Consider the following 115,343-nt stretch of genomic DNA (forward strand, 5'->3'; position numbering starts at 1 on the left):
AGCGCCAATGCGTTGCAAGCCAGCGTCGGGAGCGCGCCGCAACCCGACAGCGCGCCTCACCCCGCGGCCGCCATGCGCGAGGAGTGTCTGCGCACCGGCGCGGTGGTGGATTGCGTAGACACGGCTTCTGATGCGCGCGGCATCATCGATGCCGAAGCCTGCGGGCGGATGGAAATCGCTGCCGTGGTGGCCGCTCCGGTGTGCGTGGAAGGCAGGACGGTGGGCGTTCTGGAAATACACTCCGCCCTGGCCTACAACTTCATGGAAGACGATGTCGAAGTGCTAAAGCGAGTGGCCGATGTAATCGGCGCCCTGATTTGCAGGAAGTGAATCCCCCAGGGGCTAACAGGCTGCTGAAAAACTCAGAACAGCAGGTTCCTCGCGGGCTTCGGCGCTTCGCGCCTCGGTCACGGCTGAAGCCGTGACCTACCGAGCCCGCTCGGAATGACACAATTCAAGGGCTTGTTCGGCGCGGCTCCCTCGGCTCCGCTCGGGACAGGTTCCGCCGCGCCCCTTCCAAGCAAATGGCTCCTTCGCCCTTCGACTTCGCTCAGGGTCGGGACAGGTTCCGCCGTGCCCTACCCCAAGGAAAACGACTTGTGAAACCAGTAAGTGGTCCGGGAGTGCCTGTGCACACGCGAGGGCGCGTGTGCCACATCGGCCTCTACTGCAATTCCGGCGGCAGGACGCAGATGTCGGGCAGGTTGCGGTAGCGCTCGGCGTAGTCCATGCCGTATCCCACCACGAACTCATCGGGAATGACGAAACCGACGTAGTCGGCCTTGACCGGCTCGATGCGGCGGCACGCCTTGTCGAGCAGCACAGCTACCTTCAGCGCGCGCGGCTGGTGCGCGAGGAAGAGCTTGCGCAGGTAACCCATGGTGAGGCCGGTGTCGAGAATGTCTTCGACGATGATGACGTTCTTGTCGGCCATGGATGAGTCCACGTCCTTGTTCATCTTCACTTCACCGCTGGTCTTGGTGCCGTTGCCGTAGCTGGCAACGCTGATGAAGTCGAAGGTCGCGTCCAGCTTGACCTGCCGCGCCAGATCGCCGAGAAAAATGGACGCGCCCTTCAGCACGCCCACGAAGATGATGGATTGGCCGGCGAAGTCGCGGGTGATCTGGTCCGCCATCTCGCGGACGCGGCGCGCGATCTGCTCCCGGGTGAACAGGACTCGGACTTGAGAACCCACGGCAGTGGTGGAGTGCATGGACGGCTATGGTAGCCGAAGTTTTGGGTTTTGACACTTCGCATGTTTAGCCACAGAGGGCACAGAGGAAGAAAGAGAAAAGCATTGGCGATTGTCGATTGCCGATTTCGGGAAAAACCGTGTCGCGCAATCAGCAATCGACAATCCAAAATCGCATTTCCTTAAGTCCCTCCTCCTCTGCTTCCTCTGTGTCCTCTGCGTCAATTTCCGGGTGGGCTGATAAAATCCTTCCGACTCATTGGCAGCAGACATGGCAGAAAGGCGGCCATTATGGATCTGAAAGGCGCAAAACTCACCTGGCTGGGGCACTCCACATTCCGGCTGGAGACCGGCGGCAAGACCATCCTGATTGATCCCTGGGTGATGGGGAACCCGTCGTGCCCGGACAGCGAAAAGAAATTGAAGAAAGTGGATGCGATGCTGTGCACGCACGGCCACTTCGACCACATCGGCGACGCGGTGGCGATCGCCAAGCAGCACAACCCGGTGGTGGTGGGGATCTTCGAACTGGCGATGTGGCTGCAGAAAAAGGGCGCGAAGCAGGTTGCGCCGATGAACAAGGGCGGCTCGCAGGAGGTCGCCGGCATCAAGGTCACCATGGTGCACGCCGACCACTCCTGCGGAATCCAGGAGGACGATGGGTCCATCATCTACGGCGGCGAGGCGTGTGGTTACGTCATCGAACTGGACAGCGGCGTGAAGCTGTACCACGCCGGCGACACCAACGTGTTCGGCGACATGCATATCATCCACGAGCTGTATCACCCGGAGATCGTGATGTTACCGATCGGCGATTTGTTTACCATGTCGCCGCGCGAGGCGACCTACGCGTGCCAGTTGCTGCGGCCTCAAACGGTGATCCCCATGCACTGGGGCACGTTTCCGGCGCTGACCGGCACACCGGCGGAACTGAAGCGGTTGGTCGCGGACGTGGGATGCGATGTGCTGGCCATGAAGCCCGGGCAAACGATGGGATGAATGGGATCGGGTGATCAGGTGATCGGATGATCGGGTGATCTGCTAGCGAACACGAGAGGGCGAAGCATCGAGAGTGCACGGGTCAGAGACCGTGGCACACAAGATCGTAGCTAAGGAACACTATGGCGAAGGCAGAGCGGCCCTCGTGGGCGATGGGCGGTATCACCGGCGAAGCGGTGGACAACTATCTCTACTCGTTGCTGCCGGAGAGCGACCCGGTGCTGCGCGAGATGGAAGAAGAGGCGGCGCGGCGCAAGATCCCGATCGTGGGGCCGGCGGTGGGGAGGCTGTTCTACCTGCTGGCGCGGCTGAGCGGAGCGCGGCGCGTGTTCGAGATGGGCTCGGCGATCGGATATTCGACCATCTGGTGGGCGCGCGGCGTCGGCGAAGACGGGCACGTGATCTATACCGACGGCGATTCCAAGAAAGCCATGGAGGCGTACAAGAATTTCGAGCGCGCCGGAGTGGAGAAGCGGATCGAGATCAAGGTGGGCGACGCACTGGAGCTGCTGTCGGAGCAGAACCTGGAGCCGTTCGACATTATCTTCAACGACGTGGACAAGGAAGATTATCCCAAGGTGTTCCGTCTGGCGGTGCCGCGCATACGCCGAGGCGGGCTGTTTGTCACCGACAACGTGCTGTGGAGCGGGCGGGTAGCGGAAGCCGCTGCGGGCGGAAAAAACACGGGGGATTCAACGCGCGCGATTGTCGAGTTCAACCGGATGCTGTACGGCGCGAAGGAACTGTTTCCCACGATTTTGCCGTTGCGGGATGGAGTAGCGGTGGCGCTGAAGCAGTAATTAGCAATTAGCAATTAGCGCCCTCACCTCAAGAGTTGCGTAACTGCGGCGGCGACGGGATCGTCGGCGATCGCGTCCACCAGGCCGATGCGCAGCGCCTCGCGGGCGTGGACTTTCTCTGCTTCGATCATCATCTGCAAGGCGCGCGTTTTGCCGACCAGGCGCGGCAGGCGCTGCGTTCCGCCCCATCCGGTAATCAAGCCCAGAGCGGCGCCGCGATGCCCGAAAACGGCGTGCGGCGAAGCGATGCGGCGATGACAGGCGAGCGCCAGGTCGAGTCCGCCGCCCATGCAGTATCCGCCGACGGCGGCGACGACGGGAGCGGGGAAGCAGCCAATTTCATTCATCAGCGCCTGGCCCATGTGCGAAAAGTCATACGCCGTGGGGCCGGTGAGGGCGACGATTTCCGACAACTCAGCCCCGGCGGAAAAGAATCTGTGGTTGCCGGTGATGATCAGCGGCCGTGGAGCGCGCGCGAGTTCGCGCACGGCGTCGGTGAGGGCGAGCACGCAGGCGCGGGTCAGGCGATTGGTGCCGTCGGGCGAAGTGAGGCGGAGGACGGCGCAGGCGTCGCGCTCCTCGAGGTTGTAGTAGGCGTCCGGCATAAGAAAAGCGAACCACGGATTTACACGGATGAACACGGATCAGACAAGAAGAAAATTCATCCGTGTTGATCGGTGGCGATCCGTGGTCAAGTTTTTCGCTAGGTGCCGGCGGGGATGCCGCGCGGTTTCACGTTGTGGCGGATGAACTGGATGATCTCGTCCATGGCGGTGCCCGGCTGGAAAATTCCCGCAACACCTTGCTGCTTAAGCTGCGCCACATCCTGGTCGGGAATGATGCCGCCCACCAGCACCAGCACGTCGTCCATCTTGTTCTGGTTCAGCAGATCCATGACGCGCGGCACGATGGCGTTGTGCGCGCCGGAGAGAATGGAAAGGCCGATCACGTCCACGTCTTCCTGCAGCGAGGCGTTGACGATCATCTCCGGGGTCTGGCGCAGGCCGGTGTAGATGACCTCCATGCCGGCGTCGCGCAGGGCACGCGCGATAACTTTGGCGCCGCGGTCATGCCCGTCCAGACCGGGTTTGGCGACAAGCACACGGATTTTGCGTTCGTCTGGCATCGCAGGCCACTATTTAACCACAGAGGACACGGAGAAAAACAGTCAACCGCGGATTTACGCGGAGGAACGCGGATCGGAACAACAAAATGGGAAGCGCAAGCAAGAATTTAGCCACAGAGGACACGGAGAAAAATAGCTAGCCGCGGATTTACGCGGAGGAACGCGGATCGGAACGACAAAACAGGAAGCGCAACCAAGAATTTAGCCACAGAGGACACGGAGGAAAACGAAGCTTTTGCTGTAATTGGCCTTCGCGTTCCTCTGTGCCCTCTGTGGCTGACTTTTCTCATGGGAATCGCAAGAAAGAATTTAGCCACAGAGGACACAGAGGATCACCCAGCTCTTGCTTTCTTAGCCTTCACGTTCCTCTGTGCCCTCTGTGGCTGAGTTTTCTTCGGGCACGGAGGATCACGAAGCTTTTGCTTTCTTAGCCTTCACGTTCCTCTGTGCCCTCTGTGGCTGAGTCTTCTTCGCGTGTGTCCTCTGTGGCTGAGTCTTCTTCGCGGGCTTGTCCACCGAGCGCCACAGGTACCAGCAGGCCAGGGAGCGGTAAGGCTTCCACTTTTCCGAAAACTTCAAAATCTGCTTCGGCTTGGGGATTTTGCGCTTGCCGTAGGCTTGGCAGATCGCCATGTTGATGCCGAGGTCGGCGGTGGGCATCACGTCGAGGCGGCCGAGCGCGAAGATGAGGAACATCTGCGCCGACCACACCCCGACGCCTTTCACGCGCGTGAGGTGCTCGATGACTTCGTCGTCGGACATGCTGGGCAGGCTGGCAAAGTCCACGTCGCGGGCGATGGTTTTGTGCGCCAGGTCGCGAATGTAGCTGAGCTTCTGGCGGGAGAGGCCGCAGGCGCGCATCTGGACTTCAGAGAGGGCGAGCACGGATTCGGGCGTGATCATGAAACCGCCGTAGAGAGAGCGCTCGGTCGCCTGCCCGCCGACCGCCTGTTCGCAGGCGTTTTGCAGGCGCTGGTAGATGGTGCGGGCGGCGGCGCCGGCGAGTTGCTGGAAGACAATGGCGCGGACCATGGCTTCAAAGGTTGCCGGGCGGCGGTCGAGGCGGAAAGGGCCGACGCGGGCGATGATCGAGGCCATGACGGGATCGGATTTTTTCAGGTGAGTGATGGCGCGGCGCATGGGAGTTTCAGTTTCGAGTTTCAGTTTCCGGTTGTCAATGTGCAGGGATGAAATCGGCTCACCACGGAGGCACGGAGACACGGAGTATTGAAGATTGCAGATTGAAGATTGAAGAATGGGTGCCGCGCGGCTGGGGTAAACGGCGGTCCCGGCGTGGGCGCCGGGACCCACCCAAAGTGAAACGGCACCGCCGGAGCAGCGGGCAAAAAGCAGGTTCCTCGCTGCGCTCGGAATGACACCTTTTGGAAGTTAGGTAATGCTTGCTTCTTCGTAGGTGCCGTACACCTGCTTCAGCGCCTCGCAAATTTCGCCGACGGTGGCGTAAGCGCGGACGGCTTCGATGATGTAGGGCATGGTGTTGGCGTCGGAGACCGAGCCATCGGCCTTGACTTGCGGCTCCTGCGCCGCGGCTTTCTTCAGGGCGTCGAGGCGGCGGCGGACTTCGTCGTTGCTGCGGCGAGCGCGCAGTTTCTTCAGTTTCTCGGTCTGCTGGCGCGCGACGGAATCGCCGATGTGCAAAATCTCAGGCGATTTTTCCTCGATGGTGAACTCGTTGACACCGACAACGACTTTCTCGCGTTTCTCCACCGCGCGCTGGTACTGGTAGCTGGCTTCGGCGATTTCTTTTTGCGGATACCCGCGCTCGATGGCCTTGACCATGCCGCCCATCGCGTCCAGCTTGTCGAAGTAATCGATGGCGCCGTTTTCCATGTCGAGCGTCAGGCGCTCCAGGAAGTACGAGCCGCCGAGCGGGTCAATGGTCTGGGTGACGCCGGATTCGTAAGCGATGATCTGCTGCGTGCGCAGGGCGATGCGGGCCGCCTCGGCGGTAGGCAGCGCGAGGGCTTCATCATGAGCGTCGGTATGCAGCGACTGCGTGCCGCCCAAGACAGCCGCCAGCGCCTGGATGGCAACGCGGGCGATATTGTTCAACGGCTGCTGCGCGGTGAGCGAAACGCCCGCCGTCTGGGAATGGAAGCGCATCAGGCGGGTGCGTTCGTTTTTGGCGCCGAAGCGGTCCTGCATCAGCCGGTGCCAGATTTTGCGGGCGGCGCGGTACTTGGCGATCTCCTCGAAGAAATCACTGTGCGCGTTGAAGAAGAAGCTGAGGCGCGGACCGAACTCGTCCACGTCGAGGCCGCGACGGCGCGCCCACTCGACGTACTCGACGCCGTCGTAAACGGTGAATGCCAACTCCTGCAGTGCGGTGGAGCCGGCCTCGCGGATGTGGTAACCGCTGATCGAAATCGTGTTAAAACGCGGCGTGAACCTGGAACCGAACTCGAAGGTGTCAATCACCAACCGCATGCTGGGCGCCGGCGGGTAGATGTATTCCTTCTGCGCGATGTATTCCTTGAGGATGTCGTTCTGGATGGTGCCGGAAATCTTGTTCCAGTCGGCCTTCTGCTTCTCGGCGACGACCAGGTACATCGCCCACAGCACGGAGGCGGGCGAGTTGATGGTCATGGAAGTGGTGACGTTTTCCAGGTCGATGCCGTTGAAGAGGATTTCCATGTCCTCCAGCGAATCGATGGCGACCCCGCACTTGCCGACCTCGCCCTCGCTGCACGGGTGGTCGCTGTCGTAGCCCATCAGCGTAGGCAGGTCGAAGGCAACCGACAATCCAGTGCCGCCGGAGCTGAGCAGGTACTTGTAGCGCTCGTTGGTTTCTTCCGGCGAAGCGAAGCCGGAGAACTGGCGCATGGTAAAAAGCTTGCCGCGATAACCGCTGGCGTGAATGCCGCGCGTGTAAGGAGGCTGGCCGGGGTAGCCGAGGTAATCGTCGTACTTCCAGTCCTCGGGCAGGTCGGCTTGGGTATAGAGGCGGCGGACGGGGTAGGCCGAAATGGTGGTGTAGCGGGCGCGGCCGTGCTCGTCGAGATTGGTGCCGGTGGGTGCGCCGATGGGCTTCTCCGGCGCCTTCTCCAGAGACTTGGCCAACATTCCCTCGGTCCACTGCTTTTCCGACTCGGAGGGAAGGCGTCCTTCAAAGACGTCGGCTACCGGGGAATCGGCTACTGGATGGTTCGGGCGCTTTTGGTCGGCCATGATGGTTGTCGAAGCAAACCCCTCATCATAAGAGATGCGTGGAGTGGGAGCAAGAATGTCACCAGTTAGGGTAGTGGGTCCCTTTCTGAGAAGGGCGGTTGACGGGCCCAATCCGAGATTGTGGAGTCACAAGATTTCGCTGTCCTCCTCCAATTTCTCCAATTCGATCTTTTGTGTGATTGTCAATACGTGGAGGCCCATGCACCAAGCAGCATAAATACATTCACCAAAACGCTGACAGCTATCGTGGTCCACGCAAACAGCTTAGCGATCGGAGAAATGAGGAGTAGTCGTCTTCGTTTCCTGAACACGACAAGAGCAATCGTTGTCGTGATTGGTGTGACAAAGAAAAACCAAAGGAAGAAAAGCTCCGCGATACTTAGATGTGGCCAGAATGGAACGGGACGGTCAATCGGGAACGAAAAAAGGAAAAGCGCGAAGCCCAGCAAGGAAGGGGAGCACCAGGCAAATACAGACCCAACATTCTTTTGGTGGAGGATTGATTCTTCGGAAGATGACATTTCGAAAACCTATCGCGATATTCTAGGAACCGTCGGTTAACTGCTTCTGCATGATAAATCGGTTTCCCGGAAAGTGGCCCACTACCCCAGTTCGCGAAGGTCAAAACGTTTCCTGAAATCTGCAAAGAGTTGCGGTAACCAGAACCGGAGTACCGGCGTAACGGGGGCATAGGTGGCGAGATGTCAATCACTTGCGAAACCGCGCTGTGGCGCTCCGGTTGCGATGTAGCAATGTGCTTGCAATCGGAGCGAGGCCAAACCATGGACAGTTTCCTGCAACGTGAACGGGAAGAGCTGAAAACGCGGTGGAGCGGCGTGCTGGTGTTGTTGACTTGCCTTGCCATGATCCTGGTGGTGGCACAACAGGGTGGCACCATTGATAAACAGCGGAACCTCATCCAACTGCTGTGGGACGATAGCAAGCAACTGAACAAAATCCGCATCCAAGATCTCGTCAAACAGCGCGAGAAAATGTACCTCTCGGATCCACACTACGCCGCGCCGCAAGAGAAAGACAAAGCCCCGGCTGAAAAGGCTGCGCCGGCGCCGCAACGTCCGCCGGCGGTGCCAGCCAAGCCGATGCGGGTGCTGCACCAGATTTGATTAGCCGTCGCGTGATTTAGCTCAACCGCCGCCACGGTTCTGGCGTGAGAGTTCCCACGCCTTGGCGTATTTCCAGCTCACATACGCGGAGTGATAGAGGTGCAGCAACAAGCCCTCGCGTCCATCGAGGAAGCCGAGGCGCACAACATAGTTGTAGAAAAACGTCGCCACCGGGTTGACGACGATGTTGACCAGATCGAAGCCGCGACGGCGCGCCGCGTCCAGGTGCTCGGCTTGCATGGAGGAATAGTTGTTCATGTGGGCGATGTAGGCGCGCAGCGTGGGATAGGCGTAGTGCAAGATGGCGTGGCGCAGGTTGGCGGTGTCGCCGGTGATTGTCATGGTGGGATGAGCGCCGTGCTCCACCCAACGCGCGGTGCCGCGGCGGACCAGGCGCAGCTTGCGGTCGGGATAGAAACCGCCGTGGCGAATCCAGCGGCCCAGAAAAAAATTCTTGCGCGGAATCCAGTAGCCGTTCACCGGCGGATTGCTCGCCAGCAGAGTGCGGATTTCGCCGGCCGCCGCCGGTTCCAGGGGCTCGTCGGCATCGAGCGAGAGCACCCAATCACACGCCGCCTTGTCGAGCGCCGAATTTTTCTGCGCGGCAAAGCCCTTCCACGGTTCGTGAAAAACTCGTGCGCCGGCGGCCGCCGCGATCTCCAGCGTGCGGTCGGTGGAGCCGGAATCGACCACGATGATTTCGCCGCCGAGCGAGCGCAGCAGCCCCTCCACGCTGCCGAGCGTCCGCGGAAGGTTTTCTTCTTCGTCCTTGGTGATGATGGCGACCGAGAGGGTCACGGGGGAATTGTAGATTGATGATTGAAGATTGACGATTGCAAGACGAGTACCGAGTACTGAGTACTGAGTACCGAGCGCGGAAGCAAAGGGCCGGGATATTACCCGGCCTCGCTAACTCCTAGCTACTAACTCCCGACTACTGACTACTTCAGCTCCGGCGGGACCGAGGTCTGGGGCGGTGTTGATGGGGCCGGAGGCTGGCCGACCGGGCCGGTGGGCGAGGGCGGCAGCGGTTGGCCGGTTGGGCCCGGCGGCTGCGGCGTGATCGGCGGCGCCTGCGGGTTCTGGCTGCGCGGAATGACGCCCGGCACGGTCGGAGGCTTCTTCACCTGCGCGGTCTCCGCGTCGGCGATATCAATGCCGAGACGGGTGAGCGTCAAGCCGGTGGCGCGGTCCACTTCCACGCGCGATTTCTCATAGGCGGCGCGCGCCGCCACCAGGTTCGATTCCGCCTGCGTCAGGTCGCGCTGAGACTGCAGCACGTTGTAATTGGTGGACGCACCCAGCAGGTACTTCTTCTGCTCGGCATCCAGGCTTTCGGCGGCCAGCTTGGCGCCGGCTTGGGCGGCGTCGACCCGGGCCCGGTTCTGCTCCAGCGCGTATTGCGCGTTGCGCACCTCGATGCGAATCTGGTTCTGAAGCTGCTGCAAACGCATCTGCGCCTGGCTGTATTCCAGCTCGGAGCGGACCTGGTCGGCCTGGGCGCTGCGGTTGCGAATCGGGATGGTCAGCGACAGCCCCACACCTTTGTCCGGCGCGGTGCTATCGAACAAACCCCCGAAGGTGGAGCCGTAGCCCACCGTCGGGATGCTTCCCGCGGGGAGACCGAGGAGCGGATTCTGCAACCCACCCAGGGCCGAGGCGCCGTAGAACCCAAACAGATCGAGGGTGGGCAGCAGCGCGCTGCGTGCCGCTTTCTTGTTGATGTCGCGGTTGGTCAGGTCAATGCGCGACTGCGCCAGCTCCCAGCGGTGGGAGAGCGCGTCGCTCTCCATATCCTGGATCGGTGTGACCGGCTCGGCGGACGGCATCGACATGGTGTCGGTCGGTATCACCACGGCGGCCGCGAGCACCGGGTCCTGCAGGTTGCGCGCCAGCGCATTCTTGGTGAGCAATTGCTGCAACTGGAGCGCCGTCTGGCTGATAATCAGGTCCTGGCGGGCGGAAGCGACCGCGCTTTGCGAGCGCACCACCTCGATCGGCGCCAGGGTGCCGATCTGCACCTGCTTCTGGGTGTCGGTGAGCAACTGGTTGGCCAGCCCCAGCGAGCGCTCTTTCACCCGCACGTCCTCGTAGGCATTCACCAGGTCCCAATAGATGTTCTGAATCTGGGTGACGGTGGAGATCACCTGGCCGCGGAAGGCGACATCGGCGATCTCGCGGCTGTTCTTTGCCATGCGGATGAAGCGCAGGTTGGGCGCGATGCCGAAGCCTTGCAGCAGGTGCTGACTGACGGTCAGCCGGAAGCTGCTATTGAGCACCGGATTCAGGTTGGTGCGGATGCTGTTGGTGGTGAGGCGGGAATTATTGAAGCCCACACTCATGTTGGTTCCCGTAGCGAAGCCCTGGTTATAGGCAAAATTCGCCGTCCCGGTGTTCTGCAACAGGTTGGCGACGCCGGCGGTTACCGTATTGGACAGCGGGGTGACCGAGTGCTCGATCTGAAGGGTGCCGCTGAGGAAGGGATCGAAGGAAGGTACGGTTGGTCCGACACCGGTAGTGGAAGTGACCAGTCCGCCGGTGCCGGTGCCGGCGCCGCCTGCCGCACTGCTGGTGCCGCCGGCGCTGGCGCCCGAAGCGCCAGTGCCGAACCCGTTGACACCGCCGCCGGGGGTGCCGCTGACGATGCCGGTGGCCACGCCGCGCGCCGCCGCGCCCGACTTGGTGCGCAGGATGTCGGTGTCGGCGATGTCGAGGTTATAGCGGGCAATCGCCAGGTCGAGGTTGTTCTCCAACGCCAGCGTAATGGCGTCGTCCAGCGAGAGCATCAGCTTGCCGTTCTTGATCAACTGGTCGATGCGGGGGCTGTTCGAAAAGTTCGGCGGAGGCACGGTCCGCGCCTGGTAGGGCGCGATGGGATTGGGAAACTGCGATTTGCCTTTGGAATAATCCGTGCGCTGAGCCCAGGCGGACGAAGCCAGGCAAGCCACCAGAGCCAGGGTGATCAGACTGCCGCGAAACACAAAAAAAGACCTCGAAGACATGCGCTTCTCTCCCCTACGTCGTACAACGTGCAATGCGATAGACTGCCGCGGGCCACGATCGTCACCAGATACTACGCAAATGCCCTCCGGCAGGTTCAAAAAACCGGCAGGCGGGATAGGGCCACCGCTGCCTGGATGCGGAAACCCACTAGTATAGCCGAGCCGGCAGGACTCATCGAGTTTCGCCGAGTAAAGATTCTGTAAACACCGGCGCGGCAGCTTGGTTGCGTGCGCCATCGGTTCGATGCGAAATTTCAAATTCACGCTCGCCTACGACGGCACCGACTTTCATGGCTGGCAGGTGCAGCCCGGCCGGGGGACGATCCAGGCCGCGCTGGGCGACGCGCTGCGCCGGATTACCGGTGAAACCGTCCTGCCGCAGGGCTCCGGCCGGACCGATGCCGGCGTACACGCGCTGGCGCAGGTGGCGTCGTGCGCGCTGGCCTCTTCCATCCCGGCGGCCAACCTGGTGGTGGCGCTCAACGACATTCTGCCGCCTTCGATCCGCGTCATGCAGGTGGAGGAAGCGCCGCCGGAGTTCCATGCCCGCAAGTCGGCACGGGCGAAGACCTACCGATACCGCATCTACCGCGGCGATATCTGCCCGCCGTGGCTGGCGCGCTACGTTTATCATCACCCGTATCCGCTGGATGAAAACGCAATTTGCGCCGCCGCCGAACAGGTGACCGGCGAGCACGATTTCACCTCGTTTGCGGCGGTGGATGAGGAGAAGCGCGAGGAGGAGGGCGGACGTTCTAACCTGCGCACGATTTTCGTTTCGCAATGGCAGCGCGCAGACGATGAGTTGATCTATACCGTCCGCGGCAGCGGATTCCTGCACCACATGGTTCGCAACCTGGTGGGGACGTTTCTGCTGGTGGGGAAGGGAAGCCTGCAACCGGCCGATCTGGCGCGCATTTTGCAGGCGCGCAATCGCTCGACGAATCCGGGGGCGACCGCGCCGGCGAGCGGGCTGTATCTTGTCGGGGTTGAATATTAACCGCGGATTTACGCGGATTCACGCGGATCAAAACGGAACAAAACTCCGATCCGTGTTCATGAAGTGGCGATCTGTGGTTCGTTTTTCTTCTGAGTCCATCTAAGCTAGTCTGCCAGCAAATGGCTACTGAGCCCCAAGTCGTTGCCCGCCGCATTGCCGCCGTGAATCCGGCGACCGGGGAGACGCTCGGCGAGTTTGACTGCGCCAGCGACGCTGAGGTTATAGCTGCAGTGGAACGAGCCCACGCCGCACAGCCGGCCTGGGAGGCGGTCGGGGTCCAGCAGCGGATCGAGGTCCTGCGCCGCTTTCAGCGGCTCCTGCACGCCAAGAAGGAGGAAGTGGCGCGGCTGATCACGCGCGAAGCCGGCAAGCCTTACGTCGAGGCGCTGGTGAATGAGGTGGTGGTCGCGCTGGACGCAACACGATTTTGTGCCGAGCAGGCGCCGGGATTGCTGCTCCCCGAGCCGGTACCGCACGGCAATCCGATCATGAAGGCCAAGGTCGGACGCCTGCTGCGCCGGGCGCACGGGGTGCTCGGCATCATCTCGCCGTGGAATTTTCCGTTCTCGACACCCACGGGCGAGGTAGTGGCGGCGTTGGTGATGGGCAACGCGGTGGTGCTGAAGCCCTCGGAATTCACCCCGCTGAGCGCGCTGGAATTGAAATCGCTGTTCACATCGGCGGGCCTGCCGGAGGACATTTTCCAGGTCGTGCTCGGCGACGGCGCAACCGGCGCGGCGCTGATTGCTTCGCCCATAGAAAAGCTGGTCTTCACCGGAAGCGTGGCCACCGGGCGCCGCGTTGCGCAAGCCTGCGGCGCGCGCTTGCTGCCGGTGGTGCTGGAACTGGGCGGCAAGGATCCGATGCTGGTGCTCGACGACGCCGATGTGGACGTCGCCTCCAGCGCCGCGGTGTGGGGTGCATTCGTCAACGCCGGGCAGGCGTGCCTCTCCGTGGAACGCTGTTACGTGCATCGCAGCCTGCATGACCGGTTTGTCGAGCTGTGCGTGGAGAAGACGCGCAAGCTGAAGGTCGGCAACGGCGCCGATCCGCAAACCGACATCGGCCCCATGATCCACGAGCGGCAGTTGCGCGTCGTCGAAGAGCAGGTGAATGACGCCGTCAGCAGCGGCGCACGCGTGCTGGCCGGCGGACGGCGCATGGCCGAACTCGGCCCGAACTTCTACGCGCCGACGGTCATCACCGGCGTGGACCACTCGATGCGCATCATGCGCGAGGAGACTTTCGGACCGGTGCTGGCGATCATGGCCTTCGACGACGACGAGGAAGCTATCAGCCTCGCCAACGACTCCGAGTTCGGGCTCGCGGCCAGCGTGTGGACGCGCAATCGATACCGCGGCGAGCAACTGGCGACGCTGATTGCGGCGGGAACGGTGCTGGTGAACGATGCGGTGATCGGCTATGGCATCAGCGAGGCCCCGCACGGCGGCGTCAAGTGCAGCGGCATCGGGCGCACCCATGGGAAACTGGGCCTGGAAGAGATGGCATGGGTGCAATACCTCGACTCCGACCGCCTGCCACGGTTGAAGAAAACCTGGTGGTACGGCTACGGTCCCGACTTCGCGCGCCAGATGGAAGCCTTTGCCGACTGGCTGTTCGCGCCGGGGTTGTTTGCGCGAGTGCGCGGCGCAGTGCGCTCGTCAAGATCGCTGTGGCGGCGGCGGCTGTGAAGAGTCCCGAGTCGCGAGTCCCGAGCGTTGTCGAGTGGCGACTCAATCGGAAATCGCAACTCTGTTACGCGACCACACCCAAGTCAGGCATCCAATCAATAACGTGACTGCCAGCACCAGAGCTGCGCTGCGCTGCATTCTCGTCGCCAGCACGCCCATGAAGACCAACGACAGGGCCGCGAAGACATTGCCCGCGGGCAGACGAAAGGCGTCGGCGTGCGGCTGTTTTCTGCGCAGTGCCGGAAGGGCGGCAGCGACCGCGCCGTAAACGAAAATCCGCGCCAGCACCGACAGGATCGCGTTCCAGCGAAAACTTCCGGCAACGGAAAAACCGATCACCAGCAACGCGAAGAGCAGGATGGAGATGTAAGGGGTGCGGAAGCGTGGATGCACGGCGGCAAACCATCCCGGGAAGTCGCCTTGTTCTCCCATGGCAAAGGTGAGACGCGGCGCATGCAGCAGATTGGCGCTGAGGTATCCGTAAATCGAGACCAGCGCCCCGCCGGCCACCAGCGAGGCACCGAGCGGCCCGAGAAAGCGCCGCGCCGCATCGGCGGCAGGCTTGGCGCTGGCGGCAGCGTCCGGCAAAATGTGGATCACCACGTATTGCAGGCTGACAAACACCAGGGTTGCCGTCGCAATGGAAACCAGCAGCGCGAAGGGCGCATCCTTGCGCGGATCGCGAGTCTCTCCCGAAACCAGGAACGCCGCCTCGAATCCGGCGTAGGCGTACACCATCAAAGTCAGGCTGTCGAACCAGTCGCTGGCGCCGGGCATGACTCTTGCCGGCGTCACGCGGAGCAGCGGGTGCAGCAGGAGCGCCATCAGACCGCCGGCAATCAGAAACGTCAGCAGGCCGAGTTTCGCGACGGTGAATATGTTGCTCACCGCCGTGCCGCCGCTGACCCCGCGGTAGTTCACGGCGGCCAGCAATGCGATCAGCACCGCCAGAACGAGCGCGCGCGCCAGCGGAGCCTCGACCTGGGGGAAAAACTGCGCGCCGTAGGAGATGAACAGGTTGGCAACCGCGGAGGTCGCGGTGATACGCGACAGCCACATCATCCAGCCGATCTGGATGGCAACGAACGGCCCAAAGGCGGTGCGGGCGTAAAGATAAGGCCCGCCGGCTTCGCGGAATTGCGAAGCGACCTCCGCCAGACACGCGGCGATGACGGCCACGCCCGCGGCGGCGATCAGGTACCCCGGCACACTCAGCGCTCCCAGGCGCGCCGCCAGCAGGGATGGGATGCCAAATACGCTGGCGCCGATGATGGTGTTGAACATCAGCGCCGCCAGGCTCCAGCGCCCGATGGCGCGCACCAGGCGTTTGTCATGTCTCGAGGGCACGTGCATGCTTTTTTCGGTAGTCTGTAGTCCGTAATCGGCAGTTCGGACGGGAATACCGGATTTCGGACTACCGGGCACCGACGACGATGAACCGCTGGTGTGACCGCAGTAACTACAACAATCTTCCTTCTCCGCTGAGTTATCCAGTAAAATAGCGTGTTTTCATCGATAATCTGCGGCAGGCCACGAGGTCATCGTCCTTGGCGACTACGGGTATGAAACCAGAACCGGTGCAAGCGGGAAACCTTCCCCAGCTTGCCAAACACAAAATCAAAGTGAAGAAGCCCGGGCAGCGTGCCTGCAACCAGAAGGACGAGAAAAACAAGCTGTGCGGCGGACACCTGAAGCGCTGGTTCTACGCCAGCGACGTGCTGGAAAAAGCCTGCGGCGATGTGGAGCAGGCTCTGGGCCCCGATGCCGAGATTTACCGCTGCGAACATTGCCGCACGCTCTACCTGCCCAATCCGCAGGACCCGAGCGGCCTCAATGTCGCCGGCCGCGGCCAGATTTCGACGTTCGGGTTAACCCTGCCGCCGAAGGATACCAAGTAGGGAGAGCTCTTAGCTCTTAGCTTTTAGCGAATAGCTGTGGGGATTTGGCACGTCGTTGCTTGTGGGGTGGCACCGCGCATCCAAGCTCATGAGCGTGAACTGTTCTGACCTGATTTACGACTGGAACAACATGCCCGGGCCGGACTCCAAGCCCGGCGGCCCGGTGCTGCTCAACGATGAGTCGCTGCGCGACGGCCTGCAATCGCCCTCGGTGCGCGATCCCTCGGTTCCGGAAAAAATCGAAATCCTCCACCTGATGGAGACGCTCGGCATCAACTCGCTCGACATCGGGCTGCCCGGCGCCGGACCGCGCGCGGTGGAGCACGCCACGGCGCTGGCGCGCGAGATCATCCACCACAAGATGAAGATCAAGGCGAACTGCGCGGCGCGCACGCACGAGAACGACATCCGCCCCATCGCCGAGATTACGCAGAAGACCGGCCTGGAGATCGAGGCCGCCACCTTTATCGGCTCCAGCCCCATCCGCCGCTACACCGAGGGCTGGACGGACGACTTCCTGCTCAAGACCACGGAAAAAGCGGTGAAATACGCGGTGTCGCTGGGCTTGCCCGTCATGTACGTGACCGAGGACACCACCCGGTGTGACCCCGAGACGGTGAAGAAGCTGTACACGGCGGCCATCAACTGCGGAGCGCGCGCCATCGTCATCTGCGACACCTGCGGGCACGCCACGCCCATGGGCGCGCTCCACCTGGTGCGCTACATCATCAAGGAAGTGGTGGTCCCGTCGGGGATGATGATCCGCGTGGATTGGCACGGGCACTGCGATCGCGGCATGGCGCTGGCCAATTCGCTGGCCGCGCTGATGGGCGGCGTGCACTGCGTGCATGCCTGCGGGCTGGGCATCGGCGAGCGCGTCGGCAATACCCAGATGGACCAGATGCTGGTCAACCTCAAGCTGATGGGCATCACGCCGTGGAAGGACCAGGACCTCTCGAAGTTGAAAGACTATTGCGTCGCCATCGCGCGCGCCACCGGATTGCCCATCCCGCGCAACTACCCGGTGGTGGGCGACGACGCCTACCGCACCGGCACCGGGGTGCACGCCGCGGCGGTGATCAAGGCGTACAAGAAAAACGACATCGAGCTGGCCAACAACGTCTATTCCGGCGTGCCCGCGCATTACTTCGGGCTGGAGCAGATCATCGAGATCGGGCCCATGAGCGGCAAATCCAATATCGTTTTCTGGCTGGAGCGCCACGGCCTGGAGCCCACCGACGGCGTGGTCGAGCGCATCCTACAGCGTGCCAAGACGTCGGAGCGCATGCTGACCGAGAACGAAATCCTGGAGTGCTGCCAATCGTCGGCGCCAACGACGCGTTAGGGCCATGTGAACAGACAGGGTTTCACGTTTCAAGTTTCACGTTGCGGTGATCTTTGTTGGAAGGAGAGGTCTTGACAACGTGAAACGTGAAACTCGAAACGCAAAACCAAGTGCAAATCTGATTCCGCGCGTTTAAGGTAATATCCAGTTTTTGCCCATGCCTAACATCCCTTCAGCCGCGGAGTCCCGGCCGCCGGCGCAAAACGCCGCCGCGCAACAAGTCGCGCGCATCGCGGCGCTGGCTCCGGTGGAAGCCGCCGCGGCCTGGTTCCTGGCGCACGAGCAGCACCTGCTGGAGCGTCAGATGGAGGTGACGCGCATCGCCGCGCCCCCGTTTGGGGAGACGGCGCGCGCCGAGTGGCTGGCAGCGCGTTTCCGCGAGCTCGGCCTCAGCGACGTGCACATTGACGGCATTGGCAACGTCATCGGCATCCGCCCCGGCTTGGCCGCGGAGAGTGAGCCCAAGTACCTGGCGATCAGCGCGCACATTGATACCGTGTTTCCCGCCGGAACCGGGGTCAACGTCCGGCGCGAAGGCAATCGCCTCTACGGGCCTGGGATTTCCGACAACGGCGCCGGCATCACGGCGCTGCTGGCGCTGGCCGGGGCGATGGGCCACGCCGACATCCATACGGAGTGGTCGCTGGTGTTCGTCGGCAATGTCGGCGAAGAGGGCGAAGGCGACGTGCGCGGCATGCGCTACATCTTCGCCGAGCCGCGCTGGCGCGATGCCATCGAGGCCACCATCGTGCTCGACGGCGCCGGCACCGATACCATTGTCACCGAAGCGCTGGGCAGCAAGCGGTTCCTGGTGACGATCTTCGGCCCCGGCGGCCATTCCTGGAGCGATTTCGGGACTGCCAATCCGATTGTCGTGCTGGCGCGCGCCATTGACCTGTTCGCGCGCACGCCAGTTCCCGCTTCCCCGAAGACCACCTTCAATGTCGGCGTGATTACCGGCGGCACTTCGGTGAATTCGATTCCGGAGTCGGCGGCCATCAAGGTGGACATCCGCTCCGCCGCGGGCGAGCAGGTGGAGCGGATGGAGCGCGCGCTGCGCGACGCGATCGAGCGCGCTGTGGCACAGGATGGGCGCACCTCGTTTGGCGGGCGCTCGCAGAGCGGACTGGCCGCCGACATCAAGTTGATCGGCAGCCGTCCTGCCGCACGCCTGAGCGCCGACAGCCGCATGCTCGCTATCATCCAGGCCGTGGACTTGCTGCTCGACAACAACGCCCGCCTGCAACGCGCCTCCACCGACGCCAACATCCCGCTCTCGCAGGGACGCGATGCCCTGGCTATCGGCACCGGCGGCGCAGGCGGCGGCGCGCACACGCTGCACGAGTGGTACGACCCCACCGGGCGCGACCTCGGATTGCGGCGGATCCTGCTCACCGTGCTCGCCGTGGCCGGAGTCCAGGAATGAAAATTGTCGCCGCGCTATTGCTTCTTTCCGCCATGAACCTGCACGCGCAACTCACCAAGCTCGAACGCCCCGACCAGATTTTCATCCATGGCGACATTTACACCGGCGCGGAGGAGGGTTTCGGCGGCGCGCCCGCCAAGGTCTATCCGCGCGCGCAGGCAATGGCGGTGCGCAACGGGCGCATCATGGCGGTCGGCGCCAGCGATGAAATTCGCAAAATCACAGGCCCGCACACGCTGGTGGTGGACCTGGGCGGGCGCTTCGTCATGCCCGGCTTCAACGACGCGCACCTGCACCTGGCCAACGGCGGCTTCGAGATGCTGAATGTCGAGCTGTCGAACACGAAATCGTTTGATGAGATGAAGGCGCGCATTGCCGAGCGCGCGAAGACTGCCGCGCCCGGCGAATGGATCCTGGGACGCGGCTGGGACGACACCAAGTGGCCGGTGCAGAAAATTCCCACGCGGCAGGATTTGGACGCGATCACCGGCGATCATCCCGCGCTCTTTATCCGGACCGACGGGCACATGCTGGTGGCGAACACGGCGGCGCTGCGCGTTGCCGGTGTCACGAAGCAAACTCCCGATCCGCCGGGAGGCCGCATTGATCGCGAAGCGGATGGCGAGCCGGCGGGCGGTCTGCGCGAGACCGCACAGGATCTGGTGCGCAAGAAAGTTCCGCCGCCCACGAAGGCGCAACGCCGGCGAGGCGCCGAACTTGCGATGCGGGAGGCGGCGCGGTACGGGCTCACCTCGGCGCAGGACAATTCGCAGTGGGATGACTTCTTGGCCTATGCCGAACTGGAAAAAGAGGGCAAGCTGACGCTGCGCATCACCGAGTGGCTGCCGTTTCCGCAGCCGGTAAACGTGCTGGAGAAGCGCCGCGTGTTCCATGCGCCGCAGGACCCGATGCTGCACAGCGGGATGCTCAAGGGCTTCATGGATGGCTCGATCGGCTCGCACACGGCGGCCATGCTCGCGCCTTACACCGACGAGCCGAAAAATTCCGGCCTGCCGCAGTCCGAGCAGGCGAAGCTCGACCAGATGGCCGCGGAGCGCGCCGCTGCCGGCTTTCAGATGGGCTTCCACGCGATCGGTGACCGCGGCGTCGCCATGGCGCTGGAGGCATTCGCGACGGCCGAACGTTACGTCGAGGGAAAAAATCCCAGAGCGCCGCAACTGCGCCAGCCAGGAAAGTTCCGCTTCCGCATCGAGCACGCGCAGGTGGTCGCGCCCGCCGACTTCGCGCGCTTCCGCCAGTTGCAGGTCATCGCCTCCATGCAGCCCAACCATTTGTTGACGGACATGAATTGGGCGATCACGCGCATCGGAGAGGAGCGCGCGAAATATTCCTATGCCTGGAATGAATTTCTGAAGAACAGCGTGGTGCTGGCGTTCGGCACCGACTATCCGGTGGAGCCGATCACACCCTTCCGCGGGTTGTACGCGGCGGTCACGCGCAAAAACGAAGCGGGCACGAAAGAGTACGTGCCGGAGCAGAAGATTTCGATCGACCAGGCCATCGCCGCCTACACCACCGGCGCCGCCTACGCCGAATTCGCCGAGAAGGAGAAGGGAAGGCTCGCGCCGGGCTTTCTGGCCGACTTCGTCGTGCTCGACCGCGACATCACCAAGGTTGCGCCCGCGGAAATACTGCAGACCAAGGTGCTGCGCACGGTGGTGGGCGGGAAGACGGTGTATCAGGCGAAGTAGGCGGCCTCACGCCTACGCCGGAACCTGAACTGGAGCGAGATCGGCGCTACTGATGCACACCTCAGGTGCGTGCAGCAGGCGGTGTTGGCCGGTTCATGCGGATCGCGCCGCACCGAATACTCCGTGCAACTATCAGATGGATTGCCTGAGGCGTGTCACGCACAACCTCCGTCTTGACAAGGCACTCAAGTGGGCCTTGTGCCTTCGCCTCTCGTAGCGCAAGGAACGCCGGTGAGATAACGTACCGTGTGGCAGCCCATGTTCCGTGGCCGAACGAACCGGCGATGATCATCATTTCCTTTTCGGGGGCATAGGGGTTGGGCGCACGCAGGATTAGGCCAAAGTCGGTTCCCGCGCCGTCGCGGTCAAGTGGGTCGGGATTATAAAGGCGAGGGGGGTCGCTTGTTGTGTCTCGAATAACAATTGCATTTTTATCTACCTCGGGATCCCCAAATCGCAATTTCGAATCGATCTGCTTTACCGCGCCACGGGTCACTTCGTTCGCATCAGGTCCCCCAAGCGCTATTATCGTGTGCTTCAAGTCATCACCCTCAAGTCGATTATCGTAGACGACCTTTGGGTCGCGGGCTCCGATCTGAGCTAGGTAACGCTGGAGTTCGCCGAGAGCGATCGCGTCTCCGACTCCGATAACGCCGGAACGTTCGAAGAGTCGGAACTGTTCAAAATGCCCGACCACAAGACGAAGGTCGTCGGAAATGAAGGGGTGCCAGAATGCGCGCGCGGGGCGAGTGCCCCACCATCTTTTCCCCGAGTTTAAAACCCACCCCGCTGCGGCCACAACCAAGTACTTAGCGGCTTCCTTCGCCAGGTCCCATCCAAATGGGGGCAATGATAGCTGCATAACATCACGCTCCTCTAAGACGAAATCAGCGAGATGTCGGTCGGGAAAATAGAGTTTATAAGTATAAACTGACTCCGCTCAAGTCAGGCTGAAAATGCAAAGAATTGGTCCGTTCCAACAAGTTGCACCGTTCCTGTCAGCCCTCTTTCGTCACTGGCTGTCGAAGTCCTTATTTCTGCTGGGCCTTGGCTCGACGGCTGCCACATACGTTTCGAGCTACCTAGCCGGTTTTGCAGTTCCACGCTGGCTCCCAGTTGTGTTCTTCGCTGCCGCATTCATGTGGGGCTTGTTTGATGTGTTTCGTGGGCAAGCGGATGAAATCGAGCGCCTGAAGAGGGAAAACGCTGAGCACGAGAGCGCTGAGGTGATTCGCCTAAAGAATGAGAACTCAAGTCTGACCAGCCGAATCGCAGCCCTTGGAGGTGATGCGCGTACCAAGAAGGCGAAGCTGCTTGCAGATCTCATCTCCGAGCTTGAGGGGAACCTCCGAACCGCTCAGAGCTTCTACAGCGGCCCTCCGGGAAACAGGGTCTACTTGCCGCCTTCAATCGACTGCTGGAAACAAGAGCGCAATGAACTGTCCTTCTTGGATCTCGGGATCAGGAATGAGCTTAAAGAAATCTATGGGCAGATCGAACGTTGGCGTGGGATTGTTGCGTCCGGCCTGAGTCCAAGCATCGGTAGCCCGGAGATCTCCGAAATAACCCAAGCTGTGAAAAGGGAGTTGCCTTACTTAGTGCCAAAGTTAAAGGCAGTTCAAGGGGAGGTTCTACGGTGACTCACGACGGTTGCGGATCTTACCGGCAACCTGTGTTGTTCCCTCATTGCTGGCTCCCTACGTTCAGATTCCGGACTCGGTTCCGCCTGTAGCGGCCTATGTGCCTGCCATGCCCCAACCACCGGCTTTGCCTGCCACAACGCCAGGTCGGGTCGCACCTCGCAGCCCACCACGCTCCCGCCCGCTCCCACCACTTCCGCCATAATCGCAGTGTAGTAGCCGACACCGCAGCCGAGGTGATAGGCGCGGTCGCCGGGCTGCAGTTGGAGGGCGTCAATCCAGCGGCCCAGAGCGCTGGGCTGGCCGTTATTGATGTCGCGGTCTTTGTCGAGCACGACTACCACGTTGTGATAAAGGTGGCGCGGGTCATCAATGGGCGTATACGACATCTGGATGCCGGTCGCGGCCGACATTCCGCGCACGTCGGCGGACGCGATCTGCCACGGTCCCGGGCCGAGGAACTGCTCGCGGCGCACACGGGCAAAGGCGTCGGCAAGGCCGGGAGTGGAGAGGTTGGCGGCGAAACGGACCTCGTCGGCGTAGAACTGACGGCACTCCTCAAGAGTCATGCGGGGAGTATCCCACGCAGGCATGATGCGAGCAAAGCAGGGACACGAAATCAAATATGAAACCGCTCCTCCCCTGAACGCCATCTACTTAAGTCGGACAGACAGCTTGCCTCGCACTCAACAGTCCGCCGCCTCCGACAGCGCGCTGCGCCTCTACATCCTTCGCCACTTCATTGACCGCGGACGCGCGCCCACAGTCGCCGAAATGGCTGCCGCGCTATGCGCATCAACCCGCACCATCCGCGCCGGACTGCGACGCCTGGTCCAAACCCATGCATTCTGTCTCCAGGAAAATGGCGAACTCTGGCGCGCCGCTCCCTTTTCCGCCGTGCCCACCGCTTTTCCAGTGCAGGCCGGCAATCGCCGATGGTGGGGCAACTGCATCTGGGACGCACTCGGCATTCCCGCCATGCTGGGGCGCAACGCCCGCATCGAAGCCGCCTGCGGATGCTGCAATCACCGCATGTTGCTGGAGATCAGCAACGGGAAGCTGCGCGCGCCGGCGGGCATGATCCACATCGCCGTTCCCGCCTGCCACTGGTACGACGACATCGTTTTCACCTGAAAGACCATGCTTCTGTTCCGGTCGGAACAGCATGTGGAGCGCTGGTGCGCGCAGTGGAAGCAGCCGCGCGGCGGGACGCTCACGCTGCCGCAGGGATGGAGGCTCGCCCAGGAATGGTACGGCAACCGGCTCAGCCCCGACTGGCGTCCGAAAACCGTGCCGGAAGCGCAGGCCGCGTTTGCGAGCATCGGCCTGGCCGGCGAATTCTGGAGATTGGCAGAGGCAAAAGAGAAAGTTCTGAGGTGACCGATGGCGCCAGAACCTGCTTATCGCAAAGCCACCGCCTTCGAAGCCTTCTTCAATCGCATGTTCGGCGTGCTGGTCGGACTCGGCTTGGGCATGCGGCACAACTATCTGGTGCAGGTGCGCGGGCGCAAGAGCGGGAAGGTTTATTCCACGCCCATTGATCTTCTCGAACTGCGCGGCAAGCGATTCCTGGTGGCGCCGCGCGGGCGCACGCAGTGGGTGCGCAACGCCGAAGCCGCGGGCGAGGTCACGCTGAAGAGAGGCAGCTTCCGGCGGACATTTCAAATTCGTCCGCTGACCGACGCCGAGAAACCGGAAATTCTGAAAGCCTACCTGGATTCCTTCAGAACGACGGTGCAGCGCTATTTTCCTGTCGCAGCAGGGTCGGCGGCGGAAGCGTTCGGCGCGATCGCGCAGGAGTATCCGGTGTTCGAGTTGATCGATTCTGTCGCCCGCTGAAGCGGGCTTGTGACCGAAATGGAAGCTGACCCCCGGCTTGCGCCGGGGGCTACGTTCTGTCGCTCGCTGCGCGAGCTCGCCGCTCGAGGGCGAGCGCGCCCCAACAACAGCCGCGGGCGAGGGCGCCCGCGGCAGTTGAAATTCTCGTGTATGAAACGGCAGCCCCGGCGAGGGCGCCGGGGCCTACCAGACTTTGAATCTCAAACCACAATCAGGGCTTCGGTTGGTAGTACTTGCCGTTGACTTCGGTGCCCATCACCGCAAAATCGCACGTCGAGGTTTCCAGCGGATCAGTCTTGAACGTGAACCCGGTCGAAGGCACCCGCATGGTGGCTTCCAACTGCGCGATCGCCTTGTGTCCGTCGAAGCGGAACTGGCGCAGCGGGTCGTGGTAGCTGACTGGTTCATCCATCGCTTTAAACACCAGCTTGAAGTCCATGAAAGCAGGCGTGGTTTCGGCGTCCATGGCCGGCCAGCGCGGCTGATCGATAATAGCGACGTTGGTCATCTGTAGGGTGGCGGTTTTGCCGTCCGGGCTGAAAACGAGCCCGCTGGCGGGAACCGGTGTTACCCAGTAGAGTCCTTCCGGGGAAATGGGCGGATGAAAATCGTGGAACTGGTTGGCAGGGACCGCCGGTCCCTTGAAGACGGTGAGTCAGGTGTGAGTGAAGATGCCCGGCTGGGCTTTGCGCGCCGCCCAGTACTCGCCGGCCATGTAGCTGTAATCGGTGGTGGGATTGCCCCAGGCGAGGCGGTTGCCCTGATTGTCGGTGCCCATGCCGTGAAAGCCGTTGCAACGCGCCAGCTTGCCACTGAAGTGGAAGATGTTCGACAGCTCGACATTTGGCATCGGGATCTGGTTGTGATTACCGTTTTTGTCGAGCCACGGAATCGGGTAGGGACACGAGCCGCCGTTCGACACCCCATGGTTCTGAGGGATTGGCGGCGCGCAACTTTCAGGTGTGGACTGTGCCTGCAGCAGGACGCCGGATACGGAAGCGGCTGCCGCTGAGGCGATGCCGAGCTTAAGCAAGCTCCGCCGATTGAGTCCCGACGAGTGACGGTGATCCATGCGAACTCCTTTCCGGGATACTTAAAACTGTTGTATTCAGAATGGCGCGGCGCTCCCGGAGTTGCCTGGGACCTCCGCGGGAGTATAACAAGTAGCGTGGTAATTCGTCTGAGCCGGCCTAGCGCGCTCCCTCGGCGAAGTCGCGCACGAACTCCACCAGCGAGCGCACCGCGATTCCCGAAGGGCCCTTGGCGATCCAGGCCTTGTTCTCCTCTTCCCACGCAGTGCCGGCGATGTCGAGGTGCATCCACGGCGTGTCGTCCACGAATTCCTTGAGGAACATGGCTGCCGAAATCGCGCCGCCCCAGCGCCCGCCGGTGTTCTTGATGTCGGCGATGTTCGATTTGATGAGTTCCTGATATTCAGCGTCCACCGGCAGCCGCCACATTTTTTCGCCGGAACGCTGCAGTGCGCCGCGAAAGCGCTCCCACATGGCTTCGTCGTTGGTGAAGACGCCGGCGTTGATGTAGCCGAGCGCGACCACGCAGGCGCCGGTGAGGGTGGCGGCGTCCACCAGGTGGGTGGCGCCGAGCTGGCGCGCGTAGTAGAGGCCGTCGGCGAGCACCAGGCGGCCTTCGGCATCGGTGTTGATGATCTCGATGGACTTGCCGGACATGGCGATCTGCACGTCGCCGGGTTTTTGCGCTTTGCCGGAAGGCATGTTTTCCGAGGCGCAGACGACGGCGATGACGCGCACCTTTGGCTTCAGCAGCGCGATAGCGCGCATCGCGCCCAGCATGGCAGCGCCGCCGGCCATGTCGTACTTCATTTTTTCCATGCCATCGGCGGGCTTGATGGAGATGCCGCCGGTGTCGAAGGTAATGCCCTTGCCGACCAGCCCGATGACGGGGGTGGCGGGCGCGTCCTGGGGTTCATATCGCACTACGATAAGTGCAGGCGGTTCGTCGGAGCCTTGCGCGACGCTCCAGAAGGCGCCCATCTTCAGCTCTTTGATTTTGTCGGCGCCGTAGGTTTCGATCTTGAGCGCGGCCACGTTGAGGGATTCGACCATGCGGCGCGCATGCTCGGCCATCATGGTGGGCGTCATGCGATTGCCGGGCTCGTTGACCAGTTCGCGGGTGAAGTTCTGGGACTCGCCCATGACCCGGCCTTGCTCCAGGGCGGCGCGCAAGTTCACCTCGTCTTGTCCGGAGACAACCACGGTGAGGTCGTCAATGCGCTGGTCCTTGCGGTCGCTGCGGTATTTGTCAGGATCAAAGTCGCCGACGAAGGCGCCTTCGACCACCGCCTTGACGGCATCGGCCTGATCCCACCCTCCGCCTTCGGCGGAAGGGCGGGCCCGAAGCTCCGGCAGGACGAAGGCGAAGCTGCGGATGGACTTCGGCTTGAGAAAGCGGGCGGCGGCGCCGGCGAGCTTGCGCAATTCGAACGCGGAAAAAGTTTTCGCTTTGCCGCCGCCGACGAGCAGCAGGCGCTTGGCCTTCAGGCCGCTGGGACGGTGGAGCATCACGGTTTCGAAGATCTTGCCGGTGGCCTCGCCGGTGGAGATGAACTCGGCAGCGGCATCCTGGAGCGCCTTGTCAGCCGAGGCGACGCGGGCGTCGGGCTTGTCCTTGTCGCCGTGGTCGAGGACGGGCAGGACAAGACATTCGGTTTCAAGCTGCGCGGGAGAGGAGAAAGAGAGGTTCGTATTCATTCTTGATCCTTGTTACTTGAAAATCATTGTTGATTGTCGATTGTCGATTGGCGATTGGCGCGGAAGCCCGATGAAATCGGCAATCGAAAATCGGCAATGCGGTTAGGTCTTTCTAGAGCGGGCGATGGCCTCGCGGGCTTCACGGTCGGCGGTGCGGCGGCGCTCGGTTTCGCGCTTGTCCCAGAGCTGTTTGCCCTTGGCGAGCGCCACTTCCACCTTGATGCGGCCGCTCTTGAAGTACATGCGCGTCGGAATCAGGGTCATGCCCTTTTGCTGGGTTTTCCCGATCAGCTTGCGCAACTCCGCGGCATGGACCAGCAACTTACGGGTGCGCAAGGGCTCGTGATTAAAGATATTACCGTGTTCGTAGTGGCCGATATGAGCATTCAACAACCACAGCTCGCCATCCTTCACCAGGCCATAGGCATCCTTCAGATTGGCCCGCCCGGCGCGGACGGATTTGACTTCGGTCCCGGTGAGGACGATGCCAGCCTCGAACTTATCGGAAAGGAAGTAGTTATGAGCGGCGGCGCGGTTGACGGTGGCGTCGCGCTGGCCGGCGGCCACGGGCTCGCGGCGCGGACTTTTTTCCGGATTGGGCCGGGTCTGATGGGTCGCCTGCCGCGCCATGAGAATCGCACAACCTCCAGCACGAAACTTTTATGCTAGCACGGCGTTAGCATCCCAGGTGCCCCGCCATTCCAGCGCGGCGCGACGCAAGGCGGATGCTATAATTTGCGTTCTCATGCATCTGCTTCAGCCACAAAGCCTCCGGCTGGCATGGAGGGTGGGCGCACGCTTCCGGCGCATCGCCGCCGCAGGATTGCTGGTGCTGACCCTCGCGCTCCCCGCCGCTGCCGATAAAGCCAAGAGTTTCTATGACAAAGGACGCGATGCTGAGGCGCGCCAGCATTGGGAACAGGCCTACGAGTTCTTCAGGCAGGCCTACGACCTGAAGCCCAAGGAGTTGCGCTATCGGACGGCGTTCGAGCGCGCGCGCTTCGAAGCCGGGGCGGCGCACGTGCACCGCGGGCAGCAACTCCGGGACAGCGGGGATTTACAGCAGGCGCTGGCCGAGTTCCTGCGGGCGGCGCAGATCGATCCCTCCTCGGCTATTGCGCAGCAGGAGATCCGGCGCACGCGCGAGATGCTCGAGCACGCGCCGCCGCCGCCGGGACCGCCGTCGCGGGTGACGGACCTGGGCCGCATGGCGGCGGAGGCGGAGGGACCGGCGGAACTGAAGACGATCTCCAACGTCCCCATCACCATGCGCATGACCGACGACACCAAGATCGTATATACCGCCATCGGAAAACTGGCCGGGATCAACGTGCTGTTCGATCCGGATTATGTCTCGCGGAAAATTACCATCGACCTGAATAACGTTTCGCTGAACCAGGCGCTGGAGATCGTGGCGCTGCAGTCCAAGACATTTTGGCGGGCGGTGACGCCGAACACGGTTTTCGTGGCCGCCGACACCAAGGCGAAGCGGACCGAGATCGAGCAGAACGTGGTGAAGACGTTCTACCTGTCCAACCTGGCGCAGACCACGGAAATGCAGGACATCGTGAATACGCTGCGCACGGTGGTGGAGATCACGCGCGTGATCTCGCTGGCATCGCAGAACGCGATCGTGATCCGCGGCACGCCCGACCAGGTGGCGCTGGCGGAAAAGCTGGTGAACGATCTGGACAAGGCGCGGCCCGAGGTGCTGATCGACATCGCGGTCATGCAGGTGAGCCGCGACAAGCTACGCAACCTGGGGGTGTCGCCGCCGACGACGGCGTCAATCCAACTGCAGCCGAATGCGTCGACAAGCACGACCACGACAACGGGTACAACAACGGGTACGACGACGCCGACGACGTCGAATAATGCGCTTACGCTGAACAAGCTGGCCAACCTGACGTCCAATGATTTCCTGGTCACCATCCCGGGCGCGACGGCGAATTTCTTGTTTACCGACAGCGATACTAAAATCATCCAGAATCCGCAGATTCGCGCGCTCGACGGGCAGAAGGCCTCCCTGAAGATCGGCGACCGCGTGCCGGTGGCGACCGGTTCGTTCCAGCCGGGCATCGGCGGCGTGGGCATCAACCCGCTGGTCAACACGCAATTCCAGTACATTGACGTGGGCGTGAACATTGACGTGCAGCCGACGGTGCACGCGGGACGCGAGGTCACGCTGAAGCTCACCATGGAAGTTTCATCGGTGAGTTCCCACGTCAGCATCGGCGGCATCGACCAGCCGGTGATCGGGCAGCGGCGGGTGGAGCACACCATCCGGCTCAAAGACGGCGAGCCCAGCCTGATGGGCGGAATGCTGGAAGAAGACGTGCTGAAGAGCGTCAGCGGCTACCCGTTTCTCTCGCAGGTGCCGCTGCTGAAATACCTGTTCTCCGCGCAGAACACGGAGACCCGGACGAACGAAATCGTGTTCGTGCTGGTGCCGCACATCGTCCGCGCGCAGGACGTCACCGACGTGAACCTGAGGCCGATTGACGTGGGCACGGCGAACGCAATTGAACTGCGGCGCAAGTCGCCCGCGCCTTCTCCGAGCGGAAATGGCGGCTCGGCGGCCGCACCGCGGCCGGCGCCGGCACCGGCGCCACCTCCGGCACAGGCGCCCGGAGCAGCCACGACTCCGCCACCAGCGCAAGCTCCGCAAGGTCCTCCGGCGCAGCCGTCCCAGGGCACAACCGGAGCGGCGATCATGAGCTTCGATCCGCCGCAGTTGAACCAGGCGGTGGGTACCACGTTCGCGGTGAATGTGACCGTGAGCGGCGCGCAAAACCTCTATTCGGTCCCGGTGCAGGTCAGCTACGATCCGCGGTCGTTGCAATTGATTAATGTGTCGAACGGGAATTTCCTGTCGCGCGACGGGCAGCCGGTGGTGATTGTGCACCGCGAGGACGCACCCGGCCTGGAGCAGATTTCGGCAACCCGGCCGCCGGGATCGGGAGGGGTGTCGGGACAGGGCGCGGTGTTTACCTTGACCTTCATGGCCAAGGCGCCGGGACAATCCACGCTGAGCATCACCAAGGCCGGCGCGCGCGATCCTGCCATGCAGCCGGTGCCGGTGACGCCCGGCCAGGCGATGGTGACGGTGAAGTAGATCGGGTGATCCGGCGATCGGGTGATCGGGTGATCTGCGCAGGTCGCGGGCCGCCGCTCTCCTTTAAAATATCCGGACCAGAAAACATTCCCCGAGAGTTGTACCTTTTGCATATTCCCGAACAGAACGTAACGCCGCGTGCCGGGCGGTGGGGTGGCCAGCGCGGGCTGACCCTGGTGGAACTGATTGTCGCGATCACCATCCTGGCGATCCTGACGGGCGCGGCAATCCCGATTGCGCGGGTGCGAATCCGGCGCGACAAGGAGCGCGATTTGCGCCGGGCGCTGTGGGAGATGCGGGACGCCATCGACCGCTACAAAGATGCGGCCGATCGGGGCGCGTTTCAGATCAAGCTGGGAACCGAAGGCTATCCGCCGGATTTGGACACCCTGGTGAAAGGCGTGGACGTGGCTGGGAAAAAGGTCCGGTTCCTGCGCAAGATTCCGATCGATCCCATGACCGGCAAGGACGAATGGGGCAAGCGCTGCATGAAGGACGATCCGGATTCGACGTCGTGGTGCGGCGACAATGTGTTTGACGTGTTTACGCAGTCAACCGGCACGGGGCTGGATGGGACCAAGTATGCCGATTGGTAATTTGCAATTGGTAATCTGCAATTGATGAAGTCCCGGCAGAAATCACGCGGCTTTACCATCATCGAGCTGATGGTGGTGATCAGCATCATCCTGATCCTGATCTCGATAGCCGTCCCGATCTATAACCAGTCCATCCTGCGCGCCAAGGAAGCGGTGCTGCGGCAAGACCTGTTCGCCATGCGCTCGGCGATTGACCAGTACACGATGGACAAGTCGAAAGCGCCGCAATCCCTGGAAGACCTGCTGCATGAAGGCTATTTGCGCGAGATCCCGAAGGACCCGTTCACCGATTCGCGCACCACTTGGCAGGTGGCGCAGGAAGATATGCTGCTCAGCGTCGACCAGAACCAGCCCGGAATCACCGACGTGCACAGCGGATCGAACCGGATGGGCACCGACGGGACGGCGTATAACACGTGGTGAGCTGCTGATTTTCGGGTTCAGGTTTTCCATTTGGTGATTTGTGATTTAGTGATTGGAAGAGGATTGCTGCTGGACGAGAAATCACTCAATCACTCAATCACAAATCTTTGAATGACACGCGCTGTCACACGCTACCCGACCCGTCCCAGTTGAACCTCCTAACGCGCAGGACTACCATTCTCCCGTTATGCCGGTGGAAACAGAAATCACGCAGAGCACGTATGTTCCGGTGAAGGCGCCGCGCGGAACGCAAATTTCCTGCAAGGGCTGGCAGCAGGAAGCCGCGATGCGCATGCTGATGAACAACCTCGATGAGGAGGTCGGCGAGCGCCCGCGCGACCTGGTGGTGTACGGCGGCACGGGGCGGGCGGCGCGGAGTTGGGAGTGCTTTCATGCGATCGTGCGCGCGCTGAAGTCGCTGGAGAACGACGAGACGCTGCTGGTGCAGTCGGGCAAGCCGGTGGGCGTGTTCAAGACGCACGAGTACGCGCCGCGGGTGCTGATCGCGAATTCCAACCTGGTGGGACACTGGTCGAACTGGGAAAAATTTCGCGAGTTGGAGCGCGCCGGCCTGATGATGTACGGCCAGATGACGGCGGGTTCATGGATTTATATCGGATCGCAGGGCATTATCCAGGGCACCTTCGAGACGTTTGCGGCGGCGGGTGAGAAGAGTTTCGGCGGCGAGTTGGAAGGGAAGCTGATCGTTTCCGGGGGCATGGGCGGCATGGGCGGTGCGCAGCCACTAGCCGCCACCATGACCGGTGCGGCGTTCCTGGGGATTGATGTCGATCCGGAGCGGATCAAGAAGCGGCTGAAGACCGGGTACTGCGACTTCATGGTCACCTCGCTCGACGAGGCGCTCAGAATCCTGAAAAATGCGGTGCGGAAGAAAGAGAACGTGTCGGTCGGGCTGGTGGGGAACTGCGCCGACATCATTCCCGAGCTGGCGGCGCGCGGCGTGGTGCCCGACATCCTGACCGACCAGACAAGCGCGCACGATCCGCTGAACGGATATATTCCGCAGGGGCTGACGGTGGCGCAGGCGGCGGAGTTGCGCGCGCGCGATCCGAAGGGCTACCAGGAGCGGTCGCTGGATTCGATCGCACGGCACGTCGAAGGCATGCTGGCGCTGCAAAAGATGGGCGCGGTGACGTTTGACTACGGCAACAACATCCGGACGTTTGCCTTTGAACGAGGCGTCAAGAACGCCTACGATTTTCCGGGATTCGTGCCGGCGTACATACGCCCGCTGTTCTGCGAAGGTCGCGGGCCGTTCCGCTGGGTGGCGCTGAGCGGAGAAGCCAGCGACATTCACGTCACGGACGACCTGGTACTGGAACTTTTCCCCGACAACCGGATGTTGTCGCGCTGGATCAACCTGGCGCGGAAGCGGATCAAGTTCCAGGGGCTGCCGGCGCGGATCTGCTGGCTCGGTTACGGCGAGCGCGCGCAGTTCGGGCTGGCGATGAATGAGCTGGTGAAAAAAGGCAAGATCAAGGCGCCGATCGTGATCGGGCGGGACCATCTGGACACCGGCTCGGTGGCCTCGCCGTTCCGCGAGACCGAGGGCATGAAGGACGGCTCGGACGCGGTCGCCGATTGGCCGCTGCTGAACGCGATGCTGAACACGGCGAGCGGCGCGAGTTGGGTTTCGATTCACAACGGCGGCGGCGTGGGCATCGGGTATTCGCAGCACGCGGGCCAGGTGACCGTCGCCGACGGAACCGATGCGATGGCGAAGCGGATCGAGCGCGTGCTGACCAACGATCCGGGGATCGGCGTGGCGCGGCACGTGGATGCCGGATACCAAGAGGCGATTGATTTCGCGAAGCGCAACGACGTCAGGATTCCGATGCGCGGAGAAGGGAAGTAGGGCTTATGACGGCACAGGTGGGCACGGCAACGGCGGCGGCGGCGCTCACGTACGCCGAGCTTTTGAACCACGACGAGCAGGAAACCGGGCAGTGGCACAATTGGTTTCGGAGGCATCCGGAGGCACTGGACATCAAGATGGAATTGGCGATGCAGCATGACGTTCGCGGCGTGCTGTTCCATGTCTTCGTGATCGAGTTGCGCTACGCAGAGCGGTTGCTGGAGCAGCCGGAGACGCCCAACGAAGCGCTGCCGAAGAGGTCGGTGGACGAACTGTTCGCCATCGGGGCGACGGCGCGCCAGAAATTTCGCGAGTTCATGGCGCGGGCGACGGACGCGGACTGGAATAAAACCATCAGCTTCAAAACCCTGTCGGTGGGGCAGATGTCGGCCAGCAAGAGGAAATGTTTCGTGCACGCGCTGCTGCACGGGATGCGTCACTGGGCGCAACTGGCGACGGCGCTGCGGCAGCGCGGCTCGCAAGCGGAGTGGCATCACGATTTCATGTTCACGAAGGCGATGGAATAGATGCCCGCGCTGCTGCTGACCAACATCGGCCAGCTTCTCACAATGCAAGGGCCGCCGGGACCGCGGCGCGGGCGCGAACTGGCTGAAGTTGGGTTGATGGAAGACGCGGCGGTGCTGTGCCACGGCGGGAAAATTGTTTCGCTCGGCAAGCGGCGCGATGCGCAGCGCGATTCCTGGCTGAAATCCCACAAGAAAAAAGTTGAAGAGATTGATTGCCGCGGGGGCGTGGTGCTGCCGGGATTCGTGGATTCGCACACCCATCCGGCATTCGCGGTGCCGCGGCTGGTGGATTTTGAAAAAAGGATCGGCGGCGCGACCTATGAGCAGATCGCCGAGGCCGGCGGCGGGATTCGCTCCAGCGTGGAGGGCGTGCGGAAATCGGGCCGGGCGGCGCTGGCGGAGAAGATCTTGTCGGCGCTGAAGGAGATGGCAGCGCAGGGCACCACCACGGTGGAGGCGAAGTCAGGGTACGGGCTGAGCTTCGCGGCGGAAATGAAGTCGCTGGAAGCGATCCGCGCGGCGGCGCGGCAATGGCCGGGGACGGTGGTGCCGACGCTGCTGGGAGCGCACGTGGTCCCGCGTGAGTATCTCGACCGCCGCGAGGAATATGTGCGCGCCGTTTGTGAGGAGATGATTCCCCGGGCGGCGCGGCGCAAGCTGGCACGGTTCGTGGATGTGTTTATCGAGCGCGGCGCATTCACGGAAACGGAAGCCACCTTGATTTTCAAAGCGGCGCTGGAGAACGGGCTGGACACGCGCGCGCACGTCGGCCAGTTGTCAGCACCCGCCGATGGGTTTCTGCCGTCGCTGGTGAATACGGTTGACCCGGCATCGCTCGACCACATGGATCATGTGTCGGACAGCGACATCAAAGAACTGGCAAAGCGCGATACGGTGGCGACACTGGTGCCGGGAGCGAATTATTTCCTCGGTGCGGACGGCTACCCGCCGGCGCGAAAGCTGATTGATGCGGGCGTGCCGGTGGCGGTGGCGACGGATTACAACCCCGGCAGTTCGCCAACCAGCAACATGCAATTCGTGCTCTCGCTGGCGTGCACGCACATGAAGATGACACCCGCCGAGGCGATTGCGGCGGCGACCATCAATGGCGCGCACGCACTCCGCCTGGCGGACTGCAAGGGAAGCGTGGAGGCCGGTAAAGATGCGGACCTGGCGGTGTTCGGAGTCCGGGATTATCGCGAGATCGCGTACTGGTTCGGGTCGAACTTGTGTGGGATGACGGTGATGCAGGGGTGCATCGGGGAACTTTAACCGGGGCACATCGTATAAACATTCATGCAGCAGCTAACGCCCGCGCGGCGGGGCCGTCTATTCCTGTTTACAGCACTCTTTTGAGATGGATCTTTCCTGGAGGCGAAATGAAGCGGTTGCTTAGTGCGGTTGCGGTGTTGCTGTTTATCGCGGGCGTGGGAAACGCGCAAAGACTGCCCGGCGACGTGGTTCCGAGCCATTACCAGATCACGCTGGCGCCGGACCTGAAGAGCGCGACGTTCGAGGGCGAGGAGACGATTGAGGTCCGGGTGCTGAAGCCGACGTCGAACATCGTGCTGAATGCGGCCGAGATCAAGTTCGGAGACGTGACCGTCAGCTCGGGCTCGGCGACGCAGACGGCGAAGGTGACCACCGATGAAAAGTCGGAAATGGCGACGCTGGCGCTGAGCAACGCGGCGCCGGCGGGTGCGGCGACGATTCACATCAAGTTCACCGGCAGACTGAACGATGGTCTCAGAGGCTTTTACCTGAGCAAGACCAAGCGGCGCAATTACGCCGTCACGCAGTTCGAAGCCACGGATGCGCGGCGGGCGTTTCCGTGCTTTGACGAGCCGGCGATGAAGGCGACTTTCGACCTCAGCGTGGTGGTGGACAAAGGCGATACAGCGATTTCCAACAGCAAGATTGTTGCCGATACGCCGGGTCCGGGCGAGGGCAAGCACACGCTGAAATTCGCCACCACTCCGAAAATGTCCACCTACCTGGTGGCGCTCGAAGTAGGCGATTTCCAGTGCCTGGAAGGCGGCGCCGACGGGGTCCCGGTTCGCGTCTGCGCCACGCCTGACAAGAAGGAGCTGGGCAAGTTTGCGCTCGAATCGGCGGAGCACATCCTGAAGTTCTACAACCAGTACTACGGGATCAAGTATCCGTTCCAGAAGCTCGATCTGGTCGCGCTTCCCGATTTCGGCGCGGGCGCGATGGAGAATACCGGCGACATCACCTATCGCGAGGAGGCGCTGCTGACTGATGACCGCACCGCCAGCATCGGCCAGCTCAAGGGAATCGGGGCCGTGACCGCGCACGAGATCGCGCACCAGTGGTTCGGCGACCTGGTGACCATGCAATGGTGGGACGACGTCTGGCTCAACGAAGGCTTTGCGACGTGGATGACGAACAAGCCGCTGGCCGCGTGGAAGCCGGAATGGAACATCTGGCCGGCACAGGGGCCGCTCTCGGTTGACGCGCTGAAATCCACGCGGCCGATTCATGCCTCCGCGAAGGAAGTCAATACGCCAGCGCAGATCGGGACGTTGTTCGACGGCATCGCGTATGGAAAAACCGCGGCGGTGTTGCGCATGCTGGAAAGCTGGCTGGGCGAGGAACCGTTCCGCAAAGGCGTGAATTCCTATCTTGAGCAACATGCTTACGGTAACACCAGCGCTGCTGATTTCTGGAATGCGATGGCGAAGGCTTCCGGCAAGCCGGTGGACAAGGTGATGCCGACGTGGGTGGAGCAGGCGGGCGCGCCCATGTTGAGCGTGAAGGCGCAATGCGCGGGGAACCAGACTACGGTCGAACTCTCGCAGACGCGGTTCTTCAACGATCCGGAATTGCTGAAGCAGGGAAGCCCCGAGTTATGGCAGATCCCCGTGTGCATCAAGACAGCCGCAGGGGCAAACGCGCACTGCGAGTTGATGACGCAGAAGCAGCAGGCGTTCAAAGTGAATGGGTGCTCGGCTTGGGCATTCGTGAATGCGGGTGGCCGCGGATACTACTGGTCGGCATACAGCCCGGCATTGACGTCCAAACTGGCGGAGGTTGCCGAGCAGGCGTTGACGCCGCAGGAGCGCGTGTCGTTGCTCAATGACGAGTGGGCGCTGGCGCGCGCGGGGCAACATTCGATTGCACAATACCTGAGTCTCGCGCAGGGCATGCGCAGCGACCAAACGCGACAAGTGGTGCAACAGATCGCGGAGCGCGTGGCGTTCATGTCGGATGACCTGGTGGAACCCGCCGACCGAGACGCATTCCGCGCGTGGGTCCGAAATCAGTTCCGGCCGATGCTCAATGAAATAGGCTGGAAGGCGAAGCCGGGCGAGAGCGACGACGTCAAGAGCGTGCGCGCCACCATCATCTACGCGCTCGGCTACAACGGCCGCGACCCGGAGGTCCTGCGCCATGTATCCGAGCTGGCGCAGCAATACAGGAAGGACCCGGCTTCGGTGGATCCCAACCTCGGGGGACTTGCGGTGGAATTGGCCGCACTGAACGGCGACGCGAAGCTCTATGACGAGTATGCGCAACGCATGTCGCAGGCCAAGACGCCGCAGGAGTTGTACACGTATATGGAAGCGCTCACGCGTTTTCCGCAGCCGGAACTGGCGCAACGGACGCTGGACATGATGATGTCGCCGGAGATCAAGGCGCAGGACATGTTCCGCGGAGTGGGAGGACTGCTCGACAGTCCGGAGATGCGCGATCTGACGTGGGCCTACTTCAAATCGCACTGGGCGGAGATCCAGAAGAAGGTTGGCGCCTCGCTGGGGTTCGGATTCGGCGGTCTGGCGGCCGCCTTTTGCAGCGAGCAAGCCAAGCAGGATGTGCAGCAATGGTTCGCGCAACATCCCGATCCGGGCGGGCCACGGGCGCTGCGGCAGGGACTGGAGCGGCTGGACACGTGCGTGCGCATCCGCAACACGCAGGGTCCGAACCTCGCATCGTGGCTGAAGGAGCACGCCGGCGCGGCGACGCAATAAGAAATCTGGATTTGTTTCCGAACCGCAGATGGCGCGCGGAAGCGTCGTGGCGCCGTTTGCGGTTCTTGTTGTTGGGATGGATTTGAGGGATGCGGGCGCAGATTGTTACAATAAGAATTCCGGACGCTAACCTGTCGCGGCCTGAGCGCCGCCTCTCCTGTGAACTCCGGATACGAGCGTGGCCAGGTAGCTCAGATGGTAGAGCGCAGCCCTGAAAAGGCTGGCGTCGGCGGTTCGATTCCGTCCCTGGCCACCATCATTCCACATAACTTACCCAGAACCCGCCAACCAAGGGATGACATGACTCAAAATGCTAAGCTGAGTGTTGGCTCCGAGTGGACGGTCGCCGGTAGAGCAGGCGGAGATCCTTGGTCCACAGAACGCAGCCATCAGGGAGCTTGCGGCCCAGGAACAAGCGTGGTTCGTCGACCATCAGTCCCCCAGGCCCGTCACGCGACCACCCAGGCGCGTCCCACCACTCGGCAATGGCGCGGATGTACTCCGCTGGCCACTCTCGCAGAGGCTTGAATTCCGAAGGCCAGGACACTGCCTTGATGAAGTTGCTGTCGCCATAGGTGAAGCAGATGCGGACCGGATGCTCTTTGGGAATCCGCACCAAGGTCAGATAGTGATCTCGCTTCGCATATTTCAGCCAGGCTCGAATCTGGACCTTCCCGGAAGGCCAGTCGACAATAGGGACGAGGCACGCGTCCTTGCGGAGCTGAGCTTTGCGACCACGATGAAACAGAACAGCTAGCATGGCGCTTCACTGAGGGCGGTCTGCAACCACCTCCATCCTCGAGCATTTTAGCCGATGCTCATACGAGTCGCTGTTCGAGATTCGGTAGCGACCGGCTAGGCGTCACCACACCCAGGTGGTTATCACAACTTTGTATGACGCCACTCACTGACAAAACAGCGCCGCTCGTATCTCGTTACGCTTTGTAAGGCAAACCCTGCGAGCTGGCGAAGACCTCCCTTATATGCTCACCCCCGAGCGGTCGGCGCATCGGATACCGCTGTGAAACACGAGGCAGAGCGCAAGATCGCGTCTTCACCCGCGGCAATCAGACAGACATAGCCATGGATTGCGGAGGACTACGATGAGCGACGATTCCGGCAGCGTTTCGGACTCTAAGCGGGACCCCGTTCGAGAGAGAGCACCCGACGATCAAGATCCGGAGATCTATTCCATCCACAGAGAGAATGGGGCCTGGACGCTCTCCAGGCGCGATTTGGTGGCATCGGCTGCGGTTACGGCCTTGGGCGCCGCCGTCGCGGGATTGGCCGGTGGGACGGCGGCGGCAACAACCGACGCCGGTGCGCAGGCCAAGTGCGGTAGCGTTTTCGCGCATGAGATGGCGGTCTACGCGCTGGCGGTAAGCCCCGACGGAAAGACGCTCTGTTCGGCCGGCAAGGACGGATTTATCAAGTTCTGGTCACTGCCGCGCGGAGCCATGTTCAAAGCCATCCAGGGACACTCGCAGGCCGTTCACGCATTGGCGGTGAGCGGGGACGGCAAAATACTCTGTTCCGGAAGTGCCGACAAGACCATTGGCGTTCGTTCTCTGCCGGACGCCACGCGCGAGAAGAGCCTGGAAGGGCACGCGAGTGTCGTGGATGCGGTGGCGATCAGCAGCGATGGGAAATCCGTTTATTCCGCAAGCGTCGACTCGACGGTGAAAATCTGGTCTCTCGCGGACGGCGGGACCGCGAAAACGCTGTCCGCCTCCGATTCCATCGTGTTGGCTCTGGCGGTCAGTCCGGACGGCAAGACGTTGTTTTCCGGTGGTCATGACCGGAAGATAACGGTCTGGTCGCTGCCGGATGGCAGTCAGATGAAGACGCTGGAAGGGCACACCGATGCAGTAAGAGTGTTGGCCGTCAGTTCCGACGGCAGTTTGCTCTTCTCCGGCGGTTACGACCGGAAGATTCTGGTCTGGTCATTGCCGGATGGAGTGTTGCGGAAGACTCTGACGGGGCACACTCATTGGATCGAGGCACTGGCCGCCACCCCGGATGGTAGGTGGCTCTGCTCCGGCGGCGCTGACCAAAAGATCATCGTTTGGTCATTGCCGGACGGAATGGCCACCAGGACGCTGGAGGGTCACTCCGACTGGGTGAGGGCCCTGACGGTCAGTCCCGACAGCAAGATGCTCATCAGCGGTAGTGCCGACATGACGATAAGACTCTGGGACCTTGTGGCAGGAACTCCTCTGGGATGCCTGATGGACCTTGCCGCGAACAAGCAGGACGTGCAAGGGATTCAATACCAGGCGACGGACGTATATGGGAAGATCATCAGTTACACGCTGCCCTGTGGTTCTCCCATCCCCCCAGGCGCGGTGTGCACCTGCAATTGTGTTCCCGGCTCCCTGGGAACATCCAACCGCTCATTCAACGCCGTCGGTGTTTGCACGTGTGACCTGGTGTGCACCTGCAATAAGGTTTGCACCTGCCAGGCCGTCCGCTCAACCTACTCGTCACACTACTGGCATCCGAATTGAGGATCCACCCTGCTACAGGCCGGGCCGCACTTCCCTGGGAAATGGTGTAGCGAGCGATCTGCCATCTTCAGATAGGAGCGTTCGTGATGACGAAGCGAGGGGGAATCGGGAATTGCTTGCTGGTGTCGTGCATTCTTGCCGCCCTGCCGTTGGCGGGCCAAGCCGCGGTGCAACGCGATCCACGAACGATGGCAGAGGCTTCGCAGGCGTGCGAAGACTCCGTAGCGCAAAGCGCGATGGACAAGTCCGTGAAGTTCGCCGCAGGTCTGCCAGAAGCTCGGACCGGTCCCACCGACACTCGCACCCGGCGATCCGCCGTCACGCCGAGTTCAGCGCGCCCGGTTTTCGATTGGGACTTCGGTGACAATAGCCCCCACTCGAAGCTGGCGAGCCCTACTCACACCTATGCGCAACCAGGATTGTATGTCTGGACCGTCGTGATCAAACAAGGCGCCAGAGGTTGTACCAAGAGTTGGGTGCTCGCACTGTTGGCGTCTTCGGAGTACGCGTTGGCCAGGACAACCATCGCTGTGGCCCAGGAGCTTCTCTCAGGCCTGAAGCGCGATTACCGCTTGGAAGGATTGGGCACCAACCTTAAAGGCACTCCGCAGTATCCCATCCGGTTGAGATTCGAAGGAGGCGCCAATCAGGACCTGTCATGCCAGGCCCGGAACGCCGACTTCGTGATCGGAGACGACCGATCAATCGACCGGGAGAACGGCCCAGGGAAACCAAGGGCTCTGATGTCAGTTGCGTTTGACCAGATGGGCGTTCGCTTGCTGGCCGGACACTTCACCTGCGTCGGGACCTCTAAGGCTCAAGGCAGTAGCATGCATTTCCCGTTCGCCACCGTCCTGGATACAGGCGACGCCAAGTTTCTCCCCGGATCTCGATGCCTCGTAGGCGGATCCGAATACGTTTTCGACGGAGAGGCGTGGCGCAAGTTGGGCTCCAAGTGGGCCGATTTCGCGGATGCGCTCCAGAAGCGCCGGAACCCCGACTGGTTGTCCGAATTAGCCAGAACGCACCGCCAGCCGCTGGTCAGGATGGCCTCCATCGCTGCCCTGACCAGCCAGACCCACTTGGCCGAGATCACCCTGAAAGGGACACGCACCGAAGATCGGCTGGAAGACAACGAAGCACGCCTGGCCGCTCTCGAGCGGATCTCGGATCAGGAGGTCTTGGGCGGCATCGTCCGCTCCAGTTCCGACGAGAAGATTCGGCTGGTCGCTATGAGGGGAATCCACGAGCGCGAGACCCTCGTGCGAATTTTCAAGGAATCGTCGCCAGGATCCTCGCTCCGTGCGGCGGCATTGGAAAAACTTGACGCCGGCGCGGTGGAGTTGATCCACGACGAATCGTTGCTCGCCAACATTGCCGAAACGGCAATCAGGACCGCAGTCGGGCTGGCGGCCGTAAAGCAGCTGAACGACCCGCACACTCTTTCTAGGTTAGCCCTGGCTCTATCAGACGAAAGCGTGGCCGTGGCTGCGGTGGAACGGATCTCTGATCCTCAAATCCTATGGACGACGGCCCTCAAGAGCAAGAAGAGCTCGGTTCGGAAGGCCGCCGTCCAGCGCATCACCGATGAGAAGCTCCTGGCCGATCTGGCCATCAAAACCGATGACGCGGAACTCGGAACGGTGGCGGTTCGCGCCATCAGGGACCGTGGCCTGCTGGAATCCGTGGCCAAGCAAGCACCCAGAGCTCCCGTATGGCTGGCTGCCTCCCAGTCTGCAGCTCAGGCGCCCGTGTCTGCGCTCAGTCTCTACGATCCCGCCACCAGGGTGCTGGCCGTACCCTTTGTCAACGGCGTGAATCCCGGCATGAAGACCTCTGTGGAGCGGATGGACTCTTTGCTGAAGGAGAACCTCTCCGCATCCGGATGGCATTTCGCCGCTGATGAGCAGTCCTGCCGGTCGGAAGTGGGATCCTTGAACTCTGCGCTGGAAGCGGCACGACGGTGCGGCGCGCAGGTGGCACTTACTGGTACGGCCACGGGACCGCCGGACAAGAGCCATGGCGCACTGAAGTCTGTCGATTTCACCATCAAAGCTTTCGATGTGTTGACCGGCAAGATGATCCTGGAAGAGAAGCTCTCGCCGCCTGTCTCTCGCAATACGATACCGGAGCAGCAGGCGCAAAAAGAGATCAAGAACTTCGTGAAACGACTCAGTGCAGATATCAAGAAAAAGGGATGACTAGATCCGGCGAAGCCGACCCCATCCCAGAAACGGCGTGATCCCGGAATGCATTCTCCCGCAACGCAGGAGCGAAAGATGACGGCCGATCCGCACATTCCGGAAGGCTGTTCCCGCCCGCCGGCGTTGACCGCGGCTATCCGCACCGAGATCCACTCGATCCCGTGGGAGGACGGGGCGTTCATCTTCTACGCACCCTTGCGCCGAACCGCCTGGATCGGGAACGCGTCCGTCGCGCGGGTAATTGAGCGCCTGCGGGAGCCTCACGCGTGGGCCTTCACGGCCAAGGAAACCGAACTCGTGACCTTCTTGAAGAATGTGGGGATTCTCGGCGGACCGCCTGACGTCCCTCCGCGCGCCAAGTTTTCTTCCGGCTTCAACTTCACTCGTGCCAGTCTGCTGCTCACCACGGCCTGCACGTTGCGGTGCAGGTATTGTTATGCGGCAGCGGGAGACCAGCTCGCAAAGCATATGTCGCTCGACACAGCCATCCGTGGAATCGACCTGATTGTGTCGAATGCCGTGCAACTCGGCGCGCCCGGCATCGAATTGTCTTTCCACGGCGGCGGGGAGCCGACCGTCAATTGGCCGGTCCTCACCGAGTCAGTTCAGTATGCGCAGCGGCGAGTCCGGGAGCATGGCCTTACGATGCAGGCGTACATGGCGACGAATGCGGTTCTTGAGCTCAGCCAGGTGGACTGGATTGGCGCCAACCTCAGTGGGCTGACGGTCTCGCTCGACGGCCTGCCCGCCGTGCATGACGCGAACCGATGCTTCCGGGATGGCGCCCCTTCGAGCGGCCGAGTGCTGCAAACGCTGCGGCTTCTTGACGAGCGCCGCTTCCCTTACGGCGTGCGAGCGACCGTTACGGCCGAGGCCATAGCCTCTCTTCCCGACTCAGTAGAGTACATATTCACGATGTGCCATCCCGCTTCGGTGCAGATGGAGCCCGTTTACCGCTTCGGACGAGGGCAGGCCGCCGCGACGGCGGAAAGCGAGGAGTTCATCAGCGCCTTCCGGCTGGCGCGTCAGCGCGCCCGTAGTCTTGGCGGCGAGCTTGTCTTCTCGCCGGTCCGCATCGGCTCGCTGACCGATCACTTCTGCGAGGCGACCAAGGGCAGCTTCTGCCTTTCGGCAGGTGGGAACGTCACTTCCTGCTACGAGGTCTTCTCCGAGGACCGGCCCTGGGCTTCGAAGTTTTTCTTCGGAAAACCCGCATCCGACGGCGGATATACCTACGATCAGAGTGTTCTGGCCGAACTGCGCTCTCAGTCCGTCCAGAATCGCCGCCACTGCCGGGACTGCTTTGTCCGGTGGGACTGTGCCGGCGACTGTTACCACAAGGCGCTGATCACCAACGGCGACTCTGAGTTCCAGGGTACAGGCCGCTGCCACATCATTCGCGAATTGAGCAAAGATATGCTGCTCGACAGAATCGCCTCGTCGGGCGGCGTAGTCTGGCGCGAGGGACCGCCACCCGGTGCGACGCCCTCGCCTGGAACGGAGCTCGGCGATGAAAAGTGTGTCTGAGTTATTCGCCGTTCCGGTTCCGGACTCCTGGGTCGTCATCGCTCCCCTGCACGGTGTCTCGGCCCGGGTCAACGGCCAGGCGGTCGCGGTCCTCGCGGGTGCGGGCGGAAGAACGAAGAACGGCAGCGTGGCGCAACTCGCGGAACTGTTCGACTCTCCAGCGGCGCCCGCGCCGGAACCCAGACAAGGCCCCATTTCGCCTCAGTTCCTCGGCCTCATAACCACTCGCTCCTGCAACATGAATTGCGGCTACTGCAATTTCGGCGCACTCACGGCTCCCCAACGTCATATGGACCCGAACGTGGCCGTTACCGCAATCGATTGGATGGCCGACCTGGCGGCGCGTGAAGGACGCCGGACCCTGGATGTTCACCTGTTCGGCGGCGAGCCGTTCCTGGCTGGCGACGTAGTCGATGTCATCGTCCACCGGACGCGAATCGCGGCGTCCGCGCGGGGCCTGGAGCCGGTGTTGGAGGCCGCGACAAACGGCGCTTGTTCCGAGTGGCGGGCCCGCTTCGCCGGAGAGTATTTCAGCGCCATCGTACTTTCGCTGGATGGACCAGCCGGGATTCACGACCTCCACCGCCCGTTTCGAGACGGCACCGCCAGCTTCCAAGCCGTCGAGCGCACTGCGCGCATCCTCGCCGACGCGGCGGCCGACCTGAACCTGCGGGTCTGTGTGAGCCAGCGAAACGTGGAATCCCTCGCGTCCATCGCAGCCTGGATGGCGAAGGAATTCCGCCCTTCGGCCATCGACTTCGAACCGTTGCGCCCGACCGCCGAGGCCGTGCGCGCCGGTCTGTTTCCTCCCGATCCTTACCGGTTCGCCGAGGCTTTTATGGAAGCTCACCGTGCGGCCTCGGAGATGGGTGTGCGGGTCACCTACTCCGCGTCAGATCGGGTAAACCCGCGGATCTGCTTTTGTCCTCTCGGCAACGATGCGGTGATTGTCGAAACGGACGGTAGCTTGCACGCCTGTTACCTCGACAAGCGTGAGTGGGCAGCGAGAGAGCTGGACCTTCACCTCGGCGCTGCGGTGCCGGGGGAGGGTATGAGGCTCGACGAGCGATCAGTTGAGCGTGTTCGCCGCCTTGCCGTTCCACCGCCGAGATGCAGCGCCTGCTTCTGCCGCTATTGGTGCGCCGGCGGATGCCATGTGAACGGCTACGGCAACTCGCAATCCGGTTATGACGATTTCTGCGTACAGACTCGCCTGATCACGATCGCGTGTCTGCTCCATCGGCTCCAGGCGGCGCCAACCGCCGGGGCCCTGTTGTCAGACCGATCTGCTGCGCGGGGATTTGCACTGCGCTTGTCTGACCGCATCGCCGACTGGGAGAGCCCTTCATGACGGAATCGCCACGAGTTGCTTCTGGCGTCTTCTGGACGGTTGAATCTGCCGGCGTGCTGATAATTCCCCGCCTCGGCCGCAAGCTGTTCCTCTCGGGCCTCGAAGCTGCCGCCTGGGACCTGATCAGCCGGGGGGATGCCCCGGAACGAGCTATTCCTAAGCTGGCGGTGATGGGCCGCGTAACCACGGAGGATGCCACCTCAGCTCTCACCGGCTGGTTGCGCGAATGGGCGCGCGCAGGATGGCTTGTTGGGGGGGACAGCGATGGCTAACCTTTCCATCACCACCCTCTGCAACCGCGATTGCGTTTACTGCTTTGCGCGATCGGCACGCGCATCAGTGCCCGCGCCATCCACCCACATGAGTCCTGCCCTGTTTGACAAAGCGCTCGATTTCCTGGCGCGGTCAGGCATTGATCGCGTCCGATTGTTGGGCGGCGAACCCACGGTCCATCCCGCCTTCCCGGAACTGGTTGCCAAAGCCCTTTCGCGGGACATGAGTCTGCTGGTGTTCTCGAATGGCCTGATGCCGGAGCCGGCCATCCGATGCATTGAAGAGGCGCCCGCCGGCAGCATCGAGATACTGGTGAATGCGTCGGATGGGTGCGCGGCTCCAGATGTCGAAAGCGAGCGGCAGAAGGAAATCCTGCGCCGTCTCGGTACCCGCGCCATGCTCAGTGTCAACCTGCATCATGCGGGGATCGACCCTTCGTTCACTTTGCGTTGGATTCGCGAATACGGACTGGCATCGAATGTGCGCGTCGGCTTGGCGCACCCCAGCCTGGGCAGCGACAACTCCTGGCTCAGGCCTCGTCAATACCGCGCGGTCGGCGAGCGTTTGGCGCCGTTTGTGGCCGAATGCAGGCAGCAGGGAGTTTCCATCGATTTCGACTGCGGTTTTGTTCCCTGCATGTTTCCCGAGGGCGTCCTGGAATCTCTCGGACTCAGCGCCGGTGACATAGGTCGGCGTTGCAGTCCTGTCCTGGACATACTCAGCGACGGCCAGGTTGTCTGCTGCTACCCGCTGGCCGCCCTCCATCGGGAAGCACTCACGGAGAATGTCGACGCCGAGTGCTTGCGGCGTACGTTCGAGGAAAGCTTCTCCCGTTATCGTCCCGCAGGGGTGTTGCCGCAATGCTCGGCCTGCGCCTTAAAGCGGCAGGGCGATTGCCTCGGTGGCTGCCTTGCCGCAGCTATGGAACGCATGCGTCCGACTCCATGGCAAGCCTTTGTGGAGAGCCCCCGCACCTCGATCCGCCGGGCTGCCGCAGCAAGTCAACGCTGGGTCGTCCCTTACATCGACCAACCGCTGCCGTTTTGGCGCGAGCTCCGTGACGACTTCGGCGCGGAGATCTGCGAGGTTTATCTCCCGCTCCCGCCAGAAGTGATTGGATCGGGCCGGCCGCCACAACCCTCCCAGCACACGCGAGAGTTCCTGGAAAGCGGACTTTTCCAGGTCAATGTCCTCGTCAATCCCGTAGTGCTGCCGGAACCTGTTGACGTGGTTGCACCCCGAGTGGTTGGAATTCTGCGAACGTGGCGTGAACGTTACGGCATCGCCGGCGCAACGGTTTCGAACCTTCTCCTGGCTTCGCGAATCCGCGATGCGTTACCGGAACTGCAACTTGTGGCTTCCACATTGTTGGAAATTGACACGCCGGCGCAGGCGCTCATGCTCGAAGACACTTTCGACGTGCTGGTGCCGGCGACCAAGGTGATGCGCGACATTTCCTCCCTGCGGCGGCTCCGCGCAGCCTTCCCCGGGCGCGTGAGATTGATTGTGAACGAGGCATGTCTGCCCGGCTGCCCACACCGCAGGCAGCACTTCTATGAAATGGCTGCAGGGTTCGAGAACCCGGAGTCGCTTTGCCACGACATGTTGGAGCGAGAGCCGTGGCTGCGTTTGACTGGGGCATGGGTGCTGCCGCAGCACCTCCACCTCTATGACAATACGTACGACGAGTTGAAGTTGGCCGGCCGCGTCACGTTGCGCGACCCTGCTCGTTATCGGCGGGTGCTGGGTGCGTACATAGCCCGCTCGGAGTTGCAGCCACAGGAAATCGGCGGCGGTCCGGCTGCGGTGAACTGGCCGATCAGCGTTTCCGAGGAGTTCTATGTACACACCCTGAATTGTGGTCATGCCTGCGATTCCTGCCAACGCTGCCGCGAGGTAGCGGGGAACGCCGGCCTGGTGTTGAACTCAATGGAGGTCATGCAGTGAAGGAAGCGACAGCAGGCATGGGTGGCCGCCGCGCGTTCTTCCGTTGGCTGGCGCGCGAGAGCGTCATCCAGTTTGATGAGCTTCGCGGGCGGCCCCAATTGCGCCTGAGCGACCTTCCACAGCTTCCGGTTGCGCAGGTCGCAGCACTGAAACCAGGCATTGTGCCGGGGGTGGAGATCATTCCGGCAGGTGATCGCGTCCTGGCCAGGTTGCCAAAGCGAACGGACGCAGTAACGCTGTTCTCGCTTCACCCGATGCAGTTAGCCATTTTCAACCGTTTCAATGGCATGAGTACCCTCGCCGAGGTTGCCGAATCGGTTTGCGCCCAGAGCGGTCAACCACCTGAGGAGGTGTTCGCCGCAACTCGGTCTCTCTTTCTTCGCTTGGCCGCACTGGGCGTATGTGCGCCGGTAAACACCACGTCCGATTCCAGTGACGACCCAGGAGAGCAGGGTTGCACTTCAGAGGAGCCGCTGGGCCGTGAGCCATTGAGCGAACCTAAGCTTGTAAGACCGGAAGGCCTCAAGTGATCCAGCGCCTTTTGTCAGATCTGCCTGTCTTCGGAGTCCTGTCGCGGGCGGGAACGGCGGTTTACGCTCCTGGGCGGCTGGCATGGTTTGGTGATTCCAAACCAACCCAGGGCGCCATACCACAATCAATTCTGGAGGCGGCGGTCGCCACGGTTCAGGATTGGGCGGCACTGGCCCGGGCCCCCTTCATGCCGGTCTGTCTCACGCTCAACCTGACCAACCGATGCCTGCTGAACTGCAGTTACTGTTTTGCCAAGTTTCTTCCGGACCGGAATCGGCGGCAGGAGCAACCGGATTCGTCCGCCATCCTCGCTGCCGCGCGCCTGGTAATCGAATCTTGCCAGACCAGAAAGAAACCGTTTCAGATCGTGTTCTCAGGTGGTGGGGAGCCAACCCTGGCATGGGACAGTCTGCAAGCGGTCGTGAGAAAAACACGAGCGCTTGCCGAATCCCGTGGGATTGAATGGAAGAGCTACATCGCAACCAATGGCTGCACTTCCGCAACGCGCCTCCGCTGGCTTGCGAGGAACATCAGCAAGATCGGTCTGTCGTGTGATGGCCCCCCGGACATTCACGATTTGCAGCGGCCTACCGCGGACTTACGCCCGTCGGCTGGTGACATCAAGCGCGCTGCGGACATCCTTCGGAAAGGAGGTAGCGAGTTCGCGGTGCGCGCCACCATCACTCCGGCCTCGGCCTTGCGGCAGGCCGAAATTGTCCGCTGGCTGTGCGAGCGACTGGGTGCTCGCCAGATAAGGTTCGAACCGGTCTACCATGCAGCCCCCGGAATGGAGTTCCGGCCAGAGGACGCCAGTCGTTTCGTTTGCGAGTTTCTGGCGGCGCAACAGGTCGCTCGGGAACTGGGGGCGGACCTGTCGCTCTCCGGAGTGCGGCTCGATGAACTGCATGGACCGCACTGCAATGTCTTAAAAGACGTCCTGCATCTGCGACCGGATGGGACGGCAACAGCCTGCTTTCTTTCCTGCACTGGCGCCTCGCTAGGAGCCGCAATCTACACCATCGGTTGTCTCGACAATAAGACGGGACAGTACCGTCTCGATTCCCGGCGCATCGCGCAATTGCGCGGCATGGCGGCTCGTTTACCGTCCCGCTGCAAGGAGTGTTTAAACGCTTATCACTGCGCTCGATCCTGTCCTGACCTGTGTCTCCTCAGCGAACCCCTGCAACCTGACGATTCCGAGCCAGATTTCCGTTGCCGCGTCGCTCGCCAACTTACCACTGCGTGGCTGCTGGACGCGGGCGCTCGATGCCGGAGCAAGGCTCCGGATCCGTCCTCCGAGCGGATCAAGCAGTTCCTTGCTGGTGTCGAAGCGCAGGTCCACGTCGCCCGCGTGGTCAGCGATTGGATTTCGCTCGGCCCGGATGCACCGACCGCCCGATCCCTCCCCGCCCCGCTCTGGATCCGCCGGGGTTTCCAAATGGATAGGGAGGAGGCTTGGCGCCGGATTTCGGGGTACCTTCGCAACACTCGAACCGACGGACCACTCTCGGTGTACGTGCATGTCCCATTCTGCCGGCTGCGTTGCGGCTTTTGCGACTGCTACGCGGAACCAGTCGCCAAGGGGTCGAACCGAAGCATCGGAGCATTCGCTAAGGGCCTGCTCGCCGAGATCGATGCGTGGGGCTCGTGTCAGCCTCCTTTGCCAGCCTCGATCACAACCGTGCACTTCGGCGGGGGAACGCCCAACAGTCTGCCCGCCGATGTCTTTGGTGCGATCGTCACCAGAATCCGAGATTCCCTGGGCGTTACGCCAGCCACCGAATGGGCATTGGAGTCCACCACTTCTCTGCTGACAGGCGAGGGTCTGCAATGGCTTCGAGAACTCGGCTTCACGCGCTTGCACGTCGGGATCCAGACGCTTGAAGAGGAAGTCCGCTCAGCCATCGGCCGCCGCGAGAACAGCGAGAAGGCCGTCGCGCGACTGAGACTGGCCCTGGAGTTGGGGTTCGTGGTCTCGGTGGATCTCATTTACGGTTTGCCGGGACAGAGCACAAAAGGGTGGCTGGCAACACTCGACAAGCTGGTTGATCTGGGCATCGATGGCTTCTCGCTTTACAGCCTGCAGAGAACGGAACGCAACCAGCGCTTTCTCTCGCGACTTGCTGCGCCGCCTCTCGCTTCTGAAGCACGTTTCGCTTTGTTCCACGCTGCCCACCAGTTTCTGTTACGGCATGGCTACCACAAGAACCATTTCGCCCACTTTGCTAAAGAGCGCGATCGAAACCTGTACTACCAGCATGCCGTTCGCCGCGAGAACCTTCTCGCACTCGGGCCTTCGGCCGATGGCGTGTTCGGTCCCTTCCTTTATCGTCATCCGCAGCTTGCAGCTTATTCGCTTGGCGCGGCCGATGGGGGGCCGGTTCTGGAAGGCGCGTTGCAGATGTCGCCAATCGAATGCCGATTGCGTGGCGCCGAAGCGGAGTTGATGGGCAACGCTATTTCCTGGCGGACATTCGAAAACCTGGGTCTAGACTCGCTGCTGAGCGAATGGCAATCCATGGGCCTGATTTCGTTGACCTCAGGGCGTCCGGAGCCTGAACTATCGGCTACAGGATCGTGGGAGATCGCCGGCATGCTTCAAGCCCTGACAGACAGACTACCTCAGACAGATTCTCGACCCCGTAATGTCCAGAGACTCGATTCGCTCGACGGTTCCTTTCGCTTTAGCTACAATGCCTGTGGAAAGTGGAGAACTTAATCAGAGTCTCCCTAAGTGGTTGTTTATATTCAAAAGGTGAGTTCTGAAAAGGCTGGCGTCGGCGGTTCGATTCCGTCCCTGGCCACCATTAAGTTCAACCGGTCACGTGCTGACCGATGTGACGGCGCTCTACCTTATCCCACGCGTCCGATCCCTTCGGCTTCTGCTGCTTATTATTGGGGGGCCTCCCTCTGCATCCAATAGCGACCAGCCACCAAGTACCGATTTTGTTCCAGGGCTCCAGGGACTCCTGTGGACGATTCAATGCACCGCCTGCGGCCCGGCTGGTTGACTGGAAACGGATTGCAGAGCTTGCAGGATGTTCTTACCCTGATCCATTCCAACGCCCCAGAGCATGAGGGTCAGGTAGTCCTGATATGAGCCGAATGTCGGGTTCTTAACATAGTAGGTGGAGAGCCCGGTGGCAAGAGCTACCGCGGCGGCGATAGCCCAGGAGACGTACTCAACACCTTCGAAGGCTCTGAGCATGCCGAACTCGCTGGAATCGCGGATATCCGGTCCTGGGGTTTCGAATACCGAGATTGGGGCTCCCGTGTAGCTCAAAGTTACCGACACTTTGACTTTGCCCCGGCGGGGAAAATACTGCACCACGGAAGGGCCAAGCGTGATTGGGGTCAGAGTCACACTGTTCGGCGCTTTCCCCCTCAGCTTGTCGCGCCAGTTCCGCGCGCCGGGCTCGAGCGTGAATTTCCATGCATACTGCACCTTGCGGCGAAATAAGTACGAGCCGCTTACTTGGGAGTCGTCGGAAGTGACCGAGAAGGCGAACGGCGTGAAGGCTTCGAGTCCGTCCGGGTCGCTGGTCACAGGCATTTGGATCTTCAGACCTTCACTGCTTTTCTTCAGCCGCTCCCAGGCGAGCTCGTCGTTGAGGCGGAAGCACTCCACAAGTTCGGGCTCCGGCTTGTTGACCAGTTTAGCGAAGACCTCGCTTTCCGTTCGGCAATCCCACAGGATGCGGAGGCGGGCGTAGTTGCGGTAGCTTTCTTCGACAGCATCGGCAGCTTGTGGAGGATTCGCCAACGCGGCGTCAAGGGCGTTCTTGAGCGGCCTGATTGCATCTTTCGCGTTGTCAGGCACAACACCTGTATCAATATCCCTTTGCAGTTTCTGCAATGCCGGTTGGATCGTGTTCCAGAACGCGGTGGGGAATGTCGTGGCCTGAAGCCAATTGTTTAATCCCGTAAGTTCGGCCTTGATGCGTGCGGCCATGGCGTCATCGGGAGGCTCGGTTCCCAGCTCAGTGACGACGCGGTCGATGGATTCGGCGGCGCGATCGAAGACCAACTTGTGCAGACGTCGTTGCAGGCCGTCGCGTAGTTCGCGAACCTGCTTGAGGATCTCGACAGTACTGCGCACGCTGTTGACGTAGGCTTCGATGACGTCGGCGCCGGTCAGCCAGAATCGAGAGCTGAGCCGCTCGGCGAGATGAAGCAACGCCTCCACCCAGACCACGGCCGGCAGGTTGGGGAGGGTGGTGCCTTTGGACAGTCTCAGGCCGTGGATCTGCCGCAGGAGAGTGATACGGCGCCGTTTTCCGGCGAGCATCTTGGTGATCACGAAAGATAGGACTAGGGCGACCAGTAGCGTGCCGATGGCCAACACGACGGAGTCGCGGACGCGAGCCGTTATGGAGAGCTTGGCATTGTCGGTAGTCGCGCCGAGAGCAGTGAAGCGGAGTGGAATGCTGTACTCTCCGGGCTGGAGATTCTTACCGGTGATGGCGATTTCGGCCTGGGCGCCGGGATCGATGGTACGCAGGTTCGCGTTTTCGGCAGCGCCGGGCGGGGATGTCGAAAACGGCTTGTCCCAGGCTTCGCGGTTCCACTCGAAGCCGAGGTTGGCAAGTGGATCGAAGGCGCCGGGCGCCTTCAGGGTGGAATCTATCTGCAATGCGACGCCCTTGGCCGGACTTTTCGTAGACTTCTCTTGCAGCGCGACCGAGCCCAGGCGAGCGTTGAAGGTGGAAAACAGGGCGGAGAGCGGGCGCACCAACTCCACCGTGACCGCCTGACGGTCGGCGGCCAGGGTTGCGGGCGGGGCGGTGACACGGCTGAGACTGAACCTTTTTGGGGTCTCGGGCTTCTTGTTGTCGGGAAACAGAGTCAGGCTTCCAGAGTATTTTCCGTCACCGCTGAACTCTGGGATCCGCAGGCACCACGACGCGGTCCGGCCATCCTGCAACTCAAAAGTGGCTGGTTGATGCTCCGCGCGTGCATTGGCGTCGCAATTCCTGAGAATGTCGACCGGAACAGATTCCTGGTCGCTGGCAAACCGCGAGGCGAGAATCTTGAAGCCCCTCACCGCCGCGTCGTCGCCAGTGTAGGTCGCGTGGACCGGAACCATCCGGCTGGCCGGGACGGGCACGTTATTTCCGTCGGTAATATCGAGGGCGAAGTTTTGGGCTACAGCGGTTCCGCAAAACAGCATTGCGAGTGCAAGCAAACGTAACGGTTTCATCGGGCCAGCCTCCACGGGGGTAAACAACAACCCTTTGAGATGTATCACAACCTCGGAAGCGGGAATCGGATGCAGCCGCCCCGCATTTCGGGTTGTACGGCCAGGAACCCAGATCTCCTTTGCCGCTTCGTCGCCTATCATTACCGACTTTTCTTCACGCCTAACACTTCCTGACCGATGTTTTGTACGAAGCGAAGTGAGAGTCTACACCACAGGTTCTAGCTATGGGTTAGGTTTAAAAAAGGTGGCACTACCCATGCGACCCGATTAGTGACCGAGTCCCCGGGTATGGTAGTAGGAATAGCCCGATGCGATCGCCATTGAAGGCTGCCGCATCCATTCGCAGGCGTGCCGCCGAAATCACAAAGGACTATTGCGCTCTATTACATGGCCCGACCACGCGCACCGACTGCGGTGCTTAGCGCCCGTGGCGCGTTCCAGAATCACCACTCGGGGAGCGTGCCGCTTGCGATGTAATCGGGAGGCTGATGTTCCGTTTGTAGAACAAGACTGAAGAGGCACAAGCCTTATTGCCTGTGGTTGTCCGCAGTTGCAACGTTGCAGTGTGTTGATTCTGAGCTGCAATCTGACAATCCGCTCGACACCGTTCCATTTTCAGGAAAAAGCAAACATTGCCTTGACTGTCCTTGATTAGGAATGGACAATGCGGGGTCACACAATTCCCGTCGGCAGCTCTAGTCGGTACTGCTTTTGCGACGCATTGCGCTTCGTAGCAAGGAGGTCAAGAGTGAGCCCCTGTCAACGCTTTGCTGCGGGATTGACGATGCCTGCATTGTTAGCATTAGCCGGCTGTGCTACGGCGAGGCTCAACCAGTTCAACACCTTTGCTCAAGCTGGCATCAACTACGTGGCGGCAAGCCAAACTGTTATTCAGGATGCTGGCACCGCTGCCGTAAACACTGATTCAGCCCTTCTCGTTAAGGCGAGACCCAGTCTCGATCAATCGCAACGGAAGGCGCGAGTCGCCACGTCGGATGCATTGCTGAAGCAGCGTCTGCAAGTCCTGCAATTGATCAGTGCACACGGCAAGTTGCTTCAGGCATATTTCGAAGCGTTAGCGTCGCTATCCGACCCGAAGGCAAAAAATTCAATCGGCACCGCGGCACAGGGTGCGTACGATTCTTTGGCGAAGCTAAGCCCGACCCTGAAGAACGCCAAAATGGGCTCTACCAGCGTTTCGAGTTTCATACCGACCGCGACAGCTCCAGTCGTCGCCACTTTCAAAGTTCATGCGCTGAATGAGGAATTGAAGGCCAGGTCCAACGCCATAGCGAACGAACTTGCTCTCCAAGAAGCGGCGTTTAGCGCGATAGCAGCTGAACTCAAAACAGATGCTCAAGTGCAACAGAATTTCAGGGAGACAGATAGCATCAATCAGTTCACAGCGGAGACGCCGTTACCGGCAGAATGGGCGAGTCAGAGGCTAACACTTTTGTCAACGCCCCCGGCGATCGCTTCAGCGGATGCAGCATCTAAAGCTGCCGCGAAGCTGCGCAGTGCCTTTACGGCAGTGGTGGAGAATCGGCTCGATAGCGCTGGTTTTGCGAGCCTGATGAGCGACATTTCGAATATGGTGACGATAGCCCAAAGCATCCAAGGTGCTGTGAAGTGAGGAGATGATACGTGGACGCATCCAGTATTTATTCACGAACGCTCTCTCAGCTGGACGCAACCGAGCTCAGCATGACTTCCCCCCAGGGAGATGCCTTGATACAGGCTGCATCGCCCGCCGATCATCAAAGGGCAGTACAATTGCTGCTTGATGTTCATGAAGCCAGGCTCGCTTTAGGCAACGCTACTCTCCAGTCTATTGCTGACAAACTCAAGGCAAACGAGCAAGCCATCGTAGCGGGCACGGCGGCAGTGCAGGCTGCTTTGAAGGCTTTAGACAACCTTACGCAAATCCTGAATACGGTAAGCAACCTCATAGGGATAGTTGCACAAATTGTGCCGATGATTTAGCTCTACCCCTAAGGAGTCACCTGGGCCAACTACCGGCATTGCCGGGTTGCCGTTCATGGCCACTCCTGCCAGCTAAGTCAGCAAGCTTCCTGGACATCCGAATAACTCACCTGCGGGATTCACCTGTGGCGGGCGGTTTTAATTACGGCGGTTACGAGGTCTGGAATGTTCGAAGTTCGTCCCCGGTCGCCTTCTCAATAGTCGAGGAGCCTAGTGACTCGCGAGTGACGAGAGGGAAATGTGATCGGCCCTGGGAACTGAGCGCTGAAGATGGAATTCGTCGTTGCGCGGCCACCCAACGACGGCGCGAGAACGATCGCGCCATGGATCCTATCCCAAAATAGACAGCGTCCCAGCGAGGGAATGAGGAGGTCAGTTGAGGGGGCTTTGTCATTGACCTTGCTTGGCGCTCGCACCTAAGCTGCATTCATGTCCGGTGTAAAAGTAAGCGCTTGCTTTGTGACCCCTTCCGCTCAGCCCCGCGGCCAGAGCAAGGGCCGCGCGCACGCGACGCCACCAGACAAGCTGGGAAGGTCCCGACAATTCCAGCCCGGGCACACTCGAGTCGGCGGCCGGGACCCGTTCTGACCGTTTCAACTGGTAATTAGAGCTGTTGAAAAGCACGTCCTAAGTGGCGGAGGCGAAGCCATGTCCATTGTTCCGGCAGTAACGCCGCTGGCCAGCATCGAACCGGGTCTTTGCGGCGATCCATCCCGCTGGTTTGCGGTGTACACGACCCCGAACCACGAGAAACGGGTGACCGCCCATTGCGGGCTACGAGGGATCGAGTCGTATCTGCCCCTGTACCGTGCGAAACGGCGCTGGAAGAACGGGTGCACGGTTACGCTCGAACTGCCGTTGTTTCCCGGCTACGTGTTTGTCCACATTGCGCCTGGCGAGCGGGTGCGAGTGCTGGAGGTTCCCAGCGTGCTGTGGATCGTGGGGAACGGCCGGGAGCCATTGCCGCTGCCGGATGTGGATATCGAATCGCTGCGCGCCGGGCTGGGCGCTCGCGGGGCGCAACCGCACCCCTATCTCACCCAAGGGCACCGCGCGCGGATCTGCTGCGGCCCGCTGCTGGGATGGGAGGGCGTGGTGCTGTGGACGAAAGGCGAATCGCGCAACCTGCGGGTGGTGCTCTCGCTGGACGCGATCATGAAAAGCGTGGCGGTCGAGGTCGGCGCCGACGAACTGGAACTGCTCGGGGCGGCGGCTTAGCCAAGCGCAGGTAAACTCTGTCGTACTCCGGTGCCAAAGGCGCGACCGCGGAAGGACGCATCCTGGATGCCGCCGTCGATATCTTCGCCAAGCTCGGGTTCAGCGGCGCCAGCACGCGCGCGATCGCGCAGCGCGCCGGGGTCAATGAAGCCACCCTCTATCGCTGCTTCGGCCGCAAGCGCGACTTGTTCACGGCCGCGCTGGAAAGAGAACTGGGGCGGTTGCGCAGCCAGCTCGATGGCGTGCGCGCTGCCGCCCCCGGCGATCCGCAGCAGGCAATCAGCCGCGTTTTCCAAGAGCTGGCACGAGTCGTGGCCGGCAAGCCGGAGTTGATTCGCTTGCTGCAATTTAGTGTGCTGGAATTGGGCCCGGCGTTGAAGCCCCTCTATCGCAAGCACCTGGGTGACGTCATCGAAGCGAAAGCTGGGTCCCTGCATGACCGCCCTGAGCCGGCCAAGTTACCTCGTTTGCACGCCCAGGTGATCATGCTGTTCTTACTGGCCACCGTGATCGTCGTCGAGAACTTCTATGAGTTGTTCTCTGGGCCGGCGCAAGCGCCTTCGGCGGAGGCGATCACGGCAGCGTGCGCGGAGGTGTGGGGCTCCGTCCTGGTCCATGGCGGACTCGCACGCAACATTAATCCCACCGAGAGTTCCATGCGTAACGCATCATGAAACGACGGGTTGCCATAGTTCTGCTGCTCCTCATGGCTCTAACCGCCGGGTTGCAGGGGCAAGCGCCCCCGGTCAGAGAGCCCCCGGTCAGAGAGCCCCCGGTCAGCGCGCCCCCGGTCAGAGAGCCAACGGTCAGCGCGCCGAAGCCGGCTGGTAGCGATAAAGCGCGACCGGAACAGCCGCCTGCCGCGTCGCGTGCGAATCCGTACCCCGACCTTGAGGCGCTGCGCGACTTGTACCAGCAAGTGATTCCCCCACGCATTCCTCTGGCGCGCTTCGGCGCGGATTTGTTTCACACCGGGACCGGCAATGTGGACAACCTTCCCATGGACCTTCCGGTCGGACCTGACTATGTGCTCGGCACCGGGGATAACCTGAACATAGAAATGTGGGGTGGTGTTTCGCAGACGCTGACGCGGGTGGTAGACCGGCAGGGGCGCATCGCTCTACCCGAAGCCGGCACGATAGCTGTCTCTGGCAAGACCTTGGCGGAGGCCAAGGAACTGATCCAACAAACGTTGGCGCCGCAGTTTCACCAGGTTCGAGTGGACATTTCGCTAGCGCGGGTGCGCACGGTAAGGGTCTATGTGGTCGGCGACGTCGAGCGCCCGGGGGCCTATGACCTGAGCGCACTGTCGACGCCGCTGAACGGCCTGTACGCGGCCGGTGGTCCCACCGCGCAGGGATCGCTGCGCGTCTTGCAGCACCGTCGCGGTAGCCGCTTGATCAGCGAATTAGATCTGTACGATTTCCTGCTGCATGGCATCCGTGGCGACGTGGAGCGGCTGCAGCCTGGAGACACGCTTCTGGTGCCGCCCGCCGGTTCGGAGATCACCGTGGCGGGCATGGTTCGCCGGCCCGCGGTTTACGAACTAAAAAACGAAACGAAGATCTCCGAGGTACTCGACTTGGCCGGGGGAGCGCTGGTATCGGCCAGCTTCCGCCAGGTCAGTGTGGAGCGGATCGTGGCCCACGAACGCCGCGTTTTGCTGAGTGTCACGCTTTCCGACAAGAGCGTGACGGTGGAAGAGTTGCGTTCGCAGCTGGACCATTTTGCGGTGCAGGACGGCGATCGCATCCTGATTTCCCCCATCCTGCCTTACGACGAGCAAACGGTCTACCTGGAGGGACACGTATTTCGTCCCGGCAAAATTCCTTATCGAAACGGAATGCAGTTGTCGGACGTGATTCGCTCCCAGCAGGATTTGCTGCCCGAACCGGCCCAGCAGGGCGAGATCATCCGCTTGGTTCCCCCCGACTTCCATCCTGAGGCAGTACCGTTCCAACTTCGCGAGGTGCTGGCGGCGGAGGACCCCATCCCGTTGCAGCCGTTCGACACCATACGCATCTTTGGCCGTTACGAGGCCGACCCGCCCAAAGTCACGATCACCGGCGAAATCCTGCGCCCGGGCGAGTACCCGCTGGCTGCCGACATGACCGCAACGTCCCTCATGCGTTTGGCCGGCGGTTTCAAGCGCAGCGCGTATAAGGACGAGGCGGACATTGCCAGCTACGTGGTCGAAAACGGCAAACATGTGCTGACCAAGCACACGACGGTGGCCATGGCCAAGGCCCTGGCGGACCCGTCGGCGGATGTGTTGCTCAAACCGGGCGATGTGGTTAGTGTCCGGCAACTGACGCGCTGGAAAGATGTCGGTTCGGCGGTCACTCTTGACGGGGAGGTACAGCATCCCGGCGGCTACGGGATTGAGTCAGGCGAACGGCTCAGCTCCGTCCTCCGGCGCGCCGGCGGATTTCTGGACACGGCCTATGCGCCGGGGGTGGTCCTGCAACGGCTCGAGGTCCGGCGAATGGAAGAGAAGAGTCGGGTGGAACTGATTCAGAAAATCGAGTTGGCCGGTGCCACCATGCAGCTGTCGTCTGCCACGCCGCGCGAGGAGCAGCAAGCATCACAACAAGCTGCGCTGCAGCAGCAGCAGTACGTATTGAAAGCATTGCGCGAGCAACCCACCACGGGACGGATGCTGGTGCGGGTCAGCACCGACATCGCCCAGTGGGAGCGCACTCCTGCCGACGTTGAGCTGCGAGCCGGCGACTTGATCACCATTCCCAAACGGCCGACCTCGGTGCTGGTCAGCGGCCAGGTGTACAACGCCGCGGCGATCAGCTTTGCCCCGCGCAAAACGGCGGCCTGGTACCTGGAGCAGGCCGGGGGCACGACCGAACTCGCGAACAAACGAAACATCCTTATCGTGCGGGCCAACGGTTCCGTGGTGGGCACCGGGGGCGGGTCGTACTGGTGGAAGGGTAACGTGATGAGCACGCGCATCGAGCCCGGCGATGTGATCGTGGTCCCAAACAAGTTTATCGGCGGCAGCAGCACCTGGCGCAACCTGCTCAACACCGCTCAGGTGGTTTCGTCGCTGGCCATCGCCGCGCGCGTGGCCACCAGCTTCTAATGTATCGCTGGGCGAGCACACTGCTGTTGTGGACGTTGTTGGCCGGCTACACCACCGCGCAGGAAGCGGCCGGGCCCAACCACGACGCCGGGCGGATTGCGGCTGCGCCGCGCAGCGCGGGGCGCGATCGCGGAGGCGTGCCGGAGCACATGGGATCGCCTTACGTCCCGCTCGACAGCTGGGTCTACGGGGCATTCGAGCGGTTGGCTGCCCTCGGCCATGTGCGAACTGCTTTCCTGGGCCTGCGTCCCTGGACACGTTTGGAGTGCGCACGTCTGCTGCAAGAAGCTGCCGACAGCTTGGCAAAAGAGGGCGTGCCGCCCACGGATGACGCTGGAGCCCTGTATCGGTCGTTAAGCGGGGAATTTGCGGCCGAATCACGCAAGCTGCTGGGCGACCGGAACCTGGATGTGGAATTGGAGTCGCTGTACACGCGCTGGCTGCAAATCAGCGGGCCGCCGCTGGCCGATAGCTATCATTTTGGGCAGACGGTGATCAACGATTACGGCCGGCCGTATGGTCGATCGGCGAACTTGCAGGGCGGATTCAGCGGCCACGGCGAAGCTGGACCGGTCACGGTTTATGTACGCGGGGAGTACCAACAAGCACCGCGTACGCCGCCCTTGTCGGCGGCGGTACGGCAGTTGATCGCGAACCTGGACGCTGCCGAACCGCTGCCGGCAATGGCGATTCCCGCCCGGCAACAGTTTCGCTTGCTGGAGGCCTATGTCGCCCTGAATCTTGGGAATACCCAGGTCGCGTTCGGCAAGCAGAGCCTGTGGTGGGGTCCCGACCGCGGTGGGCCGCTCATGTTCAGCAACAACGCAGAACCTTTTTATATGCTGCGCCTCAGCCGGGTCTCCCCGATGTTGTTGCCCGGCCCGCTGCGCCGCCTGGGGCCGGTTCGTTGGGAGAGTTTTCTCGGCCGCCTTGAGGGCCACCGCTACCCCGCACACCCGTATATCTCCGGACAAAAGATCAGCTTCAAGCCGACGCCGAACCTGGAGCTTGGGTTCTCCAAAATCACCATCTTCGCCGGCGGAAATGTGCCCATCAGCTGGCGTGGTTACTACCGCAGCGTGTTCAGCGTAGGCGATCATCCGGGACAAACGCAGGACCCGGGTGACCGGCGCGGCGGCTTCGACTTCAGCTACCGGCTGCCGAAGCTCCGCAACTGGCTGGTTCTGTATAGCGATTCCTTGGTCGACGACGATCCCTCTCCGCTGGCCGCTCCGCGCCGGGCAGCGATGAACCCCGGCATCTACCTGGTCCGCGTGCCGGGACTGCGCCGCTTGGACTTCCGCATGGAAGCGCCGTACACCGATGTGCCCACCGGCCGCAGCTTGGGTGGCAGGTTTATCTATTGGAATGGCGCGTTTCGCGACTCCCACCAAAACAAAGGAAACCTCCTGGGCAACTGGGTGGGCCGCGAGGGACGAGGTCTGCAGGTGTGGAGCACATACTGGATCTCCGGGGAAAGTACGGTTCAGTTTGGCTACCGGCGCGGGCGGGTGGCGAGCGATTTTGTGCCCGATGGCGGGAAGCTGCAGGATGTATCCATCCGCGCGACGATTTCCCACGGCCGTAATCTTCTCCTTGACGCGTGGCTGCAACACGAGACCTGGACCTATGCGGCACTGGCCCCGGGCCGGCAAACCAACATCGCATTCTCTTTGCAACTGACTTACCGGCCCCACTGGCGACTCAGCCGGTAAACGATTTTGTATCTTCCTGACGAAACCGTGACGCACCATTCATGTTGAGCACTGTGCTGTCACCGCCTGCCGTGGAGACCGAGGCGCTGGCGCCCTCCGCCGCGGCGCCGGCCGCCGCGCCGGCGCGCCTGGCGGTGTGGCTGCGGATCCTGTGGCAGGACCGGCGATACCTGTTGCGCGGCGTCGTGGCTGGCGTCGTCGCCGGAGTCTCGTTGGCATTTCTGGTGCCGGTGCGCTATCGAGCCGAGGTGCGGTTCGTCCCGGAACAGGGAGGCGTACTGGCAAAATCCACGCTCGCCGGCTTGGCGGCGAGCCGCGAGCTGCCCGGCAACAGTGTCTCCGATCTGGTTGGTATCGCCACTGCCGCGGGGTATTTCGTGGGCCTGGCGCGCAGCCACACCATCGAAAACCGCATTATCGACCGCTTCGATTTGCAGCGTGTTTACCGCCAGCGCCTGCGGACAGGAGCGCGCCGCATGCTGGAAAAAAACACCGACCTGGCGGAGGAAAAGAAAAGCGGCATCGTCACCCTCAGCGTGGTGGACGGCGAGCGGCGGCGCGCCGCCGAGATCGCCACCGCCTACGCCGACGAACTCAACCGGAGGTCAACGGAGCTGAACGTAGGGGCGGCGCACCGGGAGCGGGTTTTCATCGAGGGACGTCTGCGGGAAGTGCGCGCGGAACTGGCGGCGGCGGAGCTATCCCTCAGCCAGTTCTCCAGCAGCAACGTGACCCTCGACATCTCCGAGCAGGCCAAGGCGATGCTCACCGCGACTGCGGCCGTGCAGGGACAACTGATTGCGGCGGAATCCGAACTGCAGGCCCTCAAGCAGATCTATGGCGCGGAAAACAGTCGCGTGCTCGCCGCCACCGCCAAAGTCGCGGAATATCGCCGGCAACTCGGGCGCCTGGAAAACGCCGGCCGCAGCCCTACGCATGAGCTCCCTTCGCTGCGGCAGCTGCCGCTGATCGGCTTGCGGTACGCCGAGCTTTACCGTCAGGCCAAGGTTCACCAAACGGTTTTCGAGCTGCTCACGCACCAGTACGAACTGGCCAAGATCGAAGAGGCGAGGGAGACGGTCAGCCTGCGGATTGTGGACCCGGCGGAGACGCCGGAAAGCCGATCGTTCCCACCGCGAGCGGTCATCGTGGTCCTCACTTGCGCCCTCACGGTCATGGCCGTCCTGAGCTGGCGCCTGGCGCGCCGGGCTTGGGCGGCACGGGGAGCCACCGATCCTTACAAATTGCTCGCTGACGAGGTGTGGCGCAGCGTGCAGCCGAGGCGAACTCCTGCGCCATAAGCGCTGTCCATTTGCCGGAAAGAGGAACGCATGATCATCACGCAGACACCATTTCGCCTGACGCTGGGCGGCGGCGGCACCGATCTGCCCAGCTACTACAGCCAGTACGGCGGTTTCATTCTCAGCATGGCCATTGACAAGTACATGTACATCAGCCTGAACACGCCGCTGCTGAGCGCCTGCATTCAGGTTCGGTACTCCCAGAATGAGGTCTGCCGAGGGCCCTCGGAAGTGCGCCACACGCTGGCCCGCGCGGCCCTGGAATTTCTGGGCGTCGCGCAGCAGATCGAGATTGTGTCCATCGCCGACATCCCCTCCGGCACGGGCCTGGGTTCCTCGGGCTGTTATCTCATCGGTTTGCTCAACGGCCTGCACACGCTGCTCGGGTGCCCCGTCGGGCCCGAGCAACTCGCCGAAGAGGCATGTCACATTGAACTGGACCTGCTGCGCAAGCCGGTCGGCAAGCAGGACCAGTACATGGCGGCGTTCGGCGGGTTGACGACGCTCAACATTGACGCGAGCGGGAGGGTGCAGGTGGACGCGCTGCGCGTGCATCCCGAGACTTTGGAGTCGCTCGAGGCCAACACGCTGCTCTTCTACACCGGGGTTTCGCGGGACGCTCTCGACATCCTCGGCCAGCAGAGCCGTGAAGTTCGGCGGGACAATGCGGTGGTGGTCGAGAGCCTGCACCAGATCAAGGCGATCGGGCTGGAAATCCAGAGCGCGCTGATGCGCGGCGACGTGCACCGCTTCGGGGAGCTGCTCGACGTTCACTGGCAATCGAAGAAGCGCCTGTCGAACGGCATCTCCAACCCGCAAATCGACGCCTGGTACGAATTGGCGCGCAAGAACGGAGCCGTCGGCGGGAAGATTTCCGGCGCCGGCGGCGGCGGCTTTCTCATGGTGTATTGCGACAACGGCAAGGCGCGACTGCGTGAGGCCATGAGCGCTGCCGGCCTGGTCGAGCTCCGCTTCCGTCTCAACTACGAGGGGAGCAAGGTGCTGGTGAACTGCATGCCCACCGACAAATGCTGGCAGCACGTCATGCGGCTGAAGGAAGTCATCGTTCGCGTACCGGAAAAAGTCGACCTGCCCGTCGCCCCGCCCGAGGTTGCGGCAGCTCCCATGGGACTGCCGGCAGCGGGCGCTGACCGGCCCCACGTGCGGCCATGAACGTGCCGGCGAAAGCCGTGTTTCTCGACCGGGACGGCGTCATCAACGAGATCGTGTATGACCGCGAGCTCGGCCTGATTGACTCACCCCGTTGCGCCCGTCAATTCCGCCTGTTGCCGCACGCCGCCGAAGGCATCCGCCTGCTCAACCAGGCTGGGTTCAAAGTCATCGTGGTGACCAACCAGCCTGGAATCGCCAAGAAGAGCCTGACCCGCCGGGCGTTGCGCGAAATCCATGGCCGCATGACGCGGATGCTGCAAGCCCGCGGAGCTCGACTGGACGCGATCTATTGTTGCCTGCACCATCCCGAAGCGAAGATCAAAACCCTGCGCCAGGTATGCGAGTGCCGCAAGCCCGGTTGCGGCCTGCTGCGCGCGGCGGCGCGCGACTGGTCGCTGGATTTGCCCAGATCGTTCATGGTCGGCGACAGCTTTACCGACATCGAGGCCGGGCATGCGGCGGGCTGCCGCACCATCTTCGTCGGGCGATGGAAGTGCGAAGCCTGCCAGCTGATGGGTGAGGACGGCGCCCGTCCTGACATCCTGGCACGCGACCTGTCGGAAGCTGCGCAATTGATTCTCCGGGGCGCAGCATGAGCAGTCGACTGCAACCGGCCGCCGGCATCAAGCCAGCGCCGACCCTGGCACGGGCACACCCCTGCTCCAGCGTCGCGCTGGACGGCAAAGCGCGCCGCCGACTCAGCTCACGGGTGGCAGGTGCCAGGTTCAAGACGGCACTGATGATCGCCATCGATGCCGCCGCGGTACTGGCGGTGATGCTGATGCTGAACCGGGGACAATGGAGTTGGCTGGCGGCCGTGTTTCAGGTCAGCATCCTGGCCGGCGGAGGGTACAAGCCGTTGGATCGGCTGCGCCCGGAGCGGGAGTTCGAGATCCTGTTCAAGTCTCTGCTGATCACTCTGTTGCTCGGCAGCGCAATCGTTGTCCTCGGATTTCCCGCACGTACTTTGCCAGCGCTGGCGGTCGCCATGCTGGCGGCGGCAACCTGCCGCGCACTCCTGCGCTGCGGATTCCAGTACTTGTGGAAACACGATCGGGGACGGCAACGCGCGATCGTAGTCGGTGGCCGCGCCGCCCTCGAGGTGCAAACCCTGCTGCGGACGCAGCGCCATTTCGCTCTGCACCTGCTCGGGTATGTCGACCGCTCCTGCGCCACCGCGACGGCGGGCGCGCTGCCCTGCCTGGGCAGCGTATCCGATCTGCCCATGTTGGTGCGGCGCCTCCGCCCGGACGTGGCGATCGTTGCCGCAGGACAACTCGACGAAGACGTTGCGGCCGAGCTTGCCCGCTGGGTGGAATTGATCATGTACGGCAAGCCACTTCCATCGTTTTGGCGGAGCCGCGGTCAACATGATTTTCTGGGCCCGCGGCCCGCTTGTGCCGCGCCGAGAGTTGCCGCCCTGCAGGGCGCGAGCAAGCGGCTGATGGACCTGGCGCTTGGCTCGCTGGGCTGTCTGGTGACCCTGCTGCTGTGGCCGCTGATCGCCTTGGCCATCAAACTCGATGATGGCGGGCCGGTGCTCTATCGCCAGCAGTACCTGGTGGCTCCGGGAAAAGCGGCCACGTACTGGAAATTCCGCAGCATGCAGGTCGATGCCGCCGCACAACTGGAGCGCGATGCCGCGCTACGCCGGGCATTCGAACGAAATTTCAAGCTGATGAACGACCCTCGCATCACGCGTGTCGGCAGGTTTCTGCGCCGCTACAGTCTGGACGAGTTGCCGGAAATGGCGAGCGTGGTACGGGGCACGATGAGCCTGGTCGGCCCGCGGACGTTGTCACCCGCGGAAGCTGCGCGCTACGGCCCGGCCTTGGAGAAAGTTCTGTCCGTCAAGCCCGGAGTCAGCGGTTTGTGGCAGGTGATGGGACGTCAAACCACCACGCGGGAGGAGCGCATTGCCATGGATTTGTTCTATGTCAACCATCGCTCGCCCTGGATGGACTGGTGGATTGTCGCGCGTACGGTTTGGAAGGTCATCGCCGCTGAAGGAGCCTACTAGCAGTGCAAGCTGCGATCCTGGCGGGAGGGTTGGCGACGCGGCTGCGGCCGCTGACAGCGAACCTGGCCAAAGCGATGCTGCCCATCGCCGGCAAACCGTTTCTCGAGCACCAGCTAGGTTTGCTGCGGCGCTGCGGTATCCGCGACATCGTGGTGTGCGTCGGCTACCTCGGCGGCCAGATCGAAAGTTACTTCGGCGATGGCGCCAACTTCGGTGTGCACCTCGCCTACAGCCGCGAGGGCGACACCTTGCGGGGAACCGGCGGCGCGCTCCGCCAGGCCGAACCGCTGCTGGCGGAGGACTTCGTCGTGCTGTACGGCGATTCCTACCTGCCGTTGGATTACGCCGATCTCTTCCGCCATGCCCGCCGCTCGAGCCTGCCGGCGACCATGGTGGTCTACCGCAACCAGGATCGCTGGGACCGCAGCAACGTGCTCGTCATCCGCGAGCGCGTTGCCGTCTACAGCAAGAGCGCGCGCCGTCCCGGCACCGTGCACATCGATGCCGGCGCGACCGTGCTGCGCAAATCGACGCTGGCGATGCTTCCCGAGCAGAGCCCGGCTGGGCTCAACGTGCTCCAGCAAGAGCTGGCGAGGAAGGGCCTGCTGGGGGCCTACGAAAGTCCCGAGCGGTTCTATGAGATCGGATCGTTCTCCGGTCTGGCGGAACTCGAGCAGATGCTCGCCCGGCGATGGAGAGCGGATGTCGCCCATGCCGGCTAGTTTGCTGGAGCCGGCTGCGATCGCCATGTCAGAGCGCAAGTATCGCCACGTCATTACCGGCGGCGCCGGCTTCATCGGAAGCCATTTGACGGAGACCCTGCTGGCCCGCGGCGAGCAGGTCGCCATCGTCGACAACCTGCGCCACAGCCAGACCGAATGGCTGCGCCGGATTCGGTCGCACCCGTGCCTGCAGTTCCATGAACTCGATGTGCGGCGCAGCGCCCGGCTGCGGCGGATTCTCGCGGAAGACGACATTGTCTGGCACCTGGCGGCCAACACCGACATGGAAATCGGCGCGCAATCGACGCGCGTCGACGTGCAACACGGCCTGCTGGCGACGCACGGCGTCCTGGAAGCCATGCTCGCCAGCGGCGCCCGCAAACTGCTGTTTGCCTCCAGCGGCGCTGTCTATGGCGACATCGCCCGGCCGCCGGCCGGCGAGCACTACGGTCCGATGCTTCCGGTTTCTGTTTACGGCGCCTGCAAAGTCGCGGCCGAAGCCCTGATCAACGCCTATTGCACTCTGTTCGAACTGCAGGCGTGGATGTTTCGCTTCGGCAACGTGCTGGGCGCGCGGATGAGCCACGGCGTGATTTACGACTTCATCCACAAGCTGCAGCGCGACGCCACGGAGCTGGAAATCCTGGGCGATGGCACGGCGGAGAAGAACTACATTCTGGTGGAAGAAGTCATCGACGGCATGCTCTTCGCCTGGCAACACACGACGCCGTGCTGCGAGGTGTTCAACTTGGGGACCGGCAGCACCACACGCGTCACCGACATCGCCAACATTGTCTGCCAGGAGATGCAACTGCCGCACGTGCGCCGGCGCTTCACCGGCGGAAAGCGCGGCTGGCCGGGGGATCAGCCCCAGGTTTTCATGGACGTCACGAAGATGTGCCGCCTCGGCTGGAGCGCCCGCCATACTTCCACCGAAGCGGTGCGGATTGCCACCCGCCGCTACTTGGGCAAAGCGGACCAACAAGAAATCACATTTGAGGAGGCAGCCAGCCGCCATGCCTAGCCGCGTATGCGTTATCGGTTTGTGGCATCTGGGGACCGTCTCGGCGGTCGGATTCGCGGAGTTGGGTCTCGAGGTTATCGGGGTCGACGACGATGCCATGCGCATCGAGCGCCTGAAGTCCGGGCACCCGCCGCTGTTCGAGCCCGGGCTGGAAGATGCGCTCCGGGAGCAGTTGGCCGCCGGACACCTGCACGTCACCACCGATTATGCGGAGGCCCTGCACGGCGCCCGCTACGTCGTGCTCGCTTTCGACACCCCGGTGAACGAACAGGACGAGGTGGATCTGACTACCGTATTCGGGGCAGCCGAAACCATGGCGCCTTGGCTCAAACCCGAGGCTGTCGTCATCGTCAGCAGCCAGGTTCCGGTGGGCACTTGCGAGCGGCTGGACCGCATGATCGGGGCCGCCGACCCGGCGCGCCCCTTCGGACTGGCCTGCGTCCCGGAAAATCTTCGCCTGGGAAGCGCGCTGGACTGCTTTCGGCACCCCAGCATGGTGGTGATCGGCGCGGAGCAGCGGCGCACCCAGGATCGCGTCGAGGCTCTCTATGAGCCGCTGCCGGCCCCGAAGATCCGGATGAGCTTGCGCAGCGCCGAGATGACCAAGCACGCGATCAACGCCTATCTCGCCACCTGCGTGAGCTACATCAACGAACTGGCGAACCTGTGCGATGCCGCCGGCGCCAATGCCGAGCAGGTCGCGGCGGCGCTGCAACTGGACGGGCGTGTCAGCCCACATGCTCCGCTGCGTCCCGGCGGTGTCGGTTTCTCGGGAGCAACCTTGGCGCGCGATCTGCGCGTCCTGCAGGCCCTCGGCCGCTCCACCCGGCATCCGACCCATTTGGTGGACGCGGTGCTCGCGGTGAACCAGGAGCAGCGGCGGCTGGTGGCGCGTCGGCTGGGAAGCATCTTCGGCTCGCTCGCCGGCTTGACCATCGGCCTCTTGGGACTGACCTACAAACCCGGCACCAGCACGCTGCGGCGTTCCGCCGCGCTGGAGATCGCGCAGGCCCTGCATGCCGGCGGCGCCCGCGTGAAAGGCTACGATCCCAAGGCTGACGCCGAAGAACTGCGCGGCCAAGAGGCCATCGAAGTCTGCGCCCGGCCGGAAGACGCGGCCAGCCAGAGCGATGCGCTGGTCATCGTCACCGGCTGGCCCGAGTTCCGGCAACTGGATTTCAGCGGCCTGGGAAAGCTGATGCGCAACCAGATCGTGATTGATGCCGGCAATCTGCTGGATGGAGAACGGATGCGCGCGCTGGGATTTGCCTATTGCGATGTGGGGCGCGGATCCAAGCTGCCGCCAGCGATTGCCGGCCGTGCCCAGGAGGAGGTTGCGCTATGCGAGTAGCCATCATCGGCGCCGGCTTGCAGGGCACACGGCGAGCCCAGGCGCTGCAAGCCATGCACGATGCGGAGCTGGCCGTCATTACGGCGCGGGAGTTGCGCGCCGCCGAGCCGCTGGCGGCGCGCATGGGATGCGCTGCCGGCGCCGGCTGGGACCAGGCAGTGCGCCGGCGGGACGTGGATGTCGTGGTGATCTGCACGCCGCCGGACTTGCATGCGCCGATCGCCCTGGCCGCTCTCGGCGAAGGCAAGCACGTGCTCTGCGAGAAGCCGCTGGCGCGCACGGTAGCGGAAGGCGAGGCGATGGTCGCGGCAGCCGCGAAACGCGGCCTGATGCTGAAGTGCGGATTCAATCACCGGCACCATCCCGCTATCGCCGCGGCCAAACAACATCTCGACCAGGGCACGATTGGCCGGGCGGTGTTTCTGCGGGCCGCTTATGGCATCTGCGGACGGCCGGGGTACGAGAAGGAATGGCGCGCCGATCCTGCCGTCGTCAGCGGCGGCCACTTGATGGAGCAGGGAATCCACGTCATCGATCTCTTCCGCTGGTTCCTCGGTGAACTGCAGGACGTCACCGCGGTGGTCCAAACCTGCTACTGGCCGATCGCGCCGCTGGAAGACAACGCTTTTGTGACCTGCCGAGGCGCCGACGGCACTCCCGCCAGCCTGCACTCCAGCCTGACGCAGTGGAAGAACTTGTTCTCGTTTGAGGTCTATGGAGAAGACGGCTACGTTGCGGTCGAAGGACTCGGCGGCGGCTACGGAACCGAGAAGTTGGTGGCCGGACAAACCACCTTCCACCGCCCCTTCGCCTGCAACGTAACGGAATTTCGCGGTGGCGACGTGTCCTGGCAGGAAGAGTGGAAGGTATTCTCGGAAGCCATCATGACCGGCAAGGCGCCCATCGGTGACGGACGCGATGGAGTCCAAGCCTTGCGCGTTGTGTTCGCGGCCTACGAGTCGGCGCATCGCGGGGAGCGCGTCTCGCTCGCCTGCGAATCAGCGGAGACGGTGGGCCGATGAAGTCGCTGATCACGGGCTGCAGCGGCCTCATCGGTCCGCACCTTGCGGAGCGCCTGCTCGCTGGCGGCGACCAGGTCCACGGCACCTACGCGTTCTCGGCGGACAACCTGCGGCCTCTGCGCGGCAGGATGAGTGTATCGTATTGCGATATTCGCGAGGCGGCCGCGGTGAGCGCGACGGTCGAAGCGACACGCCCGGAGCGGATCTTCCATCTGGCCGCACAGAGCCGGCCGCTCCGGTCCTGGGAAGATCCGGAAAGCGCTTTCCGCGTCAATGTCCTGGGCACGCTTCACCTGCTCGAAGCCGTGCGCCGTCAATGTCCCGAGGCGCTGGTTGTGGTCTTCGGCTCCAGTGCCGAGTACGGGCAATCCCTGGATCGGCCGCTGGACGAAGCCAGCCCGCTGCGGCCCGACAGCCCTTACGGGGCGAGCAAGGCCGCCGCCGAAATGCTCGCCGACGTTTATGGCCGTGCCTACAAGATCAAGGTGATTCGCCTGCGGCCGTTCTTTGTCGTGGGCCCGGGCCGCGCGCACAACATCTTTGTAGATTTTGCGCAGCGCATCGTGGCGGCGGAGAACGGCCTTGTCGATGGCCTCGATGTGGGCCGGCAGTCCACGGTGCGCGACATCCTGGACGTGCGCGACGCCGCTTCGGCCATTGCGCTCATCGCGGAGCGCGGCGGCTCGGGCGAGGTCTACAACGTGTGCACCGGGAAAGGCGTTGGCATCTCTGCGGCCCTGATGGGCATGGCCAAGCTTTCGTCCAAACCGTTGCGCCTGCGTTTCGAAGCCACCGGCGCGCGGCCGCTGGACGCTGCCGCGCTGGTAGGCGACAACACGCGGCTGCGCCGGCTGGGCTGGGAACCGCGCATCGCTCTGGAACAGACACTGGCGGATATTTTGGACTTCTGGCGCGCCGAGTTTCTCCAGCGGCAGAGCCACAACCGCGCCCAGCCGGTTGTCGTCCCTGACGGTCGCTGCTGACGAGCCTCGGACTCATGAAAGCAGTTGGGATGAGTGGTGATCCCTAAATCCTCCCGGAGGCAGGTATGAAAGCACTGGTGACCGGCGGCGCCGGATTCATTGCGTCGCACATCGTCGACGCTTACGTCGAGCTTGGCATGGAAGTCGTGGTGGTGGACAACCTGTCGCGCGGATTTCGGGCGAACCTGAACCCGCGAGCGCGATTCTACGAGGCGGACATCCGTGACTCTGCCGCCATGCGCTCCATCTTCCAGGCGGAAGAGCCGGATTACATCAATCACCATGCGGCCCAGATGGACCTGCGCCGCGCCGTCCATGAGCCGGTGTTCGACGCCGAGGTCAACATCCTGGGCTCGCTCCACCTGCTGAACCTGGCGGTGGAGTTCGGCATTCGCCGGTTCATCTACGCCTCGACCGGCGGCGCGGCCTACGGCGAGCCGCTCTCGGTGCCGATCGCGGAGGAGCACCCGATCCGGCCCATCACTCCGTACGGCATCAGCAAGCACACGGTCGAGCACTACCTGTTCAATTACCGGGTCCTCTACGGACTGGAATATGTCGTACTGCGATACGGCAACGTCTATGGCCCGCGACAGAGTTCGCAGGGAGAAGCGGGCGTGGCGGCCATCTTCTGCGAGCAGATGCTGGCGGGCGAGACGCCCAGGATTTTCGGCAATGGCGCCAAGACGCGGGATTACATCTACGTGAGCGATGTGGCGAGGGCCAACGTGCAGGCGTTGCGGCTCGGCAATGGCGAGCTGTTCAACATCGCCACCGGAGTGCCGACCACCGACGAGGAGGTCTTCCACGCCGTGCGCGCGGCGATCGGGATCGCTCCGTTCACGCCGCGCTACCTGGACAAGCGCCCGGGAGAGATCGATCACTGCTACCTGAACGTCGACAAAGCGGCGCGCCAACTGCGGTGGCGTTCCGAGGTCAAGCTGGCGGACGGGCTGCGGGAAACCGTCGCCTATTTTCAGGAGCGCCACGCCGGCGCGGCGGCGCGGTGAGGACGATGAAGGCGATGTTGCTGGCTGCCGGATGCGGTGAGCGGCTGCGGCCCCTGACCTGCCGGACGCCGAAATGCATGTTGAAATTTGCCGGCAAGCCCTTGCTGGAACATTGGATCGACAAACTCAGCGCCGGCGGAATCCGCGACCTGGTGATCAACGTGTCGCATCTGGCGGAGAAGGTGACCGGCTATTTCGGCTCGGGCGAGCGCTGGGGCGTCCGCATCGAGTACGCGCGCGAGCCGGCCCTGCTGGGGACCGCCGGCGCGGTGCGGCAAATGCGCCCCGTGCTAGGCGATGCTCGCTTCCTGGTGATCTATGCCGACAACCAGAGCGACTGCGGGCTGCGGGAGATCGTGGACTTCCACGCGGCGCGCCGGGCCGTGGCCACCATGGCGGTGTGCCGCATTGAAGATCCCAGTTCGTGCGGAATTGTCGGCCTGGCCGAAGACGGACGCATCACCCGCTTCCTGGAGAAGCCCACGCCGGAGCAAACCTTCAGCCACTACATCAATGCCGGGATTTACGTCATGGAGCCGGACATCTTCGAACACATTCCCGCCGACGGGACGCCGGACTTCAGCCGCGACGTGTTTCCCCGCATGCTGCGGACGGAGGCGCCGCTCTACGCGTTCTGCTACGGCGGTCATGTGCTGAAGTTCGACACCTTCGCCGACTGGCACCAGTCGGAGATGTGGGCGCGGCAAAGACAAGCCGCCTCGGCATCGCAATCGGCGGCGCATTCCTGAACGGAAGCGGTGGTCACAGCAGCGACAGCCATCGGCGATGAGATTGGGTTCGGCGCCGCACGCCTCGCCGTGTCGGTGATCATTGCCACCTACCGCCGCCGCGAACTCCTGTGCGACACACTCCGGCACATCCTGAACCAGGGCTACCCCAACCTGGAAGTAATCGTGGTGGACCAGACGGAGCCTGGCTTGGGCGAGGGGATTGACCACGATTTGCTGGCGTGCGTGCAGTATGTGCGGACGGCGCAGCCCAATCTTTCTCGCGCCCGCAACCTCGGGCTCGACCGCAGTCATGGCGCCATCCTTCTGTTCTGCGACGATGACATCGTTCCCTGCCAGGACTGGATTGCGGCGCACGCGCGCCGCTACTGCGATCCCCAGGTGATGGCCGTCGCCGGCGGAGAACGGGTGTGCGGTTCCAGCCTGGCCGATAAAAGCGTGCAGCGCGCCCGGTGGAAGAGGCTGATTTTTCGCCTGCTGATGCTCGGTCAGAACCTGAAAACCAGGTTGACAGGCCAGGCCGTGAGCGGCCGCATCGGCAACCGCATTGTCGCCCAGTTCAGCGCCAGCGGGGCGATCTTGCACGACTGGACCGTGCAGGGGACCGGCGATGTGGACTTTGCCAAGGGCTGCAACATGTCGTTCCGCCGGCAGGTTTTTGAAATCGTCGGCCGATTCGACCCGGGTTGCACCGGGCGCGAGGAGACGGACCTCTTCCTGCGCATGAAGCGTGCCGGGCTGCGCGTCCTGTACGACTCTTCCGCCGCCGTCCTGCACCTGAAATCCGACGTGGGCGGAACGCGCGTGTCGGACCCGGCGGCGCATTACCAGTGGCTCTTCTATTACGAGGCCTACTTCTTCCTGAAAAATTTTCCGTGGCGGTACTTTCCCCTGTTTCTCGCGCGGCTGTTGCCGGAAATTGCCGGTTGCGGCAAAGCGGTCGGGTTGCGCGGGGCGAAACTCTTGTGGAGGAGTCTCAAGCAGGCTGGGGCAGCGGCGCGACAGGCGAGAACGAACCCCGAGCTTGCCGGGACCGATCCAAGCTGCGGGAGGAGCGCGCTGGCGCCTCACAGCACGCAGCATCCGTGAACCCGGCATTGAGCAGCGCCACCGAAACCGTTCCCTCCAGCTCGGTTGTTCTGCTGCTGGCCGTTACCGTATGGATTGCGGTCGTGCTGGCCTCGATCGTGATCTCCCCCATGGTTCTGCTCTCCAGCGTGCTGGTGGTGCCTGCGATCTGCTTCCTCCGGCCGGCCGCTCTGCCCTATCTTCTCTTGCTTGCGATCTGCGCCACCGGCCTGTTGGTAGTGAGCAACTCCGAACTGGGAGCAGGCCTGGCCAGCGCAGGCTTGTTTCACGTCACCTTTGCCGACGCCGTATTGCTAGCGGCGCTGGTGGCCGAGGCCGCGCGCAAGCTGGTGTGGGGTTCGCCGTGGCTGCCCTGGTCGCGCATCGACACCGGCCTGTGCGCCGTCACTGCGGCCACCCTGATCAGCGCGGTCTTCGCGCTCGACCGCGGCACCGGCTTCGTCGCGGTCGTACAGACGGTGGAATTCTGGATTCTTGCCCGCATCATCGCCCAAGGCCTGGAGCGGCTGGAGAGCGCGCTCGCCTTTTACCGCTTCTTCGTCGCCGTGGCGCTGGGCGAGCTGGCGCTGGGCCTGGTGCAATACCTTTTCGCCGATGCCGCCGCCGGACGTGAGCCGCTGATGGCAGGAACCCTGGGCAGTCCGTATCTGTTCGGCTTGTTGCTCGGATGGGCAGCGATGATTGCCTATACGCAGCTCCTCGCCAAACCCCGCCCCCTGCACCAGTGGGCGTGGGTGGCTGCCTTCATTTGCCTGATTGCCGGCTTGCTGCTTTCCGGCAAGCGGAGCCAATGGCTGGCGCTGACGGCGACCATCCTGGTTCTGACGGCGACACGCTGGAGCCGGCGAACGGCGGCTGCGGTCCTGTTGTTTATCGCGATCGCCGCTGCCTCCCTCAGCCTTCCGCCCGTGCGGGAGACCGTCGCCGGCAAGATCGAGCAGGCGCTGCGGTACGAGGAGATCGGTACGCAGGGCTACGCGCGGTACCGGCTGGTGCAGACCTGCTGGCAGTTGTTCGTGGCTAATCCATGGTTGGGGATCGGCCCCAAGAACTTCCGCGCCGTGTCGGAACGCTACATTGCCAGCCGGGAAACCGGAGGCTACAGCGCACTGGCGACGGAGCAGTGGCCGCTCGGCAAGCTGGCGGAGCAGGGCGTGGTTGGCTACGCCGCCTTCCTTTATCTTATGTACGTCCTGCTGCAGCAATCGTTCCAGGTCATGCGCCGGCAGCCGCTGGACCGCGTCACCGTCACGCTGTTTGCCTTCTTCGTATACATCACGGCCGAGCTGGGCGAGTGGTTCGCCACCGAACGCGGGCACATCAACTTCATTTTCATCGGACTCCTGATGGCAGCGACCTATCGAGGCTCGCCCAGCGCACGGCCGCAAGCGGTTGACGGTGATCTGGCGTGAGCGACGATCGCGCCCCGGCCGCGGCGGGGCTCGAGCCCGGCAGGCCCTGGCCGACCTTTGCCAGCGTGGCGCGCCAGAGCGTGGCGCTGATGCCTGTCCTGCTGCTGGCGCGCGTGGCGGACCTGGCGAAATTCATGGTGATTGCCCGCGCCTTTGGCGCCTCTGCCGTCATGGATGCCTTCTTTGTGGCGTCGAGCATCCCCTTCGGCCTCAGCAGTCTGGTAGAAAGCACCGCGGAGCAGGGCTTCGTGGCCCTGGGCACGGGTGCGCGCGCGGAGAAGGAGGGCAGCGATTGGACGCTGCAAGCGGTTCTGCTGCAACTCGCCGTGCTGACGTTCTGCCTGATCGCGGCCCTCTACCTGTTGTGCGCCGACTCCGTCGTTGCCCTGGTCGGGCGCGGCCTCTCCCCGGCGGCGCGCGTGGCGGCGGCGCGGCTGACGCAACTGCTGGCGCCCATCCTGCTGCTCAGCCCGGTCTTCGGATTGCTCACCGGCTTCCACTACGCGCGCGGCCATTATGTTTGCCGCACGCTGACGCCGGCGATCGGCGCGGTGGTTTTGGCGCTCTGCCTGTGGTGGCTGCGCGGCCGGATGGGCATCCACGGCCTCGCCATCGCTTACAGCGCCGCCTACGTGGTGCAGGTGGGCCTGTTGCTGCCGCTGTTTTGGAATTTGCGGCGACACCGGACCCCTCTGCCGCACCCTCTGTCCCACTACGGCGGGACGGCGATCCGGTTCCTGCTTCCGATGTTGGCGGTTTCGGCGTTTACCAACATGAACCTGATTGTGGACCGCGCCGTCGCCTCTTTTCTTCCGCCGGGCGCGATCTCCTATGTCGATTACGCGAACCGGCTGGGAAACATGTTCTGCAACCTGGTGGTGGGCACCTTCGTGATGGTGTTCTACCCGTTCCTGGCGCGCCAGGCGGCGGTGTTCGATGCGACGGTGGTCGCCGGAGGAACGGAAAAGGCCTTGCGTGCGGTGTCGCTGGTGATGGTTCCCACGCTCGCCATCGCCGCCTGGATGCGTGTTCCCACGGTGCGGCTTCTGTTCGAGCGCGGCGCGTTTACCCACGCCGATTCGCTGGCGACCGGCGCCGCCTTTGCCGCGCTCGCGCCCGGCCTGCTGTTCCTGTCTTTAAACACGGTGCTGATTCGAGGCTTCTACAGCCTGCACGACTCTCACATGCCGATGCTGGCCGCCACCGCCAGCGTGGTGCCTAACTTTCTCCTGGACATTCTGCTGGCCCGCTATTGGAGCTTCGTGGGAATTGCCGCGGCGACGTCGGCCGTGCAGGCGCTCATGTTCCTGATGCTGGCGTGGTTGTTTCAGCGGCAGCACGCGCCTCTGCGGCTGCGACCGCTGGCCTGCGGCGGAGCGAGGATGATGTTGGCCGCTGCCGTCTCCATCGCGTCGGTGCAGGGCTTGTTGTGGTGCGCGCGCGACTCGGCTGCGGCTGAGGAAGCCGGACTGGCGACCGTCGCAGCCATCCTGCTCGCGGCCCTCATCTATGTCACGGCCGCGAGTGCGCTGGGCGTGCGCGAGTGCCAGCGCCTGCTGGCGTGGTGCATGGCGCTGGCCACCGGGCCGACCATGGGCACAACCCGCAAATGACGCATCGCGTGCAACAAACGGTCCACGAGCCGGCGGCGGAATTCGTTGCCGTGACCTGCAGCTTCTGCGGCGTGGACGACGCGGTCACCCTCGGTTTCCGCGACCGCCTCTGTGCCATCCTGCGGCGCCTCGGGCTGACGCTGGAACGCCTGTGGGTGAGCGGAGCCGGCAGCCACCGCTATCCGCCGCACCGGGAGCTGCAGACTTTCTTCCAGATGGAGCGGCCGGTTAGCAAGCGAATCATCATGCGCGCCGGGCAATGGCTGAGGTGCGGGGAATTGCTGGTAGCCTACGCTCGCAAGCCGTTGTCCGTCGCTGCGGGCGACCGCCTGGCGCCGACCTAAGGCCGCGGCGCCTGCTGAACTCCACAGTCTCGTTGGTGCGCATCGCCATCGTTCATCCCGATCTGAGCAGCGGCAAGGGCGTGGAAAGTTACACGCTGGAGCTGGCGCGATCGCTGGCCACCGAGCACGAGGTGCACGTGTTCGCCAACCGCTGGGAGGCCCTGCCCGCCAACGTGCGGCTGCACAAGGTGTGGGCGATGCCCGGCCCGCATTTTCTCCGCCTGCTGACCTTCGCGGTGAACGTCACGCGCCAACTGCGCCGGCAATCCTTCGACCTGGTCAACGTGCAAGGCTTTTGCGCGCTGGCGGGCGACGTGGTGACCGTGCACGGCTGCTATCGTTCTTACTGGCAGTTGCGCCGGAAATTGCCGGCTCGCCTGCGGAAGTGGCTGAACCCGTTTCATTATGTCGCCCTCGGCCTCTCGGACCGGCTGTTCACCAGCCGCCACACGCGCTGGGTGATTGCGCTTTCCCAGGGCGCCGAGAAGGATATCTGCGACGTTTACGGTTTTCCGCCCCAGCAAATCCTGGTGAGAACCCCGGGAGTGGATCGCGACAAATTTCATCCTGCCAACCGCGTCCGCTACCGCCATGAGGTTCGTGCGGGATTTGATCTCCGCGAGGACGACTTCGTCCTGCTGTTCGCCGGCAACGAGTTTCAGCGCAAGGGGCTCGATCTGGTGCTGCAGGCGATGGCCCGCATCAGCCAGCCTCGGTTGAAGCTGCTGGTCGCGGGCGCGACACATCCGGCAGTCCAGTGGCAGTACCGGCGCCTGGCGCGGAAGTTGGGCGTGCAGGTGCGTTTTGCCGGCCGGCAGCGCAACATGGATCGAATCTACGCCGCGGCTGACGTGTTCATTCTCCCGTCGCGGTATGAAGCTTTCCCTGCCGTAGTCCTGGAGGCGGCAGCCTCCGGCCTGCCGCTGCTCGGCTCGCGTACCAATGGCATCCGCGATGTTCTGATCCACGATCGCAACGGCTGGTACGTCGAACTCGATCCTGCCGACATTGCGGCCCGGATCACCGCGCTGATGGACCACCCGCTGCAGTTGTTGCGCGTGGGCATGGCGGCGCGCGTCAGCACCGAAGACTTTGACGCAAACCGGGCCAGGGCCTCGCTGCTCTCCACCTACACCAGCCTGGCGAAGAACGGTTTGCCTGCGACGGCGCCGACCAGCCAGGAGTGCGAAGCGCAGCAGCCGGAGCAGCCGCATGCGCTCTTCTGACCTGCCAACCGGACTGAGGCTGGCGGACCCCGCCGCCCACCTCGGCGACTTGCGTGTTGCCATTGTTCATTACTGGTTGCTGAACCGGCGCGGTGGAGAGCACGTCGTCGATGCTCTGCTCGACATTTTTCCCCAGGCTGATTTGTTCACCCTGGTGCTGGATCGGCGCTCGCTGCCTCCGGCCTACTCGTCGCATCGCGTGAACGCTTCCTGGCTGCAGCACCTTCCCGGTATCCGTCGCCACTACCAGAAACTGGTATTTCTCGCGCCGCACGCGTTGGAGCAGTTCAACCTCGGCGCCTACGACCTGGTGATCAGTTCGGAGGCGGGGCCGGCCAAGGGCGTCCTGACACGCTCCGATGCCTGCCATATCTGCTACTGCCACTCACCCATGCGGTACATCTGGGACCTGTACCACGATTACCTTCACGAGGCGCCATGGGGGGTAGTAGGGCGGGTATTCTATTCGGCGGTCGCCCATTACCTGCGCCAGTGGGACTACGCCACGGCGGCGCGCGTCGACTACTTCATCACCAATTCGCAGGCCGTGGCCGACCGCATTCGCAAGGCTTATCGCCGTGAGGCGACCGTCATTCCTCCGCCCGTCGATGTCGCCGCTTTCCGGTTGGCGAACGGGCCCGGCGAGTTCTACCTGGTCATCGGCGCTTTATCTCCGTACAAGCGAGTCGACCTCGCGGTCAGCGCCTGCACCCGCCTGAATCGCAAGCTGGTCGTCATTGGCGAAGGCAAGGAGTTCAAAGCTCTCCGCCGGCTCGCGGGCAGCTCGGTAACATTCCTCGGCTACCAACCGGATGCTGTCGTCCGCGATCATTACCGGCGTTGCCGCGCGTTGCTTTTCCCCGGGGAAGAGGATTTCGGCATCACCGTGGTGGAAGCGCAGGCGTGCGGCCGGCCGGTCATCGCGTACGGCCGTGGTGGCGCGCTCGACACCGTCCAGGGAGTCTTTCCTGGTGAGGCGTGGCGGCCGGGCACGACCGGCGTGTTTTTCCCGCGGCAGGAGGTGCACGACGTGATGGAAGCCCTGCTCAGGTTTGAGCAATCGGAGTCGCAATTTGATGCCGTCGGCATTCGCCGCCATGCAGAGCAGTTCGATGTGCGGCGTTTCAAGCAGCGACTCGCTGCGTTTGTCGCCAGCAGGCTCGCTGAATTTCGGGCGCAGTTGCACTCGCATCCGGCGGCGGGCAGCACCATCGCGGAAGCTGCGCCAGCGCCGATCGTGGACACAGCGGTCGAACTGCTTCCGACAGCGGGGAATCGCCATGACTGACCAGGCTCGAGTGCCGGGGACGAGCAGGAGAGTCTTGGACGCCCTGCTGTTCATGGCGGGCTCGCCGCTGGAAACCCTCCGCTGGGCGCACCATCGCAGCCAGAGAAACCATGTGGAGCGCTTCTGCCGGCCGCTGGACAAAATCTTTCCCGGTATCGGCGGTACTTCGATCGCGCTGGCGGGGGCTGAAGGGCTCGCGGGCGAAGTCTTTGATCGCGACCTGATGTACTTGTGTCTGCTCGCCAAGCACCTGAACCCCACGCGCACCCTGGAGATCGGGACACTGTACGGCAGGACGACATTGAATCTCGCCATGAATACTACCGAGGCGGCAAGGATCTGGACGGTGGATCTCGGCGCCGCGGAAATCGGTATCGGCAAGCAGCCAGCCGATGTCGGCATGAAGTTTCGTAACACGCCATTCGCGGGCAAGATTACGCAGATCATCCATGACTCGCGGACCCTGGACCTCGATCCCCTCTTGCCGTTGGACCTGGTGTTCATTGATGGAGACCACCGCTACCAGAGCGTCAAGCAGGACACTTTGAAGTGTTTGCCCGCAATCCGTCGCGGCGGCGTCCTGGCGTGGCACGACTATGGCTTGTCGGAAGACGTGACCGCGTGGCTCGACGAATCGCGCGCCACGCGCGGCCTGGACATCTGGTGCCTGCCCGAGAGCTGTGTGGCGGTGCATCGCCGGCCCTGATCGGAGTCTACGCCCACCCGGAACATCCCCTGCAGTCCCAAGCACAGCGGCAGCGAGCCGCGGTGGAGGAATCATGCCCACAAACTACACCTCGCAATACGTGAAGGAAGCGGCCGAGATCCTGCAGGCGCTGGATCAAGCCTCGGTGGAAGAAATGGTTCGCCTGCTGGTGCAGGTGCGCCGCGGTGGAGGCCGTCTCTTCTTCGTCGGCGTGGGCGGCGGCGCCGGCCATGCCTCGCACGCGGTGTGCGACTTTCGCAAGATCGCCGGCATGGAGGCTTACAGCGTCACCGACAACGTTTCGGAGCTGACGGCGCGCATCAACGACGACGGCTGGGACAGCGCTTATGAACATTGGCTGCGCGGCAGCCGCTTGCGTGGCGGCGACATGCTGTTTGTCTTTTCCGTTGGGGGTGGAGACCTGGAGCGCCGCATCAGTTCCAACGTGGTGCACGCCGTGCGCTACGCCAAGCAGGTGGGCGCCCTGGTATGCGCCATCGTCGGCCGCGACGGCGGATACGCGGCCAAGGCGGCCGACGTCGCCATCGTCGTGCGCACCGTCAATCCGGACACGGTCACGCCGCATACAGAGTCGTTCCAGGCGATGCTGTGGCACCTGCTGGTATCGCATCCCGAATTGAAGTGCAACCCGATGAAGTGGGAATCCGTCCGCTGACCGAACTCGACCCAGTTTGCCCATCTCGTGGAGCAGACCACCGTTGCGGGTAGCCCACCGGCCCGCCGGCGGCCTGCTGCCATCACCGATCACCGAAAAACTTGTTTGCGCGTGCGCGGGCCTGCGCTGTCGGCTTGGCGCATGCGGAATGGAGGTCTACCTTGCATTCAAACCTGGAAAAACTGCAGGTGCAAATCTTTGCCGACGGCGCTGACCTTGCCGGCGCACTGGAGCTGTACAAGAACCCCCTGATCCGCGGCTTCACCACCAATCCGACGCTGATGCGCGCCGCCGGCGTCACCGACTATGCGCAGTTTGCCCGCACCTTGCTGGGCGCCATCCCCGACCGGCCGATTTCGTTCGAAGTGATTGCCGATGACTTCGAAGAAATGGAGTGGCAGGCGATGGAAATCGCGTCGTGGGGTGGACAGGTCAACGTCAAGATTCCCGTCACCAATACGCGCGGAGAGAGTTCCGTGCGCCTGATTCGGCGCCTGGCCCGTGCCCAGGTGCGGCTGAACGTGACCGCACTCCTGACTCTGGACCAGGTGCGCGAAGTGGCGGAGTCCCTGGGGGGTAGTCCGTCGTACGTCTCGGTGTTTGCCGGCCGCATCGCCGACACCGGCCGCGACCCGGTGCCGCTGATGACCGAGGCGGTCAAGATTTTGGAACCCTATCAGCGCCTGCAACTGATCTGGGCCAGCCCGCGCGAACTCCTCAACATCTTCCATGCCGACGCAATCGGTTGCCACGTCATTACCGTCACTCACGACGTTTTAAGGAAACTGGCACTCGTGGGCAAAAGCCTCGACGAATATTCACTGGCGACGGTGAAAATGTTCTACGACGATGCGCAGAAGGCAGGATTCCGCCTGGCAAGGCCGGGTATGGAACAGGTCGCCTGACCGCGCCGAGGCGTTACCGTCAAGCAACACGGGAAATGGGGTGTAATAATCCGGCGGGTTTGCAGGTTCAACGGAATCTCCCGAATGCTTGAGTAACACGCTGCTCCGGCCTCTTGCAGCCGCTCGGACCCAGGTAGTGGGTCGAGCGGCTTTGTTGTCTGGCTCAGGCCCGCGTATCCAACAAGGCCTGTTTTTCTCAGCTTTTCGAAGATGGGGAACGCGACGTGCCCGATTTGGTTTCATTGTCTTGCACTGGATCGCGTGATCTAGACCTGCACACACTTGGGCGCGCTCTTGCTCACGCTCGTGATCGTCCTCGGCATCGCCGTTGTTTTATACTCGGGAGCAGTCAGGCGATGAACAGCAAAGGTAGCGATGGCACGCTGTTTGTGTAAGGCATCATGAAGACCGAAAACGAGAGGGCCATGCAGAAAGCTGTGGGCCAGTAAGTTTGTTCAATTAACCGAGGAGACCACGAACTATGAGTCGACACGCGTTACGTATCACTGCGGTAGTGCTGGTACTGATAGTGGCTGCAATCACGCCCGCGCTGGCCGCTGATGCCGTTGCCGGGCACGCCGTCTACGACAAGAAGTGCAAGATGTGCCACGGCGCCACCGGCGAAGGGAACCCGGGTATGGCCAAGGCGCTCAATACGGCCATTCCACCGCTGGGTTCGCCTGAGGTGCAGAAGATGAGCGATGCCGACCTGAAGAAGATCGTCACCCAGGGCAAGGGCAAGATGAAACCGCCCGCGGGTCTGAGCAGCGCCGATGTTGACAACGTGATCGCGTTCATTCGCACGCTGAAGAAGTAGGTTTGTGAGAGCGGTTGTTTCATTGGTGGAAACAGTCTCCGGCCAGCGAACGGGGGCGCCCGCGATTGGCCGGAGGCGAATTCCACGTAGCCTGATTGACGCCCTCGGTGTGGGGTCGGCTGCGTCGCTACAATCAGTGGCCGCGGAGGAAACGTGTGGGTACTATGCGCACGGTGAAGATCAACCGCCAGACTTTCAAAATGCCGGCCGACCTCACCAACGCCGTCCGCGCCACGCTCGATGACTGGAAAAAGCAGGAGAAGGCGCGGCGGCTGTGGCGCGGCGACGCCTCGCTGTGGACCGGCGCCGACGAAGCCAACTGGCTCGGCTGGATGGGCATCCTTGACGACCAGCTCGCGCGCATCCAGCACCTGAAGGCAATCGCCGAGGAGGTGAAGGCCGCTGGGTTCAAGCACGCGCTGCTGCTGGGCATGGGCGGATCCAGTCTTTGTCCCGAAGTCATGCGGCTGACCTTCGGCAAGATCGCGGGCTCGCCGGAACTGCACGTACTCGATTCCACCGACCCGGCGCAAATCAAGGCCATCGAAAGCCGGATTGATTACAAGAGCACGATCTTCATCGTGTCGAGCAAGTCCGGCAGCACCCTGGAACCCAACATTTTCAAGCAGTACTTCTTCGAGCGCGCCAAGCAGGAATTGGGCGCCGCCGAAGCCGGCAATCGCTTCATCGCCATTACCGATCCGGGATCCAACATGCAGCGCGTGGCCGAGAGCGACTGCTTCCGCCACATTTTCTACGGACTGAAGAGCATCGGCGGGCGCTACTCGGCGCTGTCCGACTTCGGCATGGTTCCGGCGGCGGTGATGGGCGTCGATATGCCGCGTTTCCTCAACGCGACGGAAGAGATGGTGCACGCCTGCGGCGCGACCGTGCCGGTCGAAGAGAATCCCGGTGTCGTGCTGGGCGTAATCCTGGGCACGCTCGGCGTTCGCGGCCGCGACAAGGTCACCATCATCACCTCGCCGGGCATTTTCGATCTTGGCGCATGGCTCGAACAGTTGGTCGCCGAGTCCACCGGCAAAATCGGGAAAGGCCTGGTCCCGGTGGATCGCGAACGTCTCGGCAGGCCCGAGGTGTACGGCAATGACCGTGTGTTCGCCTACCTGCGGCTTGACTCGGCGCCGGACAAGGCACAAGACGCGGCCATCGAAGCGTTGGAAAAGACCGGGCAGCCGGTGGTTCGTATTGCTGTCGAGCGGGAGTACAGTCTGGGAGAGGAATTCTTCCGCTGGGAGATTGCGACGGCGGTGGCGGGCTCGGTGATCGGGATCAATCCGTTCGACCAGCCCGACGTCGAAGCCGCCAAGATCGCCACTCGCAAGCTGACCTCGGAATACGAGCAGCAAGGCAGCCTGCCGCCGGAGACCCCGCTGTTTGAGGCGGACGGCATTCGCCTGTTTACCGATCCGAAGAATGCGGAAGCGCTGAAGAAATCCGCGCAGCAGCAATCGCTGGCGGGATATCTGAAGGCGCATCTCGACCGCACGAAGGCCGGAGATTACTTCGCGGTGCTGGCGTTCATCGAGATGAACGACGCGCACGAAGCTGCTCTCCAGGGCATCCGGCACGATATCCGCGATGTCAAGCGGGTTGCCACCTGCCTTGGTTTCGGACCGCGATTCCTGCATTCCACCGGCCAGGCTTACAAAGGCGGTCCCAACAGCGGCGTGTTCCTGCAGATCACCTGTGACGACGCCCGGGACCTGCCGGTTCCCGGACAGAAGTACACCTTCGGAGTGGTGAAGGCGGCGCAAGCGCGCGGCGACTTCCAGGTGCTGGCCGATCGCGGCCGGCGTGCGTTGCGCGTGCATCTCGGTCCCAATGTCGGCGCTGGGCTTGCGACCCTGGCGGCGGCGGTGAAGCAGGCGCTCCAGTAAGCGCAACTTGGCGAAACTTCACGAAGGAGCATTTCGACATGCAAATCGGAATGCGAAGCCGTGATGGTGCACGAGCCAGCAGCGCTGCTGTGAACCGTCGAGCCGGTCACGGTGCAATTGCCGCTGGCCGCAAAGGTCACCGCGAGTCCAGAGGACGCGGTCGCGCTCACGGTGAAATCGCAAACAATCGGAATCGCAGAAACGACAGCGCACCGAATCCTGCGGGCAGCAACGGTTCTGAATCGCGACGGATACGACCTAAGAAAGATCGCTTGTCATGATGAAGAGGGGCTTCATCTCGAAGCTCTTGTAGTGCGGCCGCAGTCGTTCGGTGTTGTAGTTTTCTTTCACGTTCACGACTTTCTTCGAGGCGGTTACCACGTCGATCGGCATGTTGTCGTAGCGGCCGTTCTTGAGGACCACCAGCCTGCCGTGGGCCTTGTTCAGAATCAGGTCGAGGGCAAGATTGCCGTAGGCCATGGGGACGATCGAATCGATCGCGTCGGGATCGCCACCGCGGACCAAATAGCCCAGCTTTTGGTTGATGACGTGGATAAGGTCGCCGTTGTTGTATTTCGGGGAGAGTTCCTGCAGCTTTTCCGAGACCAGATCCCCGATTCCGCCCAGTTTCTTATGCCCGAAGGCGTCGGTCGTCTCCTTTTCAAAGACCATTTCCCCACCTTCGAACATCGCTCCTTCTGACAGCAGCAGGACAGAATACCGGCTTGGGTTCTTGCGGCGGTCGGCCACCAGCAATTCCGTCAAGCGCTCGATATTGAACTGATGCTCCGGGATGACGCAGCGGTTCGCTGCCCCCGCCATGGTCGGCAACATGGCGGTGAAGCCGGCATAACGGCCGAACACCTCGACCACCAGAAAACGTTCATGCGAACCGGCGGAAGTCCGCAGACTGTTGATCATCTGAATGGTGCGCGTCACGCAGGTGCTGAACCCGATGCAGTAGTCGGTTCCCGGAACATCGTTATCCATGGTCTTGGGAATCCCGACCACCTTCACGCCTTCCTGATACAGGCGTACCCCATAGCTCAGCGTGTCATCGCCGCCGATCGGAATCAAATAGTCGATCCCGAGCCAGTCAAGATTCTTGAGCACTTCCGGCGTCAAGTCGTTCCTCTCGGCTTGGTATGTGCCCTGCAAGTGAGTGGGGATATGGGATTTCCTGACCTGACTTGGATTCGTGCGGGACGTATGCAGGAAGGTTCCCCCGGTCCGGCCTGCCCGATTGACGAGTTCCTCGGAGAGGGTCTGGAAATTGTTGCGATTGTCGTAGTCCTTGTCGCGGATGATGTCGACCAGGCTCGCCCATCCGCGGCGCAGCCCGATCACCTGGTAGCCCTCCCGCAGCGCCCTGATGGTGACCGCCCGAATCGCCGGGTTCAAACCGGGCACGTCGCCGCCGCCGGTGAGGATTCCGATCACGCCTTTGGTTGTACTGATATTGGACATAGTGCGCTTTGTGGTCTCCTCATACACTACACCACGTAGTCACCCCAAGCGTGCTATTTGCGTGAGTCAGTCTGGGGTGGGTAGAGCACGTCCCCAGTCACCACGCCGAGAATCGCTGCTAAGGCGGGCGCAATCGCAAAGGCGGCCTTACTGCGCTGGCTACTATTTTGGTAGTAGACATTTCGCCCGCTGTAAGGTGTTGCGCGTCAATAGATAACGCTTCCGCCGGGGTGGGGAATGTCTCGCTTGGCCGTTTGCTTCCTGATGACACTGTGGTTTGCCGCCGCGTCGCACGCTCAAACGCCTGATACTGCGACCCTTCGAGGCCAAGTGCTGGATCAGAGCCGCGCCGCCGTTGTCGGAGTCGAAGTCAAGGTCAAGAACGCGAGGACTGCGGCCGAGCGCAGCGCCGTGACCGATGCCTCGGGAAACTTTGTAATCTCGGGACTGCCCGTCGGAACCTACACGACGACGGCACACAAAGAGGGTTTTGCGGACGCCAGCCGCGAGCTCACGCTGGTTGGTGGAGGCACGGCAGACCTCAGGCTGCAATTAAGCGTTTCGCAGGTGCAAGAACAAGTCATTGTGACCGGAGTTGCAGGAGAGGTGCGCAGCGACGAGCCCCAGCTCGGCGACCGCCTCGGCGCGATGCAGCTTGAAGAGACTCCTTTGTTGAACCACCGGATTACCTATTTGCCGCTGCTGAATGCGGCGAACCGGCCGGCTCTGAACCAGGGCGATGTATTCATGAACCAGAATCTTTTTACGACGAACGGGTCTGGGCGCCGCCAGACCGCGTGGGTAGTGGACGGCAGCTCCGGAAACGACAGTTGGGGCCGGCAGACGATCTTCACGAACGTGCCGCTGGTGGCGATTCAAGAAATGACGGTCCTGGAGAATGCATTCTCCGCGGCGTACGGCGCCACCACCGGCGGCGTCGTCAATCTGGTGACGAGAAGCGGCGGCAACCAATACCACGGCGATCTGTTGGGACTTTGGCGGCCAAGCGATACGGCAGCAAGGCTATCGGGGTTCACGGCCAACACGGCCACCAGCGGCAACCAGGTGGTGACGGATTCCCTGGGACAACTTGGCGCAGCATTCTCCGGGCCAATCCCGGGAAGCGACCGGACGCACTTCTTCTTCGCCGGCGAGTACAGCCGGCAGAACCGCGGCTCGCCGGTTACGTCTCCGATTGCTCCCGGTGTATTCGTCGGGCACTACGCAGACTGGATGACGTTTCTGCGCCTCGATCACGCATTGAATCCAAGCAACACGGTATTTGTTCGCGCGAATACCGACAGTTTTCACGATACGAATCCGAATGGCGCAGTGGGAGGCAACAGCCTGCCCACGGTGGATCGTATTTTCCGGAGACGGACTTACTCGCTGGAAGCAGGCGAAACTGCGGTCTTAACGCCGGCGCTGCTGAACAATGTGCGGGCGCAATTCCAGTTGGCTTCGCCAATTACGCAATTCGATCCTGTGATTCTCGGCACACAATTCGTGGTTCCCATCTCCACCGGCGGAACGTTTACCACGGGCACATCACAATCCGCGCTTCTTCTGAACCGGCAATATGGATTCAGCGACACGCTGGCGGCGGCCTGGGGCCGGCACCAGGTGAAATTTGGGGCCGATGTGCTGCATGCGCACAATGGCGGCAACAGCAAGGAGTTCGGGGGCCCGATCTTTCTCGGGCAGCTCCAATACAACACCTGCACCCAGCCGCTTACGGTGTGCGAAGGTCCAACGTTCCTCAACAATATCACCAACGTTCGCAGCTATACGCAGAGTTACGGCAGCGCCAATTACACGGTCGATGACACGCTATGGTCGTTATTCGTGCAGGACGACTTCCGGGTTCGCCCCGACCTTACCCTGAACCTGGGGCTGCGGTATGAGCAGCAGACTTTTACCGACGCGCGCAAGAACTTCGCTCCCCGCGTGGGCTTCGCCTATGACTGGCGCGGCGCGGGCAGGACGGTGGTCCGCGGTGGATTCGGCATCTATTACTCTCAGGTTGTCGACAACTCCGAGGCCAACTACGCGCTCGGCGGGCCGACCGGAGTGTTCAATTTCACCGCCACTCCCGGACAGATTGGTTTTCCGAGCAGTGTTTCCGCCGTGCCCTTACCTGCATTCCCGGCCGGCGCCGTCGCTCCGGTGCGAAGCCTGTATATCCGGCCCGGACGGAGAGCATTCTACGATCAGTTCTTTTCCACGTCGGTTCTTATGGGCTACCCCGATGCGCTTCTGAACCCCTACTCGGAGCAATGGACACTCGGATTCGAGCACCAATTCGGCCGAGGCTGGGTACTCAGCGCGGATTATCTCGGGTCACACACGGTACATGTCGTTCGCCCGTTGGATGTCGATCCGCCGACACCGTTCCTGCGAACGGCGCAGGGACAGACGCGGAGCGCACAGGCTGCCAATTGCACGCGCCCACTCTGGGTGAAGTTCTATGCTGATGCCGGGCGCACCTGCAATCCGGCAACGGCAAATCCGCCGCAGCCGGCTTATGCCGTGATTCAGACGGATGTCAACAACGGCTTTGTGCAATACCAGGCGTTGAACGTCAACCTCAATCATCATTTCAGCCGCCGTTTCGTTATGCTGGCCAGCTATGTGTACTCGCACTCGATTGACAACGTCGATCCCGACGCTCCGGGCGGCAACCCGAACGATCCTAATTTCACCGGCCGAGAGGAAAAGGGCAGCGCGATCTACGACCAGCGCCACCGCTTTGTGCTCAGTGGAACTTACAGTGCGCCCTTGGGATTCAATCTTGGTGGAGTCGCGACGCTGGCCTCAGGCCTGCCGTTCAATTTCGTGACGGGCACCAATAACAGCGGCGATACCGGCGCAACGACGGACCGGCCGGTGATCAACGGCGCGGTCGTGCCCCGCAATGCCGGCCGTGGCCGGGCCATCTACGAGGTCGCGCCCTTTGTGGAGAAGGACATTGCGTTTGGTGAACGGTTCCACGTGAGAGCTCGCGCCGAGGCATTCAATGTCTTCAATCACCCGAACTTTGTCGGCTACAGCGGGACGTACGGAAACGGAGCGACGGCCGGGACCGGCTTTGGTCTGCCGCTGACCGGCATCACGAACCAGTTGCCGGCGCGTTCGCTGCAATTTTCGCTGCGCCTGATGTATTGAAGACGCACGCTCCCGTGCGGGCCGCTGTTCTTGCGTTTCCCCAGTCAAGCAGTGCGTCCGCGGGCGTCGCGGGGCGCAGCGATTGATGAACCCAGGAATTGATCGTAAGCTGGTCAGCCGGAAAGAACGGGTCAAATGTTGCGCAGGCTCAAATCGTCGATCGCCCGCAGCCACGCGTTGGGCCCTCTCGAAATGGAGCTGCTGGAGGCATTACGGAGACGCGGTGATGCCACGGTACGAGAGTTGCTCGACGGGGCGGCGGTTCAGGCGGCCTACACGACCGTCATGACAACTCTTGATCGGCTGTATAAGAAGGGGCTGCTCGAGCGCGCCCTTGACGGCCGCGCCTTCCGCTACCGGTCCCGGGAGACAGAAGAGGAATACAACCGCAACACGGTTGCAGCCAGCCTGCAGAATCTGCTCCGTTCTGGCGACCCAGCGTTGCCAGTCTCCTTCCTGGTCGACACCGTCACCGAGCACGACGCCGCCTTGCTCGATGAACTGGCGCGCGCTGTCGGCCGCAAGCGACGCGCGCTGAGGAAGAGGGAGGCGCGCTGATGTATTGGCTTCGTGGCGCCGTGGTCTCGCTGGGTGTTTTCTTCCTCGTGTACGCCGCTTTGTCTGTAATCATTGCCTGCGTTTGGACGTTGGTCGGGAGGAAATACCCGCCGCGGAGCGACGCCGCTCTTTATGGCATTCGCGTTGCTCCGTTGTTCGGCGCTTGCGCCCTGGTCGCACTTTTCACAGTGCCCTCCTTTCTGTACCTGGAGCCTCGGTTCACCGACGAGACAATTGGCGCCGGTGCTATTGCTCTTGCTGTTGGCGCGGCTGGAGTGCTGGTCGCTGGGTGCTTCAATGCCGCTAGAGCCTGGTTGAAGACGGCGCGGTTCGTCGCTGCGTGCCTGGCCCAAGCGCGGCGGCCGGAGATGCCCGCCGGGATTCCAGCCTATGAGGTGTTGGGCGGGGCTCCGATGTTCTGTGTCAGCGGTGTATGGCGTCCCAAGCTATTGGTTTCCAGCGGAGTGGTTGCGCTCCTGGATGCAGTGGAGATCGAGGCTGCGATTCGACACGAGGTGGCCCACGTCCAGCGCAAAGACAATCTCAAGAAGCTGGTGCTCCGCTTCTGCCCCTTTCCGGCGCTCGCTTCCCTGGAGCGAGAGTGGTCGAGAGCGGCTGAAATTGCCGCCGACGATGACGCAGTCTGCCACGAACACACAGCGCTCGATCTGGCTTCCGCCTTGCTCAAGATGGCTCGCGTATCTGCACAAGCGCGAACGCCAGAAATAGGAATGACCCTGATTCCCGAGAATGGCGCTCCGTTAAGCACCCGAGTCGAGAGATTGTTGGCCTGGAAACATTCTCAGAGGCAGGGAAGGCGTCATCTCCAGTGGGCGTTGCTCGTTGGCGCTCTCGTCGGCGTCGGACTCAACTACGCTTGGGCACTGGCCCAGATGCACGAGTTTACTGAGCTCCTCGTCCGCTAGTTGGCGTCCAGGTTGCCCCGATCCGATCATCGTAAATACAGGCGCTGCGAGGAAAGCTGAGCCGTGTCCTTCTCCTGCAGATCGCGCGCTTCTTTAAGCGACAGCTCGGCCGCAGTCGCGCGGCGCGGTATCTGGCTGTACAGGTAGCGGCCGATCACCCCGCTGAGCGCGACCGCGCTCATGATCCAACACGCCGTGCCAACAAATCCACGAAACTTGAACGAGGCGTGGAAGGCGATCACGAACGGAGCCGCCAGGCCAAGCAGGACGTGATCATCCATCCAGTGCTTGGCGAGTCCCTGCTCAGTTCGCAGGGCGCATCTTGAATGTGTGGCACCGATGGCCATGGCCAGACGGTGAAAGGACTTACCGTGTCCGAGGTTCAGCGGAGTTTGGCGGAAGAGCGCCGCGAGCCGATCAGCGGTTCGGTTCCCCGCCGAAGTGGTGGCGGACGTCGGCCCCGCGCACCCAAAAGATCACGTCCTCGGCGATATTGGTGGCGTGGTCGCCGACGCGCTCCAGGTTGCGCGCGATGATGATCGCATCCATTGCCTGCTCGGTCACTTCCGGCGACTTCTTCATCAGATCCATCATCACGTCGGCGATCTCGTAGTTCATGCGGTCCACGGTGTCGTCCATGGTGAGCACCCGCTCGGCAAGATTGGCATCGCCGAGCACGAACGCTTCCAGGGCCATCCGGATCATCTTTGCGGAGGTCGCAGCCATCAGCGGGATGTCAATCGGCAAGTCCACCGCGGGCACGGTCAGCAATCGTTCGACCCGTTCGGCGATGTTGACCGCCTGGTCGCCGACGCGCTCCAGATCGGCGTTGATCTTAATCACGGCGACGATGAAGCGCAGGTCGATCGCCATCGGCTGCTGCATGGCGAGCAGGTCGAGCGCCAATTCGTCAATTTCGCGCTCGTCGGCGTTGATGGCGGCCTCGCTGGCGAACACCAGCCGGCACTGGGCCCCGTCGCGCTCGCGGAAAGCATTGATCGCGCGCGTAATCGACAGTTCCGCCATGCCTGCCATGCGCAGCAGCCGGTCCTTCAGTTCGTCCAGGCCTTCGTGAAAGCGAGTGCGCGTCATCCGAACCTGCCGGTAATGTAGTCCTCGGTCCTCTTGTCCCCGGGAGTGGTAAAGATCTTCTGGGTTTTGTCGAACTCGATCAGATCGCCGAGGAGGAAAAACCCCGTCCACTCCGCGACCCGGGCCGCCTGCTGCATGTTGTGGGTGACGATCACGACCGTGAAGCGCTCCTTCAACTGGTAAATCAGGTCTTCAATTTTCGCGGTGGAGATCGGATCCAACGCCGACGCCGGCTCATCCATCAGCAGCACTTCCGGCTGTACGGCCAAAGCGCGCGCGATGCACAACCGCTGCTGCTGCCCGCCGGAAAGGCTCGCCCCCGATTGTTTCTTGAGCCCGTCCTTGACCTCGTCCCACAGGGCGGCCAAGCGCAGCGACCGCTCGACGGTTTCCTCCAGCTCGCGGCGGTTGCGAAATCCGTTGAGCTTCAATCCCGCGGCCACGTTGTCATAGATCGTCATGGTCGGAAAAGGATTCGGCTTTTGAAAAACCATGCCCACGCGCCGGCGCACTTCCACCGCCGGCGTTCCGTTCCCGTACACGTCGGTGTTGCCGATCAGCAGCTTGCCCTCGACCCGGGCTCCCGGAATGGTCTCATGCATGCGGTTGATGCAGCGGACGAAGGTGGACTTCCCGCAACCGGACGGCCCGATGATCGCCGTGACCGTGTTGGGCTGCATCTGCACGCTGATGCCGTGCAGCGCCTCGATTTTGCCGAACCAGGCGCGCAGCCCGCGGACATCGATTCCCACGCCCACGTTAAGCCGCCCCCTTCAACAGCCCGCGGCTGGCGAAAATGCGCACCACCGAAATCGTCCCGATGATCATCACGATCAGCACGAGCGCTCCCGCCCACGCCATGCGGTGCCAGTCGTCGTACGGCGAAATCGCGTAAGTGTATACCTGCAGCGACAAGGCGGCGGTCGGCTGGCTGAATTTCAAGTTCCAGAACTGGTTTCCGAACGCGGTGAATAGCAGCGGGGCCGTCTCGCCGGCCACGCGGGCAAACGCCAACATGATTCCGGTAATCACTCCCGCGCTCGCCGTGCGCAAGGTGACCGACAAGGTGGTCCTCCACTGCGGAATACCCAGGCCGAGCGCCGCTTCGCGGATGGTCTGCGGCACCATGAGCAGCATCTCCTCCGTCGCCCGGACGATGATGGGGATCATCATGATGCCCAAGGCGATGCCGCCCGCGAATGCAGAGAAATGCTTCTGCGTCACCACCACCAGCCCGTACACTGCGATCCCGGTAACAATCGAGGGCACACCGTTGAGCACGTCGGCCGTGAAGCGGATGACGTTGCCTAACGTATTGCGGCCGTATTCGGACAAGTAAATTCCCCCGGCAATCCCCCAGGGCACTCCGATCAGGCTGGCCACGCCCAGGATCATAAACGTCCCTACGATCGCGTTTCCTACACCGCCACCGGTTTCGCCAACCGGTTTCGGAATATGGGTCAGAAACGCCCAGTTCACCGAGCCAACTCCCTTGATCATCAGGAATCCGAGAATCAGGAACAGAGGCACCAGCACCAGCAGGGCAGCCAGGCCGGTGGCCGCCATGACGGCGCGATTGACGATCCGCCGGTACCAGCTCACCCGGACCGGCATCCCGGATTGAAGCACCTCAGCCATACACCCTCGACGGCGAGCCCCGCGTCGTCATCCACACCAGCAGCCGGGCCAAGGCGTTGACCACGAGGGTCAGCAGAAACAGCGCCAGCCCGATTTCAACAATCGCGCTGAGATAAAGATTGCCGGTGGCCTCGGTGAACTCGTTGGCGATCATGCTGGCCATCGTGTACCCGGGCGCGAACAATGATTTCGCAATTTCCGGGCGATTGCCGATCACCATCGTTACCGCCATGGTTTCGCCCAGCGCCCGGCCGAGGCCCAGCATGACGCCGCCGACGATGCCCACCCGCGCGTTGCGCAGGATCCCGGTGCGAATCATCTCCCACTGCGTGGCGCCCAGGGCGAGAACGCCTTCCCGCTGGTGCTGCGGAACGGTGAGCATCACTTCGCGCGTGATCGACGAGATGAACGGCACCACCATGATCGCCAGGATCACTCCCGCGGCCAGCATCCCGATCCCGTAGATTGGGCCGGTGAATAGGCCCGTCCACCCCAAGGACTGCTTGAGGAACGGGTCAATGTGCAGGCGCAGGAAAGGCACCAGAACGAAAATGCCCCACAGACCGTAAATCACGCTCGGAATCGCGGCCAGCAGCTCCACCGTGAACGACAAAGGCGCGCGCAGCGGGCGCGGGCACAATTCGTTGATAAAGATCGCCACTCCGATTCCGAGCGGCACCGCGATGATCAGCGCGATCAGCGAGGAGACCAAGGTGCCATAGATAAACGGAAACGCTCCAAACTCGCCGCCGACGGGGTCCCAGTTGCTGCCGACGAAGAAACCAAATCCGAATTTCGAGATCGCCAGCCGGGAGTGCCAGACCAATTCGAAAACGATGAGTAACACGGCTGCGACAACCGACAGCGCTGCTGCCACCGTTACGTACTTGAAGATTTGGTCTGGAGCGGCGCTCGTGCGGAAAGCCGGCGGCTGCGGTAACGGCTTCCCCGCCTGTGCCATCGACTCAAGGTCAGGCACTTTCGACTGTGGGTCGGCCACGCGCAACTCCGGCTTGCTTCGCGTATTCAAGTTCGTGTGGCCAAGCTAACAGACCTTTGTTACAGGATTGTTAAACACTGAGGGAAGGCGAAACGGGCCACGTTCCAACTTGTGCTTGACGAGCGCTCAGGCAGCCCTCTCGGGTGCGTCGGGGGGTTGGAAGCGGCTCATCATCGGTGGCCAATGAAAAAGGGCGCCGGCAGTGCCGTCGCCCTTATCCTCATCCCCAAAATTCAATTACCGGATTTCCTTGAGCTTGGCCCGCTCCATTTCCGCGACTTGCTTGGGCAGAGGAGCGTAGTTCAACGCGGTTACCATGGGCTCCCCGTTGTTGAGCATCCACGTCAGGAAGTTCACCATCGCGGTTTTCTTCGTCTGGTCCTGCCATTGCGTGGGCACCAGCAAGTAGGTGAAGCTCGCAATCGGGTACGCGTCCTTTCCTGGCGCATTCGTGATGGACACGCGGAAATCCGGCGGCACCTTCGTGCCCGCGGCCGCCTTGGTGGTCGTATCGAGGCTGGCTTTCACGAAGGTCCCGGACGAATTCTTCACCGTGCCAAACGGGATGTTGTTCTGCAGCGCGTAGATCAGTTCCACGTAACCAATCGCTCCCGGCTGCTGCCGCACCACTCCCGAAACGCCCTCATTGCCCTTGCCGCCCAGGCCGACCGGCCATTTCACGGAGGTATTGGCACCGACCTGCGATTTCCACTCCGGGCTGATCTTGGAAAGGTAGTCGGTCCAAACAAAGGTTGTTCCACTGCCGTCGGAGCGGTGGACCACCACGATGTCCGTGTCGGGCAGCTTCAGCCCAGGGTTGGCGCTGGTCAGCGCCTTGTCGTTCCACTTGGTGATCTTCCCCAGATAAATACCCGCCAGCGCCTCGGGTGTGAACTTGATCTCCCCTGAGACCCCTGGCACGTTGTAGGCCGGCACCACGCTGCCCAGCACGGTCGGAAATTGAATGATCGTCTTGCCCATTTCCTTAAGCTGATTATCATCGAGCGGCATGTCGCTGGCGCCGAAGTCCACCGTTCCGGACTGCAACTGCCGGATTCCGCCGCCGCTGCCGATCGATTGATAGTTAATTTGTACGCCATGCACCTTCTGGAATTCGTTGAACCACTTCGAATAGATCGGGTACGGGAAGGTCGCGCCCGCCCCGTTCAGGTTTGTTTGCGCTACGGCCGCGCTCGTAAGGAACGCCAGCGTCAACACCAACACTGCGCCAACCAGCATGCGTCGAGTCAAGGTTAAATTCCTCCTGTTCCTCCCAATTGTTAGTAACGAACTGTTACAGCCGTGTTACAACCCGGTGAATTCTCAGTGAAACAACCGGGCAGGATGGAATCGCATGCACCTGCCCGGCTACACTAGGGGGAGTGAAACAGCAGATATTTCTGGTCGAAGACGACGCCGACATCACGCGCCTGGTGCGCCATCATCTCGAGGCCTCCGGCTACCTGGTGCGCACCTACTCCGCGATCGGGGGCGTGCTGCCCGACGCCCTCAAGCACCGCCCCGCTCTGTTTCTGCTCGACATCATGGTTCCCGGCGGCAGCGGCCTGGCTCTGTGCGAGCAGGTACGAGCCTCGGAGATTCTGGCCCCCACGCCCATCATCTTTCTTACTGCCAAGACGTCCGAAACCGACCGCGTGCTCGGCTTCGAAGTGGGCGCCGATGATTACATTTCCAAGCCCTTCAGCCCGCGCGAGTTGGTGGCGCGCATCAAGGCCGTGCTGCGCCGCTTCGAACCCCCGCTGCCGTCCACCGTCCGCGAGCTCGGCGACCTCCGCATTGACACCGGCGCCATGACGCTCACCGTCCGCGGCAACAACGTTTCGACCACCGCCACCGAGTTTCGCCTGCTCGACTATTTCGCGCGCCACACCGGCCGCGTCTTCACCCGCGACCAATTGCTGGACGCGGTGTGGCGCGACACCGCCTTTGTCACCCCGCGTTCGGTGGATGTCTATGTCCGCCGCCTGCGCGAGAAAATCGAAAGCAATCCCGAAGACCCGCGTTATTTAAAGACCGTCCGCGGCACCGGCTACCGTTTCGAGGTGCCGCGATGACGAATCGCATCTTCTTTAAGCTGCTCGGCGCCTTCCTGCTGGTGATCGCGGTCGCCACTCTCACGCTCGACTTCTCCGTCCGCAAGGCGTGGGAAGAGTCTCTTTACAGGGAAATCCGCACCTCGCTGGAGCAGAAGGCGACACTGTTCGCCCAGGCGGTGCAGCAGGACCGTGAACGCCGAAGCCTGCAAGCCATTGCCGACGATGTTTCTCGCGCCGCCGACGCCCGCGCCACCATCATCACGCCTGACGGCCTTGTGCTCGCCGACACTCGCGCCAATCCCGCCGAGATGGAAAACCACGCGACCCGGCCGGAATTCATCGCCGCGCTGCACGGCAGCATCGGCAGCGCCACGCGCACCAGCCATACCGTCGGTATTCCTTTTCTTTACGTCGCTGCGCCCATCCAGGGTGGCGCCGTGCGCCTCGCTTATCCGCTCTCCTTCATCCAGCAGACGACCCGCAACATTCGCCTGCACCTGCTATGGGCATCGTTGGCGGCGTTGTTGCTGGCGACCATCATCTCGGCTGTAGTGGCGCGCCTCGTCTCGGGCCGCCTCCAGCGTATCGTCGTGTTCGCCGATCGCATCGCCTCTGGTGACCTCAGCGCGCGAATCGAGGAATCCTCCGGCGACGAGATCGCCCATGTGGCCTCCGCCCTTGACCGCACGGCGCGCCAGTTGGAGGGGAGCTTTGCTGCCGTTGAAACCGGCCGCAAGCAGCTGGAAGCGCTGCTCAACAGCATGCAGGACGCGGTGCTCGCCGTCTCCCACGACCGCCGCATCCAGTGGTCGAACGGTCCCATGAACGCCATCGCGCGCGTTTCCATCGGCTCGCCGCTGGTGGGCGCGGTTCGCGACCCCGACTATCTCGCCGCGGTCGAGGGCGCGCTGGAGCACAACGAACCTCGAACCGCGCGCGCCACCGCCCTGGTTCCCGGCCGTACCTTCGGAGTGACCGCCGCCCCCCTGCCCGGCGGCGGTGCGGTCGCCGTGCTGCACGACCATACCAACATCGAGCGCGTGGAAAAAACCCGCCGCGATTTCATCGCCAACGTCTCGCACGAACTCCGCACACCGCTGACCTCGATCCAGGGATTCGCCGAAACTCTGCTCGATCTGGAGTCCTCCGGCAGCGCCGATGCGGCGACCAAGCAAGACTTCCTCGAGGTGATCCGCAAGAACGCCGCCCGCATGGCCCGGTTGACCGAAGATCTGCTGGTGCTGGCGCGCGTCGAATCGGGCGAGCGCGCCTTCAGTCTCCGCCCCACGTCGCCCGCCGCGCTGCTCGACGACGCCGTCGAAACCTTTCCTGCCGCCGCCAAGGCCGGCGGCATCGAGATCGAAGTCGAGAACACGGCCACGCAGATGGTGCAGGCCGACAAGGATGCCATCCACCAGGTGTTCACCAACCTGATTGACAACGCGATCAAGTACGCAGGGTCGGGTGCGCGCATCGCGGTCGGTGCGCAGGATGACGAAAACGGGGTGGAGTTCTACGTGCGCGACTACGGTCCCGGCATCGCCAGCGAACATCTGCCGCGCCTGTTCGAGCGCTTCTACCGGGTGGACAAAGCGCGCTCGCGCGAATCCGGCGGCACCGGCCTCGGTCTTGCCATTGCCAAGCACATCGTGCGCGCCCACGGCGGAAATATTCGCGTGGCCAGCCAGCTCAACCACGGTTGTACCTTCGCGTTTGTCCTGCAACCAGCGGCCGGAACATCCAGCAACGTAGCGGCGGTTCACGGTCACTAAATCACCAGCTCGGAGGATCACCCCATACTCCGCATCGTATAATCAAGGATTAGTCCTAACCACGAGGTTTTCCCTTGAGTCACATGCACGCACAACCCCCGGTGGGGCCGCAGCCGTTGCCCGGAGTGGACGCGATCGTCGCCGTAGGATCGGGCAAGGGCGGTGTCGGCAAGACCACGCTCGCCGTCAACCTGGCGCTGGCGCTCTCCAAGCTCGGTCACAAGGTGGGCCTGCTCGATGCCGACGTGTACGGTCCCAACGTGCCGCTGATGCTGGGTTCCAACTCGACGCCGCGCATCGTCGGCGACAACCGCATCGAGCCGCTGGAGCGCTACGGCATCAAGGTCATCTCGGTGGGCTTTCTCAATCCCGGCGACAAGCCGCTGATTTGGCGCGGGCCCATGCTGCACCAGATGATCCGCGAATTCGTGCAGCGGGTGGAGTGGGGCACGCTCGAGTACCTGGTCGTAGACCTGCCGCCGGGCACGGGTGACGTCGCCATCTCGCTCATTCAGACAGTGCCGGTCACCGGGTCGATCGTGGTCTCCACCCCGTCCGATGTCTCGCTGCAGGACGCGCGCAAGGCCATCGAGATGTTTCGCCAGGTGAAAGTGGACATCGTTGGGCTGGTGGAGAACATGAGCTACTTTCTGTGTCCGCATTGCCACCAGGAGATTGACATCTTCTCCAAGGGCGGAGGCGCGCGCACCGCCGAACAGTTCGGGCTCGCGTTCCTCGGACAAATCGAGATTGATCCTGATATCCGCAAGGGCGGTGATAGCGGCCATCCGGTTGTGCTCGAAGGGCCCGGTTCGCCGCACGCGAAATCCCTCTACGCCTTCGCGCAGCGGGTGAAAGAGCGCGTGCAGGAAATCCGCGCCGCCAGTCCGCAGGACGTGATCCAGATAATGTAGTTTCAGTTTCAGTTTCGGTTTCAGCACGGAACTCGCGATCTGACGCTGAGGAATGAAACTGCCGTTTAGCACTCCGGCGTCGTGACTGCCAACCTTGACTTCCCACTCCTCTGTTCCTACAATCAGAGAAGACGCGAATGGAATCCTAAGTTTTTGCATCTAAAGGTACTTAGGGCTAGGCCCTTGGCAATACTATGCCGCCCAGTGGACAAATCGGCCCGCGCGAACACGAGATCCTGACGGCCATCGTGGAGAGCTACATTGCGACCGGGGAGCCGATCGGCTCGCGCACTCTGGCGCGCATGAACCGCGAGGGGCTCAGTCCGGCGACCATCCGCAACGTCATGAGCGACCTCTCCGAGGCCGGATTGCTGGAGCAGCCCCACACCTCCGCGGGACGCATTCCTACCGCCGACGCTTACCGCTACTACGTGGACCAGATCAGCGGCCGGGCACAGCTCTCGCCCGAGGACAAGGGCGTGATCGAAACCACGCTGCACGGCGCCAGCGACGTGCAGGAATTCATGGAGCGAACCTCGCACGTGCTGTCGCTGATTTCGCACGGCGTGGGTGTCACCATGGCGAGCGGCGGGCCGAAGAACGCTCTTGACCACATCTACTTCTCGCGGCTGGGCGACAAGAAGATCTTGGCGGTGGTGATCATGAAGTCGGGGGTGGTGCGCGACCGCGTGCTGCGCATGGGCGCCGACTTGCCGCAGTCTGACCTGGAAATCGCCGCGCGCTACATCAACGACAATTACCGGGGTTGGACGCTGACGGCGATCCAGTCTGAGCTGGAGCAGCTCATCCAGCGCGAGCGCAGCGAGTATGACCGGTTGATGCAGTCGCTCGAGCAACTCTGCCGCCAGGGGGCGCTTGGAGCCGAAGAGGCCGCGCCCGGCATCTATCTGGATGGCGCCTCCAACCTGGTGGCCAGCGAGGAAGACAAGGAGCGCCTGCAGCAGCTTCTGCATACGCTGGAGGAAAAGCAGCGTGTCGTGCAGTTGCTGAATGCCTACCTGGATGCCAAGCAGGAGGCGGTGCGGGTGGTGATCGGGCTGGAGGAAGCAGCGCCGTACCTGCGGAATTTTGTGCTCATCGGCGCGCCGGCGCGTGTCGGAGGAGAAGTGATGGGATCGCTGGCGGTGATTGGCCCAACGCGGATTGACTATCAGCACACCATCACCGCGGTTTCGTACATCGCGCGGTTGTTCGACAAGATTTTGAACGAATCGGAATAGGAGTTATGGCACCAGGAAACGGAAAGGCCGACGGCGATCCTCAAGCCCTCGATCTCGAGCACGAGCTGCCGGCGGCGGATGAAAACGAACCCGAAGCGACGATCACCGCCACGGTGCAGCCGGAAGAACTGGAACGGTTGCGCCAGGAGCGCGACACGCTTCTGGACCGGCTGGCGCGCCTGCAGGCGGAATTCGATAACTTCCGCAAGCGCAATACGCGCGAGCAGCAGGATTTCCGCGATTACGCGCTCGCCGACGCCATCCAGTCGCTGCTGCCGATCGTGGACAGCTTCGATCGTGCGCTGCACAGCCCGGCGCGCGACAGCGATGAATTTCACGCCGGGATTGAGCTGATCAACCGGCAATTTCATGACGCGCTCGCCAAGCTCGGCGTGCAAGCCATCGCAGCGCGCGGCGAACCGTTCGATCCCAACCTGCACCAGGCGGTGCAGATGGTGGAGACCGACGAGGCCGAACATCACCACGTGCTGGACGAACTCCAGCGCGGCTACAAGTTGAAGAACCGGCTGCTGCGGCCCGCGATGGTGCGCGTCGCTACCAATCCTAAGAAATGAAGTTTCAGTTTCAGTTTCAGTCGAAAGCCGGCTGAGTCTGAAACCGAAACTGAAACTGAAACTTACTGTGGCTAACAACGGCAAACGCGATTATTACGAAGTCCTGGGTGTGACCCGCTCCGCGACCGAGCAGGAGATCAAGAGCGCCTACCGCAAGCTCGCGCTGCAGCATCATCCCGACCGCAATCCCAACAATCCCGATTCCGAGGAGCGCTTCAAGGAGTGCACCGAGGCCTACACCGTGCTCGCCGACACCGATAAGCGCGCCAATTACGACCGCTTCGGGCACGCCGGGGTCAACGCGATGGGCGCGGGCGGATTCGATCCCTCCATCTTCCAGGACTTCGGCGATCTCGGCGACATTCTCGGCAGCATCTTCGGCATGGGCGACATGTTCGGCGGCGCGGGCGGCCGGCGCCGCAGTTGGGCGCAGCGCGGCGGCGACCTGCGCCACGACCTGACCCTGGAATTCGAGCAGGCGGTGTTCGGAACGGAAAAGAAAGTTCAGGTCCGGCGTCACGAATCGTGCGTAACCTGCGACGGTTCGGGGATTGCGCCCGGCCACGAGCCGGTCAGCTGTCGCACCTGCGGCGGCCGCGGACAAGTCCGGTACCAGCAGGGGTTCTTCAGCATTGCGCGCACCTGCTCCGCCTGCCAGGGACGCGGCACCGTGATCACCCATCCCTGCCGATCCTGCCGCGGCGAAGGCCGCCAGGTGGGCGAGCGCACCATCGAGGTCAAAGTCCCTGCCGGGGTCGAAGACGGAACCCGCATCCGCTACGCGTCGCAGGGCGAGGCGGGAGTGCACGGCGGGCCCGCGGGCGACCTCTACATCGTGCTCCATGTCAAAGAGCATGCCATGTTTGACCGCGATGGCCACGACCTACATTGCGCCGTCCCGGTCTCTTTCGCGCAGGCGGCGCTCGGCGCGGAACTGGAAATCCCGACCTTGGAAGGCCCGGAGAGGCTCAAGGTTCCGGAAGGCACCCAGAGCGGGACGGTATTCAAGATCCGCAACCGCGGCGTGCCGGTGCTGAACGGACGCGGCAAGGGCGACCTCTACGTCGAGGTGAAGGTGCACACGCCCGCGAAACTCAGCAAGCGCCAGCGCGAGCTGCTGGAAGAATTCGCCGCCACCGACGGAGTGGAAAACAGGCCGGAGCGCAGTACGATTCTCAGCAAGGTCAAGGACATCTTTGGATAAGTTCGTTCGCTATTCCGTGCGGGTCTCTTTCCTCCTCCGCATATGACCCGCCGCCGCTGGATTGCCGACGAGGTCTCGGGCGCGCGCGCGTCCCTGCTGGGCCGCAACGCCGCGCACCTGGCCCGCTCGCTTCGCGTCCGCGTCGGGCAGGAGTACGAAGTCTCCACCGGCGACGCGGTGCGCGTGGGCCGCGTGGTCCACGTCGCCGACGACCGAGTGGAGTTCGAACTCGGCGAGTCCGTGCCGCAGAAGGAACCGGCGCGCATCACGCTGCTGCTGGCGATTTTCAAGTTCGATCGCATGGATTGGGCAATCGAGAAAGCGACCGAGCTCGGAACGGCCGCCATCGTGCCGGTGATCGCGCGCCGCACCGAGCCGCACCTGGCAAAGGCGGCAGGGAAGCGGGTGGAACGCTGGCGGCGCATCGCGCATGAGGCGGCGCAGCAGTCGCGGCGCGTGTCGCCGCCCGAGATCGCCGCGCCGCAGCCCCTGGAATCCGCCCTCGCAGTGCCGTCGGAGCTCAAGATCCTGCTCTCCGAAAGCGAGCGCGGCCTCACCCTGAAACAAGCGATTGACGGCAACTGGAAACTTGAATTTGGCAGCTCCATCATCCTCGGGATCGGCCCCGAGGGTGGCTGGACGGCCGACGAACTCGCCGCTTTCGATGCCGAGGGCTGGACATCGGCCTCGCTTGGCAACACTATCCTGCGCGCGGAGACGGCGGCGATTGCCGCGCTCGCCATCGCTATCTCCGAGGTGAGTTAGCGCCAGCAATGGCGCCTAAGGCGAAATTCAGAGTTGCTGACCTTCCTTGACTCACACATAATGGCCCGCTCCCCAAGAAGCAGGCGATGAGCGGCTTCGTACCCAATCCTCGGCAGAAGGAAGCGATCGAGCACGTCCACGGGCCGATGCTGGTCATCGCCGGCGCGGGCACGGGAAAAACCACTGTGCTGGTCGAGCGCATTGCACGCCTGGTTGCAACCGGCGAAGCCCGCCCGGAAGAAATCCTTGCGGTCACGTACACCGACAAAGCCGCCACCGAACTGGTGGAGAGGCTCGCCGCGCGCGTCGGCGAGGGCTTGCACGCATGCACCTTTCATTCCTTGTGTTACGGCATTCTGCAGCGGGCGGGGCAGGAATTCCGCCTGCTCGAAGAAAAAGACCTCTGGATTCTGCTGAAGCGCCGCCTCCACGAACTCGGCCTCCAGTACTACATCAAGGCAGCGAAACCGCACGAGTTTCTCGACGCGCTGCTGGATTTCTTCAGCCGCTGCCAGGACGAACTGGTGGACGCGGCGCGCTTCAGCCGGTACGTGGAAGAGCTGCGTGAGGGCCAGCACACGCCGCCGCGGGTGACGAAGTCAAAGAAGTCCGCCGGCATCACGCCCGCCGAGCACCTGGAGCGCTGCGAGGAGATTGCGCGCGTCTTTGCCCGTGTCGAAGCCATGCTGCGCGAACGGAATCTTGGCACCTACGGTGACATGATCACGGGTGCGGTCCGCCTGTTGAGCGCCGATCCGAGCGTGCTGCGCCGCGAACAGCAACGCGCGCGCTTCCTGCTGATTGACGAGTTCCAGGACGCCAACGTGGCGCAGATCCAAGTGGCGCACCTGCTCGCGGGCGAGGAGCACAACGTATTCGCGGTCGGCGATCCCGACCAGGCGATCTTCCGTTTCCGCGGCGCCTCCAGCGCCGCCTTCCAGGAATTCCAGCGCCGCTTCCCGGGCACGAAGGCGGTTCCGCTCGACGAAAACCAGCGTTCGACTTCCAACATTCTCGCTTGCGCCTTTTCCGTGATCGACGGCAACGCCGCCGTGGACTGCCGGTTACCGGACGGTTCCGAGTATGAGCGCCACGCACTGCGTTCCGCCCGCGAAGAGCGCGCGGTGGAGGAAGGGAAGCCGCTGACGCCCGCCAGGGTCGAGATCGTTCTGCATGGCGGGAAAGAGGAGGAGGCCGCCGATATCGCCGCCGAGATCGAAGAACTGCGCAGCTCGGGGCAAGGCGGCGACACTGCAATCGTCTACCGCATGCATTCCCATCGCGAGGAGATGGCCAGGGCTCTGGCGGAACGCGGCATACCGTTCGTCGTGAAGGGTCTCGACGTGCTCGAGACCGCCGTGATTCGCGATCTGCTGGCATGCCTGGCCGCGGTAGCGTCGCTGTCGGATTCAGAAGCACTCTTCCGCGTCGCCGCCCTGCCCATGTTCGGCGTGGACGGCGATGCCATGCGTGCGGCGCTCGCCGCCGCGTCCCGGGAAGCCTCATTCGTCTCACTGCTGCCGAGAATTCCCGGCGGCGCGCGCGTGCTCGCGGCGGTGGAAAAGGCGCGGGGTTACGCCGCGTCGGTGAACTGGGAAGCGGCGCCGGTGTGCGCATTCGCGGTCCGCGCCTTCGGCTTTAGCGAGTCCGACGACCCGGTGCGCATCCTGCGCGAGTTCGTCGAGAAATGGCATACCAGGCCGATCACCGAATCCGGCTCGCTCGAGGAATTCATCGCCTACGTTGATCTGTTCCGGGAGGCCGGGGGCAAGCTCGAGCTTCCCGTGCCCGCCGCTGAGGGCGCGGTGCAACTGATGACCGCGCACTCCGCCAAGGGCCTGGAATTCGAGACCGTGTTCGTGCTGCGCGCCAACTCTGGGTCGTTTCCGATGAGCTACAAGGAAGCGGTCTTCGAATTCCCGCAGGCGCTGCGCGAAATGCCGCTGCCGGACGACAGCAAGCAGATTCACGCCGAAGAAGAGCGGCGCCTGTTCTACGTTGCGCTGACACGGGCGCGCGATTCGCTCCGCGTCTATGCGCGTCCGGGAAGAGGCAAGGACACCACGCCCGCCGGCCTGCTCCGCGGCATCATGAGCGGCGCCCGGGCCGAAGGCTGCTGGCGGCAGCACTCGGCGCGCCCGTTCACCGCCACCATCGAGGCAGGCGCGGCGCCGGCCTCTGGGGTCGCGACCTGGCTCCTGATGAAGCCGCGGCCCGAAATCGCGCAGCGGGGTTTGAGCGCCACCTCCATCGACGCCTACGACACCTGCCCGATGAAATACAAGCTGATGCAGGACTGGCAAATTCCCGGCCCAGCCTCCGCTTCGATGCTGTACGGGAAGATCGTGCACGACGTGCTGCGCGACATTCATCAGGCAATCCTCGATGGCCGCGCGCGCACCGAGGGCGAGGTGCTGCAACGCTTTCGCGAACTCATTGCCGCCGCCGCTTTCGATGACGACTACCAGCGCACGCTCTTCGAACAGCAGGGCGCGCGACAACTAGGCGCCTACCTCAGCGCTCTCGCCCGGCAGCCCGCGCCGCCCGTCCTGCACGCGGAAAGAGGTTTTCAGATGAAAGTGGGCGGCGTCCCGGTTCGCGGGCGCATGGATCGCGTGGACCGGCTCGAGGGCAGTGGCGTGCGCGTCATCGATTTCAAGACCGGCTCGGTGTTCGACCAGGACAAGGCCGACAAGAGCCTGCAACTTTCCATCTATGCCATCGCCGCGCGCGAGACCCTGAACGCCGAACCCGCCGAGTTGGTCATCCACAACCTGGAAGACAACTCCGAGGTGCGCACCGCGCGCGATGAAGCAGCGGTGCTAGAGACGCGCGCCAAGATCGCGGAGGTAGCGGAAGGAATCGCCGCGGAACGGTTCGACCCGAAAGCGGGCTTCTGGTGCCGCTGGTGCGAGTATCGCAACCTGTGTCCGGCGACCGAGCAGAAGTTGTACGTGATTGCGACTGCGGCGGGAGCGGGTTAAGAAATCGTCCCCCAAAAAACTTAGGGGACGCTTCCCGCGTCCCCCTTGCTTTTTCAACGTGAAGGCTTAGTGCTTCTTCGTTTTCTTTGCAGCCTTCTTGCCACCCTTTTTCGTTGCCATGGTTCTATTCTCCCTTCCATTGTTCATGGTTCGCAACGATGTTCCGTTGCAATTGCTTGAATGTATAGAGTCATTCAAAATCGAAGTCAAGCAAAAAATCCACGGAACCAGAGAACACACGCGCGCCGGTGAAGAAATTTCGCGCGCCCTCGCAAAAAAATCGCGAGCCCACTCACTTCAGTAACCGGAAGGCGATGCCGCTGACAGAATCCTGCAGCGTGTGCTGGATCATCCCCGGCCGCAGGCTCTTGCGCCATGCCGCCAGCATGCCGAAAAGCGCGCCGTAGACGGCGATCAGGATGATGCGGCGCCCGCCCTGGTAGGCGTGCGCGATGCCGAAGATCACCGCCTGAAGAACGATGGCCGCCGCGGTGCTGCGCGTCGCCGCGAGGAATTGTTTCTGCAGGTATCCACGGAACATGATCTCCTCGCAGAACCCGGCGGTAGCACTGAGCAGGATCCATATTCCCAATTCCAGTCCGCTGCGCGGCAGCAGCGGGCCGAGTTGTTTTCTTGCTTCCGCCACTTGCGAGGGCGACGCCAGCCCGAGTGCGAACGACAATCCCGCCAGCCCGGCCGCGGCGACTACCCAGAATCCACACGCGACCGCCACATCGAGCAGGAAGTTTTTCGGCGACTTCCATCTGCCGCCGACAATTTCCCGCAGCCTGACACCCCTCTTGCGTGCACCCCACAGGATGAATCCCACCAGCAGGTACTCCCATGCCAGCGTGAGCAGATAGACGGTGACGCGCCCGCGATGCGCGATCATCTCCCCTTGCGTTCGGGCGGTGACGGCCGCAAACACCATGACCACCGCGACGAACAGCGCCGTGTGCCAGGCGGGCGCCACCAGCGCCGGCGGTGTCGCTGCGGGCGGCTCGGTCGGTGAAGTTTCCGGTGCGACAGGCGGGTTGGTGGACAATCGATCCTCCCGGAATTGTTGTGGGCCGGTTCCTGCCGCATCTTATAATGAAGGGTTTGGAATTCACTATAGGAGCACTTTTTATGCCTAGCGCAGACGATGTGGTGATCATCGCCGGAGTTCGCACTCCGATCGGAAAATTCCAGGGTTCGCTCGCCGATTTGTCAGCTCCCAAACTGGGCGCGATCGTGGTACGCGAAGTGGTCAAGCGCGCCAATCTCGATCCTGCCTCCGTGGACGAATGCATCATGGGCAACGTCGTCTCTGCCGGGCTGGGACAGAACCCGGCGCGCCAGGCGGCGATTTATGGCGGACTGGCGCCCTCGGTCAGCGCCATGACCATCAACAAGGTTTGCGGATCGGGACTGAAGTCGGTCGCGCTCGGGGCGCAGGCCATCCAGACCGGCAACAGCGACATCGTGGTGGCCGGCGGCATGGAGTCCATGACCAACGCGCCCTACCTGCTGCCCAACGCGCGCAAGGGCTTCCGCCTCGGCAATGTCACCATGCTCGACTCCATGATCTGCGACGGCCTGTGGGACATCTACAACGACTACCACATGGGCAATACCGGCGAGAACGTGGCCGAGAAATATCACATCTCACGCGAGGAGCAGGACGAGTTCGCGGTCAACTCGCATCGCAGGGCGGTGGCGGCGATCAAGGAGTGCCGCTTCCAATCGCAGACCGTCCCCGTCGAAGTGCCCGGTAAGAAGAAAGGCGAGACCGTGCTTTTCGAAAAGGACGAAGGCCCGCGCGAGGACACCACCGCCGAAGCGCTGCGCGCGCTCAAGCCCGCCTTCAAGAAGGATGGCACCGTGACCGCCGGCAACGCGCCCAGCGTCAACGACGGCGCGGCAGCCGTGGTGGTCACCAGCGCGAAAACGGCGGAGCGGCTCGGGGCCAAGCCGATGGCGCGCATCGTGGCGCAGGCCACCAGCGGCCTCGACCCCAAGTGGGTGATGATGGCGCCGGTGGATGCCGTCCGCCTGCTTTGGAAAAAGACCGGCTGGAACAAGGACGAAGTTGGCCTGTACGAGATCAACGAAGCGTTCTCCGTGGCTGCCATCGCAGTCACCCGCGAACTCGGCCTGAACCTGGACAAGGTGAACGTGAACGGCGGCGCGGTCGCGCTGGGGCATCCCATCGGGGCCAGCGGCGCGCGCATCCTGGTCACCCTGCTGTACGAGATGATCCGCCGCGACGTGAAGAAGGGAATCGCCGCGCTCTGTTTGGGCGGCGGCAACGCCGTCGGTGTGGCGATCGAGCGATAAGATCAACGCAAGGCGCCCACATTTTTGGTAGAGAAGGGAAGGGTGTGCCACGCGTGTTGACATCTGTTACGTGACGCGTTACGGTACGGGATGGTCCGGTCGATCCGCCACAAGGGGCTCAAACGCCTTTACGAGGAAGGCGACCCGCGCGGCGTCGTTGCCGAGCACGCCGCAAAGCTGCGAGACATTCTTGCGCGGCTCGATGCTGCCGGTACGGTTGCGGACATGGATTTGCCGGGGTTCCGGCTTCATCCACTCAAGGGCGCGTTAAAAGGCTTTTGGGCGGTGACTGTGCGCGCGAACTGGCGGGTGATCTTCCGCTTTGCCGACGGCGATGCACTGGACGTTGATTATGCCGATTACCACTGACGGAGGTTATCCATGCCGATGAAGAATCCGCCACATCCCGGAGGCGTTGTATTTCGCCAGTGCATCGAGCCTTTGGGCTTGACCATCACGGACGCCGCCGCCGCCCTGGGAGTGACCCGGACAACCCTGTCAGAACTGGTGAACGGGAAGCGCGGGATTTCTCCCGAAATGGCCGTGAGACTGTCGCAGGTCTTCGGCGGCAGCGCCGAAAGCTGGCTCACCCAGCAGGCGCATTACGAGCTTACGCATGTCCGCGCCGACCGAATCAAGCTGAAGCGGCTCGAAACCGTTTAAAGAACAAAGTCGACCCAGCGGCCGCGATGGAGTCTCGCGGGGATCAGGCCTCGACCAATCAGCGTGGATTGATTGCCCGGTGAAGGCTTCAGCGCCCGGCGCGTCCCGCGGTCGCAAGCGTCTTCGCATTCGAGGTCTTCACCGCCGGCAGAGTGACCGTGAACACCGAGCCTCCGCCCGGTGCGGCCTGCGCTTCGATCGTGCCGTCGTATTTCTTCAGGATCGCCATGGCCACGCTGAGTCCGAGTCCGGTGCCGCGGCCCGGCCGTTTGGTGGTGAAGAACGGATCGAAGATTTTCGGCAGCAATTCGGGGCTGATGCCGGGACCGTCGTCCTGGAAGCTGACCCACACGCGGTCGCCGTTTCTTCCCAGCCGCACGCGCACGGTGCCGCGCGGCCGGATTTCACGGACCGCCTGCTCCGCGTTGATGATCAAGTTCAAAAACACCTGCATGATTTGATGGGGGTCGCCGACCACGTCCGGCAGACCCGGGTCGCCGATGAAGTCCACCGCGATGTTATTGACCCGCAGCGAATGCTCGTGCAGTTGCAGCGAGCGCTGCACCATGTCGCTGAGATTGAGCGGCGCCTTGCCCGGCGCGGGCGGGCGCGCGAAGAACAGCAGGTTCTGCACCACCTCCGCCGCGCGCTTGGCCTGCTGCTTCAGCAGTTCGAACTTGCGGCTGGAGGCCGAGTCGGGCGTCGTTCCCTCCAGCAATTCGATCGCGCCCAGGATGGCGGTGAGCGGGTTGTTCAGTTCGTGCGCGAATCCGTCAATCATCTGCCCCATCGCCGCCAGGCGCTCGGTCTGGATCAACTGCTGCTCCATCTGCTTCACCGTGGTCACATCGCGCACCGACGCCACCACTCCGGTCAGCTTTCCCTGCGCGTCGAACAGCGGGCTGGCGGTCGCGCGCAGCGCTCGCCAGGTGCCATCGCGATGTTGCGCTCCGTACTCGGCCGTCTGGAAGACTTCCTTGCCGGTGATCAGTTCGCGGAACAGCGCTTGCAACTCCATCGCCGCCACCGGCGCCTGGTCGCTGATCATGTTGCGCCCAATGAACATCTCCGGTTCGTAGCCCAGGATTTCGCGCACCCGCGGGCTGACGAACGTGTACTGTCCGTCCTTGTCGAGCGCCAGGATCAGGTCAGGGAAGCTCTCCACCAGCCGCCTTCCGAATTCCTCCTGCTGCTGCAGCCGGTCTTCCACCTTGCGCCGCTCCGTGATATCGAAGAGCGCGCCCTGCAGCCGCACTAGCTCCCCGCTGTCGTCGCAGATGGCGCGCGCCGTGTCGAGGCAGATGACGACGCTGCCGTCCTTGCGCCGCAGCCGCACTTCCTGGCAGCGGATGGCCGCGCTCTGTTGCAGGGTTCTCACCTGTTCGCGGCGTTCCGCCGAATCCACGAACAACTGCGGCACCGGGATTTGCAGCAACTCTTCCTTGCTCTCGTACCCCAGCATGCGCACCAGCGCGATGTTGCAGTCCATCAGCCCGCCGGCAGGCGTGGTGAAATACACGCCTTCCTGCAAGGTCTCGAACAACTCGGTAAACCGCGTCTCGCGTTCCCGCGCCGCGGTAATGTCCTTGGCTAGCACCCCGATTCCGACCACCTCGCCGGCGGCGACAATGGGATGCAGCACGGTGTCGAAGTAGCGCACGCCGGCTTCATGCTTGAAGCGCACGCGCAGCACGCCCGACCACTGCCGCTGCTGCAGGAACCGCGCCACCTGATTTTCCGCCTGCTCGCGCGTCGGCTCGGCGAGGAACTCTTCCAGGTTATGCCCGGCGATGTCCGCAAACGCCTTGCCCATCAGATCGGTGAACGCGCGGTTGGTGGTGCGGATGGTCCCTTGCAGCGACAATCCCAGCACCATCTCTTCCATGCTGTCGATCAGTTCGCGGTAATTGCGCTGCGAGTTGCTGACCGCCTCCAGCAGCTTGTTGAGTTGTTGCTCGCTGGGCGGCGTTTTTTCGCGCTCCTGCATGCCCCTGAGCACGCCCTGGAGTTCGGCGATTTCCTTGCGCTTCAGCGTGACGTAGACGGCGAACAACACCGCCACCACCACCGTGCCCAGCGGGATGGCTTCCAAGTGGCGTGGGATGCCGGCCAGGCTCTGCCAGGAAGTTGCTCCCACACCTGCCGCGAGGATGGTCAGGAAGATCAGCGCCGTACGCCACAGCCGGCTCTCTTCTTGCTGGAGCCGCTGCAGCTTTTTCGACTGCTCTTTCACCGGGTCCTGCTTGAGGTCTACCGTGCTCGTCATGGGGTCATATGTGATCGTATGTTGCGGGATTGCCACCCGCAATAGGGGGGAACTGATATGTGACCCCTCGCGCGCAGTCTCGGGAACGTCGCCCAAATCCGTTTTTGGGCTAAATTTCCTCTCGCGGAGACGTCCCGACGCGGGAAATCACCGCTTTTGCCGGTTCCCCTTTGCTATACTCCGCCCTTGATTTTGCGGGACTTGGGCGCGCTCAGCGCCTAATGGAATGCTTTACAAGACCCTCAGCGCCGCGGTCTACGGCATTGACGCCAGCATCATCGAGGTCGAGGTTGACGTTTCCGGCATCCGCTGTGAGAAAGACAATTTCATGACCGTCGGCCTGCCCGACGCGGCGGTGCGCGAGAGCCGCGAGCGCATCCGCTCCGCGCTGCGCAACTGCGGATACGACATCCCGCCCACCCACATCACGGTCAACCTCGCCCCCGCCGACATAAAGAAGGAGGGCTCGGGCTACGATCTCCCCATGGCGCTCGGCATCCTGGGCGCCTATGGCGGAATCTCGCGCAAGGAAGTGCCGGACTATGTTTTTGTCGGCGAACTTTCGCTCGATGGCGGGGTGCGCGGCATCCGCGGCGCGCTGCCCATTGCCGTCGCCGCCCGCGCCGGCAAGATCCCCAACCTGATCGTCCCGGTCATCAACGCCAAGGAAGCCGCCGTGGTCAGCGGCGTGAATGTCTACCCGGTCACCTCGCTGGTGGAGGTGGTCCACATGCTGAACGGGGGTAACAGTATCGCCCCCATCCACGTGGACGCCGACGCACTGTTGAGCGAAGCCCAGCAGTTCACCGTGGACTTCAAGGACGTCCGCGGCCAGTACACCGCCAAGCGCGCCCTCGAGGTCGCCTGCGCCGGCGGGCACAACATTTTGATGATTGGCCCGCCCGGATCCGGCAAGACCATGCTCGCCAAGCGCATGCCGACCATCCTGCCGCCGCTGACCTTTGACGAAGCGCTGGAGACCACGAAAATTCATAGCGTCGCCGGCGTGCTCGACGCCAAGGCGGGCCTGGTCGGCACCCGCCCCTTTCGCGCGCCCCACCACACCATCTCGGACGCCGGCCTGATCGGCGGCGGGGTGGTGCCGCGCCCCGGCGAGGTCTCCCTCGCCCATCACGGTGTCCTGTTTCTGGACGAGCTGCCGGAGTTCCCGCGCAACGTGCTGGAGGTCATGCGCCAGCCGCTGGAAGACGGCACCGTCTGCATCGCGCGCGCTTCCATGTCGCTCACCTTTCCGGCGCGCTTCATGCTGGCCGCCGCCATGAACCCCTGCCCCTGCGGATACTTCAACGACCGCAGCCGCGAGTGCCACTGCACGCAGCCCATGATCCAGCGCTATGTCGCCAAGATCAGCGGCCCGCTGCTCGACCGCATCGATATCCACATCGACGTTCCGGCGGTGAACTACAAGGAACTGCGCAGCGCGGCCAGCCCGGAAACCTCGGCGCACATCCGCGAGCGCGTGGTGCGCGCCCGCGAGGTCCAACTCCGCCGCTTTGCCGCCGCCCGCCCGCGCATCTTCTGTAACGCGCAGATGCAAACCGGCCAGATCCGCACCCACTGCGAGCTCTCGCCCGACTGCGAGCGCCTGCTGGAGCGCGCCATCAACCAGCAGGGACTCAGCGCCCGCGCCCATGACCGCATCCTCAAGGTCGCCCGCACCATCGCCGATCTGGAGGGCGCCGCCCAGCTCGACTCCAAACACATTGCCGAGGCCATCCAGTACCGCACGCTTGACCGCAACTACTGGGCTTGAGTTCTCCGCCCTGAGCCGATCTTGTGCGGCTCGGTACTGAGTACTGGGTACTCGGTACTTTTCGGGCATAATGGTGACGACGTCACAAGCCCCTGAGACCGGCGTCACAGTCCTCTGGTAGCCTGTCCCGGTACCCTGTCCGGGTTGTAATTGATGGCAGGAGGCAGCACGGAATGAAAACTGTATTCGTCGTTGGCGCGGGCCCGGCAGGAATGTTTGCGGCCCAGAAGATCGCCCTAGCCGGCCACCAGGTGGTCATCTTTAACCGTGACATCAAGCACGGCGGCCTGGCCGAGTACGGCATCTATCTGGTCAAGGACAAGATGAAGAGCGGCCTGCGCAAGCAGTTCGCCAAGGTGCTCTCCCTCCCCAACGTCCACTACTTCGGCCACGTGCCGGTCGGAACCAAGCAGGCGATCACGGTGGACGACCTGCGCGCCTTCCATCCCGACGCGATCATCTTCTCCGTCGGCGCCCAGGGCACCAAGAAACTCGGTCTTCCCGGCGAGGACGCCAAGGGCGTCTATTCCGCCAAGGACTTCGTGTACTTCTACAACTCGCTGCCGCCGTTCTCCAGCCGGGATTTCTCCACCGGCAAGAAGATCGCCATCGTCGGCATGGGCAACGTCATGGTGGACATCGCGCGCTGGGTCTTGCTGGACGATCCCAACCGCACGACCGAGGAACTCACCATCGTCGCCCGCCGCGGTCCCTTCGAGGCCAAGTTCGACGAAAAGGAAATCAAGTACGTCGAGCAGAACCTCCATCGCGATCAGCTGCAGGCGGAAATGCAGCGCTGCGCCGAGCGCGTCGCCGCCGTCGGCCAGGACATCACCAAGGTCGACGAAATCTTCACCATGCTCAAGAAGACCGACCTGCCCCAGGTCAACCCGGTGATGAAATTCCGCTTCCTGTGCTCGCCCAAGGAAATCGTCAAGGGTCCCGACGGCCGCATCTGCAAGCTGATCGTCACCGAGAACAATTTGGTCAAGAAGGGCGAGGGCACCGCCGCCAAAGCCACCGACCAGACCACCGAGCTCGACATTGACACCATGATCTTCGCCATCGGCGACGTGCACGATCCCGACTTCGGCCTGCCCATGGGTCCGGAGGGCTACAGCACCAAGCCGGTGCAGGGCGACGAGCGCTCGCTCTACCAGGTCGCCGATCCGCAGACCGGCGTCGAGATGGAAGGCCACTTCGTTGTCGGCTGGGCGCGCCGCGCCAGCGACGGCCTGGTCGGCATCGCGCGTCATGACGCCGAGGTCGGCGCCACCTACGTTCTGAATTACCTCCAGGGCAAGCCGGAGAAGGGAACCACGCCGGTGGAGACGATTGAGAACACCCTCCGCGCCCGCAGCGTCCTTGCGGTCAACAAAGCCGAGTTGGCCCTGCTCGTCAAGGCCGAGGAGAAGGAAGCGACGGCCCGCAATCTCACCTACTTCAAGTACTCCGACGACACCAGCATGCTGCGGGCGATCACGCGCGAAAAAAACTCGACGAGCGCCCCCGCCATGGCCGGCGCCGGCGACTAACGGGAAGGGCACGGCTTCAGCCGTGCCGCCCAGCCGCCATCAGCTGTGCGGCTTTAGCCGCCGAGGTTAGGTTTGAAACCTACCCGCCGCATCTCGCCGCCGGGCACTTACTTCGTCACGACATCGACTCAATCCGGTCGAGCTATCCTGCAACGCGACATCATCGCCGAACTATTCGTCAACACCCTTTACGAATACCGTTCTCAACATCGATTTCAACTTCACGCGTTCGTCGTAATGCCGGAACATGTGCACTTGATCATCACCCCCGCCGAAAGCCTCGAGCGCGCCATGCAATTCATCAAGGGCGGTTTCTCGTTCAGACTAGCGCGGCAACTAGGTTCGCAATCGGAAGTATGGGCGCGTGGATTCACGGATCACCGTATTCGCGATGAGAATGATTTCGTTATTCATCGCAATTACATTCACCTCAATCCTGTTCGCCGACACCTGGTTGAGCGCCCGGAGCAATATCGCTTCTCTTCCGCACACGGTTCTTACGATCTCGATAGCTTTCCCTCGGCGGCTAAAGCCGCAGAACAGGTCAGCCCTGATCGGCACGGCTAAAGCCGTGCCCTTCCCATTTCTGCTTCCTATACTCTGATCGGAACGGCGTCAGCCGTGCCCTTCCCATATCCCTTCCTACACTCTGATCGGAACGGCTAACCTAGGCCCTTTTTCATATCCGCCGCGCGCATAAATATACATATCGTGCCACGATATTGCCCGATTCGGGACGCCGCCCACCCCGCGTGTGACAGGCGTCACTTGCCACCCGCCCGCCGCGGGTCACACTACAAGGTTAAGGGGGAGGAAGCCATGAAGCGCGTTGTCATCCTCGGTGCAGCCGGCCGCGATTTTCACGATTTCAACACCCTGTTCCGCAACAATCCCGAGTACCAGGTGGTGGCTTTTACCGCCACCCAGATCCCCGACATCGCCGGACGCCGCTACCCGGCCGAACTTGCCGGGCCGCTCTATCCGGACGGCATTCCCATCGTGGAGGAAAAGGAACTCGAGTCCCTGGTCGCCGATCGCGCCATCGACATCGTGGTTTTTTCCTACAGCGACATCGCGCACAGCGCGCTCATGCACGTGGCATCGCGCGCGCTCGCTGCCGGCGCCGACTTCTGGCTGCCCGGCGGACGCCATACCGAGCTGAAGGCCAACGTTCCGGTCATCTCCGTCTGCGCCGTGCGCACCGGATGCGGCAAGAGTCCGGTGGCGCGCCGCGTTCTCGCCGAATTGCGCAACCTCGGCTGGAACCCCGTCGTCGTACGCCATCCCATGCCCTACGGCGACCTTGCCCGC

The 115,343-nt window shown here is 62.7% G+C and carries 100 protein-coding genes and 1 tRNA gene (1 of these 101 running past the window's edge); 76 read left to right on the forward strand and 25 right to left on the reverse strand.

The window, feature by feature from the left end:
• On the forward strand, positions 1 to 330 hold a 330-nt coding region (locus tag LAN70_02375; GenBank protein MBZ5509993.1), incomplete at its 5' end, for a GAF domain-containing protein.
• 334 nt (positions 331 to 664) lie between these two features.
• On the opposite strand, the gene hpt is transcribed toward LAN70_02375, so the two are convergent.
• Positions 665 to 1,213 carry a hypoxanthine phosphoribosyltransferase gene (hpt, locus tag LAN70_02380; protein MBZ5509994.1) on the reverse strand — a complete coding sequence of 183 codons (549 nt, stop codon included), beginning with the start codon at positions 1,211 to 1,213 and terminating at the stop codon, positions 665 to 667.
• A 270-nt stretch (positions 1,214 to 1,483) separates the two neighbouring features.
• Here hpt and LAN70_02385 point away from each other — a divergent pair, with 270 nt between their 5' ends.
• Positions 1,484 to 2,191, forward strand: a complete 708-nt coding sequence (locus LAN70_02385) for a metal-dependent hydrolase (GenBank protein MBZ5509995.1) — start codon at positions 1,484 to 1,486, stop codon at positions 2,189 to 2,191.
• A gap of 122 nt (positions 2,192 to 2,313) precedes the next feature.
• Positions 2,314 to 2,991, forward strand: coding sequence for an O-methyltransferase (locus LAN70_02390; GenBank protein MBZ5509996.1), 678 nt, complete (start codon positions 2,314 to 2,316; stop codon positions 2,989 to 2,991).
• A gap of 23 nt (positions 2,992 to 3,014) precedes the next feature.
• Here LAN70_02390 and LAN70_02395 read toward each other — a convergent pair whose 3' ends face one another.
• The 4 genes from LAN70_02395 to LAN70_02410 form a co-directional block, all read right to left on the reverse strand.
• Positions 3,015 to 3,596 (reverse strand): enoyl-CoA hydratase/isomerase family protein, encoded by a 582-nt coding sequence (locus LAN70_02395; protein ID MBZ5509997.1) that lies wholly within the window; start codon positions 3,594 to 3,596, stop codon positions 3,015 to 3,017.
• Positions 3,597 to 3,694: 98 nt separating this feature from the next.
• A complete protein-coding gene (locus tag LAN70_02400; protein MBZ5509998.1) occupies positions 3,695 to 4,117 on the reverse strand; it encodes a cobalamin B12-binding domain-containing protein in 423 nt (140 codons plus the stop codon).
• Between the two features lie 408 nt (positions 4,118 to 4,525).
• Positions 4,526 to 5,257, reverse strand: coding sequence for a DNA-3-methyladenine glycosylase (locus tag LAN70_02405; protein MBZ5509999.1), 732 nt, complete (start codon positions 5,255 to 5,257; stop codon positions 4,526 to 4,528).
• A gap of 249 nt (positions 5,258 to 5,506) precedes the next feature.
• Positions 5,507 to 7,306 (reverse strand): methylmalonyl-CoA mutase family protein, encoded by a 1,800-nt coding sequence (locus LAN70_02410; GenBank protein ID MBZ5510000.1) that lies wholly within the window; start codon positions 7,304 to 7,306, stop codon positions 5,507 to 5,509.
• 782 nt (positions 7,307 to 8,088) lie between these two features.
• Here LAN70_02410 and LAN70_02415 point away from each other — a divergent pair.
• A complete protein-coding gene (locus LAN70_02415; protein MBZ5510001.1) occupies positions 8,089 to 8,430 on the forward strand; it encodes a hypothetical protein in 342 nt (113 codons plus the stop codon).
• A 21-nt stretch (positions 8,431 to 8,451) separates the two neighbouring features.
• Here the strand turns inward: LAN70_02415 and LAN70_02420 are convergent, their stop codons facing one another.
• Complete coding sequence (locus LAN70_02420; GenBank protein MBZ5510002.1) at positions 8,452 to 9,228, reverse strand: glycosyltransferase family 2 protein; 777 nt, start codon at positions 9,226 to 9,228, stop codon at positions 8,452 to 8,454.
• Between the two features lie 143 nt (positions 9,229 to 9,371).
• Positions 9,372 to 11,432 (reverse strand): TolC family protein, encoded by a 2,061-nt coding sequence (locus LAN70_02425; protein ID MBZ5510003.1) that lies wholly within the window; start codon positions 11,430 to 11,432, stop codon positions 9,372 to 9,374.
• Positions 11,433 to 11,676: 244 nt separating this feature from the next.
• On the opposite strand from LAN70_02425, the gene truA reads away from it, so the two are divergent.
• Together truA and LAN70_02435 are read left to right on the forward strand one after the other, a co-directional pair.
• Positions 11,677 to 12,432, forward strand: coding sequence for a tRNA pseudouridine(38-40) synthase TruA (gene truA, locus LAN70_02430; GenBank protein ID MBZ5510004.1), 756 nt, complete (start codon positions 11,677 to 11,679; stop codon positions 12,430 to 12,432).
• Between the two features lie 119 nt (positions 12,433 to 12,551).
• Entirely contained in the window at positions 12,552 to 14,123 is a 1,572-nt protein-coding gene (locus LAN70_02435; protein ID MBZ5510005.1) for an aldehyde dehydrogenase family protein, read from the forward strand.
• Between the two features lie 42 nt (positions 14,124 to 14,165).
• Here LAN70_02435 and LAN70_02440 read toward each other — a convergent pair whose 3' ends face one another.
• Positions 14,166 to 15,470 carry an APC family permease gene (locus LAN70_02440; protein ID MBZ5510006.1) on the reverse strand — a complete coding sequence of 435 codons (1,305 nt, stop codon included), beginning with the start codon at positions 15,468 to 15,470 and terminating at the stop codon, positions 14,166 to 14,168.
• A 215-nt stretch (positions 15,471 to 15,685) separates the two neighbouring features.
• Here LAN70_02440 and LAN70_02445 point away from each other — a divergent pair, with 215 nt between their 5' ends.
• From LAN70_02445 to LAN70_02460, 4 genes are all read left to right on the forward strand, one after another.
• On the forward strand, positions 15,686 to 16,021 hold the full coding sequence (locus LAN70_02445) for a hypothetical protein (protein MBZ5510007.1): 336 nt from the start codon (positions 15,686 to 15,688) through the stop codon (positions 16,019 to 16,021).
• Between the two features lie 88 nt (positions 16,022 to 16,109).
• Positions 16,110 to 17,366 (forward strand): LeuA family protein, encoded by a 1,257-nt coding sequence (locus tag LAN70_02450; GenBank protein MBZ5510008.1) that lies wholly within the window; start codon positions 16,110 to 16,112, stop codon positions 17,364 to 17,366.
• Between the two features lie 157 nt (positions 17,367 to 17,523).
• The gene (locus LAN70_02455) at positions 17,524 to 18,792 is read left to right on the forward strand and encodes a M20/M25/M40 family metallo-hydrolase (protein ID MBZ5510009.1); all 1,269 of its coding nucleotides are present in this window, start codon (positions 17,524 to 17,526) and stop codon (positions 18,790 to 18,792) included.
• Positions 18,789 to 20,504, forward strand: a complete 1,716-nt coding sequence (locus LAN70_02460; GenBank protein ID MBZ5510010.1) for an amidohydrolase — start codon at positions 18,789 to 18,791, stop codon at positions 20,502 to 20,504. The genes LAN70_02455 and LAN70_02460 overlap by 4 nt, the downstream gene beginning before the upstream one ends.
• A gap of 61 nt (positions 20,505 to 20,565) precedes the next feature.
• Here LAN70_02460 and LAN70_02465 read toward each other — a convergent pair whose 3' ends face one another.
• Complete coding sequence (locus LAN70_02465; protein ID MBZ5510011.1) at positions 20,566 to 21,366, reverse strand: hypothetical protein; 801 nt, start codon at positions 21,364 to 21,366, stop codon at positions 20,566 to 20,568.
• Positions 21,367 to 21,460: 94 nt separating this feature from the next.
• Here LAN70_02465 and LAN70_02470 point away from each other — a divergent pair, with 94 nt between their 5' ends.
• On the forward strand, positions 21,461 to 22,144 hold the full coding sequence (locus tag LAN70_02470) for a hypothetical protein (GenBank protein ID MBZ5510012.1): 684 nt from the start codon (positions 21,461 to 21,463) through the stop codon (positions 22,142 to 22,144).
• On the opposite strand, the gene LAN70_02475 is transcribed toward LAN70_02470, so the two are convergent.
• Positions 22,123 to 22,713, reverse strand: a complete 591-nt coding sequence (locus LAN70_02475; protein ID MBZ5510013.1) for a hypothetical protein — start codon at positions 22,711 to 22,713, stop codon at positions 22,123 to 22,125. The two genes, LAN70_02470 and LAN70_02475, sit on opposite strands and share 22 nt — an antisense overlap.
• 106 nt (positions 22,714 to 22,819) lie before the next feature.
• Between LAN70_02475 and LAN70_02480 the strand changes: the two genes are divergently transcribed.
• From LAN70_02480 to LAN70_02490, 3 genes are read left to right on the forward strand one after another with little or no spacing between them, the layout of a single operon-like run.
• Entirely contained in the window at positions 22,820 to 23,278 is a 459-nt protein-coding gene (locus LAN70_02480; protein MBZ5510014.1) for an alkylmercury lyase family protein, read from the forward strand.
• 6 nt (positions 23,279 to 23,284) lie between these two features.
• The gene (locus LAN70_02485) at positions 23,285 to 23,524 is read left to right on the forward strand and encodes an alkylmercury lyase family protein (protein MBZ5510015.1); all 240 of its coding nucleotides are present in this window, start codon (positions 23,285 to 23,287) and stop codon (positions 23,522 to 23,524) included.
• A gap of 3 nt (positions 23,525 to 23,527) precedes the next feature.
• The gene (locus tag LAN70_02490; protein ID MBZ5510016.1) at positions 23,528 to 23,983 is read left to right on the forward strand and encodes a nitroreductase family deazaflavin-dependent oxidoreductase; all 456 of its coding nucleotides are present in this window, start codon (positions 23,528 to 23,530) and stop codon (positions 23,981 to 23,983) included.
• 211 nt (positions 23,984 to 24,194) lie between these two features.
• Here LAN70_02490 and LAN70_02495 read toward each other — a convergent pair whose 3' ends face one another.
• From LAN70_02495 to smpB, 4 genes are all read right to left on the reverse strand, one after another.
• Positions 24,195 to 24,491, reverse strand: coding sequence for a hypothetical protein (locus tag LAN70_02495; GenBank protein MBZ5510017.1), 297 nt, complete (start codon positions 24,489 to 24,491; stop codon positions 24,195 to 24,197).
• Between the two features lie 147 nt (positions 24,492 to 24,638).
• Positions 24,639 to 25,055: a hypothetical protein gene (locus LAN70_02500; GenBank protein ID MBZ5510018.1), complete on the reverse strand. Its 417-nt coding sequence runs from the start codon at positions 25,053 to 25,055 to the stop codon at positions 24,639 to 24,641.
• A 118-nt stretch (positions 25,056 to 25,173) separates the two neighbouring features.
• Positions 25,174 to 26,712: a leucyl aminopeptidase gene (locus tag LAN70_02505; protein MBZ5510019.1), complete on the reverse strand. Its 1,539-nt coding sequence runs from the start codon at positions 26,710 to 26,712 to the stop codon at positions 25,174 to 25,176.
• A gap of 102 nt (positions 26,713 to 26,814) precedes the next feature.
• Entirely contained in the window at positions 26,815 to 27,342 is a 528-nt protein-coding gene (gene smpB, locus LAN70_02510) for an SsrA-binding protein SmpB (protein MBZ5510020.1), read from the reverse strand.
• Positions 27,343 to 27,457: 115 nt separating this feature from the next.
• Here smpB and LAN70_02515 point away from each other — a divergent pair, with 115 nt between their 5' ends.
• The 8 genes from LAN70_02515 to LAN70_02550 all read left to right on the forward strand — a co-directional run bounded on the left by LAN70_02515 (position 27,458) and on the right by LAN70_02550 (position 37,494).
• Complete coding sequence (locus LAN70_02515) at positions 27,458 to 29,827, forward strand: type II and III secretion system protein (protein MBZ5510021.1); 2,370 nt, start codon at positions 27,458 to 27,460, stop codon at positions 29,825 to 29,827.
• 113 nt (positions 29,828 to 29,940) lie between these two features.
• Positions 29,941 to 30,423, forward strand: a complete 483-nt coding sequence (locus LAN70_02520) for a type II secretion system GspH family protein (GenBank protein MBZ5510022.1) — start codon at positions 29,941 to 29,943, stop codon at positions 30,421 to 30,423.
• Positions 30,424 to 30,447: 24 nt separating this feature from the next.
• Positions 30,448 to 30,846: a prepilin-type N-terminal cleavage/methylation domain-containing protein gene (locus tag LAN70_02525; protein ID MBZ5510023.1), complete on the forward strand. Its 399-nt coding sequence runs from the start codon at positions 30,448 to 30,450 to the stop codon at positions 30,844 to 30,846.
• A 187-nt stretch (positions 30,847 to 31,033) separates the two neighbouring features.
• Positions 31,034 to 32,722 carry a urocanate hydratase gene (hutU, locus tag LAN70_02530; protein MBZ5510024.1) on the forward strand — a complete coding sequence of 563 codons (1,689 nt, stop codon included), beginning with the start codon at positions 31,034 to 31,036 and terminating at the stop codon, positions 32,720 to 32,722.
• A gap of 5 nt (positions 32,723 to 32,727) precedes the next feature.
• Positions 32,728 to 33,249, forward strand: coding sequence for a DinB family protein (locus tag LAN70_02535; GenBank protein ID MBZ5510025.1), 522 nt, complete (start codon positions 32,728 to 32,730; stop codon positions 33,247 to 33,249).
• Entirely contained in the window at positions 33,250 to 34,521 is a 1,272-nt protein-coding gene (hutI, locus tag LAN70_02540; protein ID MBZ5510026.1) for an imidazolonepropionase, read from the forward strand.
• Between the two features lie 107 nt (positions 34,522 to 34,628).
• Entirely contained in the window at positions 34,629 to 37,238 is a 2,610-nt protein-coding gene (locus LAN70_02545) for a M1 family metallopeptidase (GenBank protein MBZ5510027.1), read from the forward strand.
• A gap of 180 nt (positions 37,239 to 37,418) precedes the next feature.
• Positions 37,419 to 37,494 (forward strand) — tRNA-Phe (locus LAN70_02550).
• A 57-nt stretch (positions 37,495 to 37,551) separates the two neighbouring features.
• Here LAN70_02550 and LAN70_02555 read toward each other — a convergent pair.
• Entirely contained in the window at positions 37,552 to 37,998 is a 447-nt protein-coding gene (locus LAN70_02555; protein ID MBZ5510028.1) for a hypothetical protein, read from the reverse strand.
• 502 nt (positions 37,999 to 38,500) lie between these two features.
• Here LAN70_02555 and LAN70_02560 point away from each other — a divergent pair.
• The 8 genes from LAN70_02560 (at position 38,501) to LAN70_02595 (ending at position 50,297) form a co-directional block, all read left to right on the forward strand.
• A complete protein-coding gene (locus LAN70_02560; protein ID MBZ5510029.1) occupies positions 38,501 to 39,745 on the forward strand; it encodes a WD40 repeat domain-containing protein in 1,245 nt (414 codons plus the stop codon).
• An 83-nt stretch (positions 39,746 to 39,828) separates the two neighbouring features.
• Complete coding sequence (locus LAN70_02565) at positions 39,829 to 41,946, forward strand: PKD domain-containing protein (protein ID MBZ5510030.1); 2,118 nt, start codon at positions 39,829 to 39,831, stop codon at positions 41,944 to 41,946.
• A 48-nt stretch (positions 41,947 to 41,994) separates the two neighbouring features.
• Positions 41,995 to 43,476, forward strand: a complete 1,482-nt coding sequence (locus LAN70_02570; protein MBZ5510031.1) for an SPASM domain-containing protein — start codon at positions 41,995 to 41,997, stop codon at positions 43,474 to 43,476.
• Positions 43,460 to 44,827, forward strand: coding sequence for a radical SAM protein (locus tag LAN70_02575; GenBank protein ID MBZ5510032.1), 1,368 nt, complete (start codon positions 43,460 to 43,462; stop codon positions 44,825 to 44,827). Before LAN70_02570 ends, LAN70_02575 begins: the two co-directional genes overlap by 17 nt.
• Positions 44,824 to 45,099 (forward strand): hypothetical protein, encoded by a 276-nt coding sequence (locus LAN70_02580; GenBank protein MBZ5510033.1) that lies wholly within the window; start codon positions 44,824 to 44,826, stop codon positions 45,097 to 45,099. The genes LAN70_02575 and LAN70_02580 overlap by 4 nt, the downstream gene beginning before the upstream one ends.
• Positions 45,077 to 47,047, forward strand: a complete 1,971-nt coding sequence (locus tag LAN70_02585) for a radical SAM protein (GenBank protein MBZ5510034.1) — start codon at positions 45,077 to 45,079, stop codon at positions 47,045 to 47,047. Before LAN70_02580 ends, LAN70_02585 begins: the two co-directional genes overlap by 23 nt.
• A complete protein-coding gene (locus LAN70_02590) occupies positions 47,044 to 47,577 on the forward strand; it encodes a hypothetical protein (protein MBZ5510035.1) in 534 nt (177 codons plus the stop codon). Before LAN70_02585 ends, LAN70_02590 begins: the two co-directional genes overlap by 4 nt.
• The gene (locus LAN70_02595; GenBank protein MBZ5510036.1) at positions 47,574 to 50,297 is read left to right on the forward strand and encodes a radical SAM protein; all 2,724 of its coding nucleotides are present in this window, start codon (positions 47,574 to 47,576) and stop codon (positions 50,295 to 50,297) included. The genes LAN70_02590 and LAN70_02595 overlap by 4 nt, the downstream gene beginning before the upstream one ends.
• Positions 50,298 to 50,558: 261 nt before the next feature.
• Here the strand turns inward: LAN70_02595 and LAN70_02600 are convergent, their stop codons facing one another.
• Positions 50,559 to 52,919 carry a hypothetical protein gene (locus LAN70_02600; protein MBZ5510037.1) on the reverse strand — a complete coding sequence of 787 codons (2,361 nt, stop codon included), beginning with the start codon at positions 52,917 to 52,919 and terminating at the stop codon, positions 50,559 to 50,561.
• Positions 52,920 to 53,562: 643 nt separating this feature from the next.
• Here LAN70_02600 and LAN70_02605 point away from each other — a divergent pair.
• From LAN70_02605 to LAN70_02740, 28 genes are all read left to right on the forward strand, one after another.
• Positions 53,563 to 54,411 carry a hypothetical protein gene (locus tag LAN70_02605; protein MBZ5510038.1) on the forward strand — a complete coding sequence of 283 codons (849 nt, stop codon included), beginning with the start codon at positions 53,563 to 53,565 and terminating at the stop codon, positions 54,409 to 54,411.
• A gap of 11 nt (positions 54,412 to 54,422) precedes the next feature.
• Positions 54,423 to 54,761 carry a hypothetical protein gene (locus LAN70_02610; GenBank protein ID MBZ5510039.1) on the forward strand — a complete coding sequence of 113 codons (339 nt, stop codon included), beginning with the start codon at positions 54,423 to 54,425 and terminating at the stop codon, positions 54,759 to 54,761.
• A 648-nt stretch (positions 54,762 to 55,409) separates the two neighbouring features.
• Positions 55,410 to 55,979 carry a hypothetical protein gene (locus LAN70_02615; GenBank protein ID MBZ5510040.1) on the forward strand — a complete coding sequence of 190 codons (570 nt, stop codon included), beginning with the start codon at positions 55,410 to 55,412 and terminating at the stop codon, positions 55,977 to 55,979.
• A gap of 17 nt (positions 55,980 to 55,996) precedes the next feature.
• A complete protein-coding gene (locus LAN70_02620) occupies positions 55,997 to 56,653 on the forward strand; it encodes a TetR/AcrR family transcriptional regulator (protein MBZ5510041.1) in 657 nt (218 codons plus the stop codon).
• Entirely contained in the window at positions 56,650 to 59,073 is a 2,424-nt protein-coding gene (locus tag LAN70_02625) for an SLBB domain-containing protein (GenBank protein MBZ5510042.1), read from the forward strand. Before LAN70_02620 ends, LAN70_02625 begins: the two co-directional genes overlap by 4 nt.
• Positions 59,074 to 59,111: 38 nt before the next feature.
• On the forward strand, positions 59,112 to 60,788 hold the full coding sequence (locus LAN70_02630) for a capsule assembly Wzi family protein (protein MBZ5510043.1): 1,677 nt from the start codon (positions 59,112 to 59,114) through the stop codon (positions 60,786 to 60,788).
• Between the two features lie 41 nt (positions 60,789 to 60,829).
• Positions 60,830 to 62,089, forward strand: a complete 1,260-nt coding sequence (locus LAN70_02635; GenBank protein MBZ5510044.1) for a lipopolysaccharide biosynthesis protein — start codon at positions 60,830 to 60,832, stop codon at positions 62,087 to 62,089.
• A gap of 30 nt (positions 62,090 to 62,119) precedes the next feature.
• Positions 62,120 to 63,262 (forward strand): galactokinase, encoded by a 1,143-nt coding sequence (locus LAN70_02640; GenBank protein ID MBZ5510045.1) that lies wholly within the window; start codon positions 62,120 to 62,122, stop codon positions 63,260 to 63,262.
• The gene (locus tag LAN70_02645; GenBank protein ID MBZ5510046.1) at positions 63,259 to 63,858 is read left to right on the forward strand and encodes an HAD family hydrolase; all 600 of its coding nucleotides are present in this window, start codon (positions 63,259 to 63,261) and stop codon (positions 63,856 to 63,858) included. Before LAN70_02640 ends, LAN70_02645 begins: the two co-directional genes overlap by 4 nt.
• The gene (locus tag LAN70_02650) at positions 63,855 to 65,282 is read left to right on the forward strand and encodes a sugar transferase (protein ID MBZ5510047.1); all 1,428 of its coding nucleotides are present in this window, start codon (positions 63,855 to 63,857) and stop codon (positions 65,280 to 65,282) included. The genes LAN70_02645 and LAN70_02650 overlap by 4 nt, the downstream gene beginning before the upstream one ends.
• Positions 65,283 to 65,284: 2 nt before the next feature.
• The gene (locus LAN70_02655; protein ID MBZ5510048.1) at positions 65,285 to 66,004 is read left to right on the forward strand and encodes an NTP transferase domain-containing protein; all 720 of its coding nucleotides are present in this window, start codon (positions 65,285 to 65,287) and stop codon (positions 66,002 to 66,004) included.
• Positions 65,994 to 67,028: an NAD-dependent epimerase/dehydratase family protein gene (locus tag LAN70_02660; protein MBZ5510049.1), complete on the forward strand. Its 1,035-nt coding sequence runs from the start codon at positions 65,994 to 65,996 to the stop codon at positions 67,026 to 67,028. Before LAN70_02655 ends, LAN70_02660 begins: the two co-directional genes overlap by 11 nt.
• Complete coding sequence (locus LAN70_02665; GenBank protein MBZ5510050.1) at positions 67,021 to 68,379, forward strand: UDP-glucose/GDP-mannose dehydrogenase family protein; 1,359 nt, start codon at positions 67,021 to 67,023, stop codon at positions 68,377 to 68,379. Before LAN70_02660 ends, LAN70_02665 begins: the two co-directional genes overlap by 8 nt.
• Positions 68,370 to 69,401 carry a Gfo/Idh/MocA family oxidoreductase gene (locus tag LAN70_02670; protein ID MBZ5510051.1) on the forward strand — a complete coding sequence of 344 codons (1,032 nt, stop codon included), beginning with the start codon at positions 68,370 to 68,372 and terminating at the stop codon, positions 69,399 to 69,401. The genes LAN70_02665 and LAN70_02670 overlap by 10 nt, the downstream gene beginning before the upstream one ends.
• Positions 69,398 to 70,384 (forward strand): GDP-mannose 4,6-dehydratase, encoded by a 987-nt coding sequence (locus LAN70_02675; protein ID MBZ5510052.1) that lies wholly within the window; start codon positions 69,398 to 69,400, stop codon positions 70,382 to 70,384. The genes LAN70_02670 and LAN70_02675 overlap by 4 nt, the downstream gene beginning before the upstream one ends.
• A 65-nt stretch (positions 70,385 to 70,449) precedes the next feature.
• Positions 70,450 to 71,394: an NAD-dependent epimerase/dehydratase family protein gene (locus tag LAN70_02680; GenBank protein ID MBZ5510053.1), complete on the forward strand. Its 945-nt coding sequence runs from the start codon at positions 70,450 to 70,452 to the stop codon at positions 71,392 to 71,394.
• Between the two features lie 5 nt (positions 71,395 to 71,399).
• A complete protein-coding gene (locus LAN70_02685) occupies positions 71,400 to 72,143 on the forward strand; it encodes a nucleotidyltransferase family protein (protein ID MBZ5510054.1) in 744 nt (247 codons plus the stop codon).
• 9 nt (positions 72,144 to 72,152) lie between these two features.
• Positions 72,153 to 73,232: a glycosyltransferase gene (locus tag LAN70_02690; protein ID MBZ5510055.1), complete on the forward strand. Its 1,080-nt coding sequence runs from the start codon at positions 72,153 to 72,155 to the stop codon at positions 73,230 to 73,232.
• Positions 73,229 to 74,644 carry an O-antigen ligase family protein gene (locus LAN70_02695; protein MBZ5510056.1) on the forward strand — a complete coding sequence of 472 codons (1,416 nt, stop codon included), beginning with the start codon at positions 73,229 to 73,231 and terminating at the stop codon, positions 74,642 to 74,644. Before LAN70_02690 ends, LAN70_02695 begins: the two co-directional genes overlap by 4 nt.
• The gene (locus LAN70_02700) at positions 74,641 to 76,257 is read left to right on the forward strand and encodes a polysaccharide biosynthesis C-terminal domain-containing protein (protein MBZ5510057.1); all 1,617 of its coding nucleotides are present in this window, start codon (positions 74,641 to 74,643) and stop codon (positions 76,255 to 76,257) included. Before LAN70_02695 ends, LAN70_02700 begins: the two co-directional genes overlap by 4 nt.
• Before the next feature lie 8 nt (positions 76,258 to 76,265).
• Positions 76,266 to 76,601 carry a hypothetical protein gene (locus LAN70_02705; protein MBZ5510058.1) on the forward strand — a complete coding sequence of 112 codons (336 nt, stop codon included), beginning with the start codon at positions 76,266 to 76,268 and terminating at the stop codon, positions 76,599 to 76,601.
• 35 nt (positions 76,602 to 76,636) lie between these two features.
• The gene (locus LAN70_02710) at positions 76,637 to 77,827 is read left to right on the forward strand and encodes a glycosyltransferase family 4 protein (GenBank protein ID MBZ5510059.1); all 1,191 of its coding nucleotides are present in this window, start codon (positions 76,637 to 76,639) and stop codon (positions 77,825 to 77,827) included.
• 49 nt (positions 77,828 to 77,876) lie between these two features.
• A complete protein-coding gene (locus tag LAN70_02715; GenBank protein MBZ5510060.1) occupies positions 77,877 to 79,115 on the forward strand; it encodes a glycosyltransferase in 1,239 nt (412 codons plus the stop codon).
• Positions 79,108 to 79,821 carry a class I SAM-dependent methyltransferase gene (locus LAN70_02720; protein ID MBZ5510061.1) on the forward strand — a complete coding sequence of 238 codons (714 nt, stop codon included), beginning with the start codon at positions 79,108 to 79,110 and terminating at the stop codon, positions 79,819 to 79,821. Before LAN70_02715 ends, LAN70_02720 begins: the two co-directional genes overlap by 8 nt.
• Positions 79,822 to 79,894: 73 nt before the next feature.
• Positions 79,895 to 80,497, forward strand: coding sequence for an SIS domain-containing protein (locus LAN70_02725; protein MBZ5510062.1), 603 nt, complete (start codon positions 79,895 to 79,897; stop codon positions 80,495 to 80,497).
• 188 nt (positions 80,498 to 80,685) lie between these two features.
• Positions 80,686 to 81,402 (forward strand): transaldolase, encoded by a 717-nt coding sequence (locus LAN70_02730; protein ID MBZ5510063.1) that lies wholly within the window; start codon positions 80,686 to 80,688, stop codon positions 81,400 to 81,402.
• 481 nt (positions 81,403 to 81,883) lie between these two features.
• Complete coding sequence (locus LAN70_02735; GenBank protein MBZ5510064.1) at positions 81,884 to 82,219, forward strand: cytochrome c; 336 nt, start codon at positions 81,884 to 81,886, stop codon at positions 82,217 to 82,219.
• A 164-nt stretch (positions 82,220 to 82,383) separates the two neighbouring features.
• The gene (locus tag LAN70_02740) at positions 82,384 to 84,117 is read left to right on the forward strand and encodes a bifunctional transaldolase/phosoglucose isomerase (protein ID MBZ5510065.1); all 1,734 of its coding nucleotides are present in this window, start codon (positions 82,384 to 82,386) and stop codon (positions 84,115 to 84,117) included.
• 258 nt (positions 84,118 to 84,375) lie between these two features.
• Here LAN70_02740 and LAN70_02745 read toward each other — a convergent pair whose 3' ends face one another.
• On the reverse strand, positions 84,376 to 85,584 hold the full coding sequence (locus tag LAN70_02745) for a 6-phosphofructokinase (GenBank protein MBZ5510066.1): 1,209 nt from the start codon (positions 85,582 to 85,584) through the stop codon (positions 84,376 to 84,378).
• A gap of 330 nt (positions 85,585 to 85,914) precedes the next feature.
• Between LAN70_02745 and LAN70_02750 the strand changes: the two genes are divergently transcribed.
• The 3 genes from LAN70_02750 (at position 85,915) to LAN70_02760 (ending at position 90,233) form a co-directional block, all read left to right on the forward strand.
• A complete protein-coding gene (locus LAN70_02750; protein MBZ5510067.1) occupies positions 85,915 to 88,749 on the forward strand; it encodes a TonB-dependent receptor in 2,835 nt (944 codons plus the stop codon).
• Positions 88,750 to 88,884: 135 nt separating this feature from the next.
• The gene (locus LAN70_02755) at positions 88,885 to 89,307 is read left to right on the forward strand and encodes a BlaI/MecI/CopY family transcriptional regulator (GenBank protein ID MBZ5510068.1); all 423 of its coding nucleotides are present in this window, start codon (positions 88,885 to 88,887) and stop codon (positions 89,305 to 89,307) included.
• Complete coding sequence (locus LAN70_02760) at positions 89,307 to 90,233, forward strand: hypothetical protein (protein MBZ5510069.1); 927 nt, start codon at positions 89,307 to 89,309, stop codon at positions 90,231 to 90,233. Before LAN70_02755 ends, LAN70_02760 begins: the two co-directional genes overlap by 1 nt.
• 26 nt (positions 90,234 to 90,259) lie before the next feature.
• Here the strand turns inward: LAN70_02760 and LAN70_02765 are convergent, their stop codons facing one another.
• From LAN70_02765 to pstS, 6 genes are all read right to left on the reverse strand, one after another.
• Positions 90,260 to 90,514 (reverse strand): hypothetical protein, encoded by a 255-nt coding sequence (locus tag LAN70_02765; protein MBZ5510070.1) that lies wholly within the window; start codon positions 90,512 to 90,514, stop codon positions 90,260 to 90,262.
• A gap of 136 nt (positions 90,515 to 90,650) precedes the next feature.
• Positions 90,651 to 91,325 (reverse strand): phosphate signaling complex protein PhoU, encoded by a 675-nt coding sequence (gene phoU / locus LAN70_02770; GenBank protein MBZ5510071.1) that lies wholly within the window; start codon positions 91,323 to 91,325, stop codon positions 90,651 to 90,653.
• Positions 91,322 to 92,083, reverse strand: coding sequence for a phosphate ABC transporter ATP-binding protein PstB (pstB, locus tag LAN70_02775; protein ID MBZ5510072.1), 762 nt, complete (start codon positions 92,081 to 92,083; stop codon positions 91,322 to 91,324). The genes phoU and pstB overlap by 4 nt, the downstream gene beginning before the upstream one ends.
• 1 nt (position 92,084) lies before the next feature.
• Positions 92,085 to 92,939, reverse strand: coding sequence for a phosphate ABC transporter permease PstA (gene pstA, locus LAN70_02780; protein MBZ5510073.1), 855 nt, complete (start codon positions 92,937 to 92,939; stop codon positions 92,085 to 92,087).
• A gap of 16 nt (positions 92,940 to 92,955) precedes the next feature.
• Positions 92,956 to 93,924, reverse strand: a complete 969-nt coding sequence (gene pstC, locus LAN70_02785; GenBank protein ID MBZ5510074.1) for a phosphate ABC transporter permease subunit PstC — start codon at positions 93,922 to 93,924, stop codon at positions 92,956 to 92,958.
• 276 nt (positions 93,925 to 94,200) lie between these two features.
• Positions 94,201 to 95,202, reverse strand: a complete 1,002-nt coding sequence (gene pstS / locus LAN70_02790) for a phosphate ABC transporter substrate-binding protein PstS (GenBank protein MBZ5510075.1) — start codon at positions 95,200 to 95,202, stop codon at positions 94,201 to 94,203.
• 143 nt (positions 95,203 to 95,345) lie between these two features.
• Between pstS and LAN70_02795 the strand changes: the two genes are divergently transcribed.
• From LAN70_02795 to LAN70_02830, 8 genes are all read left to right on the forward strand, one after another.
• Positions 95,346 to 96,038 (forward strand): response regulator transcription factor, encoded by a 693-nt coding sequence (locus tag LAN70_02795; protein MBZ5510076.1) that lies wholly within the window; start codon positions 95,346 to 95,348, stop codon positions 96,036 to 96,038.
• The gene (locus LAN70_02800; GenBank protein ID MBZ5510077.1) at positions 96,035 to 97,792 is read left to right on the forward strand and encodes a HAMP domain-containing protein; all 1,758 of its coding nucleotides are present in this window, start codon (positions 96,035 to 96,037) and stop codon (positions 97,790 to 97,792) included. Before LAN70_02795 ends, LAN70_02800 begins: the two co-directional genes overlap by 4 nt.
• 83 nt (positions 97,793 to 97,875) lie before the next feature.
• Positions 97,876 to 98,706: an Mrp/NBP35 family ATP-binding protein gene (locus LAN70_02805; GenBank protein MBZ5510078.1), complete on the forward strand. Its 831-nt coding sequence runs from the start codon at positions 97,876 to 97,878 to the stop codon at positions 98,704 to 98,706.
• 194 nt (positions 98,707 to 98,900) lie between these two features.
• Positions 98,901 to 99,947, forward strand: a complete 1,047-nt coding sequence (gene hrcA / locus LAN70_02810) for a heat-inducible transcriptional repressor HrcA (GenBank protein ID MBZ5510079.1) — start codon at positions 98,901 to 98,903, stop codon at positions 99,945 to 99,947.
• 5 nt (positions 99,948 to 99,952) lie between these two features.
• Positions 99,953 to 100,522, forward strand: a complete 570-nt coding sequence (gene grpE, locus LAN70_02815) for a nucleotide exchange factor GrpE (protein MBZ5510080.1) — start codon at positions 99,953 to 99,955, stop codon at positions 100,520 to 100,522.
• Positions 100,523 to 100,589: 67 nt separating this feature from the next.
• On the forward strand, positions 100,590 to 101,726 hold the full coding sequence (dnaJ, locus tag LAN70_02820) for a molecular chaperone DnaJ (protein MBZ5510081.1): 1,137 nt from the start codon (positions 100,590 to 100,592) through the stop codon (positions 101,724 to 101,726).
• 42 nt (positions 101,727 to 101,768) lie between these two features.
• Positions 101,769 to 102,491 (forward strand): 16S rRNA (uracil(1498)-N(3))-methyltransferase, encoded by a 723-nt coding sequence (locus LAN70_02825; protein ID MBZ5510082.1) that lies wholly within the window; start codon positions 101,769 to 101,771, stop codon positions 102,489 to 102,491.
• An 86-nt stretch (positions 102,492 to 102,577) separates the two neighbouring features.
• Entirely contained in the window at positions 102,578 to 105,475 is a 2,898-nt protein-coding gene (locus LAN70_02830) for an ATP-dependent helicase (GenBank protein ID MBZ5510083.1), read from the forward strand.
• A gap of 292 nt (positions 105,476 to 105,767) precedes the next feature.
• Here the strand turns inward: LAN70_02830 and LAN70_02835 are convergent, their stop codons facing one another.
• On the reverse strand, positions 105,768 to 106,052 hold the full coding sequence (locus LAN70_02835) for a CPBP family intramembrane metalloprotease (GenBank protein MBZ5510084.1): 285 nt from the start codon (positions 106,050 to 106,052) through the stop codon (positions 105,768 to 105,770).
• 551 nt (positions 106,053 to 106,603) lie between these two features.
• Between LAN70_02835 and LAN70_02840 the strand changes: the two genes are divergently transcribed.
• The 3 genes from LAN70_02840 to LAN70_02850 all read left to right on the forward strand — a co-directional run bounded on the left by LAN70_02840 (position 106,604) and on the right by LAN70_02850 (position 108,457).
• Positions 106,604 to 107,794 (forward strand): acetyl-CoA C-acetyltransferase, encoded by a 1,191-nt coding sequence (locus tag LAN70_02840; GenBank protein ID MBZ5510085.1) that lies wholly within the window; start codon positions 106,604 to 106,606, stop codon positions 107,792 to 107,794.
• Positions 107,795 to 107,884: 90 nt separating this feature from the next.
• Positions 107,885 to 108,163, forward strand: a complete 279-nt coding sequence (locus LAN70_02845) for a type II toxin-antitoxin system RelE/ParE family toxin (GenBank protein MBZ5510086.1) — start codon at positions 107,885 to 107,887, stop codon at positions 108,161 to 108,163.
• A 12-nt stretch (positions 108,164 to 108,175) separates the two neighbouring features.
• A complete protein-coding gene (locus LAN70_02850; GenBank protein ID MBZ5510087.1) occupies positions 108,176 to 108,457 on the forward strand; it encodes a HigA family addiction module antidote protein in 282 nt (93 codons plus the stop codon).
• Between the two features lie 88 nt (positions 108,458 to 108,545).
• Here the strand turns inward: LAN70_02850 and LAN70_02855 are convergent, their stop codons facing one another.
• Positions 108,546 to 110,723: a PAS domain S-box protein gene (locus LAN70_02855; GenBank protein MBZ5510088.1), complete on the reverse strand. Its 2,178-nt coding sequence runs from the start codon at positions 110,721 to 110,723 to the stop codon at positions 108,546 to 108,548.
• A 226-nt stretch (positions 110,724 to 110,949) separates the two neighbouring features.
• Between LAN70_02855 and LAN70_02860 the strand changes: the two genes are divergently transcribed.
• The 4 genes from LAN70_02860 to LAN70_02875 all read left to right on the forward strand — a co-directional run.
• On the forward strand, positions 110,950 to 112,497 hold the full coding sequence (locus LAN70_02860; protein MBZ5510089.1) for a YifB family Mg chelatase-like AAA ATPase: 1,548 nt from the start codon (positions 110,950 to 110,952) through the stop codon (positions 112,495 to 112,497).
• Between the two features lie 173 nt (positions 112,498 to 112,670).
• Positions 112,671 to 114,032 (forward strand): FAD-dependent oxidoreductase, encoded by a 1,362-nt coding sequence (locus LAN70_02865; protein ID MBZ5510090.1) that lies wholly within the window; start codon positions 112,671 to 112,673, stop codon positions 114,030 to 114,032.
• Between the two features lie 72 nt (positions 114,033 to 114,104).
• Positions 114,105 to 114,599 (forward strand): transposase, encoded by a 495-nt coding sequence (locus LAN70_02870; protein ID MBZ5510091.1) that lies wholly within the window; start codon positions 114,105 to 114,107, stop codon positions 114,597 to 114,599.
• A gap of 252 nt (positions 114,600 to 114,851) precedes the next feature.
• Positions 114,852 to 115,343: the 5' end (the start) of a cyclic 2,3-diphosphoglycerate synthase gene (locus tag LAN70_02875; protein ID MBZ5510092.1), read on the forward strand. 855 nt of this gene lie beyond the right edge of the window; only the first 492 of its 1,347 coding nucleotides appear in the window; its start codon is at positions 114,852 to 114,854; the stop codon falls past the right edge of the window.

This window comes from Terriglobia bacterium, from assembly GCA_020072845.1.
Taxonomy (GTDB): Bacteria; Acidobacteriota; Terriglobia; order Terriglobales; family Acidobacteriaceae; genus JAIQGF01.

What these genes read in the sequence shown, in the direction of transcription:
- LAN70_02490 (MBZ5510016.1), top strand. Translation starts at nt 23,528, where the DNA reads ATGGCGCCAGAACCTGCTTATCGCAAAGCCACCGCCTTCGAAGCCTTC.
- LAN70_02675 (MBZ5510052.1), top strand. Translation starts at nt 69,398, where the DNA reads ATGAAGTCGCTGATCACGGGCTGCAGCGGCCTCATCGGTCCGCACCTT.
- LAN70_02640 (MBZ5510045.1), top strand. Translation starts at nt 62,120, where the DNA reads ATGATCATCACGCAGACACCATTTCGCCTGACGCTGGGCGGCGGCGGC.
- LAN70_02800 (MBZ5510077.1), top strand. Translation starts at nt 96,035, where the DNA reads ATGACGAATCGCATCTTCTTTAAGCTGCTCGGCGCCTTCCTGCTGGTG.
- LAN70_02660 (MBZ5510049.1), top strand. Translation starts at nt 65,994, where the DNA reads ATGCCGGCTAGTTTGCTGGAGCCGGCTGCGATCGCCATGTCAGAGCGC.
- LAN70_02855 (MBZ5510088.1), bottom strand. Translation starts at nt 110,723, where the DNA reads ATGACGAGCACGGTAGACCTCAAGCAGGACCCGGTGAAAGAGCAGTCG.
- LAN70_02525 (MBZ5510023.1), top strand. Translation starts at nt 30,448, where the DNA reads ATGAAGTCCCGGCAGAAATCACGCGGCTTTACCATCATCGAGCTGATG.
- LAN70_02535 (MBZ5510025.1), top strand. Translation starts at nt 32,728, where the DNA reads ATGACGGCACAGGTGGGCACGGCAACGGCGGCGGCGGCGCTCACGTAC.
- LAN70_02865 (MBZ5510090.1), top strand. Translation starts at nt 112,671, where the DNA reads ATGAAAACTGTATTCGTCGTTGGCGCGGGCCCGGCAGGAATGTTTGCG.
- LAN70_02720 (MBZ5510061.1), top strand. Translation starts at nt 79,108, where the DNA reads ATGACTGACCAGGCTCGAGTGCCGGGGACGAGCAGGAGAGTCTTGGAC.
- LAN70_02570 (MBZ5510031.1), top strand. Translation starts at nt 41,995, where the DNA reads ATGCATTCTCCCGCAACGCAGGAGCGAAAGATGACGGCCGATCCGCAC.
- LAN70_02465 (MBZ5510011.1), bottom strand. Translation starts at nt 21,366, where the DNA reads ATGCAGCTATCATTGCCCCCATTTGGATGGGACCTGGCGAAGGAAGCC.
- LAN70_02500 (MBZ5510018.1), bottom strand. Translation starts at nt 25,055, where the DNA reads ATGGATCACCGTCACTCGTCGGGACTCAATCGGCGGAGCTTGCTTAAG.
- hutI (MBZ5510026.1), top strand. Translation starts at nt 33,250, where the DNA reads ATGCCCGCGCTGCTGCTGACCAACATCGGCCAGCTTCTCACAATGCAA.
- LAN70_02765 (MBZ5510070.1), bottom strand. Translation starts at nt 90,514, where the DNA reads ATGGATGATCACGTCCTGCTTGGCCTGGCGGCTCCGTTCGTGATCGCC.
- LAN70_02850 (MBZ5510087.1), top strand. Translation starts at nt 108,176, where the DNA reads ATGCCGATGAAGAATCCGCCACATCCCGGAGGCGTTGTATTTCGCCAG.
- LAN70_02485 (MBZ5510015.1), top strand. Translation starts at nt 23,285, where the DNA reads ATGCTTCTGTTCCGGTCGGAACAGCATGTGGAGCGCTGGTGCGCGCAG.
- LAN70_02745 (MBZ5510066.1), bottom strand. Translation starts at nt 85,584, where the DNA reads ATGTCCAATATCAGTACAACCAAAGGCGTGATCGGAATCCTCACCGGC.
- LAN70_02475 (MBZ5510013.1), bottom strand. Translation starts at nt 22,713, where the DNA reads ATGACTCTTGAGGAGTGCCGTCAGTTCTACGCCGACGAGGTCCGTTTC.
- LAN70_02725 (MBZ5510062.1), top strand. Translation starts at nt 79,895, where the DNA reads ATGCCCACAAACTACACCTCGCAATACGTGAAGGAAGCGGCCGAGATC.
- pstC (MBZ5510074.1), bottom strand. Translation starts at nt 93,924, where the DNA reads ATGGCACAGGCGGGGAAGCCGTTACCGCAGCCGCCGGCTTTCCGCACG.
- grpE (MBZ5510080.1), top strand. Translation starts at nt 99,953, where the DNA reads ATGGCACCAGGAAACGGAAAGGCCGACGGCGATCCTCAAGCCCTCGAT.
- LAN70_02455 (MBZ5510009.1), top strand. Translation starts at nt 17,524, where the DNA reads ATGCCTAACATCCCTTCAGCCGCGGAGTCCCGGCCGCCGGCGCAAAAC.
- LAN70_02860 (MBZ5510089.1), top strand. Translation starts at nt 110,950, where the DNA reads ATGCTTTACAAGACCCTCAGCGCCGCGGTCTACGGCATTGACGCCAGC.
- pstA (MBZ5510073.1), bottom strand. Translation starts at nt 92,939, where the DNA reads ATGCCGGTCCGGGTGAGCTGGTACCGGCGGATCGTCAATCGCGCCGTC.
- LAN70_02555 (MBZ5510028.1), bottom strand. Translation starts at nt 37,998, where the DNA reads ATGCTAGCTGTTCTGTTTCATCGTGGTCGCAAAGCTCAGCTCCGCAAG.
- smpB (MBZ5510020.1), bottom strand. Translation starts at nt 27,342, where the DNA reads ATGGCGCGGCAGGCGACCCATCAGACCCGGCCCAATCCGGAAAAAAGT.
- LAN70_02515 (MBZ5510021.1), top strand. Translation starts at nt 27,458, where the DNA reads ATGCATCTGCTTCAGCCACAAAGCCTCCGGCTGGCATGGAGGGTGGGC.
- LAN70_02635 (MBZ5510044.1), top strand. Translation starts at nt 60,830, where the DNA reads ATGTTGAGCACTGTGCTGTCACCGCCTGCCGTGGAGACCGAGGCGCTG.
- LAN70_02425 (MBZ5510003.1), bottom strand. Translation starts at nt 11,432, where the DNA reads ATGTCTTCGAGGTCTTTTTTTGTGTTTCGCGGCAGTCTGATCACCCTG.
- hpt (MBZ5509994.1), bottom strand. Translation starts at nt 1,213, where the DNA reads ATGCACTCCACCACTGCCGTGGGTTCTCAAGTCCGAGTCCTGTTCACC.
- LAN70_02830 (MBZ5510083.1), top strand. Translation starts at nt 102,578, where the DNA reads ATGAGCGGCTTCGTACCCAATCCTCGGCAGAAGGAAGCGATCGAGCAC.
- LAN70_02390 (MBZ5509996.1), top strand. Translation starts at nt 2,314, where the DNA reads ATGGCGAAGGCAGAGCGGCCCTCGTGGGCGATGGGCGGTATCACCGGC.
- LAN70_02505 (MBZ5510019.1), bottom strand. Translation starts at nt 26,712, where the DNA reads ATGAATACGAACCTCTCTTTCTCCTCTCCCGCGCAGCTTGAAACCGAA.
- LAN70_02740 (MBZ5510065.1), top strand. Translation starts at nt 82,384, where the DNA reads ATGCGCACGGTGAAGATCAACCGCCAGACTTTCAAAATGCCGGCCGAC.
- LAN70_02435 (MBZ5510005.1), top strand. Translation starts at nt 12,552, where the DNA reads ATGGCTACTGAGCCCCAAGTCGTTGCCCGCCGCATTGCCGCCGTGAAT.
- LAN70_02405 (MBZ5509999.1), bottom strand. Translation starts at nt 5,257, where the DNA reads ATGCGCCGCGCCATCACTCACCTGAAAAAATCCGATCCCGTCATGGCC.
- LAN70_02605 (MBZ5510038.1), top strand. Translation starts at nt 53,563, where the DNA reads ATGCCTGCATTGTTAGCATTAGCCGGCTGTGCTACGGCGAGGCTCAAC.
- LAN70_02845 (MBZ5510086.1), top strand. Translation starts at nt 107,885, where the DNA reads ATGGTCCGGTCGATCCGCCACAAGGGGCTCAAACGCCTTTACGAGGAA.
- LAN70_02470 (MBZ5510012.1), top strand. Translation starts at nt 21,461, where the DNA reads ATGCAAAGAATTGGTCCGTTCCAACAAGTTGCACCGTTCCTGTCAGCC.
- LAN70_02805 (MBZ5510078.1), top strand. Translation starts at nt 97,876, where the DNA reads ATGCACGCACAACCCCCGGTGGGGCCGCAGCCGTTGCCCGGAGTGGAC.
- LAN70_02825 (MBZ5510082.1), top strand. Translation starts at nt 101,769, where the DNA reads ATGACCCGCCGCCGCTGGATTGCCGACGAGGTCTCGGGCGCGCGCGCG.
- LAN70_02450 (MBZ5510008.1), top strand. Translation starts at nt 16,110, where the DNA reads ATGAGCGTGAACTGTTCTGACCTGATTTACGACTGGAACAACATGCCC.
- LAN70_02415 (MBZ5510001.1), top strand. Translation starts at nt 8,089, where the DNA reads ATGGACAGTTTCCTGCAACGTGAACGGGAAGAGCTGAAAACGCGGTGG.
- LAN70_02575 (MBZ5510032.1), top strand. Translation starts at nt 43,460, where the DNA reads ATGAAAAGTGTGTCTGAGTTATTCGCCGTTCCGGTTCCGGACTCCTGG.
- LAN70_02760 (MBZ5510069.1), top strand. Translation starts at nt 89,307, where the DNA reads ATGTATTGGCTTCGTGGCGCCGTGGTCTCGCTGGGTGTTTTCTTCCTC.
- LAN70_02385 (MBZ5509995.1), top strand. Translation starts at nt 1,484, where the DNA reads ATGGATCTGAAAGGCGCAAAACTCACCTGGCTGGGGCACTCCACATTC.
- LAN70_02670 (MBZ5510051.1), top strand. Translation starts at nt 68,370, where the DNA reads ATGCGAGTAGCCATCATCGGCGCCGGCTTGCAGGGCACACGGCGAGCC.
- LAN70_02445 (MBZ5510007.1), top strand. Translation starts at nt 15,686, where the DNA reads ATGAAACCAGAACCGGTGCAAGCGGGAAACCTTCCCCAGCTTGCCAAA.
- pstS (MBZ5510075.1), bottom strand. Translation starts at nt 95,202, where the DNA reads ATGCTGGTTGGCGCAGTGTTGGTGTTGACGCTGGCGTTCCTTACGAGC.
- LAN70_02755 (MBZ5510068.1), top strand. Translation starts at nt 88,885, where the DNA reads ATGTTGCGCAGGCTCAAATCGTCGATCGCCCGCAGCCACGCGTTGGGC.
- LAN70_02735 (MBZ5510064.1), top strand. Translation starts at nt 81,884, where the DNA reads ATGAGTCGACACGCGTTACGTATCACTGCGGTAGTGCTGGTACTGATA.
- LAN70_02410 (MBZ5510000.1), bottom strand. Translation starts at nt 7,306, where the DNA reads ATGGCCGACCAAAAGCGCCCGAACCATCCAGTAGCCGATTCCCCGGTA.
- LAN70_02580 (MBZ5510033.1), top strand. Translation starts at nt 44,824, where the DNA reads ATGACGGAATCGCCACGAGTTGCTTCTGGCGTCTTCTGGACGGTTGAA.
- hutU (MBZ5510024.1), top strand. Translation starts at nt 31,034, where the DNA reads ATGCCGGTGGAAACAGAAATCACGCAGAGCACGTATGTTCCGGTGAAG.
- hrcA (MBZ5510079.1), top strand. Translation starts at nt 98,901, where the DNA reads ATGCCGCCCAGTGGACAAATCGGCCCGCGCGAACACGAGATCCTGACG.
- LAN70_02680 (MBZ5510053.1), top strand. Translation starts at nt 70,450, where the DNA reads ATGAAAGCACTGGTGACCGGCGGCGCCGGATTCATTGCGTCGCACATC.
- phoU (MBZ5510071.1), bottom strand. Translation starts at nt 91,325, where the DNA reads ATGACGCGCACTCGCTTTCACGAAGGCCTGGACGAACTGAAGGACCGG.
- LAN70_02600 (MBZ5510037.1), bottom strand. Translation starts at nt 52,919, where the DNA reads ATGATAGGCGACGAAGCGGCAAAGGAGATCTGGGTTCCTGGCCGTACA.
- LAN70_02645 (MBZ5510046.1), top strand. Translation starts at nt 63,259, where the DNA reads ATGAACGTGCCGGCGAAAGCCGTGTTTCTCGACCGGGACGGCGTCATC.
- LAN70_02665 (MBZ5510050.1), top strand. Translation starts at nt 67,021, where the DNA reads ATGCCTAGCCGCGTATGCGTTATCGGTTTGTGGCATCTGGGGACCGTC.
- truA (MBZ5510004.1), top strand. Translation starts at nt 11,677, where the DNA reads ATGCGAAATTTCAAATTCACGCTCGCCTACGACGGCACCGACTTTCAT.
- LAN70_02685 (MBZ5510054.1), top strand. Translation starts at nt 71,400, where the DNA reads ATGAAGGCGATGTTGCTGGCTGCCGGATGCGGTGAGCGGCTGCGGCCC.
- LAN70_02395 (MBZ5509997.1), bottom strand. Translation starts at nt 3,596, where the DNA reads ATGCCGGACGCCTACTACAACCTCGAGGAGCGCGACGCCTGCGCCGTC.
- LAN70_02400 (MBZ5509998.1), bottom strand. Translation starts at nt 4,117, where the DNA reads ATGCCAGACGAACGCAAAATCCGTGTGCTTGTCGCCAAACCCGGTCTG.
- LAN70_02545 (MBZ5510027.1), top strand. Translation starts at nt 34,629, where the DNA reads ATGAAGCGGTTGCTTAGTGCGGTTGCGGTGTTGCTGTTTATCGCGGGC.
- LAN70_02460 (MBZ5510010.1), top strand. Translation starts at nt 18,789, where the DNA reads ATGAAAATTGTCGCCGCGCTATTGCTTCTTTCCGCCATGAACCTGCAC.
- LAN70_02840 (MBZ5510085.1), top strand. Translation starts at nt 106,604, where the DNA reads ATGCCTAGCGCAGACGATGTGGTGATCATCGCCGGAGTTCGCACTCCG.
- LAN70_02625 (MBZ5510042.1), top strand. Translation starts at nt 56,650, where the DNA reads ATGAAACGACGGGTTGCCATAGTTCTGCTGCTCCTCATGGCTCTAACC.
- LAN70_02495 (MBZ5510017.1), bottom strand. Translation starts at nt 24,491, where the DNA reads ATGACCAACGTCGCTATTATCGATCAGCCGCGCTGGCCGGCCATGGAC.
- LAN70_02615 (MBZ5510040.1), top strand. Translation starts at nt 55,410, where the DNA reads ATGTCCATTGTTCCGGCAGTAACGCCGCTGGCCAGCATCGAACCGGGT.
- LAN70_02650 (MBZ5510047.1), top strand. Translation starts at nt 63,855, where the DNA reads ATGAGCAGTCGACTGCAACCGGCCGCCGGCATCAAGCCAGCGCCGACC.